Raw genomic sequence first — 110,976 nt, 5'->3', positions numbered from 1 at the left:
GGATCCCGACGTGGGAATCCACCATCTGCTCGGCTTAGATCGAGTTTCAGGTATTGAGACTGTCCCTTGCGTTGTCGTGGCTTCCAAGCCACTGGAGCAGGAGGGGACTCAATCAAGACAACTTTTAGGGCACATCGCCAGCCTTGTCAAGCCCTAGGATTATAAGGTTCGATGAACGGATCTAGCGCGCTATTCGCACTCCAGCCATGGATCGAGGAGTCGTCCATCGCTTTGCTCAGAACCATGCAGTTACCGCGTTGCTCAGCAGGCCACTGCAGGCCCCAAGCAGCAGGGATAAGCTAGGCCGACTCTCCCCGGCCTCTCTTGCCCACGGAGCAGCCAGAAGGCACCTCTACAGCCGATGCGGATAGTGAAGAGGATTTGTGCAATGCTCTCCTGGAGCCGCTTCCAAGCGATGGCTCCACTATTGGCAACCACGAGGCCCAGCAAGCCCTCTCTGAGCTAGTTGCTAGGGGGGATAGCCCAGCAGACCTATTCAGCGGTCGATGAGAGCCTCTAAGGAATGGGAGCAAGTGCCTTGATGACCGTGGTGAGTCAGCTGTTCTCGAAAGTTCTCTCCAACTCCATCCGCTTGGCTTCGCTTTGCCGATATTGCTTCGCTTCAGCAGCCAAGGTGATCTTGAGCTCAGAGACTGTTCCTTCTTCTTGGTGGATCCTGAGAAGCTCTTCTCGTATCTCTTCTATCGTCACCTTGAAGAACTCTTTTCTAAGATTCTCAAGATTGACTCTGCGGTTGTCGAACCTTCTGTGTAGCGAGCTTTCAAGTGATGGAGCGTCTTTTGTAAAAATTAGTGCATGCACATCAAAAGGAAAGGGAACCGAGGCATCACCCAATTCGCGTACTCGGTCTAGTGGCTCAAGCCTACGTGTCATTCCGATCTTATATACATGCTCTCCAAAGCTCCCAACATTGCTAATAATGTAAACGTGACCAGATCTCGTTAGCTGTGCCTGGCTAATGGCCCTTTGCTTGGATTCCTCAGCCGCTGCAAGCATTGCTTCTAGGCGGGACACCTTTTCTTCGAGGGCTGACCGATCATCCAGGGTTGAAGCTTCAGCTTCTGCCTTTGCTTTGTCAAGTAACTCTCGGTACTTCTCCTCTGCACGTTCAGCATCACTTCTTGCTTTCTCAAGTTCCCTCAAAGCTCGTTCTTCGTCCTTCATTTGGGCACGGATTTGAGCTTGCTCTTCACGCTCTCTCTGCTTCGCTTCTTCGTAGGTGAATACCAGCCTCAGCTCTCGAAGCCGATTCTCCAAGTACCCCTTTGAAAGATGGCAGTACCACACGTCTGCGATCTTGCCAATCTGTTCATAGCTGTTCTCGATCCTCTTCTCCATCAAGCCGATGTTCTTGTAAGTGACACGCGCAATGTACGCATCGCACTCGCCGTTGAACGCCCGAAGCATTAGGCGAAGAACCTTCTTCAGCATTGCTTTCCCCTTCTTCACCGAGCCATCGAAGCTGATCTCCTTTGAGCAGAAGGCTGCTGCTTCTCTGTCCCCACCGCTGCCATCTAGAAGCAGCATTTTCTTTTGCTCTGCTCTTAGCTCTGAAAGCGCAGCCTCGTAAGCTGGAAGATCGCTGAACTCATAGTCGGGTTCGATGTAGCCGACTTGCATCAGTAGGCTGTCATCCTGAAGGAGGCTGAGCGACCTCCTGATCGCGTTCAGTTCGAGTGCCTTGCCCTTGCGCTCGTTTTCAATCTCTGCGATTCGATTAAGCGCTTGTAGCTTCTCCTGCTCTAACTCGTCTAGGTCCCTCTCGGCCTGCCGTTTGATCTGTGTTGCTTCAGTCTTCGCCTTGGCAATGATGGACTCAGCCATCTTTCTTGATGCTGCTTCCATCTGCTGGGTTCCTTCTCGCATATTGGTTGCCTCCCGTTGAGCGTCTACAATCGGAGCAAACTTCTTCCTGATTCGCCTTAGCTTGGATTGAGCTACTATTGCCCAGGTGAAGGAAACGAATGCAAAGGAAGCAAGGAACAGTGCCAGAAGCGCCATTGCCGAAATGTCCAAAGGGCTAAGTTCTAGCTCGCCTTCTTTGGTTATGAGTCGGCTGAGTGGAATTGAAACAGTCCTTTAAGATCTTCCGCATTGAGGAAGTTGTCATTTGCCCGGTGACTCTTTTGTGCTTGGCGATGGGATTAGTGTGGAGATTATCCTGTTGCCGCTCAACTCGAAAATGAGTCCGCTCTTGGATTTATTTGCGATAGCGTTCAGCAAAGTATCTCCCTACAGGCCAGTCACTGAGGCTCTGATCCCCAGATCTCCCGGTTGAATGCTCAGGAGGGCAGTGCGACTGCCCGCACTGAGATCTTGCGCGTGCTGAAGGGTTAGGTGTGATTCAGCACCACCACGGAAGACCTGCTATAAGTGAATTAGTGTGACGTGTCATGGCCTACTCCGTCCTAACCACCTCGGGGCTCACTATCAACATCAAGGCGATGCTAGAGGCTGGCGTCACCATCGATGACGTCAACCGTCAACTTCGTGGCTCGCGTGGTGTCTGCCTTCAGTGCCTTCTTGCACGCCGCCAGCTAACGCAGGCCCAGGCTGAAGGCCTCGATAGAGCCACCCTGGAGAGTTCCATTGATTCCACCTTCCGATGCGGGCACCGTCGCAAGAAGTGGGATCCCGAATCAGGAGGGTATTCTCCCAAGACGCTCATTGTCGAGCCTCATTATTTTCACCCAGAGCCATTGCTGAACGAGGAAGGCGATAAGATCGCCCGACCTTGTGAGACCCGGAGCCATGAACACGTCGAGTTTCTCAACTGGCTCATTGGGAACCAGAGGGCTTGGTGTTTGAATGGCATCCCTGCATCTCCAGAGTCACTTCTGCTGCGTGAGCCTCGATACCGAGTTGACCCTCCAAATTGGCGGTCGCCTGACCTAGCCATTGTTCGATGCAATGCCGTGGACCCGACCCGGGTGATGGAGGTAATCCAACGCGACGGATACATCCCTGCCCATGCAGTGCAGATGGTCTCCGCAATTGAGGTTCAGATCTCGCGCATCAGTGTTGAGGAGATACGGCAGCGTACCATTGATCACCTGAGACACTTCGCAGACGTGCGTTGGGTTTTTGTTGAGCGTCATCTACACGGAACGGTAGAGGCCCGAAAGTGGCTGGCTGAAAACGGACATGAGGCTTTCATTATCCGCCAAGAGCTGGATAAGTCCCGCATCCTTGGCATCGAGCTTCTCCCGCCACCTGGTCTCCTTGGCAAGGTTACGATTCCTTCCCCGCCACTACCCTGCCTTCGATCTTTGTATGTCGAATGGCTCGCAAAGGGATTTGCTGCTCCTGAAGCACTGGCTCGGGCGAAGGGGGAACGCGCCGCGCTCAAGCGCAACGCCGAGAAGGCAGTATCCTTGAATGCTCTTCTTCGACATGACTTCGGTATTGATCTGCCATGGGAGACGTCATTTGAAGAGGTACATGAAGCTCACGACCATGCACTTGCGGATCTGATCGAAAGGCAGCGAATTGAGGCTGAGCGCGTTCGCAGAGAGCAGGAGGAGGCTGACCGCCACGAACGTGAAAGGAAGGTCCGCGAACAAGCCGAACTTCAGGAGCGCCTCCACTCCCTGGAACAAGTTCGTTTACGTAGAGAGGAGGCGCAGCGACAGAGGCAGATTGAGGAGGAGGAGTTCCGCAAGCTTGAAGCACTGTGGCAGCCTGTAGCAGTGGTACAGCTAAATAGAGACCGTACTATGGTCACGAACGTCCTCATTGGTGACCTGATCCGGCGTGGCCCTGGCGGTGAAGTGTTCGTTTATAGGGGTCGGGAAAGCTTGGGCTATGGGGTAGATCGTGCTGTGAAGACGGATTCTGATTCCTCCAGCACCATGAAGATAAGCGTGATCGACGATCTCAGCGGTTGGCAGGTAATGCCTGCTGCCGATCGAGCTGCGAGGTGATGGCATCATGAAGAGTAAATTGATTTTCAGACGATCCAACACTAAGAATCTTGGGCTTTTCTTCAGGGCGCTTAGGACTTGAGCACTCGTACGAATCTACCGGCTACGTCCTGACTTTTCATGCCCCGATCCATCTCTACCGCACAATTCGTACATAGGCTTGCAAACAAGCATCCTGAACTGGAGGTTCTTGGTGAATATGTTGCAGCTAAGGTTCCAATCGCTTGTCGATGCCGTACCTGCGGGCACAGCTGGGATTCATCTACACCAGACAATCTTCTTCATCAGCTCAGATTTGGTTGTCCAAACTGTGCTAGGCAGGCAGCAAAGTTGAGATGGCAGACTGAAATACAGGAATGGCTCTGCAACCATAGGCCTGATATTCAGTTGGATGGTGACCTCGACACAGCACGCAGCAAGACCTGGTTCAAGTGTGTTGTTCCTTCCTGCAGCTTTCGCTGGCGAAGCACCTTCCGCTCAGTTCGAGGATCCAAATCCGGCTGCCCCCAGTGTGCGCTACGTAGGATCTCTGAATCTAGGAAGGTCCCTGAAAGCGAGTTCCGCAACTGGCTTCGTGAGAACCGACCTATGATTGACTTGTTGGATTATGCAAATCAGAGCAGCCAAGCAACCTTCCGCTGCTTGAATCCAGATCACGACCCTTCAAAGCCTTACCTCTGGAAGACTATTCCCGAGATTATTCGTCTCCAGGGGAGAGGGCTCCAGGGTTGCAAGCATTGTGGATGGCGGGCTAATGGCCAGCGGCTGCTTGTTGATCAAGCAGAGAAACGCTCCTGGATGGCATCTCACAAGCCTGCAATTCTGATGGGAGATGACTACAAAACCACTAAGTTGCCATGTACGTTTACCTGCACGCTCTGTTCTTACAGCTGGAAAACCTCTATCGCTGTTTTTACCAACAATGATGCTGGCTGCCCTAACTGTGCTGGTGTGGCGCGGGTAACTAAAGAGGAGTTCTTACGAAGACTCAGCCACAAGACTGCGGGGGGCATCTCACTTATTGGGCCATATCGGGGATATACCCATAGAGCAGAGTTTTGTTGTAACAGGGACGGGTGCGGGTATGTCTGGTCTATTTCGCCAAATCGACTCACCTCAACTAAACCAACAGGCTGTCCAGCGTGCGCAGAGTTTGGCTTTGATGTAAACAAACCAGCCTGGTTGTACCTGATGGCGAAGCCTGGAGAGCAACAGTTTGGCATCACGAATGATCTTGCTGGCCGCATCCAGTTCCACGAGCGAGATGGGTTTCAGTTGCTAGATGCTATTGGCCCAACAGCAGGGCTGTCTGTCCTTGACAAAGAAAGAGAACTGAAGCTATGGCTCAAAACATCAATTGGTTTGCTTATTCAAGGAAAGAAAGAGAACTGGCCAACCACTTATGCGTCATTTGAAAGTCTTGCTGAGCTGTTTGCTGCAGCATGTATCTTGCCGCTTATCCCAACTGAGGAGCAGCAAGCAGATTCGAGCGTAGCTGACTACCCACAAATTGATGTTCCTGCTATTTGGAAGGAGTTGCCAAAGACAAAGCTAGAGGCCTTGAAGGCTGGTTCATCCAGATTCTTCGATGGATCTCGTTGCCGGCACGGCCATCTGTCCCCAAGATTCACTAGTGGGCCTTGCGTTGAATGTCTGAGATTAAGCCAGCTAAGAATCAATGAGCGCAAGAAGGCACAACGCAGGGAGTCTATTCTGAACAGTATTCCAGCAAGAATATGTCCGGAATGTAATAAAAGCTTCTCGTTGACACCCGAGATGCGTATTGACAAGATATATTGCTCCGATAAATGTGCAAGCGCTCAAAGTAAGCGGAACTATGTAGCAAGTGATCCGGAACGTCGTCGAGAACAAAGCCGGAATTCAGCTCGTAAGCGCTATCACGAGCGAAAGCTCAGTGATTAGCCTCTGCCCAGGAGGATGTCTTCGTCTGGTTGACCGCTAATGCCTATCGGCTTGTTTCCTGCAGTCCATTCCAGAGTGATGTGCGGTGCCCAGCTTTGCGATCTGTCTACTTGAATTCCCATCCCATGATTCTCGATCACCACGCTATTACCTCTGGATTTCTGGATTGCGGCTCGTCTCTTCCACAATATGACCTAATCGTTGCTTGGTAACTGCGACTTCCTTTTACAGATTCTATAATCAAGGCTTCTTTACATGTACTGGCTATGGCTCGGCTGATCTGAGCAAGCTAGTCCTTGTTTATGCTCTGCGTGTGTTTCATTTGTTGCTTGGGCGATCTTATGCTGCTGGTATCCGCTGACACCAGTCCTAGCAAGTTGACGAATTGCGGCTACCCTTCTGAAGCTGGGTATACGCATTTGGAGCATGCCAAACCTTGATCTCACCCCACGGAAAGAGTCCTTTGTTTGGGTGACTTGGATTCCTCCCCTTCTATCTGGTGACACTCACTGTGAGTTCATGCTTCACCAGCTGGGTAACTTTGTTGCTCCAAAGAGCAATACCGACCTTCCAGCATCATGGATTGACGACCATAACCGGCTGGTCAGTGAGGTATCCGATCGCTACCAGCAGATTGGCCGAACCGTCCGTATCGAGGACGAGAACCGAGTCGAGATTATTTCCAAGTCGGGCGTCAAGGTCGTTGGACAGCCTGACATTCTGGTTGAAGAGGTTCTCAGTGGACCCGAGAAGTCAAGGGGGATCATCGTTGAGGCAAAGACAGGGAGGCAACGCAGCAAGGATCGACTGCAGGTCATGCTTTACATGATGATGACAAATGCTGCCCGTAGTATCAGCGGAATCTCGAACATGCCTGACGGTCAGCTCGTTTACAAGGACGGAACAGTCCTTGATATCCCGTTTACTGAAATTACTGATGACTTCAAAAAGTCTGTGTCTCGCCTCCTGGGGATTGTTGCCTTGGCTGAGCCTCCAGATCCTAGGCCCAGTGGCTACTGCCGCTTCTGTAAGTTTCTCGATATCTGTCCGAGCGCCGAGCAGGAAGGACATTCGATCATTGATGAGACCGATGACTTCTAGACCGGTGTGGCTGTTGCAACCTTCGAGTTGCTCATGATTGTGTGGCCTGAAATCTTGACTACCTTCCACCAACGTCGCCCATTGCTACTGCGTCCCCATGACAGACGCTGACGACCGCACCACCCGCCTAGCCCAACTCCAGAAGCAGCTGGACGCCTTGTCAGAAGAGGGCAGAGCTACTGAGCCGAACACTCATGAACGTGAGGCTGTGTTGGAGCGATGGGCTCCGATCTTTGCGGCTGTGATGGCGTTGAGGGAGGAGTTAGACACCCCCGGTTCATAGCCCCTTATGTGATCTGAGGAGATATGCCAAGGCTCAGACATAAGAATCCCGAGCATCGAAAAACACTAGGTCGCTTAACAATGAGGTCCTGCATCGTATTGCCTCATTTGGCTCTACCCGTATAGGGCTGTGCGACCCAATCAGATGGTCCGGGGTCTTGATTTGACTTTTCCCTGTTGGCTTCTCTCGTAATCACCTGTAGGTTCCAAGGAACATGTAATCCCATTGGGCCTCTTTCTGTGTCTCTCGGGTTTAATGGCATGATGTGATCAACTTCATGCTTAATTCCGGTGATCTGTGTTTGGGTATCAGCCTCTTCATAGATGCTCTCAATATCGGATGAGTACATGCCTATCCACGGTGGAGTTGCCCTAATTCTTAATGCCCTTCTCTTGGCTGTATACATCTTCCGTCTGTGTGGATGCCTCGTTCCCCAAGCTTTAATGGCAGCTTGCTGGCTCTCTTTTTCGTTTTGCCTCTTTACACTTAATCGTCGCCTTTCAGGATGTCTCGCTAAGTTCGCTGCCAATATTTCTTTGCGGCGCTCTGGATTTGACTTGTTATGTTCGGCAGCTCTCCTAATAATCACCTCCTTCTTGTCCTGAGAAAGTCGATGGTACTTAAGTCTCTTCAGGATGTTGTATGTCTCTCTGTTGCCATACCGATCAATTGCATCCCTAATGCACTTGCAGATGTAGCACGGCTTGGTGCTATGCACTGACCTTAGTCTTCCGTGTCCGTGTTGACATTCTTCGCCTAGAAAGAGATTGCCGTGACTCGATATCTCCTTTGTGGCATTCTCGGCCCTGAGAAGTAGGTCTCGTAGGTATCTCTCTGCTTGGTCTTCCAGGTTGTTTTCTAATGCAACCTGACGTAGTATGACTTCGGGTGCTTTCTCGTTGTATCTGCGGTCGGTCTTGCCCTGGTTTTCTCTGGCATACCTTTCTCGCTGGCGAGCATTTACCTCGTCTTTCCTGCCTTGATGGTACTCACGCATTCTGGCTGCGCGTTCCTTGCTGAGTTCACAAAACAAGCAGGTCCTGCTATTTGTTCGCTTGGGTGTTCGTCTTTGGCATTTCTTGCACGGCACCTCAGGATAATACCAATTGACTCCTCTCCTCTGCGCTTCTGATGGGCTTTTGGGTAAGAGGCTCCAGGCTGGATGGTCGAGATCGGCCAGCTTTCTACTGTTTAGCTGAGATAAACTTTGTAGATCCAAGGCTGATGGTTATGCCCACTGGGCTTGGCTGCAATCTACCCCACTATACCAAGTCTGTCTTGAATGGTCGCGGCTGGTCGTCCGTCTAGATCTTTTCAAGGACCGTTACTCGTTCCAGTCCTTACAGGTTTGTCAGGGAGAGTATCCAGCTAGGTTCTGTTTCAGAGTTCGCTTCTGTATTCTGCTCCCCTTCATGAAGCACCTCAATCGCCTGCCGCTTCAGCTCCATGGAGGCAGCCCCAGCTGCACCTATTGCCGGCTGACATTGAGGTAAGGGTGGCCATGGTTTGACTAGCCTGTGCAGTTTAAGCGCAAAGGAGCATATGAATATCTCTGTGTCACTCATGCCCCATCTGCAGCCGCTCAATCTGCAGCAATAGCTATGCTTCCTTGCCCAGCCCCTATCCCATGTGCTTAGTCTTCTTGCCTTCGTGCACAGCTCGTTAGCATCGTCTAGGAGCTGGCCCTTCCACTGGCTCAGCTTGTTCGGGTAGATGCCGCTGTCGGCGGCAAACTCTTGGAGCGTCTTGCGGCCACTGATTGCCTCCATCGGGTCTTTGACCTTGAATCCGGGGCAGTGTATGCGGCGTTTGCTCATCGGTGGCAACCACTCTCAGGGGCGGTTCACCGTCTCACACGTTAACGATGGGCCCTGTCAATAAAGCCAGGGATACCACAGAAATGCAGTTCATTACAAAAGTAACGCTATTGAGCTTCTAAGGGTAAGTTAATCATCGGTTTCCAAGGGCTTGGTACATGAATGGCGCATTGAGAAAATCCCTTATGTTCATTCCAGCTCTTATAGTTCTATCCTGTCATCAATCATCATTCGCAAAGACTATCTTTCTCGGTTGCAGTCTGACTCGCACATCAAAGGCGATTGAGTTCAGCATTGACGAAGCACAACGTCTTTCGACCATTCTGCTTCAGCCCAGCCAAAAGATGCTTGCCAGAGTTCCCACTACTTTCACGGCGGATACAATAGTTGTTGACTCAACTGACTATTCTGATTGTCCCTATGGACACTGTCTTCATAAGATGTACAGAATCAACAGGAGTAATCTGCAGATTGTTGAGCTGTACGGTGGCTCACCCCCAGGCGTTATTGATGCTGGTACTTGTGCTGTCCGAGATACCAAGAGAAATGTAATATAGAATCACGTGATGTGTATTGAGCTGACTGCGCCGAATGGTTTGTGGCACGAGGACTAAAGACAGCGTTGTAGGCCTGTGATGCTCAGGGAGTTTCGGTTGTCTTCTGCCAACCGATCTTCGTGCAACTCTGAGGCTGGTCCTTGAACGCTCTAGGAGCAGCACCTGAGCACCAATAGCCTTCAATATCAAGTCCATTGACTAGTGTCTGACGCGGTATGTAGATCACACCTGGTGTAGCCAGGCCCATCGCGTCAATTACTTGCTCCCACTCTCCAGCTGGGCCGCGGGAGCAAGTCTGCACAAAGCTAAACCTCCCATCGGGGTTTTTCCGAACATATCGGCAGCCAGTCGGGTGATGGGGAATGTACTCGTTGTTTGGCAATGGGGAAGCAGCCACCGCTATCCCCATGATGACCGGAAGCGCCGCAACTGAAGTGTTCAGGAACGAGAACAGGAGTCGGAAATTCATTGTTATGCTCCTGCTTGTCCTTATTGGAAATCCGACGCGGTCGACTGGCTGGATATTGCAAACAAGACAGCAATAAGATCTACATGAAACAATTGAATCTCCTGCACTCGAAACTCAAAGCCATCATCTTTGTATTCTAAATAGGAAGCGTTACATGTCAACCGATGTTCCTTCATAATTGCTGGCTTGCTCCAAGCAAAGTCATAGTCACGAATCTCCCGTGCTTGCACAGTGGTGGCAGCGTCTCTGGCCACTTGAGGATAGCTTCCAGATAAGTGCCTGCATTATGTTCAGCCTAATCACCGCAACGCCTCACAAGCCTCCCCATCCCCGTCCCCATCTAAGTACGTATGCCCCTCCCTCAGCAGCTGCTGGGCATGCTCCCAAGACCCCACGTTCCGGCAGTACCACCGCCTCCTTGAGCTTGGCCTGGATCCACCATTGATGATCGTGAGGGTCACCGGCTTCTGTGTTCTTGGCGCTGGCTGGCTCTGGCCTCCACGCCGGGCTGCCCTGAAATCCCATGGTCGCTGTATGCCGCCATCTACGCGCCAGACACCTACTCGATAGCGCTCAGCCAGCTTCTCCCGATCCAGGTAGGCCCACTCGTCGCACTGCTTCAGGTACTGGCGGTATGCGAAGGCGTTGCCCTGCTGAACCAGGGTCAGCCCTGCGTTGGCTCCGTTCTGAGTGAACACCTCAGCAACGGTCCGCCCGTAGCGGTCTCTGGTCTGCACCTTCAGGGTGACCGTGGAACCGACCGGAAGCAGCTGCTGGAGCGCCTGCCTTGCATGCTGCCCGTAGGGGGACTGTGCCATCTCAGGGGCATCGATGCAGGCGACTCTGATTGTGAGCTTCCGACCAGCTTCCTCGACGCGGAGTGTGTCGCCATCACCAACTGAGATCACCGTGGCCGCTGAGGCGGCGACGGGTGTTATCAGCAACATGCTTACGAAGCCCAGAGTTATTGCAAACTCTTCAATTACTCTATCAGACGCATCTTTGCCGCAACTGCAATCTATCAAGGTCGACCTCATATTGAGAGTGTCCATAGGGGCTTTTTCCCTAGTTTATCTCTTGAGCCTGGGTAGAGTGATAATCACCATCACCAAAAGCAGTACCAATAGCGCTAATGGAGCTATCGGTGGGATCAGCACACATACTAGGGCTGTTATCACCAAGGCAAATGGAGAGATAAGGACCGCAACAACGCCTTCAGACGGAACTGACTTAGTGGTAGAGACCAGCATGGCAGCACCTTTCCAAACTATCCATATTACAAAAACTGGGAATACAATTACTCCAAGGGGAGGGATGACGAATGAGAGAAAGAGCAGTGGCAGGATAATCTGCCATCTATTGCTCCCCGAATGACTGCTTGCTTGCGGATCACCGACGTGAGGCATAGTTCCTGTAGATTTGGCCTTTGATCTTTCCCCTTTACCGCCAATTACTGGGATTAGATCTCTTGCCACTCTGTATTCAGCAAGTAGCGTTCCGTCTTCTTTGCGAAGTCTGTATTTACCCCCCATTGCTGATTGGGAGGAATGTGCCTTCGATGGAAGCTCTGTACCACCTCCTTCCCCATAGAGTAACGATGCCGCCTCAAAATAGTTCATGCAGTATTTGGAGCGGATGGTTATGCGAGGTTACCTTGGTAGCTTAATCCATGAACGCTGATGCTCAGCCATTGGCTTATTTCAGCGGGCCGAAGAATTGTAGTTCCATCTTGCAGACTGCCTACAAGCCTTCTCTCTGCAATACACTTCGGTCAGGTACCCATTAACGGGGTACTTGAATGCCATGCTCAAAGCGAGCCTCTGATCAGCTTCCTCGACACGCTGGTTCCAATTTCATCGTCGGTGCCGATGGTGGCAGTGGAAGAGGTTATGCAAGTGACCAATACCCCTAACAGCGGGTGGCCATTGAGGCTATTCGCATCAGGGCTGAGACTGGTGCGGTGATATTGGCATGCCAAAGGCTGAGTTATGCAGTCAGCTCGTTCCACTAGGCCATCGCATTTCTCAGGACATTGATAGTGGATTTTCTACCGTTACATTGTATCGGTGGTTCTGGCGCCGTCCTCCCATCAATAGATCTCTACTCCTCGCACCGCCAACATACCTTCTTCCACTTGGCTCTACTCATTCCACTTGATCTAGAGACGCTGCGTGATCCTAAAGTCTAGACATCTCATTAAAATGCTCTAGATAGCCTGTCTTCTCGAAAACCAGCCCAAGCCCTTCTTTGAAGGTATCGTAGTCGAATTCTTTCATGTCGATGATGTTCTGTCCAAGTGAGTGGGACTCTCGGTTTATGAAGCGACAGAAAGCCTGAAACCTTATGGCTTGAAGCTCCTGCATCATAAAAACATTATTCAAATCCTTCTTCCGAACAAAGCTAAAGAAGTACTCCACAATACTTCGCATGCAATTTGCGACTAGGGCTGGTGGTTGTTCTGGATTGTTGATTACGGACCAGTAAGCTTGATAGTCATTCTGAATCTCCTCATACTTCATTGCCTGAATACTGCTACCTGATGCAGATTTGGTAATTCTAAAGAGCTTCTGATTATCTTTCCTGCGTCTGTGATCCGTGTCTGTCAACTCGTAGAAGAAATAAAGGCTATGGGTCAAAACAAAAACTTTGCAGAATCTGTCATCCTTGAAAAAGATGTTCCGAATCAATCGCCCTACATTGTAGACAAACACGTGTGACAGGCTCGATATAGGATCGTCAATGACAACTATACGCTGGGTTGGCATGTCTTCCGTGCTGGATTTCCCTGTGCACAGCTCACAGAAATATAAAAAACTTATCATCATCTTCTCTCCTTCGCTAAGTGAAGGGAAGGCGTTTGTGGGGTCACCCGCTCGAACAACCCTGTAGAGATGGTCTGAGTGCTTGGCTAGTCTAAATCCCTCGATCCCAAGATCTAGCAGTCCTTCATTGATTGCATCTACTGCCTCATCGATATTTACTGTCTCTTTTTGCGCCAGTACTATCAGTGCCTTGGAATCTGCAAGTCCCTTTTCGATATTCGTGATTTGTTCGTCTATTTCTTGCAGTTTCTGTTTGGCTGCCTGTTGATCTGATTCGAAACGGGATAATGTCTGGTCATATTGCCAGCGCATGAGAGTCCAAAACTCTGCTTTTAAGCTTGCTAGTGCATCATCTCGATTCATGAGACGTGTATTGTATGTGTCGATAGAATCATTTATAGCCATTACCTCCTTGTTGAACTCTTGTAATACGGATGAGGTATTCAAGAGAGGAGTCTGTGACTTTGGATTCTCAATCTTATGCTTGATCTTCTCGATATTGCTGGCTATCGTGTTCATGACTGCCTGGTACTTTATGGAAAGCGACTCTTCCTTTTCACGAGCGAATGGATGACCTATAAACACACTCAAGGGAGTTAGCTGGTTCGACGCTTCAGTGTACCTACTCTGCATAGACACAAGTTTATCTATCTGAAGTTGATAGGTTGCATCAAAATACTCCTTTATATTTTTGACGAATGACAAACTGATTGTTTCTTGTTGGCAGAATGGACATGTGTGTATCTCTTCCTCGCTTTCCGCTGGTAGAAACACTAGCCCTTGTTTGACCCAGTCTGAATTTCCAAGCTTCTCAATGAGAGAAGCAACTTCACTATCCGTATTGCCTAAAACTGAGCGTTCTAGAATTGCTTCTGACTCGACATCGCTGGCTGTAAACGTTAGGAGCGATAGTCTTGGCTGTGGCTGTGCCCCATCCCCTTTGAGAGCATCGGCTTCGCTCCGAATCTTCTCAATTCCCTTAGTGGGCTCAGCTGTTGGTTTCGGGATTTGTAAGATGTGCGAAAACAGCTTTTCTTTCTCCCCCTTTAACCCGTCAAGGCAATATTCCAGTACACGATCTCCGCCTGAAAATTTTATTTTGATCTTCCACGCCTCATCGACGGCCTTTTTCCTTTGCGTCCCGAGTGTATTCTCGATCACACCCCTTTCAGCTTTCCTTCGTTCTAATGACTGTTCGAGATCTCGATGAACTTTGGTTTGGTCGGCAATCTTTTGCTCAGCGTCTTTATTCTCCTTGGACAAGCTAAAGATTCCCTTGAGGTTATCAGTAGAGAAAAAGTTGTCTTGGATGAACTTCTGGTTGTAAACTAGAATTGGAACGGTTTGCTCGGGTACTTTTCTGCAACAGGCAAATCGCGTGTGACTGGGATCATAAAGGAAGTTCGAGATCGTAGACTTCCCAGCTCCATTCAGTCCATAAACTAGATTAATCCTTTTATCGCTTATTAGAGATGTGGCATTCTTGAAGGTTGCCACCTCACTCATGTGTATTTCGTTTAGCATGGCAACTCACCAAGATAGCGAAACTGTATTAGCTGCTGTTTGTGGGGGCTGCGTCATGATTTTTAAGTGTTGCACTTGGTAGTATATGTGCGATCGACTCTGAGAGCAACGCTGCCATGCTTCTGGCTCTTGGATGCGACCTTCCAGTCTCAATCGTCGTATACAGGTCTACCACCAGCGCTTAGTGATGATGAACAAGCCCTGTCGCTTTTGATCTATGACACGGCTGGATGTAGTGACTTCTCCGACCTCACCCTCCATAAGATCAACCAAGGCCTTCCCTGAAGTGCTACTGACAACCGATTTGAATTATCCCCGTACTGGCCCCGTATTGGTGCAGGTTAGGCGCAGACCGCTTTCTGTTAGCCACTGGTCCCAAGGGTTGTGGTTTCCCCGTTCAAGGTAGTGATTTTGCTTAAACTGTTTTCAATCTTTGGTTCGTTTGTTGGTGGTTCACTCACTGTTCGCCCCCACGTCGGTTCTGTTGGGCCAGTCCACGGTCTGATCGTTGCCTTTTGAAGAGTCCTTGGCGGTGCTTCACGCAACGAGGACCCGCATTTCAGAGGCGGTCCATACCCTGTCGATAGCAATGTGGCCAAGGACCCATGCCATCCAGTTTCAACCCTGACCAATCGGACTTTCTTTCAAGCATCTACAACGCTGACGAGGACGGCAACCCTCCAAGGGATGTCCCCTCTCCGCGCCCCCAACGCCGCAGGGCCGGTTCCCCGGCTTCCTCGACTCCAGCGCCACAACCAGCTCCTCAGCCCTCTCTGCGTAGGAAGCCACGGACCTACGTTTGCCCAGGTCAGCAGGTACTGGAGTTCCCTGGGTGACAGAGGTTCCCACTCGGTCCTCGTCTAGGTGGCCAAAGCCAGCCATCGTGGGGATCCAACCGCTACAGCACCTCGATCGCCCTCCGCTTTAGCTCCATCGATATCCCCCCGTACGCTTCCCCGGGGTTTACCGGCTTGTGCCCCATGACCGCCCGACTGACGGAAATGTCGATCCCTGCTTCTCGCATTCGTTGCTTGGCATGATCCCTAAGGTCTTTTGGAGGAATGCCGATCAGCCTTGACCAGACAAGGCCTGAGCCCCACCGTTTATTTCTCTCATTGTAGAGCGATGGCATGATCAGCCCCGTCCCTGTCCAAGACAACTCTTGGAGCTTGGGGTGCAGTGGAATCTTTCTCTCCGACTGATCGGTCTTCAGGCTTCTCGTTTCGTGAGCTACTAGGTGGATTACCCCATCTCGGATGTCCTCGAACCTAAGGCCAGCCCCTTCAGCAAGTCTCATCCCGGAGTACCGGAGAATGAGGTACAGAAGTTGTTGAGCGCCTTTCAGTCTTGTCTCAGCGATGATATCTATTGGTTCGATCACGATCACTTGTTTTTCCCGCCTATGCACTTTCATCCTTTGGGTGACTCCTAGCCAGATGTTCTCTTCTACCCAGTCCTCGTTTTCCATGATTGACCACATGCCGGCGAGGTAACCAATCTGCTTTTTGATCGTGCTCGTATTCAGGCCGCGTTGAAGTAGGTGGTCTCTGAACGCCCTTGCCTGATCTTTGGTGCCAAAGGTAGGAACACGTAAGCCTGCATGTTCCATGAAATCCGACAGGCTCCGTCTCCACTCTATCCTGGTTTGTTCTGCTGAGCCTTTAATTAGAGAAGCCTTCTCGATCAACTCATCTACTGATTTCAGTTTTACCTTCGGCAATAATCGAATCTTGTCGATCTCGTTGGGATCGCTGGGGAGGGCTGTCATATAGGTATCCCAGTCCAGCTGGCTGGCGTCCCGAACCTCTTCAACCGTCTTGCCTCGAAGCCAGGCCTCGGACTGCAGACGGTCGAATGCCTTCGCCTCTTCCGAGTGCGGGTCCAGCTGACGAACAACAGCTGGGACCACTACCCCAGTACCAGTCCCCCGAGCCTGTGCAATCTCTCTGTCTGTGGCTTCCCAAAGCCTGTTGGCAACCACCCTGGCCTGGGCTTGGGTGTCCCCAGCCTTGATGATCCATACCTTCTTGCCGATGGCCTCCTGCACGTCACGGGGGACCGCTCGCTGGAAGTACAGCCCAGGTCGTCCTGGTCGCTTTCGGAGGTAAGGTGGCATTCCCTGGCTAGTACCAAGGCTAGTACCAACTAACCTAGCAAATGTGATCACCCTGCTGCGGGCCGAGGACCTGGAGGTGCCGCTGCAGTTTGAGAACTACCGCTGAGGGTGCCGCGCATCCTGGCCCTCAGCCGGCGGCTGCAGCGGAAGGCGGCGGCGGCGCCCAGGAAGGGCGCAGGGCCAGGGACCGCAGGATCAGGCGGGTCGCTGGGGTCGCCGTGGGGAGGCGGTGTGAGCCATCCGGATCTCGGCTCGGTGCCAGGACCGGGGGCTGGGCAATCGTCCAGCTCCCCAGCCAGCTCGAAACCTGGGCAATAGAGCAGCCATCCGGTGAGATCCCAGGGAGGGGCGCTGGAATCCTGTTGGGGAACGGAGCTGATCAGCAGTTGCCAGCCAGCGTTATGGCCATGGAAGACGGTTGGGCGGGTGAATGTGGAACCGCTGGCGTTCACGGAGATGTACCCGCAGTCGGGCAGCAGGCAGCGCGGCGCCGTCTCGAAGATCCCCTTGGGAGACCCCGAAGACGACGCGAAATTCAATTCAACGGTCGCAGGCGGGGAACTGGTGGCTGTCCCGGCCACAAGATGGCGGAAGGTGCCGCTGACGCCATCAAGGATGAAGACCAGATCCAGGGCCAAGGCTGGTGGCGGCAGCAGCAGGACGGCCGCAGCGCCACCCAGAACGACCGCTGCTGACATGCGATGGCTGGCCGGCGCCATGGCCCCTCAGTGACTGTTCAACATCATTATTCTGTTATGGGCGGATCCAATCCGTTGCCATGGCTGCATCTTCACGATGGATGCAGATGTGCAGCGGCGATGCATCTGGTGGAGTCTGGGGCCGTAGACGCAGCAGCAGGCGTTCACAGCAAGGCGCCCAGAAGCGGTGATAACGTTGCCGAAAGAAGGAATTCAGCCTGATTCCCGGCTTGGCAGGATTCTTTCACGACATTCCGATGGATCTGACGGATGGCGGCAGGACTTGGAGCCATCTTTCATTTCGTCAAGACTTCTGGCTCCTTTCCCAACGTCATGAACCCCTGGCCCGACCCCATGGCCTTGGGGTCGGCGGCCACGGCAGAGGTTGCACGGGCGGATCGATCCGTCGCCCCAGAGTGTCGCGAGGAGCTACGACAGACCGGGGCCGTTCTGGGGTTGGGCTTCCTGGTTGAGCTCCCAGCCTCGCTTTGTCCTCTCTGACGCCCGTGGCGGACGGCTGGCGGTTCTGGATCGACCGCGGCGGCACCTTCACCGATGTGGTGGCCTGCTCCCCCAGCGGCGATCTGGTGGTGCGCAAGCTGCTCTCCGATCCGCCCCCACCGGCGGACGGCACCCCCTCGCCCGACCCGGCCGTCACCGCCGTGCGGGATGTGCTCGCCCTGGCGCCCGACCAACCCATCCCCCCCGGGCTGGTGACGGAGGTGCGGCTCGGCACCACCGTGGCCACCAACGCCCTGCTCGAGCGCCAGGGGGCGCGCGTCCTGCTGCTGGTCAACCGGGGCTTCGCCGACCTGCAGCGAATCGGCGACCAGCACCGCCCCCACCTCTTCGCCCTGGCCATCGAGCGGCCCGAGCCGCCGCCCCTGCGGGTGATCGAAGTGGGCGGCCGGCTGGCGGCGGACGGTGAGGAACTCGAACCCCTGCAGCGGGATGGGGCCCTGGAAGCGGAGCTGGCGCAGGCCTGGGCCGACGGCTTCCGCAGTGTGGCCGTGGCCCTGATGCACGCCTGCCGCCATCCGGCCCATGAGCGGGCCCTGGGCAGCTGGCTGGCGGCCCGCGGCTTCGCTCCGGCGGTGCTCTCCCATCAGCTCAGCCGCCAGCCCCGGCTGGTGCCCCGCCTCGACACCGCCGTGCTCGAGGCGTCCCTGGGCCCCGTCCTCGGTGCCTATCTCGATCAGGTGCGCGCCGCCATCGGCGCCGCCATCCCCCTGCGGGTGATGACCTCGGCCGGAGCGCTGCAGTCGCCCGGCCTGCTGCGGGCCAAGGACACGATCCTCTCCGGTCCGGCGGGCGGGATGGTGGCGGCCGTGGCGGTGGCGGCCGCCGCCGGTTTCGGCGACGCCCCGATCCTCGGCTTCGACATGGGCGGCACCTCCACCGATGTCTTCCACTTCGACGGCAGCCGCGGTGCGGCCGCCTGGGAGCGCAGCACGGAAACCGAGATCGACGGCCTGCGGCTGCTGGCGCCGATGCTGCCGATCCACACCGTGGCCGCCGGCGGCGGCTCGGTGCTGCATGTGGCGGACGGCCGCCTGCAGGTGGGGCCCCGCTCGGCCGGCGCCAACCCCGGCCCCGCCTGCTACGGCAGGGGCGGCCCCCTGGCGATCACCGACGCCAACCTGCTGCTGGGCCGGCTGCCGGTGCAGGCGCTGCCGCGGCTGTTCGGCCCCGGTGGCGACCGGCCGGCCGATCGGCAGGTGGTGCTGGAGCGCTTCGACGACCTGGCCCGCCAGCTGGGGCTGGAAAGCCCGGAGGCGGCGGCCCAGGGGGCGCTGACGATCGCCATCGAACGCATGGCCGAGGCGATCCGGCGCATCTCGATCCAGCGGGGTCACGACCTGCGCGGCGCCGTGCTGGTCACCTTCGGCGGCGCCGGCGGCCAGCTCACCTGCCCCCTGGCGGATGTCCTGGGGATCAACCGGGTGCTGCTCCATCCCCTGGCCGGGGTGCTGTCGGCCTACGGCATCGGCCTGGCCCGCCCCTCCCTGCTGCGGGAGCGCACCCTGCGCCAGCCCCTGGAGCCGGCCCTGCTGCCCCGGCTGGAGCGGGCGATCGAGGCGCTGCTGGCCGAGGCCTCCGCCGAGCTTCGCGCCGGCGGCGATCTGGCGGCGGGCCAGGAGCCCCGGCGCCAGGTCCGCCTGGAGCTGCGTTATGGCGGCAGCGATCAGGGGCTGGAGCTGCCCTGGCCGGCGGAACGTGCGGACGACCTGCTGGCGGACCTGCGCGCCGCCTTCGAGGACCGCCACCGGCAGCGGTTCGGCTTCGTGGTGCCCGATGAGCCGCTGGTGCTGGAGCGGCTGGTGGTGGAGGTGGGGGCCCCGGCGGTGGCCCCGCAAGTCCGGCCACCGCAGGCACAGGGCCCCCAAGCGCCGCCCCCTGACGCTCCGCCCCAGCACGAGCCTGCCGAGTGGGTGCCGCTGTGCCTCCCGGAGGCGTCCGGCAGCGGCACCGCCATGGTCTGGCGCCAGGTGCCCCTCTGGCGCCGGCAGCAGCTGGTGGCGGGCCAGCGGATCGCCGGGCCGGCCCTGGTGGTGGAGCCCACGGGCACCACCGTGCTGGAACCCGGCTGGGGCGGACGGGTGCTGGCGGGGGGCGAGCTGCTGCTGGAGCGGCCGGGGCAGGTGGCCGGGTCGGCCGCCGGGGCGGCCCTGGCCAGCGGCGGCGCCGGTGCGGTGGATCCGGTGCGGCTGGAGCTCTACAACCACCGCTTCAGTGCCATCGCCGAGCAGATGGGGGAGCGCCTGCGCCAGTGCAGCCGCTCGGTGAACATCCGCGAGCGGCTGGACTTCTCCTGCGCCCTGTTCGACGGCGCCGGCCGGCTGGTGGCCAATGCCCCCCACATCCCGGTGCATCTGGGCTCGATGGGGGACAGCGTCGCCAGCCTGCTGGCCGCCGTGGCCGCCGGCACCCTGCCGCCCCTGGCACCGGGCGACGCCTATGCCGCCAATGATCCCTTCGACGGCGGCACCCACCTGCCCGACATCACCGTGATCACGCCGGTGTTCGCCCCTGACGCCGCAGACCCTGTCGACTCCTGCGAAACACCGCCGAAGCCCCTGCTGTTCGTCGCCTGCCGCGGCCACCACGCCGACGTGGGCGGCCTCACCCCGGGCTCGATGCCCCCCTTCAGCCGCCGGATCGAGGAGGAGGGGCTGCGGCTGCGCCACGTGCCCCTGCTGCGGCAGGGCCGGTTCGATGCGGACGGGTGGCGGCAGCGCCTTGCGGCCGGCCCCCACCCGGTGCGGAACCCCGAGCAGCTGCTCGCCGACCTGCAGGCCCAGGTGGCGGCGAACCGGCTGGGGGACAGCGAGCTGCTGCGGCTGCTGGCGCGCGAGGGCAGCGGCGAGGTCACCGCCTACATGGGCCACGTGCTGGCCAACGCCGCCGAGGCCGTGCGCGAGGCGATCGCCCGCCTCAGGGACGGCGACCACAGCGTCGAACTCGACAACGGCAGCCGCATCGTCGTGGCCGTGCGCATCGACCGGGCCGCCCGCCGGGCCCGGATCGATTTCAGCGGCACCTCCCCCCAGCAGCAGGGCAACTTCAACGCGCCGCTGGCGATCACCAAGGCGGCGGTGCTGTACGTGTTCCGCTGCCTGGTGGGCCGCCCGATTCCGCTCAATGCCGGCTGCTTCGGACCGATCGAGCTGATCGTTCCTGAGGGGTGCCTGCTGCACCCGCGGCCGCCGGCGGCGGTGGTGGCCGGCAACGTGGAAACCTCCCAGGCGGTCACCAACGCCCTGTTCGGGGCGCTGGGCGTGATGGCGGCGGCCCAGGGCACCATGAACAACCTCAGCTTCGGCAACGAGGCTTGCCAGTACTACGAGACGATCTGCGGCGGCACCGGCGCCGGCCTGCGGCCCGACGGCCGGGGCTTCGCCGGCGCCGATGCCATCCAGAGCCACATGACCAACTCGCGCCTCACCGACCCCGAGATCCTCGAGGACCGTTTCCCGGTGCGCCTGGAGCGCTTCTCCATCCGCCGCGGCAGCGGCGGCGCCGGGCGCTGGTGCGGCGGCGACGGGGTGGTGCGGCGGATCCGCTTCCTGGCGCCGATGACCGCCTCGATCCTCTCGGGTTCCCGGCGCGTGCCCCCGTTCGGCCTGGCCGGGGGAGGTGCCGGCGCCGTGGGGCGCAACCGGCTGGAGCGGGCCGATGGCCGCCTCGAAGGGCTGGGCGGCTGCGCCCAGGTGAGCGTCCAGCCCGGCGACCTGCTGGAGATCGCCACCCCCGGCGGCGGCGGCTTCGGCCCTTCCGCGGCCGGCGACGCGGGAGTTCCGTTGTGAGGGCGCTGCTGCTGCTGCTGCTGGCGGGGGCGGCCCCCATGCCGGTGGCGCTGGCCCAGGCCGTGCCGCCGGCCGTGGCCGCGGAGAGCAACGTGCTGCTGGAGGGGGAGCAGCGCTTCCGGCCCCAGTGGTCGGCCCGGGGCCTGGTGGCGGCCCAGGAGCCGCTGGCCTCGGCGGCGGGGGCGGCGATCCTGCGCCAGGGGGGCAACGCGGTGGATGGGGCGGTGGCCACCGCCTTCGCCCTGGCGGTGACCCTGCCCCAGGCCGGCAACCTGGGCGGTGGCGGCTTCCTGCTGTTGTGGCTGCCCGGCCCCTCGCCGGCCCGCCAGCGGGGCTGCCTCGATCAGGCGGCCGGCGGCAACCCGGCGGCCGGCCCCGAGCTGGCCATCGGCGGCGGCACGGCGGTGGCGGTCAACTTCCGCGAAACGGCCCCGGCGGCGGCCACGGCCACCCTGTTCCTGGGGCCCGATGGCCAGGTGGACCGGGCCCGCGCCACCCGCAGCCTGCTCAGCACCGCCGTGCCCGGCAGCGTCGCCGGTCTCGCCCTGGCCCAGCGCTGCTATGGACGCCTGCCCCTGGCCCAGGTGATGGCGCCGGCGATCCGGCTGGCCGCCCAGGGCTTTCCGGTGAGCCGGGAGCTGAGCGATTCCCTGGCCGCCGCCGCCCCACGGCTGCAGGCCGATCCCGTCTCCCGCCGTCTGTTCCTGCCGCCACCGGCGCCTGGAACGCGGCTGCGTCAGGGCGAGCTGGCGGCCACCCTGCGGCGCATCGCCGCCGAAGGGGAGCGGGGCTTTTATGGCGGGCCGGTGGCCGATGCCCTGGTGGCGGCGATGGAGCGGGGCGGCGGCCTGATCTCCCATGCCGATCTGCGCGCCTACCGCGCCCGGCTGGTGCGGCCGCTGCGGCGGGAGTTCCGTGGCCATCCGGTGCTGTCCATGCCGCCCCCCGGCGGCGGACTCACCCTGCTGCAGCTGCTGGGGATCCTCGAACCCTTCGACCTGGCGGCCACCGGCCTGAATGCCGCCGCCAGCCTCCATCCCATGGCCGAGGCCATGAACCTGGCCTACCGCGACCGCAATGCCCTGCTCGGCGACCCCGACCAGGTGCCGGTGCCGGTGGAACGGCTGCTGTCGCCGGCCCATCTCGACGGCCTGCGCCGCCGCATCGACCCCCGGCGCCACACCCCGGCCCCGGCGCTGGAGGCGGCCGCCGACCGGGAGGGCACCAACACCACCCACCTCTCGGTGGCCGACCGCCACGGGGGTCTGGCGGCCCTCACCACCACCCTCAACTTCCCCTACGGCAACGGCATCAGCGTGCCGGGGATGGGCTTCCTGCTCAACAACGAGATGGACGATTTCACCGCCCTCCCGGGCAGCGCCAACGCCTTCGGCCTGCGTCAGGGCGCGGCCAACGCCATCGCCCCCGGGCGCCGGCCCCTCAGCTCCATGGCCCCCACCCTGGTGTTCCGCCCCGATGGCCGCCCCTGGATCGCCACCGGCAGCCCGGGCGGCAGCCGCATCATCACCACCGTCCTGCAGGTGCTGCTGAACCGGCTGGTGCACGGCCTCAATCTCGCCGGCGCCGTGGCGGCCCCGAGGATCCACAGCCAGCTGTGGCCGGATCGCATCGATGCGGAGGAGGGGCTCAGCCCCGACAGCCGCCGCCTGCTGGAGGCGATGGGCCACAGCGTCCGCCGGGCCCCGGCCATGGGGGCCGCCAACAGCGTCGAGGTGCTGGTGGGGGGCGGCAGCCTGGGGACGGTGGACCCTCGCCGGGCCGAGGGCCTGGCCGTGGCCGAGTGAGCCCCAGCCCTGAGGCTTCAGCCCTCGGGCGCGGCGGGGGCGGTGATCAGGTTGAAGGCGGAGAAGGCCAGGCCGAAGCCGAACAGGGTGCCGATGGCCCAGAGGCTGTCGGAGGGCCATTCGGCGATCAGCATCCCCCCGAGCACCACGGTGACGATCCCATCGAGCAGCACCAGCCCCCGGGCCGGGCCTGCGCCGGCGGCGGCACCCGCCAGCTCCATCACCCCCTCGACGGCCAGCAGGACGCCGATGAACAGGGTGAGGCTGACGGTGCTGGCCACCGGGAAGGCCACCAGGCCGATGCCGCCCACCACGTAGAGCACCCCGGAGATGGCGCGGAACACCTTGCTGCGGGTGTCATCGGCCGACGTCAGCCGCAGCAGCTGGGAGGCACCCGCCGCGACCGCCACCCCGCCGAGGGCGATGGTGAGCAGGGTGGCCGAGACGAAGGGAAGGGCCAGACAGAGGACGGCCGCCACGAGCAGCAGGCCGGCGGTGACCCAGCGAAGGGTGGGCGAAGCGGGGACGGACAAGGGCTTGGCGAGGCTGGTGGGAGGTTAGGTCGCTTTCCCCTGGCCGACCGCCGTGCTCAGCGCGGCGGGCCGTTGTAGAGGATCGCCACCACCCGGCGACCATCGGGAGCGATCTGGATCTCCGTTTCCATGGTGGCCGGCAGCCCCTTCGCTTCCCAGCCGGGGGGCCCCCCCAGGAAGCGGTAGACGAAGCCATCGGCGTCGTTGCGCACCAGGCAGGGGTTGCTGGCCGCCGAGGTGGTGAACATGCAGTTGGCCGGGGTGTACACCGTCAGCCCGCCGTTGCTGAGCACGGCCGCGTTGCGGGCCAGGTTGAGGGCCCGGACTTCGTTGAAGGGGATCCCCTGCGCCAGGGCCGGGGCCATGGGGGCCACCGCCAGCAGGAGCCCCGCGGCGGCGGGCAGAAGGCGGGAGACGGGCCGGAAACGGTTGGCCATGGAGGTCCTCGCGGGTGTGTCCAGTATCCATGGCAGAACGGATCCATGTCCGGTGCTCACTGGCCTCCGCAGGGGTTCGGCCTACGTTGTCGGTTCCGATCCCTCGCCCCCGTGGTCCGACCTCTGGCCGCCGCCGCCACGCCGGACGGTCTGTTGCGGCGACGGCACCGCTTCTACCGGCGGTTGCTGGTGCTGTGCCTGGTGGTCATGCTGAGCCTGGCGTTTCCCCAGACGCTGCGGCTGGTCGGATCGGTGGGGTACTTCCTGATCACGATCCTCACCACCGTGGAGCTGGGCGGCTTCCTCGCCGGCCCGGTGGCGCGTGACTGGGGGGACCGTCTGTTCCTGGCGCTGGGCGGCGCCAACCTCGTCGCCCAGCTGTACTGGCTGCTGACCCCCGAGGCGCGGCGCCTGTCCGGGGTGCCCCTGCTGATGATCACCTCGCTGTTCATCGGCTGGAGCCTGGTGCGGCTGGTGCGGACCCTGGGGCGGGAGCCCCGGGCCACCCGTCCGGTCGTGGTCGGGGCGGTGGCCGGCTACCTGCTGCTCGGCCTCAGCGGCGGCCTGGTGCTGAGCGTGCTGGAGACGATCCAGCCCGGCAGCTTCCTGGCCAACACGGCCGATGGCCAGGCCGCCATTGTCCGCTCCCATGCGGGGGTGGCCGCCAACAAAGTCTGGGAGCTGGACTTCGCCCGCATCAATTACTTCGCCTTCGTCAGCCTCACCACCACCGGCTACGGCGACATCACCCCGGCCCTGCCTCCGGCGCGCATGGCCAGCGTGGTGCTGGGAATCGCCGGGCCGCTCTACATCGCCGTGATCCTGGGGGTGCTGATCAACCGGTTCAAGGGGCCGGAGGGGGGCGCTTCCGGCGACTGAGACGCGCCATCCGGCGGCAGGGCCCGCTCGAGGCCCACATCCACGCCGAGGTGCTGGTCGGGACGGCCGGTGATCAGCAGCGCCGTGCGCTGGCGGGTGGCGATCTGCCACATCCACTTGCTGAACAGGGCGATGCGGTTCTCGGTGTCGGGGATGAAGGCCAGATGGGCCAGGGCCCAGAGGATCCAGCCCGCCAGGCCGCTCACGTGCAGCCCGCGCAGGTCGGCCACCGCGTACCAGGGACCGATCACGGCCATGCTGCCCAGGTCGAACCAGCGGAACGGCTCGCTGCGCCGCCCGTCGAGGCCGGCCAGGATGTCGCGCGCCCCCCAGCCGCCCATCTGCACCGCCGGGCCCGCCATGCCCGGCAGCACCCGGCCGTCGCCGGTGTGGGCGTAGTGGCAGAGATCCCCCACAGCCCGGATCTCCGGGTGCCCCGGCAGGGAGAAGTCGGCCTCCACCTGCAGCCGTCCGCCCCGGTCGAGGGGGGCGCCGGTGCGTTCGGCCAGCAGCCGGCCCAGGCGCGAGGCCCGCACTCCGGCGGTCCAGCAGATCGTGGCCGCCTCCAGGTCGCCGAGGCCATCGGCGCCGGCGTCCGCCCCGTCCGCGGTGTCGTCCGCGGGGCGCTGGAGGATCACCCGGCCGGGTTCGATCGCGGCCACCATCGTCTTCAGGCGCAGCTCCACGCCGGCGCGCTGCAGGTAGGCCGCGGCGTCGGCGGAGAGATCGGCCGGCATCGCCGGCAGCACCCGGTCCACCGCATCCAGGAGGATCACCCGGCACTGGGCCCGGTCGAGCTGCTTGAAGTCGCGCTCCACGGCGCGGTGCATCAGTTCGATCAGGGAGCCGGCCAGTTCGCAGCCCGCCGGCCCGGCCCCCACCACCACCACCGACTGCAGGAAGCGGCGCCGACCGGGGTCCCGGGTCTGCTCGGCCTCTTCGAGGGCCATCAGCAGCCGGCGGCGGATCTCGTCGGCGTGCTCGAGGATCTTCATCGGCGGCGCCAGGGGCCGCCACTCCTCGTGGCCGAAGTAGGTGCTGCCCGAGCCGCTGGCCAGGATCAGGTGGTCGTAGGCGTAGCGGTGGTCGTTGAACACCACCTCCCTGGCGTCGGTGTCGATGTCGACCACCTCGCCCAGCAGGATCTGGATGTTGGGGGCCTGGCCCACCATCTGGCGCAGGGGGGACGCCACATCCGCCTCCGACACCAGACCGGACGCCACCTGGTACAGCAGCGGCTGGAAGAGGTTGAAGTTGCGCTTGTCGATCAGGGTCACCCGTACGGGCTGCCCCGCCAGGACATGGCAGGCCTTGAGCCCGGCGAACCCCCCGCCCACGATCACCACGTGGGGCCACTCGGCCATGGCGCACCGGGGCGGATCCAGCTCGAGGAAGAAGCGTTCTTGGGCCATCAAGCGCAGGGTGCCATCGGGCGGATCCCCGGGACTGAACCGTAGGCAGCCCGCCGCAGCGGAGCGGTAGTGATGGAAGCGGTTTGGCGGACGGGGCGGCCGGGATGGCCGGCCGGGGCGCAGCGGTGCTGCTAGCTTGAAAATGATTCCCATGTCCGGCCCTTTGGGTTCTGCTCCGATGCGCTCGGCCCCTTCCATGGCCCCTGATCGGGAACGCCTGCCCGTCACCGTCCTCACCGGCTACCTCGGCTCCGGCAAGACGACGCTGCTCAACCGCATCCTCACCCACGAGCACGGCCTCAAGGTGGCGGTGATCGTCAACGAGTTCGGTGAGGTGGGCATCGACAACCAGCTCGTGATCGATGCCGATGAGGAGATCTTCGAGATGAACAACGGCTGCATCTGCTGCACCGTTCGTGGCGATCTCATCCGCATCATCGGCAACCTGATGAAGCGCCGCGACCGCTTCGACCACCTGGTGATCGAGACCACCGGCCTGGCCGATCCGGCCCCCGTGATCCAGACCTTCTTCGTCGACGAGGACCTGCGGGAGCAGCTCCGGCTCGATGCCGTCGTCACCCTCGTCGATCTCCGGCATGTGGAGCAGCACTGGGAGAGCGAGGAGGTGCAGGAACAGCTGGCCTTCGCCGATGTGCTGCTGCTCAACAAGACCGATCTGGTGGACGCCGAGGCCCTCGAAGCCATCCGCCAGCGCACCCGGGCCATCAATCCCCTGGCCCGGGTGATCCCCACCTGCCGGGCGGATGCGGCCATGGACGAGATCCTGGGCGTGGGGGCCTTCGAGCTCGAGCGGGCCCTCGCGATCGACCCGGAGTTCCTCGCCTCCGACCATGACCACGAACACGACGATGCCGTCACCTCGGTGGCCTTCATCGAGGAGCGGCCGATGAGTTACCAGAAGCTGGGCGAATGGATCGATCGGCTGGTGAGCGAGCGGGGTCCCGATCTGTTCCGCATGAAGGGCATCCTCCAGATCGACGGCGAGAGCCACCGCTACGTCTTCCAGTCGGTGCACATGCTGATCGACAGTGCCCGCGATCGTCCCTGGCGGGCGGATGAAACCCCCCGAACCGATTTCGTGATCATCGGCCGCGATCTCGATGAATCCGCCCTGCGGGCCGGTTTCGAAGCCTGTGTCGCCTGATCCGGCCATGGCCCCTCCGCAGACCCTGGTGCGGGAGCGGCTCAGCGGCACCTGCGGCAATGCCATCACCGCCCAGGCTTGGTCGGCCGATGGCGAGTTCCTGGCGATGGCCACGGCCGGTGGTGAGCTGCTGCTGCTCGATTTCCGGGCGGGCTGCGAGGAGCTGCTGCGTGGGGAGCGGGACAGCAGCCTCGATGTGCTCGGCTTCAGCCCCGATGGCCGCTTTCTGATGGCGGCGGGCCAGAACGGCGAACTGCTGCTGTGGGAGATGGGGGGCACCGGGGTGCGGCCGATGGCCTTCGACCCCGTGCCGCTGCAGGCCGGCTGGCTGGATGCGGCCGCCTGGCGGCCCCAGGGATCGCTGCTGGCGCTGGGGGCCGGCCGGCGGGTGCGGCTCTGGGATGGGGAGCGCCGGTCGCTGCGGGAGGAGAGCCAGGAGCTGGAGCGCACCGTGCTGTCCCTGGCCTGGAGCCGTGATGGCCAGCGGCTGGCGGCCGCCTGCCACGGCGAGGTGCTCCTCTGGCGGCCGGACGACCCCGGGGAGCCGCCCCAGCGCTGTGCCACCGGCTCGGCCGGCGTGGCCCTGGGCTGGTCCGACCAGGGAACTCTGCTGGCCAGCGGCCAGCTCGACGGCTCGCTGATGCTCTGGCCCGACGGCGCGGCCGGGCGCGGCTGGCAGTTCAGCGGCTTCCCGGGCAAGGTGCGCTCCCTGGCCTGGTGCGACCAGCCGGGGCGCCTGGCCCCCCTGCTGGCCGTGGCCTCCACCGACATCGCCGTGATCTGGAGCCAGCAGGATCGCGGCGCCAAGGGCTGGAAACCGGAGCCCCTGGTGCTGCACGAGGGCCGCGTCAACGCGGTCGCCTTCGCCCCCGGCAGCAGCCTGCTGGCCAGCGCCTCGAGCGATGGCACCGTGGCGCTCTGGGATGGCCGCGGCCGCCTGCAGCAGCTCCTGGAGGGCGACGGCCAGGCGATCACCTGTCTGAGCTGGCGTCCCGATGGCCGCCACCTCGCCGCCGGCGGCGACCAGGGGCAGTGGTGGCTCTGGCCGGTCACCCTGCCCCCGTCCGTCCGCTCCCGCCCCCACCCTTCCCGCCCCCCCCGTTCCGGAGGTTTCGCCCCATGACCCAGCCCCCCGTCCGTCGTCCCGTTCTGGCCATGGCCGCCGGGCTCTCCGCCCTGCTCCTGGGCTGCCGCCCGGCGGTGCAGGCGCCGGAAGCCCAGGCCGGCCGGACCGACCGGCCCAGCGTGGTGACCACCTTCCTGCCGATCACCCTGTTCACCCGGGCCGTCGCCGGCGACTGCGCCGAGGTCACGGCCCTGATCCCCGCCGCCAGCGGTCCCCACGATTTCCAGGCCCGCCCCGGGGATGTGGCGGCGCTGAAGAACGCCCGGGTGCTGGTCAAGAACGGTCTGGAGATGGAGTCCTTTCTCGACAAGCTGGTCAAGGGCGCCGAGAACCCCGACCTCAAGGTGATCGACTCCAGCAGCGGCATCCCCACCCTGGAGAACCCCGAGCTGGCGGGCGAGGCCAAGGCTGACGACCACGATCACGGCCACGACCATGACCATGCCGAGGGCCATGACCACGACCACGGCCATGACCATGGCCCGATCAATCCCCACATCTGGCTCGATCCGGTGCGCGCCGCCCAGCAGGTGGACAACATCCGCGACGGCCTGATCGCCGCCGACCCTGCCTGCGCCGACGGCTACCGCCGCAACGCCGCCGCCTTCACCGGCCAGCTGCGCCAGCTCAACACGGAATTCGAGAAGCAGCTGGCGCCGTTCCGGGGCAAGACCTTCGTGGTTCTCCACGACTTCGCCCCCTACTTCGCCGACCGCTATGGCCTCAAGGCCGAGTACCTGGTCGATGTGCCGGAGCAGAACCCCTCGCCCGCCGATCTGGCCCGGGTGGCGGACACGGTGAAGCGCACCCAGCTCAAGGCTCTGCTGACCGAACCCCAGGAGGGCAACCGTTCCTTCAACGCCCTGGCCGGCGACCTCGGGATCCGCATCAGCGTCTTCAATCCCCTGGAGACCGGCACCGAGGAGGCCTCCCGCAACCCGGCCACCTACGGCGAAGTGATGCGCCGCAACGTCACCGACCTGGTGAGCGCCTTCCGCTGATGGCCGTGCTGGAGGTCGAAGGCCTGCGGGTGCTGCGCGATGGGGTGCTGGCGGTGGATGACGTCAGCTTCCAGCTCGCGGTCGAGAGTGACACCGCCCTGGTGGGGCCGAACGGGGCCGGCAAGAGCTCCCTGGTGGGGGCGATCCTGGGCCTGATCCCCCGCCAGGCCGGGGAGGTGCGGATCCTCGGCCATCGGCTGGGCCCCGCCGGCCAGCTGCCGGCCCAGGTCAGGGCCCAGCTGGCCTTTCTCCCCCAGGCCCTGCCGCTCCAGGGACGCCTGCCCCTCACCGTGGCCGAGTTCGTCGGCTTCGGCTGGGATCCCCCCGGCCCGCGCCTGCCCTGGAGGGGCGGCGGTGCGCGCCGCTCCGCCGTGGGCACCGCCCTGGCCAAGACGGGCTGCGGGGCCCTGGCCGACCGCCTGCTGAGCGAGCTGTCGGGGGGGCAGCTGAAGCGGGTGCTGCTGGCGTTCTGCGTTGTGCGGCCCCGGCGCCTGCTGGTGCTGGATGAGGCCCAGGCCGGCCTGGATGCCCCCTCCACCGAGCAGTTCCACAACCTGCTGTTCGACCTGCGCCGCAGTGAGGGCTGGACCGTGCTGCAGGTCTCCCACGACCTGGACATGGTGCGGCGCAGCTGCGACCAGGTGCTGTGCCTCAACCGCCAGCTGCGCTGCAGCGGCCGTCCCGAACTGGCCCTCTCCCGGGCCCAGCTGGAGCGGCTCTACGACCCGGCCGAGGCCCCCAGCCACCCCCGGCCCCGTGCACCCGAGGGCGGCCCCCGGATCCGATGACGGAGTTCTCCCAGCTGGACACGGTGATCGCCCAGCCGTTCATGCAGCGGGCCTTGCTCGGCGGGCTGCTCACCGGGGCCCTGGGCGGCCTGCTGGGCAGCTTCGCGGTGCTGCGGCAGCTGTCGTTCTTCAGTGATGCCCTGGGCCATTCGGCCCTGCTGGGCCTCAGCCTGGGGATCCTGCTGGGGCTCAACCCCACCCTGGTGCTGATCCCCTTCGCGGTGCTGTTCGCCCTGCTGGTGAACCTGCTGGTGCAGCGCAGCCAGCTGCCCACCGATGCCCTGCTGAACATCGTCTACTCCACCTCCCTGGCCTTCGCGGTGGTGGCCCTCAGCCTGGTGACCACCTACACGGGCGGGATCCAGCAGCTGTTGTTCGGCGACATCCTCGGCATCTCCTGGCTGGATCTCGGCCTGATCGCCGTGCTGCTGGTGGCGGCGGTCGTTTACCTGCTGGTGAGCCTGCGGGCCCAGGTGCTGGTCACCCTCCATGCCGACCTGGCCGGGGCCTTCGGGGTGGGCAGCCAGTGGCATCGCATCGCCTTCATCCTGTTGCTCGCCGTGGTGGTGGCCGTGTCGATCAAGGCGGTGGGGGTGCTGCTGATCAGCGCCTTCGTGGTGATCCCCGCCTGTGCCTCCCGGCTGGTGAGCCGCCGCTTCGGCACCTACCTGGTGCTTTCTTCATTGATCGGCGGCGGCTGCGCCGTGCTGGGGCTGCTCGGCTCGGGCCTCACCAACCTGCCGTCGGGCCCCTGCGTGGTGATCATGCAGTTCCTCGGCTTCCTGGCCGCCCTTGGCGTCAGCCAGTGGCGGCCTCAGCGGCTGCGGGCCAGGCCGGCCGTCAACTCCTGACCCGCCGCCAGCACGATGCCGGCGCAGGCCTCGGCGTCGGAGAGGGCATCGTGGTGCCGGAGCGGCAGGCCCAGATGGCGGCACACGTCCGGCAGCCTGGTGGGCCGCAGGTTCCAGGCCCGCCGGGCCACCTGCACGGTGCAGACGAAGGGCTGGGCTGGCGGCCGCAGCCCGGCCTGCTCGCAGCAGGCCCGCAGCACCCCGGCATCGAAACTGGCGTTGTGGGCGGCGATGAACTGCGCCCCCTCCAGACAGGCCGCCAGCTGCGGCCACAGCTCGGCGAAGGTGGGCGCATCGGCCACCCGGGCCCAGCTGATCCCGTGGATGGAGGTGAACAGGAAGGTCCGGCGTGGCGGCCGGATCAGGTGGTGCTCGCGGCGCACGATCCGGCGCCACTCCACCCGCACCAGGGCGATCGAGCAGGCGCTGTCCCGGCCCTGGTCGGCCGTCTCGAAATCCAGCGCCACGAAGCAATCCGGCTGGCGATCGGCCAGGCCCGCGGGCGGATCCGGTGCCGGTGACCGCTGGATCGTCCGCAGGGCATCGTCACCCCTGCGCAGGAAGCGCCGCTCGTCGCGATCCAGGTTGGCGGCGCCCCAGCGGCTGCGGTAGCTCCACAACTGCCGGTAGCGACGCACGTCCTGCGCCGACCAGCCCGCAGCCTGCAGTTCAGCGCTGGGGCTCGGCTCCTGCATCGGCACCTGGGGTGGGCTCGTCGCGACTGGGGGGATTCTCACCGAGAGCATTCCCGGCCAGCGCCGCCCCGCAGTGCTTGCAGTGGCGGGCGTCGGCCTCGTGGCCACCCAGCCCGCAGGCGGGGCAGGGGTTTGCCGCCTGGGGGGGCGACGGCCGCAGCACCGACAGGCCGATCTCGGCGCTGAGGATGCCGGTGGGCACGGCGATGATGCTGTAGCCGATCAGCATCACCACCGAGGCCATGAAGCGCCCCAGGGGTGTCACCGGCGCCACGTCGCCGTAGCCCACGGTGGTGATCGTGACGCAGGCCCAGTAGATGGCCACCGGGATGCTGCGGAAGCCGTCGTTGCCGGCTTCGATCACGTACATGAAGGCGCCGATCAGGATCACCAGCGTCACCATCGCCAGTAGGAACACGGTGATCTTGCGGCGGGCGGCGATCAGGGCGCTCCAGAGGAGTTCGGCCTCCTGCAGATAGGCCCCCAGCTTCAGAACCCGGAACACCCGCAGCAGCCGCAGCACCCGCACCACCAGGAACAGCTGGCCGCCGCCGATCAGCAGCCCCAGGTAGGTGGGCAGGATCGCCAGCAGATCCACCAGCCCGAAGAAGCTGGTGGCGTAGCGCCGCGGCTCGGCCACCAGCAGCAGCCGCAGCAGGTACTCGAGGCTGAACAGCAGGGTGAAGCCCCACTCCAGCCCCAGGAAGGCGCCGGCCCAGCGCTGCCGCAGCAGCGGATCGCTCTCCAGCACCACCGCCAGCACGCTGAGGGCGATCGCCAGCATCAGCAGGGCGTCGAAGGCCTTGCCGGAGGGGGTGTCCGTCTCGAGGATGGTGCGCTCCAGCCTGGAGCGGTCCAGCACCCGCACCAGAGCCAGGGCCCCGGCCAGCAGGCCGCCCAGCAGCAACGGCACCAGCAACGGCTCAGGCAGCGTCACCGGCGGCATCCTCAGCCGCTCCCCAGGTAGGAGGCCCGCAACCCCGCATCGGCCAGCAGGGCGGCAGCGCTGCCCTCCAGGGCGATGCTGCCGCCTTCGAGCACCACGCCGCGGTCGGCGATCTCCAGGGCGGCGGTGGCGTTCTGCTCCACCAGCAGCATCGACAGCCCTCCGGCGTGCAGCGCCGCCAGGGCCGCCATCACCTCGGCCACCAGCTTCGGCGCCAGCCCCAGGCTCGGCTCATCCAGCAGCAGCAGGCTGGGCCGGCCCATCAGGGCCCGGGCGATCGCCAGCATCTGCTGCTCGCCCCCCGAAAGGTTGCCGGCCAGCTGGCGGCGCCGCTCCGCCAGGCGGGGGAACAGGCCGTAGCAGCGTTCCAGGTCGGCGGCGATGCCGGCCCGGTCGCGCCGCAGCCAGGCCCCCAGCTCCAGGTTGGTGGCCACGGTCTGGCGGGCCAGCACCCGGCGGCCCTCCGGGCAATGGCCGATGCCGAGGCGCACCGTGCGGTGGGTGCTCAGCCCCGCCAGGTCGGCGCCGCGCCAGAGCACCTGGCCGGCCGCGGCGCCCACCAGCCGGGAGATGGCCCGCAGGGTGGTGCTCTTGCCGGCACCGTTGGCACCCAGCAGGGCCACCAGCTCCCCTTCCCTCACCTGCAGATCGAGGCCCCGCAGGGCGGTCAGGGCGCCGTAGCGCACGGTGAGGCAACGCAGCTCCAGCAGCGGGGCAGTCATCGGCCGGCACCGCCCGAGCCACCCAGGTAGGCCTCGATCACCCGCGGATCGGTGCGCCCCTCGGCGGGGCTGCCCAGGGCGATGCGCCTGCCGAAGTTGAGCACCGCCAGCCGGTCGCAGAGCTGCATCATCAGCGGCACGTGGTGCTCGATGATCAGCACCGTCAGCGCGAAGTGCTCGCGGATCGTGCCGATCAGCCGCCGCAGGTCGTCCTTCTCGGCCGGGTTCATGCCGGCGGCGGGTTCATCCAGCAGCAGCAGCTGCGGGGCCGTCGCCAGGGCCCGGGCGATCTCCAGCCGGCGGCGGTCGCCGTAGGGCAGCTCCCCGGCCCGCTGCTCCGCCAGGGACTCCAGCTCCAGCAGGGTGAGCAGTTCCATCGCCCGTGCCTCCAGGCCCCTCCGGTGCCGGCGGAAGCCGCCGCTGGCCAGCAGGGCCCCTAGCAGGGGGGTGCGGGCCGCGTGGTGCAGGCCCACCAGCACGTTCTCCCGCACCGAGAGGCTCTCGAACAGGCGCAGGTTCTGGAAGGTGCGGGCGATGCCGAGCCGGTTCAGCCCGCTGGCCCCCAGGCCGGTGGTGGGCGCGCCCCGCCACAGGCAGCGGCCGCCGCTGGGGGCGGTGAGGCCGGAGATGATGTTGAACAGGGTGGTCTTGCCGGCACCGTTGGGGCCGATCAGACCGAAGATCTCCCCCTCCTCCAGCGCCAGGCTCACCTGGTCGAGGGCCAGCAGGCCGCCGAAGCGGCAGCTGACGGCCTCCACCTGCAGCAGGGGCACCGGGGCGGTGCCGTCGGGGCTCTGGTTCATGGGGCCTGCGGCGCCTGGCGGCCCCGATGGCGGCCCCTGCCGAGCAGGGCGGCCAGCCAGCCCAGCCGCTCCGCCGTGACGAGCCCCTGGGGAAAGAACAGGGGCCCCAGCAGGATCACCGCCCCGAACAGGATCAGGCGCAGGTCGCCCACCGGCCGCAGCAGCTCCGGAAGGGCGGTGAGCACCAGGCCCCCCAGCACGGGCCCCGGCCACAGGCGGGAACCGCCGAAGACCACGAAGGCCAGGGTGGTGATGCTGGCGTCGAAGCTGCCCGCCCGGGCGTTCCAGGAGTTGAAGAAATGGGCCGCCAGGGCGCCGGTGACGCCGGCGAGCACGGCGCTGGCCACGAAGGCGATCAGCTTGGTGCGGGGGGTGTCGATGCCGACGCAGTCGGCCGCCAGTTCGTCGTCGCGGATGGCGGCCATGGCCCGCCCCAGCCGCAGGGCCTCCAGCCGCTGGCACAGCCAGCAGGCCAGGGCCAGCAGCGCCAGGGTGAACAGCACGTAGCCCTCGGCGTGGGCGAAGGGCTGGGGAATGCCGAAGATCCCCATGGCCCCGCCGGTGAAGGGCAGGTTGAGGTTGAACACCCGCAGGATCTCCACCAGGGCGATGGTGGCGATGGCCAGGTAGATCCCCCGCAAGCGCAGCACCGGTCCGCCGATGGCCAGGGCGATCAGCCCCGCCAGGGCCCCGCCCAGCGCCATTTCCGCCAGCAGGGCCGGCAGCGGCGAGGTGGCGCCGCTGCCGGCGAAGGCGGGAACGCCGGTGGAGAGCAGGGCGGCCACGTAGCCCCCCACCGCATAGAAGCCCGGGGTGGCCAGGGACAGCTGGCCGCAGCGCAGGGGCAGGTAGACCGAGAGCGCCAGCAGGGCGCCGAGCAGCATCTGTTCGAGTAGGGCGGCGTCCATGGCCCTCACACCTTGGTGGGCAGGGGCCGGCCCAGCAGCCCCCGCGGCCGCAGCAGCAGCACCAGGAACAGGAAGCCGTAGCTGACCGCATCCTTCCAGCCCGACCAGTCGGCCGGCACGAACGCCTCCGCCAGCCCGACGATCAGCCCGCCCAGCACCGCCCCCGGCACGCTGCCCAGCCCGCCGAGCACCAGCACCGCCAGCCCCTTGAGGCCGTAGCCGATGCCGAAGTAGGGCCCGGCGATGCTGACGCTCAGCCCCACCAGCCCGCCGGCCACGCCGGCCAGGAAGCCGCTGAGGCCGAAGGCCAGCCGCACCATGGCCGTGCTGTCGATGCCCAGCAGCTGGGCGGTTTCGGGGTCCTCCGCCACCGCCTGCAGCCCCTTGCCGTTGCGGCTGCCCTCCAGCCAGAGGGTGAGCAGGGCCAGCAGCAGCACGGCGATGCCCAGCAGCAGCGCCTGGACCGTGCGCACCCGGGCCCTCAGCAGGGGGAAGGAGGCCGGCAGGCCGCCGAGGGCGCCGGTGGGGATGGCGTAGCTCTCCGCCCCCACCAGCAGCTGGATCAGGTTCACCAGGATCACCCCGGCCCCCAGGCTGGTGATCAGGGCCAGCAGCGGGTCGGCCCGGCGCCGGCGTAGGGGACGGAAGGCCACCCGCTCCACCAGCAGGGCCACCAGGGCCGCCCCCAGCCCCGCCAGGGGCAGGGCGCCCCAGAAGGGCAGGGCGACGGGCAGCTGGACGCCGGCCAGCAGACCGTTGGCCCCCACCGCGCCGCCGATCAGCAGGTAGGTGAAGTAGGCCCCCAGGGTGAACACCGCCCCATGGGCGAAGTTGATCACCCCCAGCACCGAGAACACCAGGGTGTAGCCGAGGGCGAACAGGCCGTAGACCGCCCCCACCGACAGACCGTTGACCAGGATCTGGAGCAGGTCCACCCGGCGCCTACTTGAGAAGGGCGAAGCGTCCGCTGCGCCCGCCCGGATCCATGCGCACCTGGGCCACGAAGAACTGGCTCTGGATCACCTCTCCCTCCGGGGTGAAGCGGATCTCCCCCAGGGGGGTGGCATAGGTGCCGGCCAGGATCTCCTCCATCAGCGCCTTGCGCGCCGCCGTCAGGGTGGCCCCCTTCAGGGGCTGGCGTTTGTCCAGCCGCACCAGGGCCTCGCCGATCACCTGCAGGGCCGTGTAGGCCTGGGCGGTGAGCTGGGGCGGGATGGCGCCGCCCTTGGCCGCCTGGAAGGCCTTGAGGAAGGCCGTGTTGGCGGGGGTGTCCAGCTCGGGGCTGTAGGCCTGGGCGATCAGCAGCCCGTCGCAGTACTTCTGGCAGATGGGATAGATGTTGGGGGTGTTCATGCCGTTGCCGGCCACGATCAGACCCCGGTAACCCAGCTCCCGCAGCTGGCGGATCAGGTTGCCGCCGTCCACCGCCTGGAGCGACAGCACGATCAGGTCGGGCTGCTCCCGCAGGGCGGCGCTGATCTGGTTCTGGAAGTCCTGGTCGTTGAGCTGGGTGCGCTGCACCGTCACCGGATCGAGACCCTTCTCCTTGAGGGCCTTCTGGAAGATGGTGGTCTCGGCGGTGCTGTAGGCGTCGTCCTGGGCGTAGAACACCGCCGCCCGCTTCAGGCCCGGCTGGATCTTCAGGGCCCGCTCGATGGCCAGGGGTGCGATCACCGAGCTCTGGGCCGAGACCCGGCTGATGAAGAAGCCGATCTCCGGGATGCCGGTGGCGGTGTTGGAGGGGGCCACCACCGGCACGCCGCGGCGCTGGGCGATCGGGTCGGCGGAGAAGGCCTGCTGGGAGAGGGTGGGGCCGACCAGGGCCAGCACGCCCCGGTTGATCTGCAGGGTGAAGGCCGCATTCGCCCCGGGTTCGTCGCTGCCACTGTCCTCCAGGGCCAGCTTCAGGGGCTGGCCGTTGATGCCCCCGTTGCCGTTGCGGTGCTGCAGGGCCAGCTCCAGGCCGATCTTCTGGTCCTGGCCGTAGACGTTGGCGTTGCCGGTGAGGGCGAGCACCGCCCCCACCGGCACCCCGCCGGCCAGATCAACCGGCTGACTGCCGGGGTCGGAGCTGCAGCCCGCCACCAGCAGGCCGAGGGTCAGCAGCCCGGTGCCGACCTGCAGCAGACGGCCGACCCTCACGCCAGCGAGAGAAAGACGTCGCGGAAGGCGTCGATGGTGGCGTCGATGTCGGCGTCGCTGTGGGCCAGGGAGGTGAAGCCGGCCTCGAAGGCGCTCGGTGCCAGGTAGACGCCGCGTTCGAGCATGCCGCGGTGCAGGCGGCCGAAGCGCACCGTGTCGGCGGCCTTGGCCTGCTCGAAGTTGTGCACCGGCCCCTCGCAGAGGAAGAAGCCGAACATGGCGCTGATGCTGCCGCCGCAGAAGGGAAGGCCCGCCTCGGCGGCGGCGGCGCGGACGCCGTCGATGAGCCGCTTGGTGATGGACTCCAGCCGCTCGTAGGTGCCGGGCTGGCTGAGCAGCTGCAGGGTCTTGATGCCGGCGGTCATGGCCAGGGGATTGCCGCTCAGGGTGCCGGCCTGGTACATGGGGCCGGCGGGCGCCACCATCGCCATGATGTCGGCCCGGCCGCCGTAGGCCCCCACCGGCAGGCCGCCGCCGATCACCTTGCCCATGGTGGTGAGGTCCGGGGTGACCCCGAAGCGGGCCTGGGCGCCGCCGTAGCTGATGCGGAAGCCGGTCATCACCTCGTCGAACACCAGCAGGGCACCGTTCTCCTTGGTGAGTTCCCGCAGGCCCTCGAGGAAGCCGGGTTCGGGGGTGATGAAGCCGGCATTGCCCACCACCGGCTCGAGGATCACCCCGGCGATCTCACCGGGGTTGTTGGCGAACAGCTGCTTGACCGACTCCAGGCAGTTGTAGGGGGCGGTGAGGGTGCCGGCCGTGACGGCGCGGGGCACACCGGGGGAGTCGGGCAGGCCGAGGGTGGCCACCCCGGAGCCCGCCTTCACCAGGAACATGTCGGCGTGGCCGTGGTAGCAGCCCTCGAACTTGATCACCTTCTCCCGGCCGGTGAAGGCGCGCATCAGCCGCAGCACGGCCATGCAGGCCTCGGTGCCGGAATTGACGAAGCGCACCATCTCCACCGACGGCACGGCGGCGATGACCAGTTCGGCCAGCTCGTTCTCGAGCACGCAGGGGGCGCCGAAGCTGGTGCCCTTCTCCAGGGCCTGGTGCAGGGCGGCGATCACCTCGGGATGGCTGTGGCCGCAGATGGCGGGGCCCCAGCTGCCGACGTAGTCGATGTAGCGGTTGCCGTCGACGTCCCAGGCGTAGGCGCCCTTGACCCGGTCGAAGACGATCGGCTGACCGCCCACCGACTTGAAGGCCCGCACCGGGGAACTGACGCCCCCGGGCATGAGTGTCTGGGCGGCGGCGAAGATCTCCTCGGATCGGGTGGTGAGGAGGGAAGGGGCCGAGGCGGGCGCTGAAGGGGAGGCCGAACTCAAGGCGGGATCCGCGGAAGGTGGACGCATTCGTTTCCCATCCTGACCCAGAAGGGTGCCCAGGTGCCGGGCGTCGGTAAGTTCGGAAGCAATGGCACCCCCTTCCCCGGCCCACCGGAACCCATCCGTGACGATCGACTGGGCCGCGATGGAGCGTGACTGCCGCGCCCTGCTGCCGGCCCGGGCCGTGGTGGCGGCGCCCCAGGAGCTGCTGGCCTACGACTGCGACGGCCTCACCCTGCACCGGGCCCAGCCACCGCTGGTGGTGCTGCCCGAGACCACCGAGCAGGTGGCCGCCATCCTGCGGCTCTGCCACCGCCGCGGCGTGCCCTTCCTGGCCCGCGGCAGCGGCACCGGCCTCTCAGGCGGCGCCCTGGCGGAGAACGGCGCGCTGGTGATCGCCACCAGCCGCATGCGCTCGATCCTGGACGTGGATCTGGCCAACCGCCGCATCACCGTGCAGCCGGGGGTGATCAACGGCTGGGTCACCCGGGCGGTGGCCGGCGACGGCTTCTACTACGCCCCGGATCCCTCCAGCCAGGTGGTGTGCTCGATCGGTGGCAACGTGGCCGAGAACTCCGGTGGTGTGCACTGCCTCAAGTACGGCGTCACCAGCAACCACGTGCTGGAGATGGAGGTGGTGCTCCCCGACGGCACGGTCACAACCCTGGGCAGCGGCCTGGCCGAGACCCCCGAGCTGGATCTGCGCGGGGTGTTCATCGGCAGCGAGGGCACCCTCGGCATCGCCACCGCCATCACCCTGCGGCTGCTGCGGGCCCCCCAGAGCGTGGCCGTGCTGCTGGCCGACTTCACGGCCATGGAGGCCGCCGGTGAGGCGGTGCGGCTGGTCACCGCCGCCGGGGTGCTGCCCGCCGGGATGGAGATCATGGACAACTTCACCATCAATGCCGTCGACGATCTGTTCGGCCGCGACGAGTACCCCCGCGATGCGGCCGCGGTGCTGCTGATCGAACTGGACGGCCAGGAGCGGGAGGTGGCCGCCGCCGTGGAGATCGCCGGTGAGCTCTGCCGCCGGGCCGGTGCCCGCACGATCCGGCGCGCCTCCAGCGAGGCCGACCGGGCCCTGCTGTGGAAGGGGCGCAAGTCCGCCTTCGCCGCCGTCGGCCGCATCACCCCCACCTATTACGTGCAGGACGGCGTCGTGCCCCGCAGCGCCCTGCCTTCGGTGCTGGCGGCGATCGAGGAGCTCAGCCGCCGCTACGACCTGCCGGTGGCCAACGTGTTCCATGCCGGCGACGGCAATCTCCACCCCCTGATCCTGTACCGGGCCGATGAACCCGGCGTGACCGACCGGGTTCAGGAGCTGGGGGCCGACATCCTGCGCCTCTGCATCCAGGCGGGCGGCAGCATCACCGGCGAGCACGGGGTGGGCAGCGACAAGCGCTGCTACCTCGACTGGATGTTCGCCCCCGACGACCTGGCCACCATGCGCCTGGTGCGGGAGGCCTTCGACCCGGCGGGCCTGGCCAACCCCGGCAAGATCTTCCCCACCCCGCGCAGCTGCGGCGAATCGGCCCGGCGCCAGGCGTCGACGCTCAGCGTGCGCCTCGACGCCCTCCCCGCCGGTGGTGTTCAGCCGCCGAGCCTGGAGCCCCTCGACGTCTTCTGAGACCGGCCGATGGGCCGGTTCTACGTTGGGGAACCTTCTCCCCTGGCGCTCCATGCTGATCCGCCCGATGGCCCGTCTGGGCGCCGCCGCAAGTGTCGCGATGGGGATTACCGCCGGTGTCACGGTGGGCGCCGCTGTCGGCATCACAGGCGGTCTGCTGGGCGCCACCCCCGTCCTCGCCCAGTCCCCGGTCGTCAACCTGGTGGCCAAGAAGGTGATCGAGCGGTACCAGACCTCCAGCTGCGACCAGCTCTGGGCCGCCCGCAGCGAGCGGCGTGGGTCCCAGGAGCAGCGCGTGCTCGACATGCTCAACGACGATCCCCAGCTGCGTCAGGGCTTCATCGACCAGGTGGCCGGCCCGGTGATGAACAAGCTGTTCGTCTGCGGCCTGCTTCCCTGAGCGCCGGCCTCAGCCCCCCCCACTGAGCCACCAGCGCCCCAGGCCCACCGCGGTGGCGGCGCCGATCACCGGCAAGGCTCCGAGTCCCCGGCTCAGCAGCACCACGGCCACCACCAGCACCAGCACCGCGCCGCCGTCGAGGGCGCCCCCCGGAGCCAGGGCCGGGCCGGCCAGGTAGAGCGCCAGGCTCACGATCACCCCGACCACGGCGGCGGTGATGGCGGTGAGGGGCGCGCCGATCCGCAGGTCCTCGCGGCTTGCCTCCACCAGGGGGCCGCCGGCAAGGATGAACAGGAAGGACGGGAGGAAGGTGAACCAGACCACCACCAGGGCGGCCACCACGCCGGCCGCCAGGGTGCCGCTGCCGTTCCAGCCCCCCATGAAGCCCACGAAGGCCACCACCATGATCAGCGGCCCCGGCGTGGTCTCGCCGAGGGCCAGGCCGTCCACCATCTGGGCGGCGTCCAGCCAGCCGTAGGTCTCCACCGCCCCCTGGGCCACGAAGGGGAGAACGGCATAGGCGCCGCCGAAGCTGACCAGGGCCACCTTGAAGAAGAACCGGGCCATGGTGGCCAGCTGGCCGTCCCAGCCCCCCGCCAGCGTCAGCAGGGCCAGGGGCAGCCCGAGGGCCGTGCCGCCCCCGAGCAGGGTGAGGCCGAGGCCGGGCCAGCGGAAGCGGGCGTGGGCGGGGGTGGGTGTGTCGTCGCCGTGCAGGGCGGCCTCCGGGGGTGGGGCAGCACCGGAGGCGACGGAGGTGCGTGGCGCGGGGCCCCGGAACAGGGCCGGCTGCAGCCGACCGCCGATCCAGCCCACCAGGGCCGTGGCGATGATCAGGGCCGGGTAGGGCACCCGGCCCACGGCCAGGGCCAGGCAGGCCGCCGCCGCGATCAGCGCCAGGGCGGGGTTGTGCAGCGTGCGCCGCCCCAGCCGCCAGGCCGCCTGGAGCACGATGCCGAGCACCGCCGGTTTGAGCGCCCAGAACACCGCCGCCAGCACCGGCAGCTGGCCCCAGAGGGCGTAGATCGCGGAGAGGCTCAGCAGCAACGCCACTGAGGGCAGCAGGAACAGGCCACCGGCGACCAGGGCACCCCCCAGGCCGTGCATCAGCCAGCCCAGGTAGGTGGCCAGCTGGGTGGCCTCCGGACCCGGCAGCAGCATGCAGTAGTTGAGCGCATGCAGGAAGCGACGCTCCGACAGCCAGCGCCGGCGCTCCACCAGCTCGGCATGCAGCAGCGCGATCTGGCCGGCCGGCCCGCCGAAGCTGACCAGCCCCAGCCGCAGCCAGAAACGGGCGGCCGTGGTGAGGCTGAACGGATCCTTCAGCACCGATCGGCACCGCGAAGGGTCACAACTTAGTCAGCGGGCTGTCACGGCGCGCCGCCGAGCGGATGTGTTTCCAGTTACATCCCGCCCATCGATGGGCAGCAGGATGGACGGAAAGGTTTGGCGATGGCAAGGAGTGATGGTCCCAGCTCCAAAGCCGGCGAAAGGCCCGGTGAACGGGCTGGCGGATGGAAGCTGCAGAAGCCGCCGGCCGAGCCCGTCCGTGGGGGTTCCCTCTTCAGTCCGTGGACGAACTGGCGGGCTTGGATGGTGATGCTGGCGGGTGTGCTTGTCGGCCAGGTGATTGGCTTCTCCCCCCAGTTGTTCGTTCTCATCGCGGCGTTCTGTCTGCTTTGTGGCTGGCTGTTCGATCGATGATCCAGGCCCACATCTCGCTGTGGTGAGAGTGACGTTCCCCTCGCTCGATTGTCGGTAGGACGATGTTGTCGCTAACCACCATTCGTGTCACAGTCTTTCTTCGCACACGGTTCCCCTGAGGCGCCCATCGTCCTTCCCGAGAGCCTCCCTCCGGTGCCCAACAACTTCGGCCCGACCCTGCTCCTGGCCTGGGTCTGCTGACGGCCCCACTGCTGATCGGGATGCCACTGCTTGTCCTGGGCCTGGCCCTGCTGCGCTCCGCCGATGGAACCCCGGCGCTGCCGTCCCTCTCCCGTTCGCTGGCCCGCTGGCGTCAGGCCAGTGACTGGCGCAGGATCGACGCCAGCTGATCCTGTTCCGTCAGGAAGCCGTCGTGGCCGTGGTGGCTGTCGATCGCGCTGAAGCGGACGGGCCCATCGATCGCCCGGGCCAGCTCCCGCTGGCTGTGGGGCGGGAAGAGCCGGTCGGAGTTCACCGACACCACGTGGGCGGGGGCGCTGATCCGGGCCAGGGCCGGCCATGGCCTGGGTGAGAACGAGGTAGCTGTTGGCATCGAACCGCTCCAGGAACCCGCCACCTTCCTCGACGCCACCTTCCTCGACGCCACCGTCCTCGATGCCCCCGTAGGTGAGCCGGGCGATGGTCCGGGCCCGGGCCAGCCCCGCCCGGGGCCCGCCGCCGGGATGGTCGTAGTAGTCGCCACCCAGAAAGGCCGGGTCCCGCTGGATGGCGTCGATCTAGCTGCGGTGGCAGGCGTTGGTCCGCTCGGAGCAGCGGGCTGTCGTGGCCAGCAGGACCAGCCGCTCCAGCCGGCCGGGATGGGCGATCGCCCACTCCATGGCGCGCATGCCGCCCATGGAGCCCCCGATCAACGCGTGCCAACGGTGGATCTGGAGCCTGTCGCTGAAGGCGACCTCCGCCTCCACCTGGTCGCGGATCGTGAGCGCGGGGAAACGGCTCCCCCACGGCCTGCCGTCGGGGGCCGGGCTGCCGGGGCCGGTGCTGCCCTGGCAGCCCCCCAGCACGTTCGGACAGACGACGAAGAACCGGTCAGTGTCGATCGCCCGGCCCGGGCCGGCGGCGTGGCTGTCGCCGCTGAATCCATTCAGGAGCAGCACCCCGTTGCTGCGGGCGGCATCGGGCCTCCCCCAGCTCTCGTGGGCCATGGTGATCGGCCCCAGGGTGTCCCCGGATTCCAGCCGCAACGGCTGCTCGCCGAACAGCTCGACGGGTTGCCGATGGCCGCGGCGAGGGTGCGTGCGGGTGGTCGTCAAGGTCAGGCCTCCTGCGGCGAGGCCGGGCGAAGCAGGCGGCTCGGGCGGAGCCCCGAGATCCCCCGGAAAAGCTGGGGCCACCCCTGGCGTTGCCGTCCGGTCACGGGCAGGTGCTGGTGTTGCCAGGCCCCGAAGCCGCCGGCGAGATGGCGGATGCGGCGGGCATGGCCCTGCGCCTGGAGATGGTCGATCGTCGTGGCCGAATGCTGGGTGCTGTCGCCCACCAGGATCAGGTCACCATCGGGGAGCTCGCCACTGATCAGCCAGCCGCTGGGAATGTTGTGACTCCCGGGAACATGGCTGTGGCGATAGCGGCTCCTGGCGCGAAGATCGATGATCAGTGTCGGTGCCTCCGGGCCGTTGGGGCCTGAGCCTGCCAGCAGGCGCAGGAGTTGCCGGGGGGAGAGGAGATCATCGGAAAGGTTTGTGGATTCTTCTTTGTGGATGGCGGTTGCCATGGGGATCCTTGCTGCGGTGCCCCAATCTTCAGGCCCGAAGGCCTTAACTACGGTAATCCGGGCAACAAACCGTTAAAATCAGTCTTTCCGTCAGATCGTTGCACCGATGCGATCCAGGAAGCCCTTCCCGTGCGCCGCCCATGAAAAAGGATCCTGCTGTTCGGCAGGATCCCTGAAGTCCCTTACTCGCACTCCTTCGGAGCACCCCCACATGGTGCGCCTGTCCTGTCGCTTCGGTCGTGGTTGTGAACACATCGCCGAAGGCCTGAGCACACAGGCTCTCCCCAAGATGCCGGTCATGCTGCAGGCGAAAAGGACCCTTCCTCCATTCCGTATGGGCTATCACCACGACCACGATGGCCTCCGGGACCGTCAGGACTCCCTCTGCGATCGGGAGTTCCTCACCCGTGCCGAGCGCCAGGATCTTCAGCCCCTGGAGGTGCGCCGCCTGCTCTGGGAAGGAGCCACCCTGGTGCAGCGAAAGCATCCCCTCGGCGATGCCCTCCAGGGTGCTGTCCAGCTGGAGGCGGAGATGGAGCCGGACCGGATCCGCGCCCTGCTGCCCGATCTGGCCTGGCCCCTGATCTGCATCGGTCGGGGCAGTGGGGGCCCGATCCAGGCGTCAGCCGTTCAGCTGGCGGAGGACCTGCTCAACCTGGGTTATCGGCATGTCTTCTGCCTGGCTTAGTCGATGGGGGCGACGGGCGCTGCTGGGGGCTGGTGCCGCACCACCTCTCCCCCCACCAGCAGGACAGCCTCGCCGGCCTGAAGCGGCAGCCATTCCTCATCCCTGGTCAGCGGTTCGGTGCTGACGATCGTCACGACGTCATCGACGCCGGCCAGTTCGGTGAAGTCGACGCTCAGGTCGTCGTCGGCCAGGGTGGCCCGGCCGAACGGGGCCCGGCGGGTGATGCGGTGCAGGCGGGTGCTGGCATGGGCGAACAGCCAGCTGCCGTTGCTGATCAGACAGTTGAAGGTGCCCTGCTGCTCCAGCTGCCGGGAGCACTGCACCAGCGTGTCGAAGATGCCGTCCAGGTCCGCCGGATCGGCACCGGCGGCGTTCAGTTGCTCCAGGATCCAGCAGAAGGCCACTTCGCTGTCGGTGGTTCCCTCCGGAACGAACAGCCCGGTCGGCGGCAGCGGCCCCAGCAGGTTGCCGTTGTGGGCGAACACCCATTCACGCCCTTGCCAGCGCCGGTGGAAGGGGTGGCAGTTCTCCAGCGCCACCACCCCCTGGGTCGCCTTGCGGATGTGGGCGATCGAGCAGTGGGCGCGCAGATCCAGGCTGGCCACCCGGGCGGCGATCGGCGAGAAGGCGGCCGGGGCGTCCTCCCGATACAGATGCACCCCGCGGCCATCGGGATCGAAGCTGGCCACCCCCCAGCCGTCCCCGTGGCAGCCGGTGGCGCCCCCCCGGCGGGTGAGGCCGTGGAAGGAGAAGCGCATGTCGGTGGGGGTGTTGGCGCTGAGGGCCAGCAGTTCACACATCACCCGAGGTGCACCGAGGCCCCCATTGTCCCCGTCCGGGCTCTTCCCGCTCAGCGGGAGCTGCTGAACAGCTGGTCCCAGACCCCGTTCTTGCCGAAGAAGGTGTCGTTGATCTGCTTCCAGCCGCCGAAGTCGCCGGCCGAGAACAGCTGCTTCACCGGGGCGAAGCGGCCCTTCACCCGGCTCCAGACCCCGGGGTTGACGGGACGGAAGCCCTCCTCGGCGAAGATCTCCTGGGCCGGCTCACTCTGCAGGTAGGCGGCCAGGGCCTCGGCGGCCTTGCGGGTGCCCTTGCGATCCACGTTGCGGTCCACGACGGTCACCGGGCCCTCGATGCGGATGTTGACCTCGGGAACGATGAAGGGTGCCTTGAGGTCGCCGCTGCGCTTGGCCAGGATCGCCTCGTTCTCGTAGTTCAGCAGCACGTCGCCCTGGCCGCGCTTGAGGAACACGTCACTGGCCTCGCGGGCGTCCTTGGGCAGGTTGTCCACGTTTCGGTAGACGGAACTCACGTAGGCCTTGGCCTGGGCCTCGCTGCCGCCGGTCTGGCTGATCGAGCCCCACAGCCCCAGGAAGTTCCAGCGGGCGCCGCCGGAGGTCTTGGGATTGGCCGTCACCACAGTGACGCCGGGCTTGGCCAGGTCGGCCCAGCTCCGCACCCCCTTGGGGTTGCCGTCGCGGGTCACGAAGGCCACCACCGAGTGGGTGATGATCGCGCCGCCGGGCAGGTCGTTTTCCCACCCCGGCTGCACCAGGCCCGCTTCCTGGAGCTTGAGCACGTCACCGGCCAGGGCGAGGGTGGCCACGTCGGCATCGAGGCCGTCGATGATCGCCCGGGTCTGGGAGCCGGAGCCGCCATAGCTGGTCTTGACGTTGATGGCCTGACCGGTTCTGGCCTTCCAGTCGGCTTCGAACTTGGGCAGGATCCGGTCGTAGGCCCCCTTGGTCACGGCGTAGCTCACCAGCAGCAGCTCCTGGGGAGCGCCGTTGGCGCCCGCACCGGCACCGCCGCCAGCCTCGGGCCGGGGGCTGCAGCCGGTCAGGGCCAGGCCCCCCAGCAGGAGGCCGGTGATGGCGAGGGGGGCGGCGGAGCGGGGGAAGGGGTAAGCCACGGTTCACTGATCGACAATCCGGCAGAGCATACACCGGTATCCCGATCGGCTATCAAGCGCCCCCTGTTCCTATGGCCTCCGCCCCCTCCCACTCACCAGAGGGCCAGTTCTTGGATCAGCGGGACTTCGAGAAGATCGAATCCCAGAGCCCTCCCTTGCCGAAGAACCGCTTGTTGATGGTGTCCCAGCCGCCGAAGTCCCGGGCGGTGAACAGCTTCGAGACCGGAGCGAATCGGGATCGTGTCTCCGCCTTCACCTTGGCGTTGACGGGTCGGAATCCTTCCTCGGCAAAGGCCCGCTGGGCCGGTTCGCTGTACAGGTACCTGGCGAAAGCCTCGGCCACCCGGCGGGTTCCCTTGCGGTCCACGTTCCTGTCGACCACCGCGATCGGCCCTTCGATCAGGATGTTGGTGCGGGGAACGATGAAGGGGGTCGTCCAGGTGCCGCTCTTCCTGGCCAGGATGGCCTCGTTCTCATAGTTCAGCAGCACATCCCCCTGGCCCCGCTTGACGAAGACGTCGGTGGCCTCCCGGGCATCCTTGGGCAGGGTGTCCACGTTGCGGTACACGTTGGTCACGAAGGAGCGGGCCCTGGCCTCATTGCCGCCGGTTTCCGTCACCGAACCCCACAGCCCCAGGAAGTTCCAGCGGGCGCCGCCGGAGGTCTTGGGATTGGCGGTGATCACCTCCACATTCTTGTTGTCGAGATCGTTCCAGGTGCGGATCTTCTTCGGATTTCCGGGCCGCACGAAGAACGCCACCACCGAGTTGGTGATGATGCTGTTGTTGGGGTTCTCCTTCTCCCAGCCGGGACGGATCAGCCCGGCCTCCTGGAGCTTGAGGGTGTCGGCCGCCAGGGCCAGGCCCACCACATCCGCCGCCAGGCCGTCGATCACCGCCCGGGTCTGGGAGCCGGAGCCGCCGTAGCTGGTGCGGATGACGACGTTCTGGCCCGTCCGCTTCTTCCAGTCGGCTGTGAACCGGGGAATGATCTTGTCGTAAGCCGCCTTGGTGACGGCATAGGACACGAGCAGCAGTTCCTGTCGTGGCGCCGGTTGCTGCGCCTGGGCGTTCAGGGGCAGCAGGGTGCCGGAACCCCCCAGGGCGACGGCGACGGCCAGGGGGGCGGCCACCAGGCCGGGAAGCCACGGGCGGCGGGCGGCGGGCTGAAGGGGCGAGGAGAACGGATGAAGCACGGTTGACCGATGGGCGAACTGGAGAAAGTTATCCCTGTCGCTTGCCGGGCGATGTAGGGCGGATGACACCGGGCGGAGGTCCGGTGGGTGCCAGGCGCCAGGGCCTGGGCTGCCACAATCCCCGTAAATCGACCGGGGAATCCCTTGGCCTTCAGCGCGAAAACGGGATACGGCCTCGTCTCCCTGATGGAGCTGGCCGCCATCCATTCCCGCGGCGGCGTGCTGCAGGTGGCGGAGATCGCCCAGCGCCAGGGCATCCCCGACCGCTATCTGGAGCAGATGCTCGCCAGCCTGCGCCGGGGCCAGATCCTGCGCAGCATCCGCGGCCCCAGGGGGGGCTACCAGCTGGCGCGGCCGCCGGCCGAGATCCGGGTCGATGACGTGGTGAGCTGCCTGGAGGGGGATGCCACCCCGCGCGCCGGCAGCGAGGGCGCCACGCCCGAATTCGAGGTGCTGGGCCGGCTGGAGGAGCGGCTCGAAGAGGCCCGCCGCGGCATCCTCTCGGGCACCACCCTGCAGGACCTGCTGGACCAGCGGGACCACCTGGCCCAGGCCCAGGCGATGTATTTCATCTGAGCGGACCGTTAAATAGACCACATCGCCGATGGGGAATGTGAGGTATGGTTCTGGGGTCCCCGCAGGCTCCCCATGTGCTGTTGTCGGCGAATGCCTGTCGCCAGCCGAAGGCTGGCTGTCCGCCCTGCCCTGAACCCCCCGATCCCATCGCTTTCCGCCTGCGGCCATGACCACCTCACGCACGCCCCAGACCCTCCGCCTCACGCTCCTGCCCCATGACGTCCTGCCCGACGGACTGCACTGGAAGATCCAGGACGGCTACATCCGCACCGCCTCCCACGACGAGGAGGGTGAATCCTTCACCCTCGGCCTCTGGGGACCGGGTGACTGGGTGACGAACGCCTACTCCACCCTGCGTCCGGTGGAGATCCAGTGCCTGTCCACGGTGGTGGTGGAGCAGGGCCATCCCAGCGAGGCCGAGATCCTGGCCTTCCTGCATCACCAGATCCGCAACACCGAAGAGCTGTTCGAGATCAACCGGGTCCGCGGTGCCGACTCCCGGCTGCTGCGGCTGCTGCGCTGGATCGGCCTCCGCTTCGGGCAGGTGAGCAGCCGCGGCTATCGCCTCTCCCTGCGGGACATGAACCTCACCCATCAGGCCCTGGCGGAGATCTGCGGCCTCACCAGGGTGACGGTCACCAAGACCCTCAACCATTTCAAGCGCCTCGGCCTGCTGCATCAGGTGAGCGACACCGACCTGATGGTCAGCATCCCCTGAGCGCACCGACGCTTCTCAGCACCGACTGATCAGCGCCGAATTCTCGGCGCCCCATGTTCAGCGTCCTTTCTGCTCAACAACACCCACCGTCATGGCCGCCCAGTACTTCCGCTCCAGGCTCAATGAGCCCCATCCCCAGCGCTTCACCCTCGTCTTCCGCAACGGAGAGCTGCTGCGCCACCAGGATCCCCTGGCCGTGGCCCAGTACCTCGCCGACGCCCGCCTGGCGGAGGTTCATTCTGAACCTTCTCGGCGCCGCGCCGCCGCCGCCGCCACGGTCGACTGATCAGGTCGACTGATCAGATCGAGTAGTCCGGCTGGAAGGCGTGGGCCTGGCGGCTGATCACATGCAGTCGGTCGCCGGGCTTGAGGTTGGCGTAGTCCACCTCTTCCCGGGGGAACTGGGCCACCACCACCTCCTCGGAATCGAGCACCAGTTCCGCCTGCAGGTCGCGGCCCATGTGGGTGAGGCGCCGCAGGCGGGCCGGCACGGTGCCCGGCTGGGGGGTGGCATGCACCTGGACATGGTGGGGGCGCACGAAGATCCGGCCCTCCGCCGGCAGCGCCGGGGCCGCATCGCGCCGCACCGGCAGCGAGCCGCTGGGCAGTTCGTTGACGGCGCCCACGAAGCTCATCACGAACGGGGAGGCGGGATGGTCGTAGATCTCCGCCGGGGAACCGATCTGCTCCACCCGGCCTTCGTTCATCACCACGATCCGATCGGCCACCTCCATGGCCTCCTCCTGGTCGTGGGTGACGATCACGGTGGTGACGTGCATTTCGTCGTGGAGGTTGCGCAGCCAGGCGCGCAGTTCCTTGCGCACCTTGGCATCGAGGGCGCTGAAGGGCTCGTCGAGCAACAGCACCCGGGGCTGCACCGCCAGGGCGCGGGCCAGGGCCACCCGCTGGCGCTGCCCGCCGGAGAGCTGGGAGGGGTAGCGGTTGCCGTAGCCCCGCAGGTGCACCAGGTCGAGCAGTTCGTCGACCCGCCGGCGGATCGCCTCGGGCTTCCAGCGGCGCAGTTCCAGGCCGAAGGCCACATTGCGACGCACGTTGCGGTGCTTGAACAGGGCGAAATGCTGGAACACGAAGCCCACCTGGCGCTCCTGCACCGTCCGTGCGGTGGCCTCCTCTCCGGTGATCCAGATGCGGCCGGCATCGGCCTCCTCGAGCCCGGCGATCAGGCGCAGCAGGGTGCTCTTGCCCGAGCCGGAGGGGCCGAGCAGGGCCACCAGGGAGCCGGTCTCCACGTCGACGCTGACGTCGTCGACGGCGCGGAAGTCGCCGAAATTCTTGCTGACGTTGGCGACGCGGATGCCCATGGAAACGGCCTGGGTGGCAGGGAGAACCTGACTATACCGGTAAGCGCACCGTCAAACCGTCCTTTAGTCTGACGCGGTCGTCGCGCCCCGCGCCGTCCCGCTCCACCCCCGCGCCCCCCGTCCCCTGTCCCGATGACCCCCGCCCTCCTGCGCCGCTGGCGCCCGCCGGCCCTGGCGCTGCCCAGCTGGCCCTGGCGCATCACCTGGACCTACCTGGGCCTGATCCTGTTCCTGCCCCTGGGGGCCATGCTGCTCCGGGCCGCCGAGGTGGGACCCGCCGGTTTCTGGCAGATGGCCACCACGCCGGAGGCCATCGCCACCTACAAGGTCAGCTTCGGCCTGGCCCTGGTGGCCAGCGTGATCAACGGCGTCTTCGGGCTGGTGGTGGCCTGGGCGCTGGTGCGCTGCCGCTTTCCGGGCCAGCGCCTGCTCGATGCCCTGATCGATCTGCCCTTCGCCCTGCCCACCGCCGTCGCCGGCCTGGCTCTCACGGCGGTGTACAGCACCAACGGCTGGCTGGGCCAGCCGCTCCACGAGGCCTTCGGCCTCAAGGTGGCCTTCGCCGCTCCGGGGGTGACGGTGGCGATGGTGTTCATCTCCCTGCCCTTCGTGGTGCGCACCGTGGAGCCCGTGCTGCGTTCCCTCGAGAAGGAGCAGGAGGAGGCCTCCTGGTGTCTGGGGGCCACGCCGCTCCAGACCACCCTGCGGGTGGTGCTGCCCCAGCTCCTGCCGGCGATCCTCGGCGGGGTGGCCCAGGGCTACAGCCGGGCAGTGGGGGAGTACGGCTCGGTGGTGATGATCTCCAGCAACGTGCCGTTCCGGGATCTGATCACCCCCACCCTGATTATCCAGAAGCTGGAGGAATACGACTTCGATGCCGCCACCGTGATCGGCGCGGTGATGCTGATCTTCTCCCTGCTGAGCCTGCTCGTCATCAACCTGCTGCAGGTGTGGGGCCAGCGCTATCAGGGCGATGCGGCCTGATTTCCCTCCAGTTTCCGTTGTGTTGATTCCTTCGCCATGACCATCGTTGTTCCCACCCTGGAGAGCCCCAGGCCCACTCCCGCTCCAGGCAGGCGATCGCGCCGCCAGGGCCTGGATCTGCCGGCGATCCTGATTCCCCTGATCGCCTGCGTCTACGTGGGGGTGGTGATCCTGCTGCCGGCCGTGAGCGTGGTGGCTTCCGCCTTCGCCAAGGGGCTGGGCCCCTTCCTGGAGAACTTCCAGTCCCACGAACTGATCTCGGCCCTGCGCCTCACCCTGTTCGCCACCGCCGTGGCGGTGCCCTGCAACGTCATCTTCGGCCTGGCCGCGGCCACCGCCATCGCCCGTCGCCAGTTCCGGGGCAAGGCCCTGCTGCTCAGCGTCATCGACCTGCCCTTCTCGATCTCACCGGTGGTGGTGGGCCTGATGCTGGTGCTGCTCTACAGCCCCAGCCACGGCCTGCTGGGGGGCGTCATCGAGAGCCTGGGCTGGAAGATCATCTTCTCCTGGCCCGGCATCGTGCTGGCCACGATCATCGTCACCTTCCCCTTCATGGCCCGGGAGGTGATTCCCCTGCTGGAGGAGGAGGGCTGGGAGCAGGAGGAGGCCGCCCGCACCCTGGGCGCCACCAACTGGCAGGTGTTCTGGAAGGTGACCCTCCCCTCGGTGCGCTGGGCCGCCCTCTACGGCCTGATCCTCACCACGGCCCGGGCCCTGGGCGAATTCGGCGCCGTCGCGGTGGTCAGCGGCAACATCGAGGGCCTCACCCAGACCCTGCCACTGTTCGTCGAGGACGCCTACAAGAACTACCAGACCGAGCTGGCCTTCGGGGCGGCGATGGTGCTGGGGGGCGTGGCGATCGTGTCGCTGCTGCTCAAGCTCCTGGTGGAGCAGCTGCTGGAGCAGGACAAGCGGGCGGCCAGGATCGAGCCCTGAGCCCCACCGGCCTGATTCGGGCGGGGCACGGGGCGGTTCCCTAGCGTTCGCTCCTGCAGGGAGCGACAGCCATGGGGCCTTGGCAGGCGTTTCTGGAGGCCCCCGCCTTCTGCATCAATCTGGAGCGCCGTCCCGATCGCCGCGACGGACTGCTTCAGCGGCTGGGGGCGGCGGGATTCCCGCGGGTCTCGATCTGGCCCGCCGTGGATGCCCGTTCGGAGGATCTGGAGACCCTGTTCGAGCGCCATGGCCTGGGCAGGCCGATCGACGTCGATCGCTTCATGGCCCGGCGGGGCTCCCAGGGGTCCCTGCTCTCCCACCTGGGCCTGCTGGCCCATGCCATCGAGCGGGACCTGCCGTTGGTTCACATCTTCGAGGACGATGTGTTCTTCCCGCCCATCTGGGCGACCCAGGCCAGGGCCTTCCATGCCGCCACCCCTGCCGACTGGGACCTGCTGTTTCTCGGCTCCCAGATCCTCTACAGGCATCTGCCCACCCCCAGTGTCTTTCGTTTCCTCGATCGCCATCCCCGCCTGAGGTCGCTCTCAGGCCGGGTGGTCTCCAGGCCGACGCGGATCCTGCAGGACATCGTGACCTGCCCGCTCTACTGCACCCATGCCTATTCCCTCACCCAGGCCGGATGCCGCCGGCTCTATGGCTGGCTCACCGGTCAGCCGGTGGTGTATGGGTATGACTACATGATCTGCGACGGGATGCGGCAATCCCCCCGGGTCAGTTCCATTCCCCTGAAGTGGTATGCCTGGAACAGCCTGCGGCTGTGTCCCGATCCGGCCGGCCGCGGCAGCGATCCCGCCATCATTCAGCGCAACCGGGGCCTGGTGTTCCAGCTGGAGGAGGAGGGACCGGGTGTGGTCGGCGACAAGCTATGGGAGGCTGAGGCGAAAGGCCTCGGGGAAGATGGGCCTGGGCTCCCCTGAAGCGATCGCGGCGATGAAGTCCCGTGCCAGGGAGAGCGATTCGGCGATCACCTGGTGCATGTCCATGTACTTGTAGAGCCCCAGCCGGCCCAGGAAGCTGGTCCTTTCCGTCTGCAGGCAATCGCCCAGGTAGCCCTGCAGCAGGGCCTTGTCGGCCGCCAGGCGCTTGGGATAATAGGGCTCATCCTCGGTGCCCGTTTCCTTGCTGTATTCGGTGAACACGATCGTTTTCTCGTGGTGCTTCCAGTATTCGTAATGCTTGTGCTCCCTGCGGCGGGTGAAGGCCACATCCAGGGAGGGAAAGTTGATGCCGGGATGGCCCAGGGCATCTCCGGTTTCGATCTGCCGTTCCCAGAACACCGTGCGATAGCCCAGCCGCCCGCGCCGGTGGCCGAAGAAGCCATCGAGGGGGCCCGAGTAGAAGACATGGTCATAGGCCTGGCCATCGGAGGGTTGCCAGCGGTGGTTGAGCGTCAGGGAGATGCGCGGATGGTCGAGGAGTCGCTCGAAGATGGCGGTGTAGCCCTCTCTGGGAATGCCCTGGTAGATCGAGGCGTAATAGTTGTCGTTGTAGTTGAACCGCAACGGCAATCGCTTCAGCACGGAGGCCGGGATCTGCTCAGGCTCGCAGCCCCAGTGTTTCTTCGTGTAGCCATGGAAGAACGCCCGGTAAAGCTCATCGCCCATGAAGTGCAGTGCCTGCTCTTCGAAGTTCCGGGGCTGCGCGATGTCATGGCGCCGGATGGAATCGACAAATTGCCGGGCTTCTGAAGGCGAGAATTTCTTACCGAAATATTGGTTGATGGTGTGCAGGTTGACGGGTAGGCTGAAGATGCCCTTGTCGATGCTGGCCTTGGGACGGTTGATGAACGGCATCATCTCCGTGAAGCGTTGCACGTAGTTCCATACCTGCCGATCGCTGGTGTGAAAGATGTGGGCTCCGTAGGTATGCACGGTGATGCCGGTCTCCGGTTCCCTGTGCGTGTGGCAGTTGCCGCCGATGTGATCCCTGGCATCGACCACATCGATGGAGTGGTCGGTGTGATCGGCAAGCTCCCTGGCCAGCACGGCACCGGCGAAGCCGGATCCAACGACAAGAAAGCGCATGACGGCAACGCTGCGAAGTGATCAGAAAAGGATGCGATCGGGGAGTCTCGATTCGATGAAATCTCGGTAGTCGTCCAGCCGGGTTGCGGGTCTGATGTCGATGGATTTGGAGGCCGTGTCGTAGTGGCGGAAGCGCTTCATGATGCCGTTGAAGTGCTGTTCATCGCTGGCATTCATGTAGTCGACGGGGTGGGTGTCCTTGAGGCCGTGGTATCGGATCGTCCAGCTGAGATGGGGCGGCAGAAAGGAGCGGAACCGCAGGTAGCCGAATTCGCAGTGGTTCCACTGGCAGATGTGATGGTCGAGGCCTGTCCTGGCCCTCGGCGTGAGGATGGCATTGGTGCCCACCACGTTGGCCGGGTCTTCACCGGTGAGCAGCAGCAGCTTGCCGAGGTCGTGCAGGAAGGCCAGCAGCAGCAGGTCGTCGTCGAGCACGCCGTCGCCGACCATCGCCTCGATCACCTGCAGGCTGTGGGTCAGCTGGCTGGCGCAGCCCAGGCGGTTGTCGGTGGGATCCAGGCACTCCCCCAGCATCCGCAACAGATCCATCGGCCGGAGGCTGCCGAGGACCGGCGTCCGATACCGGTCGTTGAGGGCCTCCACATCGGCGATCGTCTGCTGGTCATGGCGATCCAGGATCTGCCGCTGCAGGGTCCGCTGGCGCTCGGCGGCCCGGTGGGCGGGCGAGTCGGGGGGATCGAGCTTCACGAGGCCGAGGCCCGCTGCGGCCAGCCCCTTCTCCAGCCCGCGCCGGGCCCGTCCCTTGAGCCTGGGCACCAGGTGACGGGGCAGCACGTGGCGGGGCAGCAGTGAAGGCGAGAACCGCAAGGCGTCCGCCGCCAAAGGCTGGATCCAGCCTATCGGGGCCCGTGGGCCGCGTCCGGCGCACAGCTCCCGGGCGCCTCGATCTGGAGGGTGCTGTGGCTGATGCCCAGCTGGGCGAGCCGCTGCCGGGCCAGAGACAGCAGGTCTCCATCGAGCGGCCCGTGGCCGGAGCCCACGAGATGGGCGGTGAGGGCGGCGCGGGAGGTGCTCATGCCCCAGACGTGCAGATGGTGGACGTCCTCCACACCGGGGAGGGCACGCAGGGCCGCCTCCACCGCGGCCAGGTCGATGCCCCGCGGCACGGCGTCGAGGCTGGCGCTGAGGGCCTCCACCAGCAGTTCCCAGCCGCTCCAGGCCACCGCCAGCCCCACGCCGATGGCCGTGGCCGCATCCAGCCACATCCAGCCCACCAGCCCCACCAGCACGGCGCTGATCAGCACCGCGGCCGAGACGGCGGCATCGGTGAGCAGGTGCACCACCGCCGCCCGCCGGTTGAGATCGTGGTGGTGGCCGCTGCCGAACAGCCGGGCCGAGAGCAGGTTGACCACGATGCCGGCCGCCGCCGCCCAGGCCACCGGGCCGCTCACCACCGGCACCGGATCCAGCAGCCGCTGCACCCCCTCGACGATCACCACCCCGGCCGCCATCAGGATCAGGGCCGCGTTCATCAGCGAGGCCAGCTGGGTGCTGCGGCCGAAGCCGTAGGTGAAGCGGGCCGAGGCCGGCCGGGCGCTGAGCCGTTCGGCCCCCCAGCCGAACAGCAGGCCGGCCACGTCGCCCAGGTTGTGGATGGCGTCACCGATCAGGGCCAGGGAGCCGAAGCCGATGCCGATCGCCAGCTGCAGCCCCGAGAGGGCGCTGTTGAGCAGCACCCCCCAGAAGAAGGCCCGGGGCGAGCCCTGCCGGTGGGGATGCTCGTGGCCGTGCTGGTGTTGGAGCTCGTGCTGGTGGGAGTGGGACGCCATGGAGGGGTCCTAGCAGCGCTGGCGTGGGCTGGCCTTCAGCCCTGGTAGTGGGAATCGAGCCAGCAGCGGGGCAGGGCCTCCCCGGAGGGAAAGAGCAGCTCGGATTTGGCGTATTCCTGGGGATCCTGCATCTCCTCGCCGCCATGGAGACGGCCCTGGACCTGGGTGTCGAACGGGTTGAACAACTGCTTGACATTCAGCACCTCCACGAGGCTGGCGTCGTCGTTGTGGCGTACCTTCAGAAACATCGCCCTGCTCCGGTTCCCGATCTCTTCAGTCTGCTGGCGCCTCGGTGCCACGAAGAATCAGGACCGTAACGATTCCCCTCACCGTTGCCGGGCCCTCCGCGTCTGAATTCCCGTTCCATGGCCCATCACCAGATCCTGATCGTCGGCGGAGGGGCTGCGGGCCTCACCGTGGCCAGCCAGCTCACGCGAGCCCGGCCCGGTCTGGAGATCGCCATCCTGGAGCCCTCCGCTGACCACTACTACCAACCCGGCTGGACCCTGGTGGGCGCCGGCGTCTTCAGCCTCGAGCAGACGCGCCGCGCCGAGGCCGACCTGATCCCTGAGGGGGTGCGCTGGATCCGCGCCGCCGCCGCCGGCTTCGATCCGGTGGCCGGCACCGTGACCAGCAGCGACGGCGAAACGCTCCACTACGACGCCCTGGTGGTGGCCACCGGCATCAAGCTCTGCTGGGACCGGATCAAGGGGCTGCCGGAGGCCCTCGGCAGCCAGGGCATCACCAGCAACTATTCCAAGGATCTTGTTGATTACACCTGGCAGACGATCCAGGCCTTCTCCGGCGGCAACGCGATCTTCACCTTCCCCGACACACCGATCAAGTGCGCCGGGGCGCCCCAGAAGATCATGTACCTGGCCGACGACGTCTTCAAGCGCTCGCCGGCTGTCGCGGCGGCCACCCGGGTGATCTACGCCACCGCCACCCCGGGGATCTTCGCCATTCCCAGCTTCGCCGAACCCCTGCGCCAGGTGGTGGCCCGCCGCGGCATCGAGCCCCACTACCTGCACACCCTCAAGGAGGTGCGCGCCGCCAGCAAGGAGGCGGTGTTCGCCGTCAAGGACGGCGACACGGTGCGCGAAGAGGTGCTTCCCTTCGGGATGCTGCACGTCACCCCGCCGATGGCGGCTCCGGATGTGGTGGCCACCAGCCCCCTGGCGGTGGCCGGACCGGGGGGCTGGGTGGACGTGGACAAGTTCACCACCCAGCACGTGCGCCATCCCAACGTCTTCTCCCTCGGCGATGTGTCCTCGCTGCCCAACTCCAAGACCGCCGCGGCGGTGCGGGGCCAGGCGCCGGTGCTGGTGGCCAACCTGCTGGCCCACCTCGATGGCCAGCCCCTGGCCGCCCGCTACGACGGCTACGCCTGCTGCCCTCTGATCACCGGCTACGGGCGCGTGATCATGGCCGAGTTCAACTACGACGCCCAGCCCGTTCCCTCCTTCCCCCTCGATCCCACCCAGGAGCGCTGGAGCATGTGGGTGATGAAGAAGGACGTGCTGCCCTGGATCTACTGGAACCGCATGCTCAAGGGAGCCCCGCACGAGCGGCGCTTCATGCCGGGGGCGGCGGGCTGACGCTTCGGCCGCGGAGGCTCACCGGAGAGGGCGTCCCGTTCCGGATCGTCGGGGCGTTCTCGCCGATGGCGCCATCGAGGGCGCCGATGGTACGAGCGCCGTTCATCATGCGTTTCCAATTGCCGGTGCCGGAGGCCTCGAGGCCCGCCCGACAGCGGGTCATCAGCCGGTCGCGCACGGCGTAGCTGGGCGCCATGGAGAGGTCGTGGCGGTCGGCTTTCTGCGCACGCCTCCCAGGGAGTGGAGCAGGTGCTCGACCAGGCCGTCGAGCAGATCCGGCGCCCTCAGGCCCTTTGCGCTGGGGATCGCCGTAGGCGCCGGTTTCGGGGCGACCCATCTCGGTGGCCAGGGTGATTGTGATGTCGGATCGTCGCGAACACCATCCGATCCTCAACAGGGATGGTGAACACCAGGGGGAGGCGGAAATCCCTGCACCTTGGGAAGATGGAGGGGCCTGCCCAGCTCCCATCCCCGACCCTGCAGCCCAGTCCGGGGATGCCCCCGCCTCGCTGTCCCCTCCCGGCGCGTCCAGGCGGCGGCAGGGGCCGGTGCTGGTCGAGGTCCTCGGCCCACCTTCTCCACAGCGGCGCACGGAGCCGGGCGGTCCGGATCCCCCGCCCGCCCCGGACAACTGGCTGCTCGATACGTTGCAGGGCCTCAAGGCCGTGCTGAAGAGCATCGAACGGGAGCAGGCCGGTTGCCTGGAGGCCATCCATCCCCACCACCAGGCCGGTGCCCGCAACCTGCTGCACGTCATCGCCTTCCACGACCATGTCCATCCCGGCCTGGCCGAGGCCCTGCGGCAACGGGGTCTCGGCCCTCTCGGCGAAGGCGACCCCCAGCTGCTCGCCACCCTGGAGGCGGTGATCACCGCCCTCGAAGCGATCGAGGGGCCAGGCCCCAAGGGGGCGACGGCCCCGGGAGACCCGGCCGGCCCCCCTGGCCTGGCCGGCCCGGACCGGCGGGCGCCGCACGGCGATCCGCACCTCGGAGCGCTGGCCGCCGCGGGGGGAGCCGGACGCCTGGTGACCCTGCCGGCGGAGGCGGTCGAGCGGCCGGCCCTGATCGCCGAACTCCTGGCAGCGGGGATGGCCATCGCCCGCATCGACTGCGAGCACGGCAACCCCGCGGTGTGGGGCCGGATGGTGGAGGCGCTCCGCCAGGCCCGGGTGGCGACCGGTCGCCCCTGCGCGATCGCCATGGCCCTTGCCGGCCCGACGCTGCGCATCGGCCTGCTGGCCCCCCAGCCGGCGGTGATCCGCGCCCGGCCCCCCCGTGACCGGATGGGTCGCCCCACCCAGCCGGTGCGGATCCTGGCGGTGCCACCGGGATCCAGGCCCGCGCCGCAGGACCCTGAGCTGGTGCTGCTGCCGGCGCGCCTCTCGAAGATGAAGCGGTTCAAGGCCGGGGCTCGCCTGCGGGGGCGGGATGCTTCCGGCCGCCGGCGGACCCTCACCGTGGTGCGTCGTGGCCCCGATGGGGTGCTGCTGCGGGCCGACAGGACCTGTCGTTTCGTCGCCGGCCTGGTGTTCCGCCAGCGCCGCGGCAAAGCCCGTCTTGAGGTGGGTCCGCTGCCCCTTGTCGGTGGTGAACGGCTGCTGCGGCACGGCGACACCATCCGGCTCACGGCGCAGCCGGACCGGGGCGCCGGCACCCTTCCCTGCACGCTGCCTGAGGTGTTGCCTGATTTCCGCCCAGGCGAACGGGTGCTCTTCGGCGATGGCCGCAGCGGCGGGGTGATCCGAGCGGTGTCTCCCCGGCAGGTGGTGCTCGAGGTCACCACCGCCCGGGCCAGGGGCAGCCGGCTGCGCTCCGGCATGGCTATGCATGTCCCCGACAGCGACCTGCGCTCGCCGACGCTCACCGCCAGGCACATCGACGACCTGGCGTTCGTGATCCGGCACGCCGACATGATCATCTGTGCCTGCGTGCACAGGGAGTCCGACCTCCACACCCTGCGCCGGCGTCTGGAGGAGCGGGGCGGGGGGGATCTGGCGATGGTGCTGACGATCAGCACCCGCCAGGCTCTCCTGAACCTGCCGCAGCTGCTGCTCGCGGCCATGGCCCACGGCGCGCCGGTGGGGGTGTTGCTCGCCCGGGACGATCTGGCGATCACGTGCGGGTGGGAGGAGCTGGCTCCGATTCAGGAGGAGGTCCTGCGGATCTGCGCGGCGGCGCACGTGCCCTGCCTCCAGGCGAGGGACCGGCGGGACCGCTGCCAGTCGCCTCGCACCGGCCTCGACATGCGGAGCCAGGGTGTGACAGGGGTGCCGCTGCCGTGAAGCTCCAGACGATCAGCCTTTGGTGTTGTCGAACAGGGAATCGCGGGTGAACTTGAGGTTTTTCCAGATCTTCTTGATGCTGGCGTAGGCCTCGTCCTGGCTCATCTTTCCATTGGCCTGAAGACCGACGATCAGACCGACCTGGTCGGCGAAAGTCTCCAGGTTCTGATGAAACACCAGCCGCTCGGGACTCCAGTCGCTGCCCCGATAGCTGCCATGGGCCTCCATGGGGGATCGGACATCCTTCTGCTGCTGGCCGAGATCGGGATTGGAGGGTCCCGTGGAGGGCTGGTTCGTCAACGCACGGACATCATCAGGGGATGACCCTAGCGGGGTTCCATTAAGGCCCCGTAAAGACCTGCGGCCAGCCACGTTGGACGGTCCCATGGACGGTGCCGTTGGCGATACCCCCGGACGGACGGTTGCGGTTGAATCGTGCCAACAACCGGTACGCCCGTGCTGCGACTCACTCCGGGGGCACTCGATTCCCAGCGACTCGACCAGCGCCCGGCGGGCCTGCCCACCCACCTCTACGTCCATGGCGGGCTCGGGCCCACCCGTGCCGATGCGGTGGTCTGCCTCGCCTCCGGGCCGGTGCGAACGACCGCCGGCGACATCGACCGTCTGGTCGCCCTGCGCAAGGCGGGAACGCCGCTGTGGCTGCGCCTGCAGGGGCTCGGCGACCGTCGCTTCATTCTGGAACTCCTCGATCGCCTCGAGGTGCCGGCGGTGCTGCGCGGCCCCCTGCTGGAGGTGCCCCAGCGGCCCCAGGTCAACGGGCTGGAGGACCTGGTGCTGGTGGTGCTGCACCGGCTCAGCTTCGCCAAGGACCCGGCCCATCTCGTCAGCGAGCAGGTGGCCCTGGTGCTGCTGCCCGGGTTGCTGATCACCCTGGAGGAAGGCGGCGGCGGCGATCCCTTCCCTGAACTCACTGATTGGCTGCTCTCCCAGTCAGGGTCCCTGGCGGACCGGGACCTGGACGACATCCTCCACTTCCTGATCGACGACCTGCTCGATGACCTGTTCCCGATGCTGGAGGCCATGTCCCAGCGGCTGGATGCCCTGGAGGAATCCTCCCTGCGCAATCCCCGGCCATTGATCCTGCGCCGCTCCTACGAATTCCGCAGCAACCTGCGGATCATCCGCACCATGATCTGGCCCCTGCGCCACCAGATCCGGCTGCTGCTGCGTCAGCGGCAGAGGCTGCTGGGCACCGAGGCCCTGGAGGGCTTCCGGGACATGGCCGAACTGGTGGATCAGCTGTTCGAAGCCTGCGGGTCCCTCCGCAGCCAGTGCGATGCCATCACCCAGTCCTTCGCCGCCAGCGTGGGCAACCGGATGAACCAGGTGATGAAGACCCTCACCATCCTCACCAGCATCTTCGCGCCGCTCACGTTCATCGTCGGCATCTACGGCATGAACTTCGAGTACATGCCCGAGCTCAAGTGGCGCCATGGTTACGCCTTCGTCATGCTGCTGATGCTGCTGATCGCCACGCTCCAGGCCTGGTGGCTGTGGCGGCGGGGCTGGTTCCAGGACTGGACGGGGCAGGGCTGATGGCCCTGGAACGTCTCCCCTGCAGGGTGGCTGTCGCGGTCGCAGCCACAATCTCCCCTTAACCCAACCCCCGGTCTTCGTGGTGCAGGATCGGCCCAGCGCCTTCCCTTCGCTGGTCACGACATGGTCCCGAAGCTGTCCGCGACAGGTCCGATGCTGCGTACCGGAGCCCGGGCCGGGGTGGTTGTCCTGCTGGGGGTCTGGCTCGGGACGTCCCTGACGGCAATGCGGGCCGACGCCCAGACCGCCCCGGCGCCGGTGGTGCGGATCGAGGGGTCGAGCACCGTCTTCCCGATCATGGAGGCGGCGGCCAAGGCCTTCCAGGCGCGACCGGGTGGGCCGCCGGTCTCCATCGCCCTGAAGGAGACGGGCAGTTCCGGCGGCCTGCGCAGCTTCTGCCGGGGTGAGATCCCGATCAGCAACTCCTCCCGCCCGATCAATTCCAAGGAGCTGAAGGACTGCGCCGCCAGGGGGGTCCGCTTCATCGAACTGCCGCTCGCCTTCGATGCCATCTCGGTGGTGGTCAACCCCCGCAACACTTGGGCCAGCCGCATCAGCACGGCCCAGCTCTCCAGCCTCTGGAACCGCAAGGCCCAGGGCCGCATCCAGCGCTGGAAGCAGGTCAATCCCGCCTGGCCGGATCGGCCGATCAGTCTCTGCGGGCCCGGCAAGGACTCGGGAACTTTCGATTACTTCAACAAAGCCATCAACGGCGATTCGGGTAACTCCCGCAGCGACTACACCGCCAGCGAGGACGACAACGTGCTGGTGCGCTGTGTGGAGAAAAATCCCCAGGCCCTCGGTTATTTCGGTTTCTCCTACTACCGAAGCCAGGGCGGCAGACTCAAGGCGCTGGAAATCGCCGGGCCAAAGGGGGCTTGGCTGCCGTCCGTCAACAACGTGCAGCGGGAGCGTTACCAGCCCCTCTCCCGTCCGCTGTTCGTCTATGTGAACGACAAGGACCTGCGCGAGAGGCCCGAAGTGCGTCGCTTCATCACGTTCACCGTGCAGCGGGGTCTGCGGTTCACGGAGCAGGCGGGCGCCATTCCCCTGCCGAAGGATACCTACCGTATCGTTGAATCCAAGCTCTATCGGCATCTGCTCGGCACCTCCTTCGGCGGCGATCTGCCCATCGGACTCACCATCAGCCAGGCGATCCGCCGCAGCTTCGCGGAGATCCGCACGACATCACCCCGTTGAGGCCCCCGGCCCCATCCATGGCCAGCCCGAATGACGAGCCCTTCACCAGCAACGGAGCCTTCGCCGTTGAGCTGATCGGGCGCCACACCCAGAAGCTGGTGTCACTCCAGGGGCCCGTTCTGGCTGACCGGGACCCCGAACCCCTGCATCAGATGCGGGTCTCCCTGCGTCGTCTGCGCACCTGTCTGCAGCAGTTCGCCCCGGCGCTGCGGCTGCCCCGGGCCGTCGGCGATCCGCGGCTGGCCAAGATGGTGCGCCGCCTCGGCATGGCGCGGGATCTGGATGTGCTGCGCCAGCGGCTGGAGCACGAGCTCATCGGCGAACTGCCCGATGGGGAGCGCAAGGCCCTGCGGCCGGTGCTGAAGCAGCTGCGGCGCGAGCGGGCCCTGGCCTACGAGCAGCTGGTCACGGCCCTGCACAGCGGCGGCTACCTGAAGCTGCTCTCCCAGCTGCAGGGGTGGCTCCGGGAGCCCGATCTCACCCCCCTGGGGGCCCTTCCCCTGCGCACCTGGAGCCAGGAGTGGCAGGCTCCGATGGTGGCGGGCCTGTTTCAGCACCCCGGCTGGTTCATCGCCGACCGGCAGGGTGACCTGGAACTCGTCCACGACCTGCGCAAGCGACTCAAGACGGCGCGCTACGGGCTGGAGAATCTCGGGGCCGTCACCGGCTCCCGTTGCCGGCAGTGGATCGCCGAGCTTCGGGACCTGCAGGAGCTGCTCGGTGAACTCAACGATCTCCACGTCCTGGAGAAGGCGATCGATGACCAGCTGCCATCGGGGCTGGCACGCAGCGTGCCCGTGCTGGAGGCCCTGCTGCGGGGCCGGGCCCAGGCCTGCTGGGGGCAGTGGCGGCAGCGGGCCGATGGGCTGGTCCAGCCGGAGCGGCGCCGCAGCCTGTCGATGGCGCTGCTCGAACGGCGCTGCCCGGGCCAGCCCCAGCCCGGCCTGCTGACCGTGCCCGCCTTACCGAGCTCTTAACCAAAGCACTACCAGGCCTTTGCCCGTCCCTCGGGTGTCGCTGCATACAGTTCGATGCATCCGATGCGCTTTCCCCGATGGTATTCACGCCCTCCCGTGAATCCGGCAGCAAGGATGGATTCCGCGAACTTCTTGAAGCGAACTACCAGAAACGCAGTCTGGTTCATGTCAGCGCCGGGAGCCATGTCCCCCTGCTGAAGAACAACGTCTGGCTCGTGGTTCGCGGCATGGTGAAGCTCAGTGCCATCACCATTCACGGTGACGAGATGCTGCTCGGTCTGGCCGGCCCCAACGAGCCCTTCGGCGATCCGCTCAATGGTGTCGAGGCCTACGCCGCCACCACCCTGGCCGACACCGACCTGCTCTGCCTCAGCTGCAGCGAGATCCGCCAGGACGGCACCCTGGCCGTGGCGATGCTGGAGGCCCTCGGCCAGCGGATCCAGCAGAGCCAGGCCCTGCTGGCCCTGATGGGTCTGAAGCGCGTCGATGAACGGGTGCGCGGCTTCCTCGAGCTCCTGGCCAGCGAGTACGGCCAGCCCTGCGAGTCGGGTCTCCGCCTCAACCTGCGCCTCACCCATCAGGAGGTGGCCAGTGCCCTGGCCACGACGCGGGTCACCGTCACCCGTGTGATCGGCGCCCTCCGCGACGAAGGCTGGCTGCAGCTCGACAGCCAGCGGCGCCTGGTGGTCAGCTATCTGCCACGGCGTTGAGACAGTTCTGGGATCTCCCCGCCGCCGACACCGATAATGCCGGCATGCACCCCCCCCTCCTGGTCGTCGAGGACGACGACACGATCCGCGAGACCATCCGCGACGTGCTGGTGCTGGAGGGTTTTTCCGTCACCGCCTGCGGCAACGGCAAGGAGGCCCTGCGCACCCTGCAGGAGTGCCCTCCCGGAGAGGAATTCTCCCTGGTGGTGCTCGACCTGATGCTGCCCGGCCTGGGGGGCCTCGATCTCTGCCGCCAGCTGCGCTCCGCCGGCAACCAGACCCCGATCCTGGTGGTCAGTGCCCGGGACAGCGAAACCGACCGGGTGCTGGGCCTGGAGGTGGGGGCCGACGACTATCTGATCAAGCCCTTCGGCCTACGGGAACTGGTGGCCCGCTGCCGGGCCCTGATGCGGCGCAGCCGCTCGCTGGAGGTGGCCGCCAAGGTGCTCCAGCACGCCAACCTCAGCCTCTACCCCGAGGAGTGCCGCGTCACCCGCGATGGGCTGGAGGTCAACCTCTCGCCGAAGGAGTACCGGCTGCTGGAGCTGTTCATGCAGCATCCCCGCCGCGTCTGGAGCCGCGACAAGCTGCTGGAGCGGGTCTGGGGCTACGACTACTTCGGCGACAGCAAGACCGTCGACGTCCACATCCGCTGGCTGCGGGAGAAGCTGGAGGCCAACCCCTCGGCTCCGGAACACCTGATCACCGTCCGGGGCTTCGGCTACCGCTTCGGCTGAATGGGAGCCGTGCTGGCGGGGCTGCTGGGGCTCGCTTTGGGCTGGCTGCTGGCACGCCGCAGCGACAGGCCCGGCCGCACCGTTGCCGGGCTGTCCCTCCGGCAGCTGATGCGCTGGATCGACGCCGCTCCCGATGGCTGGGTGATCCTCGACAGCACCGACCACATCCAGCTGATCAACCAGCGGGCCGAACGGCTCCTGGAGGCCCCCGGAGCGGGGCTGCGGCGCCAGGAACCCCTGGAGCGGGTGTGCCGCTCCAGGGAACTGGAGGAGGTGGTCCGCAACACCCGGCGACGGGAGCGGCCCCAGCGGCTCGACTGGGAGCTCGGCGACCAGCAGCTGGCGGTCTTTGCCCTCCCCGGTGAGGGCGGCTGGGTGGCGCTGCTGCTCCAGAGTCGTCGTTCGCTCGAAGCCCAGCTGGAGCAGCAGGAGCGTTGGGTCAGCGATGTGGCCCACGAGCTCAAGACGCCCCTCACGGCCCTGCTTCTGGTGGGCGACAGCCTCGCCGCCCACGTCAACGACGCCAATGCGGTGCTGGTGGAACGGCTGCAGCGGGAGCTGCTGCGGCTGCAGCGGCTCGTGGGCGACCTGATGGAACTCTCCCGGCTGGAGAACACCCTGCCCGAGGGGGTGCGCCGCCGCGGCCGGGTCGAGCTGCCCCAGCTGGTGCAGCAGGTCTGGCTGGGCCTGCGGCCCCTGGCCGAACGGCGCTCCGTTCGCCTCGCGCTCAGCGCCGAGGGGGACCTGGCGGTGCTGGGGGATGGCTCGCGGCTGCATCGGGCCGTGCTCAACCTGCTGGACAATGCCCTGCGCTACAGCCCGGAGGAGGGCACCGTGTGGGTGGAGATCGAAGCGACGGCGGGCTGGTGCCTGCTGACCGTGCGCGACGAGGGTCCCGGGCTCAGCGAGGACGACCTGGAGCACATGTTCGAGCGCTTCTACCGCGGTGATCCCTCCCGGGTGCGCAGCGACCGGGGGGGCAGCGGACTGGGCCTGGCGATCGTCCAGCAGATCGCCGTCACCCATGGCGGCCGCATCCAGGCCTCCAACCATCCCCGGGGCGGGGCGGTGATGGAGCTGTTCCTGCCTGTGATGGCCTGAGATGGGGTGGCCAGCTCCCGGGGCCGCGGGGCGGATGGCGGCGGTGGCCGATCCGGTGATCGCCCAGGTGGGGGCCCTGATGCGCCAGCGCCCCGATGTCCTCTCCCTGGCCCAGGGCATGGTCAGCTGGGCGCCCCCGGCGGCGGCGCGCCAGGCCGTCGCCCTGGCGCTGGCGGAGGCCGACCCTCGCTTCGACCGCTACGGCGCGATGCAGGGCGAGGAGGACCTGCTGGCGGCGGTCCGGCGGGAGCTCACCGAAGTGCGGGGGCTGGATCTGGAGGGCAGCGACCTGCTGGTGACCGCCGGCAGCAACATGGCCTTCCACGCCATCGCCCAGGTGCTCTGCGACCCGGGCGACGAGGTGGTGCTGCCGCTGCCCTTCTATTTCAATCACGCCATGGCGATCCGCCTGGCCGGCGGCGTGCCCGTGCCGGTGGCGGCGGGGCTGGTGCCCGATCCCGGGCGGCTGGCCGCGGCGATCACCCCCCGCACCCGGGCCATCGTGACGATCTCCCCCAACAACCCCAGCGGTCTGGTGACGCCGCCGGAGGTGCTGGCGGCCATCAACCGCCTCTGCCACCGCCACGGGCTGCTGCATGTGAGCGACGAGGCCTATGCCGATTTCCTCCATGGGACGGTGCCCCATGGAAGCCCCGGTCGGCTGCCGGGAAGCGGGGCCCACACGGTGTCGCTGTTCTCCCTGTCGAAGGCCTACGGCATGGCCGGCTGGCGGGTGGGCTATGCGGCGGTGCCGCGCCAGCTGATGGGGGCGCTGGCCAAGGTCCAGGACACGGTGCTGATCTGTCCGCCCCTGGTGAGCCAGCGGGCGGCCCTGGCGGCCCTGGAGGCCGGTCCGGCCTGGTGCCGGCCCCACATCGCCGCCCTCGGCGAGCGGCGCCGGCAGCTGTTCGACGCGGTGGCCGCCGCCCGCGCCGGCGGCCAGGCGGTGGAGCTGCTGGGCCCCCCCGACGGCGCCTTCTATGGGCTGCTGCGGTTCCCCTGCAGCCTGGGGGGCGCGTCGCTGCTGCGCCATCTGGTGCTGGGGCACGGTGTGGCCGCCCTGCCGGGCGAGAGCTTCGGACTGCCCCAGGTCGGCGGGCAGTCCCTGCTGCGGCTCAGCTACGGCATGCTCGACGCCACCGCCCTGGCGGAGGCCCTGGGGCGCCTGTTCAAGGCGCTGGCGGCGCTGCCGGCCACCGGCGACTGATCCGCCTCAGGGCCTGGCCCCGGCGGCACGGCTGTCTCCTCCGCTTCGGCTGTCTTCTCCGCCACGGCTGTCGCCTGCGGCCCGGCTGTCGCCCGCGGCCGCCAGCAGCCAGAACGTGCTCCCGTCCGGCCACAGCAGCAGCACCTTGCCGCCGGCGAGCACGGCGAGGGGGTCGCCGGAGGCCAGACCGGCGCTGCGGGCTCTGGCGAGCGGCAATCGCCGCAGCTCCATTCCCTCCGGAGCGGTGGCCATCCCGGCGGGGGCCTCCCGGGTGGGCGTCGCCTGCTCCCACAGCGCCGTGACGGCGCTGGCCTCGGCCGCCTCGAGCGCCCTGGCCTGCAGGGCCAGGGCGAGCATCCGGGTCGCCGCCAGCTCCGCGCCCGTCCTGGCGCCGGCGCGCTCCCGGCCGGCTCCCGGCGGCGCCGGCGTGCCGGCCGCCGCCCGTGCCCGGGCCGCGCCCCTGTCGGCCCCGCGACGCGGTTGCGCCGGCAGATCCGTCGGCGGGGGCGGCGGCAGGGCGCTGAGCGGGGGCAGGGGCAGGGCCGCCAGGGCCGGTTCCCGCGCCTGCTGGCGGCTGAACCGCAGCAGTTCAGGGGTGTCATCCGCCGCTGGGGCCGCGGCGGCGGGTGCTGGGCTGGCGGGCGGACGCAGGGCCGCCATAACGAGAAGCCCGTTCAGGGCCAGGGCCCCCAGCAGGGGCAGGCGCAGATGGCGCCAACGGGGGAAGCGGAAGCTGGCCTTGATGGTCATGGCAGCTGCAGCTCCAGGGGCAGGTCGGAGCGGCCCAGGCGCTCCATCAGCTGCTGCACCGATCCCCAGGGGACGTCCCGATCAGGGATCAGACGCAGGGTCGGCTGGCCGGGGCCATCCTGGAGCCGCTGGAGCACGGCGGCCAGCTGCCCGGGCGGGACCGGCTGGTTCCAGAGCCGCAGCCGGCCGTCGACGTCCAGGTGCAGGCTGACGATCCCCTGACTCGCCGGACGCTGGGCCAGCCGCTGGGGCACCAGCAACAGGGCCAGGGACAGCAGGGCCAGTCCGGTGGCCATGGCTCCGAGCGCCAGGGCGTCCAGGGCGGCCCCCCAGCGAGGCGTCGGGCCGGCGCCGGCGTTCATGGGCCCGCCTCCGGCAGGGCCAGCCCCACCGGCCGGGGGCTGATCGCGCGCAGGTGGGCCAGGGAGCGGGCCACCTCGCCCAGGGGCAGGCGGGCCGCCGGCAGGAAGTGGATCTCGCTGCCGGCCGGCTGGGAGCCCAGCAGGCCCGGCAGCCGGCCGCGGGAGACGGGTTCCCCGTTCACGAACCAGCGATCGCCGGGCGCCTGCACGACCCAGACGGCCCCCGTCAGGGACGGGCCCCCCGGCGGCCGCAGCCGCGGCTGGCGCTGCCGGGCCAGGTCGGCCAGCGCCGCCACCGACCCGCACAGCAGCAGGGTCAACCCCACCAGGGCGGCAAGGGCGTGGTTCATGCCGGCGGTGCCCAGGCACGGCCGAGCCGCTGCAGCCGCTGGCATTGGCTGCGCCGCAGCCACTGGTTGGCGAACAGCCCGGTGCTGGCGATCAGGCTGAGGATCAGCCCGAGGGCCGTGCTCAGCAGCACCTGGCCGAATCCGGCCAGGTTGGCCCCGGCCGGCAGCAGCAGCTGGGGGCCGAGGCTGGCGAGCACCTGCATCAGACCGAGCACGGTGCCCACCAGCCCCAGCAGTGGGGCCAGCACGACAGCCGCCTGCAGCAGGGGTTCGCCGAAGCGCATCTCCAGCTCCCAGTCCTCCAGCAGACGTCCGGCGGCCGGCCCCCCGTGGTCGGCCAGCACCCGCTCCCACTGCTGGCGGCGGGAGGCGCGGCCTCGCCACCACTGCCACCAGTACCGGCCCCGGTCGATCACCACGGTCACCACGGCGATGGAGAGCAGCAGCAGCAACAGGGCGATGGGTCCATGGATCCCGGGGACCGGTGTCTTCACCCCTGACGACGCTGCAACCGATGGGGGCGATGGTATGGGCCGACGTCGCCCGGACGACGTGCCCCAGCTGCTTGACAGTCCCCGGGGATCGGGCGCTGACTAAGGTGCCCATGGACCGGATCCAGAGGGAGCACCATGAGCCCCATCCACGCCGATAACAGCCTCAGCATCGGGCAGACCCCGCTGGTGGAGCTGCATCGCGTCACGGAGGGATGCGGCGCCCGGGTGCTCGCCAAGATCGAGGGCCGCAATCCGGCCTACTCGGTCAAATGCCGCATCGGCGCGGCGATGATCTGGCAGGCCGAGAAGGATGGTCTACTGGGCCCCGGCAAGGAACTGATCGAGCCCACCAGCGGCAACACCGGCATCGCCCTGGCCTTCGTGGCCGCGTCCCGGGGCATCCCCCTCACCCTCACCATGCCGGAGACGATGAGCCTGGAGCGGCGCAAGCTGCTCACGGCCTACGGCGCCCACCTGGTCCTCACCGAAGGGCGGCAGGGCATGGGGGGGGCCATCGCCGCCGCCCGGGAACTGGCGGAGTCCGAACCGGACCGCTGGGTGATGCTGCAGCAGTTCGTGAACCCGGCCAATCCCCGCATCCACCACGACACCACCGGCCCCGAGATCTGGACGGACACCGGCGGCGTGGTGGATGCCCTGGTCTGCGGCGTCGGCACCGGCGGCACCATCACCGGCGTCAGCCGCTACATCAAGACCACCCTCGGCCAGCCGCTGGTGTCGGTGGCGGTGGAGCCGCTCAACAGCCCCGTCATCCGCCAGACGATGGCGGGCGAGGACCTGCGGCCCGGCCCCCACAAGATCCAGGGCATCGGCGCCGGCTTCGTTCCCGCCAACCTCGACCTGAGCCTGGTCGACCGGGTCGAGGCCGTCAGCGATGAGGAGGCGGTGACTATGGCCCGCCGCCTGATGAAGGAGGAGGGGATCCTGGCGGGCATCTCCTGCGGCGCCGCCACGGTGGCCGCCCTGCGGCTCGCCAGGGAGCCGGCCTTCGAGGGCCGCACGATCGTGGTGGTGCTGCCCGACTCCGGCGAGCGCTACCTCAGTTCGGTGCTGTTCGAAGGGGTGTTCAACGAACGGGGCCTGGCGGCCGTCTGACCCCACCGACCGCTCGAGTGCTGCGAGGCCACCGCCGATGAGTTACCTGCGTCAGATCATGCAGCGGCTCCATGACCGCAGCACCGCTCCGGTCCCGGTCGATCGCTCCGGGGATCCTGCCGTGCTGGAGGAGCACCTGACCCTCTATGCCGCCCGTCTCGAGGACTGCAGCGACGCCATGCTGCATTACGAGGCCGCCTGGCTGGAGCAGCACATCGAGACCCTCGAACTCTGCGCCCGGCAGCCGACCATGCTTGCCAGCGCCGGGGGGGCCGAGCGGGTCGAGCGGCTGCTGCAGGAGAGCCTGCGCTTCCGCCAGCTGCTGGAGCGTTGCCGGGAGGCCAGGGGGCTGACGGGGGAAGGGGTGCGGGCCGCCGTGGTGGCCAGCGAACATGCCTGGGAACTGTCCGACCCGGGACTCCGCCGGGCCTGGGGCTTTCCCGCCGATCCCTCCAGCGGTCCCGGGGCCTGATCGCCGCCCGTGTCCGACCGCGCACCCTGTTCGCTGCGATACATACCGCCGCCCGAGGTTCCCCCAAGGATTGGCGGAACGTCCCCCTGCGGCACCATGGCGAGCTTCACGATCAGCCTGGAAGGAGGGAAATCCTTCACCTGTCCCGACGACACCTACATCCTCGACGCGGCCGAGGAGCAGGGCATCGATCTTCCCTACTCCTGCCGCGCCGGGGCCTGCAGCACCTGCGCCGGCAAGATCCTCTCCGGCAGCGTCGACCAGTCCGACCAGAGCTTCCTCGACGATGACCAGATCGGCGAAGGCTTCGCCCTGCTCTGCGTCAGCTACCCCCTCTCCGACTGCACCATCCAGCCGGGGGTCGAGGACGAACTCTGATCGTCCCGGTCCTGATCAGCCGGCCATGGTGACGAACTCCTCGGCCACCGAGGGGTGCAGCGCCATGGTGCGGTCGAAATCGGCCTTGGTGGCGCCCATGCCGATGGCGATCGCCGCCATCTGAATGATCTCGGCACTATGCTCGCCCACCATGTGGCAGCCCACCACCTTGTCGGTGGCGGCCTCCACGACCAGCTTCAGCAGCACCCGGGGGCCCCGGGCCGGCAGCGCCTGGGCCATGGGCCGGAACCGCGCCCGGTGCACCCGGATGCCGTCGGCACCGAAGCGCTCGATCGCCGCCTCCTCGCTCAACCCCACCCCGGCCAGTTCCGGCTGGCTGAAGACGGCGCTGGCCACCAGGTCGTGGTTCACCTGGCGGGGCTTGTTTCCGTAGACCGTGTCGGCGAAGGCGCGGCCTTCATCCACCGCCACCGGGGTGAGGTTGATGCGGTCGGTCACGTCGCCGACGGCATGGATGTGGGGCACGTTGGTGGTCTGGTCGGCATCCACCGGGATGCGGTGGCCCTCCACGGCCACCCCGGCGCACTCCAGCTGCAGGCCCTCGAGGAAGGGTCGGCGGCCCGTGGCCAGCAGCACGCCGCCGCAGGGCAGCAGCTCGCCGCTCTGGGTGACCACCTCCAGGGCGCCGGGGACGCCGGTGATGGCGGCGGGGCTGTGGGCGAAGCGGATCTCGATGCCTTCGGCCTCCATGGCCTCCTGCACGGCAGCGGAGGCCTCCCGGTCGAAGCCCCGCAGCAGGTGGTCACCCCGCACCAGCAGGGTCACGGCCACCCCCAGGCCGTGAAGGATGCAGGCGAATTCGCAGGCGATGAAGCCGGCGCCCACCACCACCACCCGGTCCGGGAAGCGCTCCTGCAGGAACATGTCGTCGCTCACCCAGCCCAGTTCGGCCCCGGGGATGCTGGGCCGGTGCGGCCGGCCGCCGGCGGCGATCAGGATCCGCTCCCCCTTGAGGCGCCGGGTGGTCTCGGCGCCCTGGACCACATCGATGTGGTGGGGATCGGCGAAGCGGCCCCAGCCCCGCACCAGCTGGACGCCGGCCTTCTCCAGCAGGCTGATGTGCAGCTGGTTGAGCCGGTCCACCTCGCGGCGCACGTTGGCGAGCAGCACCGAAGCGTCCGGCCGGAAGCCCTCCAGCTGCCAGCCGTAGCTGGCCGCATCGCCGAGCAGGTGCCGGTAGGCCGAGCCGTAGACCAGCAGCTTCTTGGGCACGCAGCCGCGGATCACACAGGTGCCCCCCACCCGGTCCCCCTCCACGATCGCCACGGAGGCCCCGTAGGAGGCCGCCCGCTTGGCGGCGGCCAGGCCACCGGAGCCCGCCCCGAGGACGATCAGATCGAAGCAGTCGGTCATGGCAGCAGGGCGTCGTGGAGCACGGTGCCTTCCAGCATGGCGTCCCGGAGATCGGTGTCCCGCAGGTCGCAGCCGCTCAGATCGGCCTCGCGCAGGTCGGCGCCTCCCATGTTGGTGCCGTAGAGGCAGGCACCGCGCAGATCACTCCCCTGCAGCAGGGCCCCCTGCATCAGGGCGAAGCTGAGGTCGGCCCCCTGGAAATCGGCTCCGCCCAGGTCGGTGCGCTGGTCGAGTCCACCGCGGAAGTCGGCCTCCACCAGCCGGGTGGCCCGCCAGCGGCTGTGGGCCCCGAGCACCCCCCGCAGGCAGCAGCGGTGCATCAGGGCGCCGCCGAAATCGGCCCCCTGCAGCCGGGCCGAGGAGAGGTCGGCGTCGTGCCAGAAGGAGCCCCATGCCTTGAGACCGGAGAGGTCGGCCCCCCAGAGCAGGGCCTGCTGGAAGCAGGCGGCCTCCACGTTCGCTCCCGCCAGCCGGGCGTGACCGAAGCGGCCTTCCTTGAAGCAGCCGCCGCTCAGGTCGCAGTCACCGAGATCCAGCGCCACGCCATCGAGATCCCCCAGCCGCAGGCCGGCGAACTGGCGCCGGCCTGCGGCCAGGGCGCGTTTGAGGGCGTCCAGGTCGGCGGGGAGATCGCCCGGCAGATCGGCGGAACGGTCAGAGGATGGCCGCAAGGGCATCGAGTTGCTGGCGGCGGGAGGCGAGCATCAGCTTCCGGGCCTGGGCCAGGAGCTGGAAGACGCCCTTGTCGATGACTTCATAGAACACCAGGCTGCCCTCGGGACGGCGGCGCACCACCCCGGCGATGGTGAGCAGCTTGAGGTGCTTGGACACGAGGGCCTGGCTGAGGCCGGTCTTCTCGACGACGGCGGTGACGTTGAGGGGCCCCTGGCGCAGGGTCTCGAGCACGGTGAGCCGGTTGGGCTCGGAGAACACCTTGAAGTAGTCGGCCAGAGATTCCATCGACCGCCGCGCAGCCCGTGTGGGGCCGAGGTTACCACGCTTGCATCTCAGACTGTTGATACAGAAACGTGAAACCACAGGTCTGCGTCACCCGGAACACGTAGTATCACGATGTCGTTATGACGCGCCATCGCGTCGCCCACCGATGACCGCCACCCTCTCCTCCCCACCGGCAGGCCCTGCCGGGGCCGCTCCGGCGGCGCCCCCCCTGCGGGAAGACCTGCTGACGCCGCGGTTCTACACGACCCAGATCGCCAAGGCGGCCCGCACGGATCTGGAGCCGCAGCGGCCGGCGTTCGAAGCGATGCTCGCCGAGATGGAGGCGGACTACAACCGGGACCATTTCGATCGCAAGGCACCGCTCGATCGGCTCCGGGACCTGAGCCCCGAGGAGAAGGAGGCCTACGAGAGCTACCTGGTGCGCTCCTGCGTGTCGGAGTTCTCCGGCTTCCTGCTGTTCAAGGAGCTCTCGCGCCGGCTGTTCCAGGAGCAGCGACCGGAGATGGGGCGGCTGTTCCAGCTGATGGCCCGGGATGAGGCCCGCCATGCCGGCTTCCTCAACCGGGCCCTGGTGGCCGAGGGCATCGAGATCGACCTGCCCAGCCTCAGCACCAAGCGGCCGATCACCTGGTTCCCCCTCAGCTGGGTGCTCTACAGCGTCTTCCTGTCGGAGAAGATCGGCTACTGGCGGTACATCCTCATCGACCGCCATCTCAAGGCCCACCCCGACAGCAACTTCGCGCCCCTGTTCGATTTCTTCGAACCCTGGTGCCAGGACGAGAACCGCCATGGCGACATCTTCAACATGCTGATCCGCTGCTGGCCCGCCCTGCGCCAGGGGCTGCGCGGCAAGTTGCTGAGTCGCTTCTTCCTGTGGTCGGTGTTTCTCACCCACAGCCTCACGGTCTGTGAGCGCGGCGAGTTCTACCGGATCCTGGGGATGGACCCGGAGGCCTTCGACGCCGAGGTGATGCGTCAGACCAACCGCACCGCCCGTCGGGCCTTCCCCTGGGTGTTCGATCTGGAGTCCGGCGGCTTCATCGCCCTGCGGGACCGCCTCGTCGCCTGCTTCCAGGAGATGGGCGCCGCCCGCCGCCAGGGGGCCGGCCCGCTGCACCAGCTGGGCCTGCGGCTGCGCTTCGGCGGGCTGCTCTGGCGGCAGTTCTGGCAGCCGATGGTGCGGGCGGAGGCGGGCTGAGCCCGGGCTGCCCGCGGCTTTCCCTGCGGCCTCTGCCAGTGGATCGTTCAGCTTCTGTTCCCTTGCTTTCTTTCCCATGCCCCAGCCCCATCTGAGCGCCGCCTACCGCGACGCCTACAGCCGCATCAACGCCCTGGTGATCGTGGGTGAAGGCCTGGCGGACAGCCACTTCCGCCTGCTGGCCGGACTCTTGCCGGAGGACAGGGATGACCTGATGCGGCTCGCCGCCATGGAGGGGCACCATGCCCGCGACTTCTCCGGCTGCGGCAGGCAGCTGGGCATCCGCCCGGATCTGCCGCTGGCGCGCCGCCTGTTCGCGCCCCTGCACCGGCTGTTCCGTGAGGCCGTGCGCAGCGGCGACCGCGTCAGCGCCCTGGTGATCCAGTGCCTGATCGTGGAGAGCTTCGCCGTCGCCGCCTACCGCTGCTACCAGCCGGTGGCCGACCCCTTCGCCGCGCCGATCATCCAGTCGGTGCTCACCGATGAGGCCGAACACCTGGAGTACGGCGGACGCTGGCTGGCCGCCTGGTTCCCGGAAGTGGCCGCACCGATCGCGGCCTGCTCTGAGCGGGCCCTGCCGATCGTCCTGGCCCTGCTCCAGAGCGTCCGCGACGACCTCAAAGCCATCGGCATCGATCCCGTCGACATGGTGGGCGAATTCGTGGGCTGCTTCCAGGCGGCGATCGAGACAGTGGGCTTCCCGCCGTCCCAGGCCCGCGCCCTGGTGGCGCAACTGGCGGGCCGGGCGGCGCAGGCGGCGGCCTAGGCGACGCCTGCCACGTTCCCCGTGGGCGACCGATCCTGTCGGGGGTGTAATCGCCACCACGACGTGCATGGGGGTTCAAGGCTAGGTCTGGCTTTTGGTCGCCCCGTCATGACCTCCACTGGTTTCGTCGCCACGCCGGCGGCGTCCCTTCCCGCCTTTGACGACAACAGCCTCACGATCGGCCACACGCCGCTGGTGCGTCTCAATCGCGTCGTCGGTGAAGCCAAGGGAATCGTCTACGCGAAGATCGAAGGACGCAATCCCGCCTATTCAGTGAAGTGCCGGATCGGAGCGGCGATGGTGTGGCAGGCGGAAAAGGATGGGCTCCTCGGTCCCGGAAAGGAGATCGTCGAACCCACCAGCGGCAACACAGGCATCGCCCTCGCTTTCGTGGCAGCGGCGCGGGGGATTCCGCTCACCCTCACCATGCCGGAAACCATGAGCCTGGAGCGGCGCAAGCTCCTCATCGCCTACGGAGCCAAGCTGGTGCTCACCGAGGGTGCCCGGGGCATGGCGGGTGCGATCGCCCGGGCCCAGGAGATCGCTGCTTCCGATCCCCATCGTTATGTGCTGCTGCAGCAGTTCGCCAATGCAGCCAACCCACGCATTCACCACGACACCACGGGACCGGAGATCTGGGCCTCCACCGGTGGTCGCGTGGCGGCACTGGTGGCGGGGGTTGGCACCGGCGGCACGATCACCGGCGTCAGCCAGTACATCAAGCGAACGCTCGGCGAGCCCCTGGTGTCGGTGGCCGTGGAGCCGGTGGAGAGCCCGGTGATCAGTCAGGCCCTGGCTGGTGAGCCGCTTCAACCTGGGCCCCACAAGATTCAGGGGATCGGGGCCGGATTCGTTCCCGCCAATCTGCATCTCGATCTGGTCGACCGGGTCGAACAGGTCAGCAGTGCGGAAGCGGTGGCCTTTGCACGGCGCCTCACCCGCGAGGAGGGGATCCTTTCCGGCATCTCCAGCGGTGCTGCCGCGGCAGCGGCGGTGCGACTGGCCCATGAGGAGGCCTTTGCCGGCCGGACGATCGTCGTGGTGCTGCCGGATTCCGGCGAGCGCTATCTCAGTTCAGCGCTCTTCGAAGGTCTCTTCAATGAGCACGGCCTGGCGCTTTGATTGAAGTCGCAGGTACCCCTCGATGTGGCTGAAACTACGTTGTCAGGCACACCAATCGAGGGATGATCCTGAGACGACGGAGCGGCCCCATGTCTCTTCTGCACGGCTCGAATTTCCTTCAGAGAGCAGAGGCGGCGCGGTCGCAGATCCGGGAGGTCGATGCCAATGTTCTGAAGAGCCTGATGGCTGATGGGGCCACAGTGATTGATGTCCGTGAGCCAGAGGAGTTTGAGGCTGGACATATTCCAGGTGCCATCAATGTGAGAGCTTCAATCCTTTCCCAGCAGGTCCCGAAGATCCTCAAGGATCGTTCCCATCCCGTGGTGGTGGTCTGTGCCGGTGGCAATCGAAGCGCCCTCGCAGTCCTTGAACTTCAAGGCCTCGCCTACACAACCGTGGCTTCGTTGCAGACGGGACTGCGCGACTGGCCGGATCCATTGGTACGTCCGGTCTCGGCGGGATGCTGACGTGATCACCTCTGTGCCACGCCGACACTCCGAATCTCTCCTCGATGGGCCTGAAGGTATGGGGGATCATGGCTTGAACCTTGCCGGAATTGTCGATTCTCTCCGGGAACTTCGGGTCCAGTCTCCACTCCTCTGGCAACATCCGAACACCATGGTTCCCCTGCCTTCAACCCAGGCGCTGAAACGGGTGCTGGTGGGCCTGAGAGCCTCCCTTTATCCCCACCGCCTGGGGTTGCCGGAACCCGATCTGATGGGTGTCCCAAGCTCGTCGTCGGCCACCGACTTTTTCGTTGGCCATACGCTCGACACCTGCCTTCGGGAGCTCCGTCATCAGGTCCGCATTGAGATCGAGGCCCGTCGATCCTTGCCCCATGACGGCAGGCAGGATCCGACCATTGATCAGCAGGCTACGGAGATTGTTGTCGCTTTTGCCCATCAGCTTCCGCGCATCCGTTCCCAGCTCGACTCCGACCTCCATGCGGCGTTCCGAGGCGACCCTGCCGCCAGCAGTATCGAGGAGGTGCTTGTCTGCTACCCAGGGATGAAGGCGATCACCGACCATCGCTTTGCCCATGCCCTTCACAGCCTCGGCGCGCCAGTGGTGGCGCGCATCATTGCTGAGCTGTCCCATTCCGCCACGGGTGTGGATATTCATCCCGGTGCGGTCATCGGCGACAGCTTCTTCATCGATCATGGTTCAGGTGTTGTGATCGGTGGCACGTCCATCATTGGCAAGAATGTGCGCCTCTATCAGGCTGTCACCTTGGGGGCCAAGCATTTCCCGGTCGATGAACATGGACATCTTGTCAAGGGCGAGTCACGCCATCCGATTGTTGAAGACGATGTCGTGATCTATTCCGGGGCAACGATCCTCGGCCGGGTAACCATCGGAAAAGGATCAACGATTGGTGGGAATGTCTGGTTGACAAGCAGCGTCCCACCAGGCACCACCATCACCCAGGCCAAAGTTCTTTCTGAGACCTTTGGAGAGGGGGGAGGGATCTAAGTGATCCCATGAGTGGCTGTCCTGATCAGACGTGCTGACTTGCTCTCCAATCTCTGAGTGCCCGTCCATCACTGACGATCTGATCGAGGGCAAGATGAATGGCTCTGTGACTTGTCGATTCTAGTCCTGCTTTTTTGATTGAACATCCATGGCAACCAGCAAATCCTCCCATCTGGCTTTAGGCGATGCAGCCGCACGTCAGTTGGCGAATGCCACCAAGACCGTTCCGCAGCTGCTCGGTATTTCGCCGCGTTGGTTGGTGCCGATGCTGTCCTGGGTTGGGGTTGAGGCCGGCATCTATCGCGTCAACAAGGTCAAGGACGAGTCGCGGGTTCTGACTGCATGCTCACAGCGAGACGAGATCGATCTCCCCGAAACCTTCGTCGATTATGAAGAGGAGCCCCGTGAGTACTTTCTCAGTGCTGTCACAACGACGGTGGATATCCATACGCGAATCTCCGACCTCTACAGCAACCCCCATGATCAGATCCAGCAGCAGCTCAGGCTGGCGATTGAAACGATCAAGGAGCGCCAGGAAAGTGAGCTGATCAACAACAAGGAGTATGGGCTTCTCAATAATGTTATTCCTTCTCAGCGTCTTCAGCCCATCAGTGGCGTCCCCACGCCTGATGATCTCGATCAACTGATCACCAAGGTATGGAAGCAGCCGGCCTTCTTCCTGGCGCACCCCCGTACCATTGCCGCCTTCGGCCGGGAATGCACCCGTCGCGGTGTTCCTCCGGCGACGGTCACCCTCTACGGCTCACCCTTCATCACCTGGAGGGGCCTGCCGATCATTCCCAGCGACAAGCTGAAGATCGAGGCGGGTCGCAGCAGCATTCTGCTGTTGCGCACCGGTGAAGCGCGACAGGGGGTGGTGGGCCTCTACCAGCCAGGCCTTCCCGGCGAACAGGGCATGGGGCTGTCGGTGAAGTTCATGGGTATCGGACGCAAGGCGATCGCCTCCTACCTGATCTCTCTCTACTGCTCACTGGCCGTTCTCACCGAAGACGCCATCGCCGTACTCGAAAACGTTGAAGTGGACAAATTCCATCACTACCAGCATGACTACCGCTGATCACCGCGGGGGCAGTGACGCGGCGGCCCTTCCCCACGGTTTCCCCAGCGAGCTGGAGCTGGAGCGTCTGGCCAGCCTGATCCAGGCCCAGCTTTCTGGCCATCCATCCCCACCCGTGGAGTCCGTGGTCCAGGTCCCCGCCGCTTCGGGAGGAGCCGATCTCGATGTGGATCGTCAACTGCGCGATGACGTTTCCGCGACCCATCTTTCTTCCGGGGCGTCGGAATGGGCGGATCCCCATGCACGCACCCCCCTCGCCATTGAGATTCCCCCTGCCTTCCCTTCCTTGCAGGGGGTGATCAGCCAGTTCCCCGTGGCGATGGACCTGCCCTACTTCGTCGCTGAGCGCGCCCCATTCCCCTCTCGCCTCCCCACCTCGGAGGTCCCCAAACCCGAGGTCATGGCCGGGGCACCGGTGGAGTTCTCGCCCCTGGAGTTCACCCCGCAGGCTTCCCATACGGCCCAACCCCTTGATCCGGCCTACCTGCGGCGCGACTTCCCCATCCTGCAGGAGCGCATCCACGGCCGTTCGCTCGTCTGGCTCGACAATGGCGCCACCACCCAGAAGCCTCTGGCGGTGATCCAACGCCTGGAGCGTTTCTACCGCAGCGAAAACTCCAACATCCACCGGGCGGCCCATGAGCTGGCGGCCCGCGCCACCGAGGCCTATGAGCAGGCGCGCGCCACCTGTGCCCGCTTTCTGCACGCGGCCAGCAGCGAGGAGATCGTCTTCCTCAGGGGCACCACCGAGGCCATCAACCTGGTTGCGCAGTCCTGGGGTCGGCACACCATCGAGCCGGGCGATGAGATCGTGCTCACCCATCTCGAGCACCACGCCAACATCGTGCCCTGGCAGCAGCTGGCCCACGAGAAGGGTGCCCGTCTGCGGGTGGCCCCGGTGGATGACAGCGGTCAGGTGATCCTGGAGGCCTACGAACGTCTCTTCAACGCACGCACGAAGCTGGCGGCCTTCACCCAGGTGTCCAATGCCCTCGGCACGATCCCTCCTGCGGAGGAGATGATCCGGATCGCTCACCGGTACGGGGCCCGTGTTCTGCTGGACGGGGCCCAGGGGATTGCCCACATCCCGGTGGACGTCCAGGCCCTGGATGTGGATTTCTATGTGTTCTCCGGCCACAAGATCTACGGGCCCACCGGCATCGGCGTCCTTTACGGCAAGCGCGATCTGCTGCAGTCCATGCCCCCCTGGCAGGGGGGCGGCAACATGATCCGCGACGTCACCTTCGAGCGCACCCTCTACCAGGACCCGCCCCAGCGCTTTGAGGCCGGTACCGGCAACATCGCTGACGCCGTGGGTCTGGCCACGGCCCTGGAGTACGTGGAGCGGATCGGCATGCACGCGATCGATCGTGCCGAGCAGGACCTTCTGGCCTATGCGACGCCCCTGCTGCTAGCCATTCCAGGACTTCAGTTGTTCGGCCGTGCCGATCACAAGGCTGGCGTGCTCTCGTTCCTGCTCGATGGCCAGTCCCCTGAGGCGGTGGGGTCGGCCCTCAACCAGGAGGGAATCGCCGTGCGTGCTGGCCACCATTGTGCCCAGCCGATCCTGCGTCGCTTTGGCGTGGAGAGCACCGTGCGGGCGACGCTGGGTCTCTACAACACCCACGCCGACGTGGATGCCCTGGTGGCCGCGTTGCGGCGCCTGGCTGCCTGAGCGGACGTCTCCCCCAGATCGGCCTGCCAGGAGAATCGGGCAAGTCATTGTCAGCGCCGACTCAAGATGGAGTGGCCAGGACTACAGCACTACCTCACGGTATCCGTCCTTTTCAGGATCAAACTCAGGAGGGCCTATTCGCCATTGTGGCTGAAACTACAATGACCGTGATTGCGATGACCTTTTGTGAAGTCAATGGAGAGATATCAGGCCCTTGGCGACGAGAATGTCTGTACGCGATGAACCCTTCTTGCCGGATCTTTCGGCTGGAGAGGTACGCGTTTTTCAAACAACCTCATCCCCGCATCGGGAGAAGTAGTCACTGTCATGACCTACGACGCTTTCACCAAACTCATCGCCCAGGCTGATGTCCGCGGCGAGTTTCTCAATTCCGGCCAGCTGGATGCTCTTTCCGGCGTCGTCGCCGACAGTTTCAAGCGTCTGGATGCCGTGAATCGGATCACGTCCAGCGCCTCCACCCTCGTCACCAACGCCGCCCGCGAGCTGTTCGCCCAACAGCCCGCCCTGATCGCGCCAGGCGGCAATGCCTACACCCACCGTCGCGTCGCGGCCTGCCTGCGTGACCTCGACATCATCCTCCGCTATGTCACTTACGCGGTCTATCTCGGCGACGCGTCGGTGCTTGAGGACCGCTGCCTCAACGGTCTGCGCGAGACCTACCTGGCCCTGGGCGTGCCCGGAGCTTCGGTGGCCGAAGGCGTTCGCCTGATCAAGGGTGCAGCGATCGATCTGGTGCTCGACCGCAACGGAATCACCCAGGGGGATTGCTCCGCGCTGGCCTCCGAGATCGGCACCTACTTCGATCGCGCTGCCGCTGCCGTCAGCTGACGGCCTTCCATCCATTCACCTCTGCCATTCATCCCGTCATGTCCAAGACTCCCCTCACCGAAGCCGTTGCTGCCGCCGATTCCCAGGGCCGCTACCTCAGCAACACCGAGCTGAACGCCGCCTTCGGTCGCTACGAGCGCGCCAAGAATGCCCTTGAGGCCGCCAAGGCGCTCACCGCCAAGGCTGACGACCTCGTCAATGGTGCCGCCCAGGCCGTCTACAACAAGTTCCCCTACACCACGCAGCTCCAGGGCAACAACTACGCCTACGACGCCCGCGGCAAGGCCAAGTGCTCCCGTGACATCGGCTACTACCTGCGTCACATCACCTACTCCCTGGTGGCCGGCGGCACGGGCCCCCTCGACGAGTACCTGATCGCCGGTCTCGATGAAATCAACCGCGCCTTCGAACTCTCCCCCTCCTGGTACGTGGAGGCCCTGAACTACATCAAGGCCAACCACGGCATTTCGGGTGACCCCGGCGTCATCGCCAACAACTACATCGACTACGCGATCAACGCCCTGATCTGAAGATCTCCTCCAAGGAACGACCACCGGGGCCCCGCCAGGGCCCCTTTTTGATGGCGCTTCTGGCCGACGGCTCCACCATCCACCGCCTCAGAACCCCGCCTCGTCGAGCATCCCCCGCAGCACCTCGGCGCTGTCGCGCAGCTGCCCCATCTCCTTCTCCGTCAGGGCCATCTGCACCAGGGCGGCGGCGCCGCTGTCGTTGACGATCGTGGGCAGGCTGAGGCAGACATCGGGCAGGCCGTAGTGGCCGTGGCTGCGGCTGCTCACCGTGAGCATCTGGTCCTTGCTGCGCAGCACCGCCTCGACGATCTCGGCAGTGGCCAGCCCGATCGCCCAGGAGGTGCTGCCCTTGAGCCGGATGATCTCGTAGGCCGCCTCGCGCACTTCGGCGTGGAACAGCTCCTGGAGCTCAGGGTCCGCGAGGGTGCGGCTGCCTTCCCAGCCGCCATCGACAAGGCCAGAGCCAGCCACCGTCACCCGGCTCCAGAGCGGCACCTCCGAATCGCCGTGCTCGCCGATCACGCAGGCCTGGACGTCGTGGGGATCGATGCCCAGCCGGCGGCTGATGGCCATGCGGAAGCGGGCCGAATCGAGCACCGTGCCCGAGCCGATCACCCGGTGGGCGGGGAAGCCGCTCAGCTGGCCGGCGATGTGGGTGAGCACATCCACCGGGTTGCTCACCACCAGCAGCACCGCCCGGGGGCAGTGGAGCGCGATCGGCGGTATGAGCCTGCGGAACAGGGCCGCATTGCGCTCGACCAGCTCCCGCCGTGACTGGCCCGGCTGCTGGGCCACACCGGCGGTGATCACCACCAGATCGGCGTCCCGTCCCTCCTCCTCCACGCTCCCGGCCCGCAGGTCCGTGCGGGGCAGGAACGGCAGGCCGTGGCAGAGGTCCATCACCTCCCCCTCCAGCCGGTCATGGGCCACATCCACCAGCACCAGCTCCTCCTGGCAGCCCCGGTGCAGGATCGCCACGGCGCAGGCCATGCCCACGGCGCCGCAGCCCACGATCACCACCTTGCGGCCGGGCAGGGTGCGCCCCCGGGCCTGGGCGCCGGTAGGCAGCAGCAGGTTGCAGAAGGGGGCGGCGGAGCTGCCGCCGACGGCCGGGGTGAGTTCAGGCACCGGCGGCAGGGACCTGGGGATGGCTTGAAGGGATCGTTGCGGTTGGGTTCACAGCGCCTCCGCCCGGGGAATCGGGCCGTCAGCCCAACAGAAACACCCCCGGGCGTCGCTGTCACGGGTCTGGGACCACCGCTGGGGGTGTTCTGCGCGGCCAGCCACCGCTGATCCGTGGCGACCTGATCCCCCTTCAGCTCTTCTCGGCGCCAGCGCCCTTGGTCGCGGTGTCGGTGGCCGGCGCCCGGGGGGGGAGTGCCCCCGCCCGCTTCTGCAGCCAGCCCGTCGTCAGAGCGAGTGTCCCGCTGCAGCCACCGAAGCGCAGCTGCAGCCAGGTGATCACGGCGGCGTCAGCGGCCACGATCGCTTCGATGGGGTCCTGGGGCCGGGCCTGGCCCTGCTCTTTCGCAGGGGAATGCTGTAAGGCCTGGGTCAGGTGCAGTTCCTCCACCAGCTCCGTATCCAGATACCAGAGCTCCACGTCCGCGCCCTTGCGCTGGCGGCGTTCCTCGATCAGCTCCCGCAGCTGGCCGTCCCCACTGAGCTGGCCCCGTGGGGCCACCAGAAAGGAGAGGGAGCGCAGGGGCGCGGCGGCCGGGGCCTCGCTGGTGAAGGACATGGTGGATGGGGTGGGTTGCAACGAATCTGTTGCCATAGAAGCATGTAACAACAGTACCGTTATAACGTGGGCATCAGTGCCCCACCGGGCCCGCTCTCCTTCGGTTCCGTTCCCCATGACCGCCGCCATCCCTGTCGCCATCTCCGACCACGCCAGGCCCGCCGATGTCCTCGCCCGCAAGGGCTTCGGCCCCCGGGTGCGACGGCTCCATGGCCGCATCGGTGCCGCCCACCACCAGGCGGAGGGCATGGCCTTCTCCCGGTCGCTGCTGGCGGGGCAGGCCCACCCCCTCCAGCTGGCGGCCCTGATCCGTGCCCTGGCCCCCGCCTACGACCTGATCGAGGCCCGGGGCCCCCTGCTCGCCGCCGCCCTGGGAGCCGAGGGCTTCCCCTGGGCCGACCTGGCCCGCAGCCGGGCCCTGCGCCAGGACATCGCCGGGCTGGCCGTGGTCCCGGCCACGCCCGCTTCCGCGGCGGCCGCGATCTGGCTGGAGCATCTCCACCGCCTGGCCCAGCAGACCCCGCACCGGTTCATGGCCCACGTCTACGTGCGCTACGGCGGCGATCTCTCCGGAGGCCAGCAACTGGCCGAGCAGGCCAACGGCATCCTTGCGGACCAGGGCCTGCCGCCCCTGCAGTTCTGGGCGTTCCAGCGCCCTATCCCCGCGCTGAAGCAGGAGCTCCATGACGCCATCGAACGGATGGACCTCAGCGCCGAGGAAGAGCTGGAACTGCTCGAGGAAGCGGTGATCGCCTTCCACGACACCCAGCGGTTGCTGGCGGAGCTGGGGGACCTCGCCGCCTGAGCGCCCCTCCACAGCCCATCGGCCCCTCCAACCCCTTCCGCCCCCAACCCCCTTCCCCATGACCCCTGCGGCCACCCTCTCCCCGCGTCCCGCCACCCCGATCGATCTGCTGCTCAAGCACGACCGGCCCGTCCCCCGTTACACGAGCTATCCCACGGCCGCGGCCTTCCACGGCGGCGTCGGTGCGGCCGACCTGGAGGCCCAGCTGGCCCGCCCCACCGACGCGCCGCTGTCGCTCTACGTGCATGTGCCCTTCTGTCGCAACGCCTGCTGGTTCTGCGGCTGCAACCGCATCACCACCGGCGCCGGTTCGAAGGTGGTGGAGCCCTACCTGGAGGCCCTGGCCGGTGAACTGGAGCTGATCAGCCGCCACTCCGCCCAGCGCCGACGCCTCGCCCAGCTGCACTGGGGCGGGGGCACCCCCAACTATCTGACGATCCCCGAGCGCGAGCGCCTCTGGGAGCTGATCGAGCGCCACTTCGATCTGGCGAGCGACCTGGAGGCCTCGATCGAGGTGAATCCGGAGGCCCTCAGCCGGGAGGATGTGATGGAGCTGCGCCGGCTGGGCTTCTCCCGGATCAGCTTCGGCATCCAGGATGCCGACCCCCTGGTGCAGCGTGCAGTGAACCGGGTGGTGCCGGTGGACCAGCTGCGCCGGGCCATGGCCTGGATGCGGGCGGCGGGCTTCGCCAGCGTCAACGTCGATCTGATCTGCGGTCTGCCGCTGCAGACGCCGGAGCGGTTCGACGCCACCCTGGCCCTGGTGCAGGAGCTGCGCCCCGACCGGGTCTCCCTGTTCTCCTTCGCCTACCTGCCCGAGCAGCTGCCCCTGCAGCGGAAAATCGCCGCCGAAGATCTGCCCAGCCAGCGCCAGCGGCTGCAGATGCTGGACAGTGCCGCCGCCCTCCTGGGCGGCTGCGGCTACGACGCCATCGGCATGGACCACTACGCCCTCTCCGGCGACAGCCTGGCCGTGGCGGCCAGAGAGGGGCGCCTGCACCGCAACTTCCAGGGCTACACCACCGGAGGCGACCTGGAGCTGCTGGGGGTGGGGCCCACGGCGATCAGTCAGTTCCCCGGGCTGTTCAGCCAGAACCATCGGGATCTCAAGGCCTATACCGCCAGCCTCGCCGCCGGCCAGCTGCCGGTGGAGCGGGGGCTGGTGGTGAGGGATCCGGAGGTGCTGGAGCGGCGGGAGCTGATCCGCGAGGTGATGTGCCAGTTCAGGGTGGCGATCGATCCGGCCCGCTACGCCGCCGAGTGGGCCGCCCTCGAGGACCTGGCCGACGACGGCCTGGTGCGGCTCAGCCGGGCCGATGGCCGCGGCCTGGTGGAGGTCACCACCTCGGGCCGCTGGCTGATCCGCACCGTGGCGGCCGTGTTCGACCCCTCCCAACGCCAGGCGGCCTCCGGCTCGCGGCTGATCTGAGCGGCCTCAGCAGGGTTCCAGCACGCAGTTGATCTTCAGCTCGAAGGGCACGGCGCTGGCGGGCAGCCGCAGCAGCTGGGCGGTCAGGGTGGCCAGGTCCTCGGGCTGGGTCATGGCGCCGGACGGCAGGGCCGTCACCTGGGAGGCCATGGCAGTGTTGACCCAGCCCGGGCAGATCGCCGTCACCCGGATCCCGGCGTCCCAGCCCTCGTTGCGCATCGACTGGCACAGGGCCATCAGGGCGAACTTGCTGCAGGGGTAGGCCGCCAGGGGGCCCTTCACCCGCTGGCCGCTCATCGACACCAGGGTGATCACCCGCCCGTCGCCGCTGGCCACCAGCGCCGGCCAGGCGGCCCGGGTGAGCCACCAGGGACCCATCAGGTTGACGCGCCACAGGTCCTCGATCTCCTGCTCGTCCCCCGGAGCGAACAGCAGGCCCACCCGGGAAAAGAGACCGGCGCAGTGGATCACCCCGTCGATGGCGCCGAAGCGGGACAGCGTCGCTGCCACCCAAGCCGCCGCCTGGAGGGGGTCGCGCGCCTCGTAGGGATGCACCAACACTCGCTCGCTCCGCCGGTTGGCGGCCTGCCGGAGCGGGCCCTCCGGCAGGGCGTCGGGATCGCGCAGGCCGAGGCTGAGCCGGTGGCCCTCGGCCAGGGCCTGTTCGGCGATGGCCCGGCCGATGCCCCGGCTGGCGCCGCTGATCAGCAGGGTGCGGGGCTGCTCCATGGCCGGCGACGACGGATCCGGAAATCCTGGCCGATGTCCGGTTCAGAGGCCCAAAAAAAATGAGCTGACCGCATGGGCCAGCTCCGGGTGTGGCGCCGTTGCCGGCGGCCGTGGCTCAGAGGGTGGATTCGCCGGATTCGCCGGTGCGGATCCGGATCACCGATTCCACCGGGGTGACGAAGAGCTTGCCGTCGCCGATTTCGCCGGTGTGGGCCGCTTCGGTGATGGCGGCGATCGCCGCGTCCACCTTCGCGGAAGGAACGACGATCTCGATCCTCGCCTTGGGAAGGAACTCGACGGTGAACTCCGTTCCCCGGTAGCGCTCAACCTGGCCTTTCTGGCGGCCGAATCCACGGGAATCGGTGACCGTCATGCCGATGATGTCGAGGGCGACGAGGGCTGTCTTGATGGCATCCACCTTGGAGGGGCGGACCATGGCCGTGATCATTTTCATGGAAGGTTTGTCTTCAGTTGGTCATTGGATCGTACGCCTCTTCCCCGTGAGCCACGAAGTCGAGACCGCGCTCTTCCTCTTCAGGCCCGACGCGCAGAGGCATCAGGGCTCCGAGAATCCAGAGAATAATAGCCGTGCCCAGCGCGACAAATCCATAGGTGAGGATAACGGCTTTGAGCTGGGCGATGAACAGGCCGAAGTTTCCTGATTCCTCAAGGATTTTGGCCGAGAGTGGGAAGTAATCCCCTGGAACCAGCGCCTTGGAGGCGAGAATTCCGGTCAGAAGGGCTCCCACAGTGCCGCCAACACCGTGGACCATGAAGGTGTCCAGCGAATCGTCGAACTGGATGGCGGCCTTGACCCGAACGGCGACGAAGCAGGCCACCGCGGTGAGGATGCCGATCAGGAGCGATTGCTCGATGTACACGAAACCGGCGGCGGGAGTGATGCCCACCAGCCCCGCCACGGCACCGGTGGCCGCACCGACGGCCGTCGGTTTTCCATCCTTGAACCACTCAATCAGGCACCAGGTCAGCAGGGCCGCCGAGGCGGAGGTGGTGGTGGTGAGGAAGGGATAGCCCGCCGTCTTGGAAGCGAACATGCTGGCCCCGTTGAAGCCGAACCAGCCGAACCACAGCAGACCCGCCCCCAGCAGGATGAAGGGGACGTTGTGGGGTGGTCGTTTGCTGTTGGGCCAGGTGGTGCGCGGCCCGATGATGGCGGCCGCCACCAGGGCTGCCACGCCGGACGCGATGTGGACGACGGTTCCGCCGGCGAAATCGATCGCCCCGATCGATCCGAACGGACCGATGAAGCCGCCGCCCCACACCATCTTGGCCATCGGGGAATAGATCAGCAGGCTCCAGATCAGGCAGAACCAGAACCAGGCCTTGAAACTGACCCGCTCCACCAGGGCGCCGGAGATCAGGGCCGGAGTGATGATGGCGAACATGCCCTGGAACAGGGCGAAGGAGGTGGCGCTGATCGGGAAGCCGGCGGCCAGGGGCTGGTCGCCGAGCTCACCACCGACGCCATGCAGGAACATCGCACCCAGGCCGCCGATGAAGGGGCTGCCGAAGCCGGTGTCGAAGGCCAGGCTGTAGCCGATCACCACCCACAGGACCCCGATGAGCCCCATCATGAAGAAGCTCATCATCATGCAGTTCAACACGTTCTTGGGACGTGTGAACCCTCCATAGAAAAAGGCCAGGCCCGGTGTCATCAGCAGGACCAGGGCCGAACCCACCAGCATCAGCAGGGTGTCGGCCCCGTCGGTGGGGGCCATGGCCAGAGCTGCCCTGGCCGAGCCGGCCAGCAACGGACCGATGCCGGCGCCCGCCGCCAGCAGAAAGAAGGCGATCCGCCTGAGTCGTTGGTCCTGGAGGCCACCCAGGCATCTGTTGCGAAAGCGGTTGAAGGTCGTCAGTGCGGACGACGACGCCCCACTGGTCGGTGATCCATGCATCGGAAAAGGGGGAATGCTTGGAATGGGCAGAAATCACCCTCAACGCTTGCCTGACATGCCTGTGTAGCGAATCCGACATTCCGACCCTCCAGCCAGTGAACGGTCACAAAAAAGCCGGGGCTGCGCCCCGGCATTAGTTTTGAGGGTCTGGCCGGATGATGCCGCTCAGGCGACGGCGGCGGCGGCGCGGTCGAAGTAGGTTCCCACTTCCGACATCAGGGCGGAGCAGTCACCGGGGGTGATGCCGTTGCGATCGTTGGCGATGGCGATGGCGGCGTCCTTCATCTTGCGGATCCCTTCGGCCACGGAGGCACCGGGCACGCCAAGGGCCAGGTAGGTCTCCCGCAGGCCGTTGAGGCAGCGGTCCTCGAGCACGGAGGCGTCGCCGGTGAAGATCGCATAGGTGATGTAGCGCAGCACGATCTCCATGTCGCGCAGACAGGCGGCCATGCGGCGATGGGTGTAGGCGTTGCCGCCGGGGGCGATCAGGGCGGGCTGCTGATCGAACAGATCGCGGGCGGCGTTGGTGACGATCTTGGAGGCATTCGAGGTGATGCGGTTGACCGTGTCCATCCGCTTGTTGCTCTCGGCCACCATGGCTCCCAGGGCGTCGATCTGGCCGGGGCTGAGGAATTCGCCGCGGGCGTCGGCCTGGGCGACGAGCTTGGTGAAGGCGTCGAACATGGGGGCTGCTGGAAAGCGTGGAGTTGTGAACTTTAGATTCGCCGGCCCTGCTGGTGCGAGCGCGCCGGAGGAAGCGCCCCTGCCGGCCTGACTAGGGTGATGGCCCCCGCCCCCCCGCATGGCCGGCTCCGCAACCAGGCCTCCCGAGCCGATGGACTGGGGTGCGCTGGCCCTGGCGGCCAGCCCGTTGCCGGGCGATCGAACGGCCGGCCCCGCCAGCCCCCAGGCCCGGCTGAGGCTGTTCGGCCGCCCGGAGGCGGAGGTCCGGGTCACGCTGTACCGCGATCACCACGCCTGGTGTCCGTACTGCCAGAAGGTCTGGCTGTGGCTCGAGGAGAAGCGGATTCCCTATCGGATCCGCAAGGTGACGATGTTCTGCTACGGGCAGAAGGAGCCCTGGTACACCGAGCGGGTGCCCAGCGGCATGTTGCCGGCCCTGGAGCTGGATGGTCGGCTGCTCACCGAAAGCGACCGCATCCTCGAGGCCCTCGAGCAGAGCTTCGGCCCCCTCGGCGACTCGATGCAGTCGTCCCGGGCCTTGCCGCTGCGCCAGCTGGAGCGTCAGCTGTTCCGGGCCTGGTGCCAGTGGCTCTGCGTCCCGGCCCGGGGGGCCGCCGAGGAGGCCTGGGGCCGGGAGGGCTTCGACCGCTGGGCGGAGCGCTTCGCGACCGCCCTCGACGCCCAGGCGGGAGCTTTTCTGCTCGGGGACCTGGGCACGGTGGATCTGATCTTCGTGCCCTACGTCGAGCGCATGAACGCCAGCCTGGCCTACTACAAGGGCTACCTCCTGCGGGAGCGCCATCCGGCCATCGATCGCTGGTTCCGGGCCCTCGAGGAGCGCCCCACCTACCTCGGCACCCAGAGCGATTTCCACACCCACGCCCATGACCTGCCCCCCCAGATGGGGGGCTGTTACGCCAGCGGCAGCGGCGAGCAGCGGGATCTGGCCGACCGGATCGATGCCGGTCCCTGGCCGATCGTGGCGCCACCCGGCGCCGACCCGGAAACCAGCCAGAGCGAGCCGGCCGACGCGGCCTCCGTGGCTCTGGCCCGGGTTCTCCGGCACCGGGGGGCCCTCCTGGCGCGCAATCCCCTCGGAGCCGAGGGGTTCGAGCGGCCATTGCGCTGCGCCCTCACCCGGCTGATCACGGGCCTGGACTGTCCGCCTCCCCCCGGTTCGGCCGGGGGCCTGCGCTACCTGCGGGATCGCATCAGCGTGCCCCGGGACATGCCGCTGCACGCGGCCCGCCTGCTGCGGCGTTCCCTGGAGGCCACCGCCCGCCTCGATCCGGCCGATCCCTCGGCGGCGGGGGAACCGATCCCGGTGCAGCATCGCCGTGACCAGGATCCCTCCCCCTTCCTGGCCGTCGCCAGCCGCCCCCCGGGCGGCGGCCCCTAGGGTTGGATCGGTGCCGGTGGAGGCGATGGCAGACGTTTCGGCTCGTGCCCCCCTGGGGGGTCTCCGCCGGCTGGTGCCGCCCCTGGCCGTCCTGACCCTGGCCATGGCGGCCGCCGCCCCCGCCGCCCTCGCCCAGGAACCGGGCGGTCGCACCCAGTTCCTGCGCGCCCCCTGGAAGGTCACCCTCACCAGTTACACCACCAACGTGGGCCAGTCGCCGGCGGAGTACTTCTTCACCCTCAGCCTGGAGGCGGGCGCAGGGGCCTCCCTCGGTGGCATGACCATCCAGCAGATCCGCGGCGCCGACTGGCAGTTCCCGTTTGCGGTCGAGCGCACCCGTGCCTTTCTCGGGGTGCCCCGCCGTGAGGGGCCCCGGATCCCGGTGCAGGCCGGGTTCGACCCTGCGGCCAGGCGCTTCGACCTCAGCTTCCCCGAGCCCGTGCCGCCCGGCGCGACCGTCACGGTGTCGCTGCGGCCCTGGACCAATCCCGTCCAGGCCGACACCTACCTGTTCCAGGTGACGGCGATCCCTGCCGGCCCCGGGCCTGTTCCCAGCCCCGTGGGGGTGGGGACCCTGAGGATCTACCAGCCCAACGAGTGGTGAGACGATCGGCCGTTGTCGCTGGTCAGGCGCCAGGATGGTGCCCCCAAAGGATGTCCACGATGCAGGCCAGCTGGAACGGAAAGGTGATCGCCAGCAGTGACGACATCGTGACGGTGGAAGGCAATGCCTACTTCCCGGCCGAGGCCCTCGACCCGGCTTTCATCCGCACCTCCAGCCACCGCTCGTTCTGCGGCTGGAAGGGGGAAGCCCACTACTACGACCTGATCGTCGACGGCAAGGAGAATGCCAACGCTGTGTGGTTTTACCCGGAGCCGAAGGAAGCGGCCAGCAACATCCGGGGCCGGGTGGCCTTCTGGAAAGGGGTGACGGTGACCTGAGGCCCCAGGGGCCTCATGATCAGGTGCCGGGATAGCGGAGGGTGCGCCACTCGCCGCTGAGGGTGCTCACCTCCACGCCGATGCCGACAGGACCCTGGACGGGGCCGAACTCCTCCTGCCACCAGTGGAGCGCCTCGCTCCAGGCGGCATCCAGGGATTCGTAGAGGTCGTCGAGGATGGGATGGGGCTCACCCTGCAGATCCACCAGCCGGTAGGTGCGGCACGTCTGGGCGCTGCTGCGCGTCTGGGAGATGCTGCGCGAGCGGGAGGACTGAGGTAAGGAGATCGCCACGTCTTGCCTCGTATACAGGATTGGCATTCTGGCCCCTGTGCCAGATCGGAACTGTCACCTTCACAACATCTTTCGGTGTTGCTCCGTAACCGGTGCGGCGCTGGCCGCCCGGGTGGGCGGGCGTTTCCTTCCCGTGCGATGGCTCACCTGGCGGCTGCGTTCCTGGTAACGGTGGACGACCGCCAGCCGCTCCTCCTGGTAGGCCTGCAGCGCCAGCTGCGGTGTGGCGGCGGCGCCCGGCGCGAGCGTTGCCGCCAGGGCCACCGCATCCTCCAGTCCCGCCGTCATCCCCCGGGCCTGGGAGGAGCTCATGGCATGGGCGGCGTCGCCGATCAGGGCCACCCGCCCGGCCACGATGGCGGGCAGGGGATCGATGTCGAACGACCAGTTGGCCACCACGCCCTCCGGGGCGGTGGCGGCGATCACGGCGGCGGCATCAGCCGGAAGCTTGGCGAGGGCGGCGGCGGGCACCCCCTCTTCCAGAAGCCGCTGCCGGGTCTCCCGGTCGTCGGGAAGCTCCTCCTCCTGGAAGAAGCCCCAGTGGGTGCGCCCACGACCCTCCCGGTCGGGCCCCAGGTCGAAGAAATTGGCGTAGATGCCCCGGCCCCGGGCATAGACGAAGAAATCTCCGCCCCTGCAGAAGCTTTCGTCGCTCACCACCCCCCGCCAGACCCGGTCCCCCAGGTACTGAAGGCGCCGATCCGGGCAGAGCAGGGCCGCCACCCGGGAGAAGATTCCATCGGCCCCCACCAGCAGATCCCCGGTCCACTGCCGGCCGTCGGCGAAGCGGGCCACGACCCCGTCCTCCCCCTGGCTCCAGCTGACGAGCGCATGGTCGCCGTGGAAGCCGGCGGGATCGAAATGGCCCCAGAGGGCATCGAGAATGGCGCGGCGGTGGATCAGCAGGGAGGGCAGCTCCCCGGCCTCCCGCTCGGCCGGGCTGGCCTCGATCAGGTCGCCCCGGAGGTTGCGGAACACGAACCGCTGCACCGGATGGCCGCCGGCGAGCAGGTCGTCGAGCAGGCCCGGGACGGCGGCCGCCGCCACCGCCTCCACACCGCTCTTCACCAGCAGAATCCCGCAGCCCTCGGTGCGCAGCCGTCCGGAGCGCTCGAACAGGCAGACCCGGTGGCCCTGGCGCTGCAGCATCAGGGCGAGCAGCAGGCCGGAACTGCCGGCCCCCACCACGGCGATGCGGAGGCCGGCGGGGGCGAAACTCATGCGCTCACGGCGGGCTGCAGGATGCTGGCATGGAGAACGTCCATCACCTCCAGCACCTTGGTGGTCTCCTCCGGGTCCAGGCGCAGGGTGCTGGCCAGGTCGGCGAGGATCGCCTGCTCCTGGTCCTGCAGAGGGCCATCGGAGCGCATGATCTCCGCCGCCACCGCATAGGCCGTGTGCCGCTGCCGGTCGTCGAGCACCGCGGCCGCCTCCTCCATCAGGCCGATCGCCCCCTTGGCCCGCAGCCCCTGGAGCAGGGTGTCCATCAGGCTGATCATCTCCTTGTCGCTCCTGCCCTTGAAGGGGGCGCGGTAGTCGAGGGCGTGGCGAAGGGCCCGCGTGCCCGCCATGGTGAGGGCACCGTCCCAGGAGACGGCGGCGAGAGCGACCGCGGCGAAGGCCGTAGGGGCGTCCATGGACAACGTGGAAAGCTTGGGACCCCCTGTCATCGTTCGCTCCAGGGGTGTCTGTCAGTGGCCGATGCGACCGAATCCGGGAAAGGATCCCCGCCGCCCCGGTGCGCTCCTCAGCGCTTCGCGGCGCCGCCGCCGGCGGCCCCGCCCTCACGGCACAGCCTCAGATAGAGGGCGTCCGGCTCCTGATACCGCGCCGGACGGCAGTCGTGCAGCCGGGCCAGCTGCTGCCAGCAGACGGTCCGCTGCACGGTCTTGAGACTCTTGCCCTCCCGCACCAGCATCCGCATGGCCCGGCAGTAGGACCCGTAGTGCTCATCCAGGTCCGGGAGGTCACGGGACCGGTCGGCGCTGGGGCGCTGGTCGGGAGGAACGCTCATGCATCGACTCCAGCACCTCGGCTCGGACAGCGACTGTGCCGAGGGGAACCAAGCGGGCAGATCGTGAGGTTTCGCCCCGGCGGCCCAGCCCGCGGGCAGGACCGCCAAAAAAAGAGGGCCCCGGAGGGCCCTCCCCGTCGGGGCCGATGGGGTGATCAGCGGATGAACAGCATCTCCTGGTAGGAGGGCAGGGGCCAGAGGTTGTCGTCCACCACGGCCTCGAGACCGTCGACGACCTCCCTCAGCTGGTGCATCAGCGGCAGCAGAGTGTCGGCCGAGTAGCGCATGTGGGCCATCGTGCCGTGGGGAGCGTTGCCGATGGCGCTTTCCAGGGCACTGCTGAGCTCCATGAGCTTGGCGCTGAGGGAGGCCACCTTGGTCTGGGTTTCCGAGGACACCTGGAAGCCCATGGAGGTCTGGAGCTGCAGGGAGCTGGCCAGCTCTCCCAGGTAGCGCATGGCGGCCGGATAGATCTGGGTCTGGGCGATCTGCACCGCCAGCTTGGCCTCCACGTCGATGGCGAGCACGTACTGCTCGGCGTAGACCTCGAAGCGGCTCTCCAGCTCGAGGGGGGTGAGCACACCCTGCTGGGCGAACAGGTCGCGGACCTCGGGCCGCTGCAGGACGGGCAGGGAATCGGCGGTGGTGGGCAGATTCTCCAGGCCCCGCTCCTCCACGGCGATGCGGTGCCATTCGCTGGAATAGCCGTCACCGCCGAAGACCACGTTGCCGTGGTCGGTCATGATCTGCTTGAGCACGGAGAAGGCGGCGCCGGGCAGGCTTTCCCCCGCGGCCATCTTCTGCTCCAGCTGATCGCTCACGTAGGCGAGCGAATCGGCCAGGATCGTGTTCATGGCCACCAGGGGGCCGGCCACCGACTGGTTGGAGCCGACGGCCCGGAACTCGAAGCGGTTGCCGGTGAAGGCGAAGGGGGAGGTGCGGTTGCGGTCGCCGGGATCCTTGGGGAATTCCGGCAGGGTGTCGACGCCCAGCTGCATCACGCCGGCGTTGCTGGAGCCTTTCACGTCCCCTTCCTTGATCTGGCGGAAGACGTCCTCCAGCTGGCTGCCCAGATAGACGGAGATGATGGCCGGAGGAGCTTCGTTGGCACCGAGGCGATGGTCGTTGCCGGCCGTGGCTACCACGGCCCGCATCAGCGGACCGAACTTGTGCACCCCGCGGATGACGGCGCCGCAGAACAGCAGGAACTGCATGTTCTCGTGGGGGGTGCTGCCGGGATCCAGCAGGTTGCCCTGGGTAGCATTGCCCACCGACCAGTTGACGTGCTTGCCCGAGCCGTTGATGCCTTCGAAGGGCTTCTCATGGAGCAGGCAGTTCATGCCGTGGCGGCGTGCCGTGCTCTTGAGAATGGTCATGATCAGCTGCTGGTGATCCGTGGCCACGTTGGCCGCCTCGAAGAACGGGGCGATCTCGAACTGGCCCGGCGCCACTTCGTTGTGGCGGGTCTTGGCGGGGATGCCCAGCTTGTACAGCTGACGCTCCACGTCCTGCATGTACACCTGCACCCGCTGGGGGATGGCGCCGAAGTAGTGGTCGTCGAACTGCTGGCCCTTGGCGGAGGGCTTGCCGAACAGGGTGCGGCCCGCCAGCAGCAGGTCGGGGCGCAGGGGGACGTAGGCGCTGTCGACCAGGAAGTACTCCTGCTCGGCGCCGCAGCTGGAGTTGACCGGGGCCACGTCACTTTCCCCGAGCAGCCGCAGCAGCCGCTGGGCCTGCTTGTTCATGGCGGCGTTGGAACGCAGCAGGGGGGTCTTCTTGTCGAGGGCCTCACCGGTCCAGGAGATGAAGACGGTGGGGATGCAGAGGGTGAGACCGTTGGGGGTCTCCATCAGGAAGGCCGGGCTGGTGATGTCCCAGGCGGTGTAGCCGCGGGCTTCGAAGGTGGTGCGGATGCCGCCGCTGGGGAAGGAGGAGCCGTCGGGTTCCCCCTGCACCAGCACCTTGCCGGTGAACTCGGTGATCACCGAGCCGTCCCCCTGCACCGAGATGAAGCCGTCGTGCTTCTCGGCGGTGGCGTTGGTGAGGGGGTAGAAGACGTGGGCGTAGTAGAGCGCGCCACGGCTGGTCGCCCATTCCTTCATCGCCTGGGCCACCACGTTGGCGACCGAGACGTCGAGCTTGCCGTTCTCCTTGATGGTGCGCTGCACCGACTTGAAGATGTCCTTGGGCAGGGCCGCCTTCATCTTGGCCAGGCTGAACACGTCGCTGGCCCAGAGCTCATCCAGCGACTCGATGGGGGGAGTCACCACCGGGGGGCGCTGGTGAATCTCCTGAATGGCGGCGAAGCGTTGGGGGCTGGGCATGGAAACAGCTTGGGTCGGCTGGGGGGTATCCAATCCTTGTGTCCTGCCCCATGGGTGGAGCCGTTGATACAGAACGGCAGGTTGCCCGGCGGCCCTCAGCGCAGGTAGGAACGGATCGCGGGACGGCACCAGAACACCAGGGCCGCCAGGGTCAGGCCCCAGGCCAGGGGGGCGGCCACCGCCAGCAGGAGCCGTTCCTCGCCCACCAGCGCCAGGCGCACGATGCCGTAGGCCATCTCGATGGCCAGATCCAGCGACAGCGCCACGATCGCGACCACCTGGCCCCAGAGGCGCCACTTCAGCAGCGCGACGCAGGCGACCACGCCCAGGGCCACCGCCGGCAGCACGGCACTGGTGTAGACGACGATATTGGCCGTCCGCCAGAGGCTCGAGAGCAGGATCGCCGCCAGGCCCAGCGGCAGGGCCAGCAGGTTGGCCACCAGGCCGAGCCAGGCGAGCACGCGGTAGCCGCGGGGCGGCTGCAGTTCCGCAAGGGCGGCAGGGGTCGGTGAGAGCGTCTGCATCCGATGGATTCTCTCAGTTGCGGTCAGGGAGCGCGCCGTCCCTGTCGGATCGAAACACCAGCTCCAGGTCGGGCATCACCTCGGCCGCGATCGCCACCAGGGTCTCGAACAGCGCCTTGGTGTGGGGCGCCCCGGCCCCCATGGCCTCCCGGCTCATCAGCACCAGTTCCAGCACGGGGCCATCCGCCTTGGCCTGCACGTCGGCGATCAGCTGCAGCCGCAGGGTCTCGTGCTCCCCCCGCACGATGGCGCTGAGATGGGCGGGCGAGCGGTGCTCCACGTCGGCGTGGAACCGCAGGACCAGGGGATCCAGCCGACCGATGAGCTCCGTCGGCGGCAGGGGAACCCGGGGCCTGAAGAGGAGCAGGAAACGGGCCATGACGTCGGGCTGGTCCCCCCATCCTGGGGCCGTGCCGGGGGCGGCGTCCGCCGGGGCCGCCGGGGGCCGATCAGCGCAGTTCGAACAGGAGCACATCCGCCCCGGCAGGGCCCGCCAGGAAGCTGTCCGCCGGGGCCGCCGCGAAGCCCAGACCGTCACCCCGCCGCAGCGGTCGCCCGAAGGCCGTGCCCTCCCCCTCGATCATCTGCAGCCAGCCGGTGGCGTCGGGGGCGATGGCCAGCTCCAGCCGCTCGCCGGCACCGGCCTGGGCCCGGCAGAGCCGCACCGGCCGGTTGATGGCCAGGGCCCCATCGCGGCCGTCCGGATCGAGCAGCGGCGTCCAGCCGGGCCGGAGCACGAACGGCTCCTGGCGGTAGGCGGGCGGGTGGCCGGCACGGTCCGGCTCGATCCAGATCTGCAGCAGCCGGCAGGGGATGGCGCCCCGGTTCATCTCGCTGTGGACCACGCCGGTGCCGGCGCTCATCGCCTGCACTTCTCCGGCCCGCAGCACCTCGCTGTGGCCCATGGAGTCCTGGTGGTTGAGCTGGCCGTCCACCATCACCGTGACGATCTCCATGTCCCGGTGCGGATGCATGCCGAAGCCGCGGCCGGCGGCGATCGTGTCGTCGTTGATCACCCGCAGCGGTCCGAACCCCATCCAGGCCGGATCGTGGTGGTGGGAGAAGGAGAAGCTGTGCCAGCTGTCCAGCCAGTCGAGCTGGCTGTGGAAGCGCTCGGCGGCGGGGCGGAAGACGAGGGTCATGGGGCGGGTTCTCAGGGTTGGATCAGTTCCATGCGTTGCAGCCGGTGCACGATGTCGTCGATGCTGCTGTCCTTGGCGGGATTGCTGCGGCTGCTGGAGAGCTGGCGACCCACCACGTGAGCCCCGAGGTGGGCCAGCTGGATGCGCAGCACGGCCAGCACCTCGACACCGGGACCGCCGGAATGGGTGGCGATCGCCACCGGCCGGCCGTTGAACAGGGTGCGGAAGCCGTCCCCCTGCACCGAGAGCCAGGCGATGGCGCTGGTCAGCACCGGCGGCAGGGAGCCGTTGTATTCGGGGGCGCAGATGACCCAGCGGGGGGCGGTCTCGAGCCTGCGGCTCAGCCCCTCCACTTCGGCGGGCAGGCCGGCCGCGGCGTGGGTGCGGGGGTTGTAGAGCGGCAGCGCCAGGCTGGTGAGGTCCAGCACCTCGGCGGCCATGCCGCGGGCGCGGCCGGCGGCGGCGAACCGCTCGGCGAGTTTCAGGTTCTCGCCGTTGCTGGCACTGAGCACCAGGAGATCGGGGGTCATGTCAGGCGGATTCCAGGAAGGGGTAGTCGGTGTAGCCGGCCGGACCGGGGGTGTAGTAGGTGGACGGATCGGCGGCCTGCAGGGGGGCGCCGCGGCGCAGTCGTTCAGGCAGGTCAGGGTTGGCCAGGAACGGTGTGCCGAAGGCCACCGCATCGAGCTGGCCGGCGGCGATGGCGGCGTTGGCCTCCTCGGCCGTGTAGCCCATGTTCCCCACCAGCACCCCGCTGAAGCCGGCCCGGATCGGGGTGAGCACGTCGCCGTGCTGCTGGCCGAGGAAGTCCCCCCGCATCACGTGCAGATAATCCAGTCCGGTGCTCTCCAGCCGTTCCGCCAGCCAGCCCGACAGCCCGATGGGGTCGCTGTCGACCATGGCGTTGTAGCCGTTCAGCGGCGAGATCCGCAGGCCCACCAGGGGGGATTCGGCCTGGGCGGCCTCCAGCACCTCCAGCAGCAGCCGGGCCCGGTTGGCCACCGGCCCCCCGTAGGGACCCTGGCGCCGGTTGCTGCCGTCCCGCAGGAACGAATCGAGCAGGTAACCGTTGGCGCCATGCACCTCGACCCCGTCGAAGCCGGCGTCGATGGCGTTGCGGGTGGCCTGGCGGAACCCGGCCACGATCGCGGGCAGTTCGTCGTCAGCCAGCTCCCGGGGGACCACGTAGGGCTGTTTCCCTTCCGGGGTGTGCACCTCATCGCCGGTGATGGCGATCGGGCTCGGCCCGACCGGCTGGCGGCCCCCGTTGAGCAGGGGGTGGCAGGCCCGGCCGCCGTGCCAGATCTGCAGCACGATGCGCCCACCGGCGGCATGGACCGCGTCGGTGGTGAGCCGCCAGCCCGCCACCTGGGCCGCCGAATGGATGCCGGGCTCGTGCCAGAAGGACGAGTTGCCCTCCATCACCATCGTGGCTTCGGCGATCAGCAGGCCGGCGCTGGCCCGCTGCTGGTAATAGGTGGCCATCAGCGGGCCCGGGACATGGTCCGCCTCGGCCCGGCATCGGGTGAGGGGGGCCATCAGCACCCGGTTGGGCAGCGGCAGCGGGCCCACGGTCAGGGGGGTGAACAGGTCGCTCATGGGGCGGTGACCGGCCGGCCGGGGCGGGAAAGCCCCGGGCCGTAAGGGATTGTTAAGGTCAAGAGGGACTCTGGCGGACACGCACCCTGACTGACAAGAACGCACCGGCTTGTGCCTGGGGCACCCACCGGTAACCGAGACCCGTGACGGCCTCCCGTTCCGATCCCGAGCCCTCCGGTGGCTCCGAGCTCTGCCCGGCCGAGCTGGCCCTGCAGGTGATGCGCGGCCGCTGGAAACTGCTGATTCTCTGCCGGCTCCGCGAAGGTCCCCAGCGGTTCTCGGCCCTGCAGCGGGCCCTGACGGGGGTGAGTCACAAGGTGCTGACCGCCCAGCTGCGGGAGCTGGAGGCCGATGCGGTCGTCTGCCGGCACGTCTTCGGTGAGGTGCCGCCGCGGGTGGAGTACGACCTCAGCGAGCGGGGTCGGGCGCTGCTGCCCGTGCTGGAAGGTCTGCACGCCTGGGGAGCGGCAGCCCCACCAGCGGTGGAAGCTGGGGAATGAGACTGCGGCGGAACCAGCTCTCCGGTGCCACCCGCTGCAGGGTGCGCAGCAGGACGAGGGGCAGGGTGCGGAGCTCGAAGGGGGCCCGCAGGGTGGGCCAGAGTCCCTCGCGTCGGTAGAGAAGGGTTTCCAGCTCATCCCGCTGCGGCGGGGTGAGCGGCCCCCAGACCCCGCCGATGGCACCGGATTCCAGGGCCATCGCCAGGAACGGCAGCGCCACACCGGGCACCAGACCCTCCAGGCTGAGGCTGTCGGCCGCCCGCAGCACCGGTCCGTCCTCCGCCCGCTCCAGGCCGAGTTCGGCGCCCGTTGCGCTGACGGCCCGCAGACGCCCGTGCGCGATCCCGCCGCGGTGCCGGAGCCGCACCGGCACCGAAAGGGCGAACCAGGGAACCCCATCCCGGTGGGGCCGATCCCAGCAGCTCCGGATCGCCAGCAGCAGCAGCAGGCCGTTGAGCAGGCTCCAGCCCAGCACCACCCCGACCGTGGCGGCCGAGACCGGCAGCACCCCCTGCTGGCCGGCCAGCAGGGGCAGCCGGACCGGCGCCAGGTTCCAGAGCGCCACCAGTTGCAGCGCCAGCAGCACCAGCAGCGGCAGCAGCAGGCCCGGATCCGGGCCGGAGGCCCCCCGGCCGACCACCGCCTTCGGGGTGACCCGGAACCGCCGCGGTCGGCCCAGGGCCGTGGCGACCACGGCGGCACAGATCGGCACCAGGAAGATCCAGCGGTACAGCTCCGGCAGGATCGCGGCGCGGGCGTGGCCGCTCAGCCAGCGGGTGAGCAGCAGCTGGCTGCACACGAACGGCATGGCGACCGTGAGCAGGGCCTCGCCGCTGTAGAGGATCGGGGCGATGCCCAGCAGGCCCAGGCTGAGCGGCGTGCAGAGCAGCACCAGTTGGGCGGGGAAGCTGAACCAGTGCAGGATGCCTTCGCTGTAGGCCAGCCGCTGCAGGGGGCTGAGCCCGGGGATCCGCAGCGGATCGGCGCCGGTGCGCAGGGTCTGCAGGGAACCGCTGCCCCAGCGGCAGCGTTGCCGCGCCATGGCCGCCGCCGTGAACGGCGCCAGGCCGGCGCTCAGCTTCTCGGAGAGGTAATGGTTGCGGTAGCCGGCGGCGGTGATGCGGATGCCGGTGGCCAGGTCCTCCGACGGGGTGGCCGTCTCGAAGCCGCCCACCCGCTCGAGCGCCTCACGCCGCATCACGAAGGAGGTGCCGGCGCAGACCACGGCATTGAGGTTCTGGCGGGTGGGCTGGATCCAGCGGTAGAAGCTTTCCTCGTCCGGCAGCAGCCAGCGCTCCAGGCGCAGGTTGCGCATCACCGGATCGGCGTTCATGTAGCTCTGGGGCGTCTGCACGAAACCCACGGCCGGGTCGGCGAACAGGCCGACCGTGCGGCGCAGGAAGGGTTGCAGGGGCACGACGTCGGCGTCGAAGACCGCCACCAGCTCCCCTGTGGCGAGGCGCAGTCCGTGGTTGAGGTTGCCGGCCTTGGCGTGGGCGTGCTCCTGCCTGGCGACATAGCGGCAGCCGAGGCGATCGCAGAGTTTCGCCAGCTCCGGCCGGTCGCTGTCGTCGAGCAGCCAGACCGTATGGCTGGGGTAGTCCATCGCCAGGCAGCCCCGCAGGCAGCGCTCCACCAGATCGGCCGGTTCGCCGCAGCTGGGCACCAGCACGTCGACCGACGGGGCCGGGGTGGGGATCGGACCGGCGGCGGGCGCCGGCCGTTCGGGCAGGAGCGTGAACCAGAGCTGCAGAAAGAACCCGGCCAGCAGGACCAGTTCCGCCGCCAGGGTCAGCAGGCTCAGGCTGGCGGCCAGCGGGGTGGCCAGGTTGAGGCTGGCACTGAATCGCCAGGCCAGGTAGCGGGCCCCCAGCAGTGTCAGCAGCAGCACGGCCCAGGGCAGGCGTGTCATCGACCCTGACCAATTGTTAAGACAACCTAGGCGGTTGCACCGGGCCGGCGGGATCCGGCCGCCCGACCGGCGATGGCCCATGAAAAAGCCCGGCGTCCAGGATCGCCGGGCTTGGGTCGGAACGGTGCCGTTCCTGACGTGGTTCGGGTTGTCTGATGTCGGCGGTGACTCCTCTTGAACGGTCGGTGTGACGGATTCAATGGGACGGTTGACGATCAGAGTGCTGACGATCGGGTCCTTGGGGACCGTGGATGGGTGATGGGGTGGAGCCGAGGATGCTCCACCGCCATGGGCGCGCCATCAATGGGAGGTCAGCGGGGCTGGGGATCCCTTGGGGTCCCCGGAGGTGGGTTTCGGAGTCGGAGCTGCGGAGGGAGGCACCTGGGGCCGAGGCATCCAGGGGCCGGTTTCCATGGACCCGTGGGCACCTGAACGATGCATCGGGTGATCGGTGAACGACCGGGAAACCGTTGATGGGAACAAGACTGTTGGAGCAGGGGCCTGCCGTCAGCACACTCCTGACATCTGACCGGGTGGGGTGTCATCCATCGCTGGAGCCTCCTGGTTTCTGCACTCACTTTCACCCCTCCCCGCCGCCCTGGCCATAGGCAATCGTGCCGGTCTTCGCCCCCGGCGCCCTCACTCGTCGTTGCGCTGGGCCACCAGGGCTTCGTAGGCGGTGCAGAACGGCTCCCCCAGGGCGTCCCGCAGGGGCGCGTCGTGGCGGAAGGCCTCGAGGGCATCGGCGTGACAGGTGGGCAGGGAGGCCGCCCCCGCCGGCGACTCCACGTAGGTGTTCACGTCGCTGCGGGCCCCGGGATCGAGCTGCCGTTCGATGCCGTCCAGGCCCGCCGCCAGCACCGCCGCCTGGAGCAGGTAGGGGTTGGCGGCGCCGTCGCCGAGCCGCAGCTCGATCCGCTGGTCGTCGGGGATGCGGACCATGTGGGTGCGGTTGTTGCCGCCGTAGCTGATCCAGGAGGGGGACCAGGTGGCCCCGGAACTGGTGACGGACCGCGCCAGCCGCCGGTAGCTGCCGGCCACCGGATTGGTCAGGGCGCACAGGGCCGGCGCATGGGCCAGCAGACCGGCCAGAAAGCGGTAGGCGATCGCCGACAGGCCCTTCTCCCCGGCCGGGTCGTGGAACACGTTGCGCCCCCCCTCGTCCCAGAGGGAGGCATGCAGGTGGGCGCCGTTGCCAGTGAGGGCCGGAATCGGCTTGGGCTGGAAGCTCACCCGCACCCCATGGCGCTCCGCCAGGGCGGCCGCCATGACCCGGAAGAAGGCATGGCGGTCGGCGGTCAGCAGGGATTCGGCATAGGTCCAGTTGAGCTCGAACTGGCCGTTGGCGTCCTCGTGATCGGCCTGGTATGGGCCCCAGCCGAGGCTCTCCATGCCGTCCAGCAGTTCGCTGATCAGCGGGTAGTGGCGCATCAGGGCCAGCTGGTCGTAGCAGGGTTTGGACTGGCGGTCGAGGCCATCGGCGATGGCGTCCCGTTCCGGGTCCATCAGGAAGAACTCCGCCTCCACACCGCTGCGGAACTGCAGGCCCAGGGCCGCCGCCCGGGCGATCTGGCGCTGCAGCACCCGGCGGGGCGACTGCTCCAGCACCTGGCCCTCCACCTGCAGATCGGTGGCCACCCAGGCCACGTCCGGCTGCCAGGGGAGCACCATCAGGCTGATGGGATCGGGGATCGCCAGCACGTCCGGATCGGCCGGGGTCATGTCCAGCCAGGCGGCGAACCCGGCGAAGCCGGCGCCGGATCGGGCCAGTTCCGCCGCCGCGGCCGCCGGCACCAGCTTGGCCCGCTGCACCCCGAACAGGTCACAGAAGGAGAAGAGGAAGTGGCGGATGCCATGGGTGGCGGCGAAGCGGGCCAGATCGGTCATCGGGGGAGTGCGGGGTGGGCGGGTTCAGGCCGGCGAGGGTGATGGCTGGCCGGGGGCGGTCCGGAGGCGGTCCGTCGGCGCTGGGCCGTCAGTCGGCGCAGAGCCGGTCGATGGCGGCCCGCAGCTGGCGCTGCTCGGCCGGGGAGTCGCGGGGGTTGCCGGCCCGGTGGCCCAGGTCGGACTCCAGGACCTCGAAGTGGGCACCGTGGATCAGGGCGGCCTCCGCCCGGCAGTCGTCGGGGGTGAAATAGAGGTCGTGGCGGCCGGCGATCACGGTGGTGCGGGCCCGGATCCGGCCCAGGGCCGCGGCCAGGTCGGCATCGGGATCGCCACCGCCATCGCCACCGCCATCGCCACTGCCATCGCCAGCACCACTGCGATCGCCACCCGCGGCGGTGATGCCGGCGGCGGCGGCCACGTCGTTCGCCAGCCAGACGTCGAGCATGGCCAGCAGGTCATGGGGGTCGTGGCGGCGGTAGGCGGGCAGCCAGGCCTGCTCCACGTAGGCCTCGACGCTGGCGTAGCCCAGCTGGCGATGGGCGCCGCGGCGATAGAAGGGCTGGCTGGCGGCCCAGCTGGCGTAGATCAGGGCGAAGGTGCGCAACCCCTGCTCCGGCACCCCCTGAAACCGCAGCCCATCCCAGTGGGGATCGGCGGTGAGGGCCTGGCGCAGGCTGAGCAGGAACACCCGGTTGTGGGCGGTGGTGCGGGCGGTGCCGCAGACACAGCAGATGCGCCGGGTCCGCTCCGGCTCCAGCACGGCCCAGTGGTAGGCCTGCTGGGCCCCCATCGACCAGCCGTAGATGAGGGCCGGGCTCGCCACCTGGAAAACCTCCTCCAGCAGCCGGCGCTGGGCGGCCACGTTGTCACGGTGATCCACGGGCCAGCGCCCCGCCACGAGCCCTGGACCGGCGTTGCTGGGGCTGGTGGAGCGGCCGTTGCCGAACTGGCTGACCAGCACCACGCACCAGCGCTGTGGATCGAGGATCGGCCCCACCACCCAGTCGATGTCCTCGGGCCAGGCGCCGTAGGAGCTCGGATAGAGCACCAGATTGGAGCGGTCACTGGCCAGCGTTCCGTAGACCCGGTAATCGAGCCAGGCGGAGGGAAGGATGCCCCCGGCGGCGAGGGGAAGATCCCCGAGCGCGAAGCGGCGCGGGGGGGCTGGGCTGGCGAGCAAGGGAGTGGGTTTCAGGGGAGAGCGAGTCGGGCGGGATCGCGCAGGAAGTCGCGGTGCACCGACAGATAGCCCTGGCCTGTGTGCACCTCGTGGGGGGCCAGATGGCGGTGGGCCTCGGCGAGGGCGTGGAAGGGCACCGAGGGGTAGAGGTGGTGCTCGACGTGGAAGGGCATCTCCCACATCAGCCAGCGCAGGGGAGGCAGCGTCTGGGTGGTGCGGGTGTTGCTGAGGCCGTTGCTGTCGGTGCTGCAGCCCCCGTGCTCGGCCATCAGCACGAAGCGCAGCAGGGGCTGGCCGACGGCCAGGGGCAGCAGCCAGTACCAGAACAGGGCGCCGTTGCCCTGCCAGAGGGAGGCGGCGAGCAGGGCGGCGTACACGGCGACCTGGAGCCGGATCGAGCGGGTGACGGCCGCGGCCGCCTCGGCGGGGATGTAGGGCCTGCCGCCGAAGTCACCGCGCAGGCCGGCGGTGTGGCCCCGCAGCTTGCCGATCCACCAGGGAATGCCGCTGAGCTCCAGCAGGTAGCCGGCCAGGGTGCTGGGGGGGGCTTCCTCCAGCTCCGGATCGAGCCCGGGCTGGTGGGTGAAGCGATGGTGCCACTGGTGATAGCGGCGGTAGTAATCGGCGTTGTAGAAGCTCAGCAGACCGGCCCACCAGGCCACGGTGTCATTGAGGCCCTTGTCGGCGAAGGCGGTGCGGTGGCCGCACTCGTGCATGGCGCAGAAGCCGAAGGCCAGGCCCCAGCCCAGCAGCAGCAGGCCCGTCAGACGCAGGGCCCAGAAGCCAGCGGCGGGAAGGGCCTGCGGCCAGGGCCATCCCCAGAGCAGGGCCCCGAGCCCCAGCACCGCGAGGTGGAAGGTCAGCCGGCGCCAGCCGGGTCCGTCGCGACGCTCGTTGAGGCGCTGCAGCAGCGGAGCGGACAACAGCGGCTCGGCGGCGCCCGGGCCGGCCGCCGGTGGCGCGGAGGGTGGGGAGGCGGTCACGAAGGTCGCCGTCGGTCGGCGGAGGGAGACGTGGTGAGTCCACTGTCCCGCTTGGGGTGCGCCGGACACCGTTCGTCACGAACACTCGCATCGGGTGTGGCGCCCTGTGGGGATGGTTACCCGCTGCTGTCCAGCAGCAAGGAAGAGTGGTACCTGCGTTGTGCCGGTCCGGTGCCCTCCCTGCTGTTCTTCTCCCTCTGGGGCTTCGAGGGTCCCCTCACCACGGCCCTGGAGACGGCCGAGGTCGGGGGCTTCGACGGGCTGGAGCTCAACATCCACCATCCCTCCCTGGTCGGCGATCCGGACGGACCCGCCCGCCTGCTGGGGTCCGCCAGCCCCCTGGTGCTGGAGGTGGTCACCGGCGGCGGCTACGTGCCGGAGCTGGCCGTCACGCCGGAGCAGCACCTGGCGGAACTGGACGACCAGCTCCAGCGCTGCGCCGATTTCCGCCCCCACCGGGTGACCGTGCTCACCGGCAGCGATGCCTGGCCCCTGGAGCGGCAACAGGCCTTCCTGGCCGAGGCCCAGGCCCTGGCGGCGACCAGTGGCCTGGCGGTGAGCTTCGAGACCCACCGTTCCCGCTGCCTGGGGATGCCCTGGACGATCGTGCCGCTGCTGGAGGCCGTGCCCGCTCTGCGGCTCACGGCCGACCTGAGCCACTGGTGCGTCGTGGCCGAACGGCTGATGACCCCGGATCTGGAGCCGGTGCAGGCGATGGCCGATCGGGTCGACCACATCCATGCCCGGGTGGGCCATGCTCAGGGTCCCCAGGTGTCCCATCCCTTCGCCCCCGAGCATGCGGAGGCACTCGCCGCCCACCGGGCCTGCTGGCGGCTGTTCACGGAGAGGGCGCTCCAGCGTGGTGCTGCGCCGCCCAGCTTCACCCCCGAGTTCGGACCGGACGGCTACATGCCCACCCTGCCCTTCACCGACCGTCCGGTGGCCGACCTGCTGACGATCAACAGGGCGATGGCGCAGTGGTTGCGCAGCCAGCCAGTAACCGGCAACAGCGATAAGCTGTGTTCATAGTGAACAGAGTGACGCCATGATGAACGTGATCGACGCCCCGACCGCCACCCCGTCGGCCGGCCATTCCAGCGAAGGGTCCGATCCCCGCCAGGCGGCCCTGGTCGCTTCCCTGCGGGCCCGCTACGCCATCGCCGAGCAGCGCCAGGACGCCGATGCCAAGCGCGCCCTGTTCAAGGAGGCCGCCTACCTGGGCATCCGCCCCGACGCGTACCAGGGCTCCAGCAGCGCCGCGTAGATCGCCTGCTGGTGCAGGATCCGGGCCTCCAGCCTGTGGGGCGGTCCGGTGCGGAAGCCATCCCCGTAACCGCGCTGGGCCGATTCCACCAGAGCTCGGTCCTCGGCCAGGAAATGAACCATCTCCGCCATCAGAGCCTCCCCTTCGTCCTGGCGTGAGGGGGGTCCGAGCAGCCAGACCTGCATGCGGCAGGTGTCCAATGTCTCGGGCAGGAACTGGATCATCGCCATCCGGCCATCTGGCCACAGCAAGAGGTGGTTCCACGGCGGCAGGCCGAAGGTGAGAAAGGCACCGTCCCCCTCCGGTGAGGGGGTGGCCAGCACGTTGGCCCAGGTGCCGAAGCGATGGCGGTAGTCGCGCACCGGGCCCTGCAGCCGATGCAGGGTGGTGGGGTGGGCGATGGCGACGTGATAGTCGTCGAGGGTGTTGTCGTGGGCGATCTTCCAGTTGCAGGCGAGCCCCCGTTCGTGGAAGGCCAGGGGCACCAGGGGTGGGGCGAGGGCGTCGGGGGCTTCCTGCAGCGGCAGATCGAGCTGGTCGTCGAGGGGGATCGGATCGGCCCCCAGGGCCACCCAGATCAGGGAGGCCCGCACCTGGCAGCCGAGGGCCTCCAGCGGCCAGGCGCCGCGCTCGAACGGGTCGACGAACTCCCCTTCCCGGGCAGCCGCCAGCAGCGTTCCGCCCAGGTCATAGGTCCAGCCGTGGTACGGGCAGACCAGCCTGCGGCACGCCACGCTGCCCTCCGCCGGCTCGCGGAAGGCCACGGCCCGGTGGGGGCAGCGGTTGCGGAAGGCCCGTACCACGCCATCACTGCTGCGGCAGAGCAGCACGGGAAGCCCCAGCAGCTCCAGCGCCCGCACATGCCCCGGCGGCAGATCGGCGGCGGCGGCGACGGGGTGCCAGAAGCGGGTGGCGTAGTGCTCGCGCTCGAGGGCGGCGACGGACGGGGAGCCGTAGAGCTCCGGCGGCAGAAAGGCGGCCCGGGTGGCGGTGTCCATGGAACGAACAGTCAGAGCAGGGAGCCATCCAGGCTGCGCAGGCGGCTGGCCAGTTCCTCCCGCAGCTCCAGGAAGGGCTGGGACACGCGCAGGTGGCGCAGGTCGGAGCGATCCAGCCGGACATCGACGCTGTGGACGATCCGGCCGGGCCGCGGCGCCATGATGTGAACGGTGGTGGCGAGCAGCAGCGCCTCCTCGATGTCGTGGGTGATCAGCAGGGCGGTGAGTCCGGTGCGCTTCCAGAGATCGTGGAGGAAGTCCTGCATCGATTCGCGGATCTGCAGATCCAGCGCCCCGAACGGTTCGTCCAGCAGCAGCACCTTCGGCTCTGTCGCCAGGGCCCTGGCGATGGCCACCCGTTGCTGCATGCCCCCTGACAGTTCCCGGGGCAGCAGCCGGGCCGCGTCCGCCAGCCCGACCACATCGAGAAAGTAGGCGGTCCGCTCGCGGATCTCCGCCTTGTCCCGTCCCTGGAGCGAGAGGCCGAAGGCCACGTTCTGCGCCGCCGTGAGCCAGGGGTAGAGGCTGTACTTCTGGAACACCATGCCCCGGTCGGAGCCGGGGCGCCGGACCGGCACGCCATCCAGCTGAATCGTGCCTTCGCTGGGCCGCTCCAGACCGGCGATCAGCCGCATCACGGTGGACTTGCCGGAGCCGGAACTGCCGACCAGGGCCATGAACTGACCCGAGACCAGTTCGAAGCTGATGTTCTCGAGAACGAGCTTGCGATCCCGCCCCTCGCCGAAACTCTTGGAGACCTGGGAAACCTGGAGATGCATGGGGTTCAATTGGCCCAGGAACAGGACCGTCGCATCAGAAACCGGAAACCCAGATCGATCATCAGGCCGATCAGGCCGATCACGATCAGGCCGACGAAGATCTCATCGGTGCGCAGGAATCGCTGGGCCAGGCTGATGCGTTTGCCCAGTCCTTCGTTGGCGGCGACCAGTTCGGCGACGATCACGAGGTTCCAGGCCGAGGCCATGTTGATCCGGTAGGTGTCGAGGACCTGGGGGGCGATGTAGGGGGCCACCACCCGGGTCAGGATCGGCAGGCCCCGGCCCCCCAGGGTGAGGGCCGTTTCCACCAGTTCGGAGGGAACGAACTTCACCGCATCCATGATCATCAGGGTATTGAAGAAGAAGGTGCCGATGAAGATGAGCATCACCTTCGGCAGCTCTTCGAGACCGAAATAGATGATCAGCAGGGGGATGAAAGCGGGCGCCGGCATGTAGCGGATCAGCGCCATCAGCGGCTCAAGAAAGTGGCAGATGGTGCGGTTCGTGCCCATGGCGATGCCGATCGGCAGGGCCAGCCCTGCCGAGATGGCGAAGCCGATGAACACCCGCTGGATGCTGGCCACCGCATCCGCCACCAGGATGCCGCGCTGGAACTGGTCGCTGCCCGCCAGCCACACCGCTCCGGGGCTCGGCAGGAAGAGCTTGTCGACCATGCCGCTGGCGGTGACCAGCCACCACATCAGGAAGACGGTGAGGATGCCGAGCACCCCCAGAACCCAGGGGTGGCTGAGGAGGCGGCGCAGGGCGGGGGACCGGGCCATGGTGCTCAACGGGCGTTGTCGACGAACTGGGAATTCAGCAGGTTGGTGAGGTCGGGCTTGGTCTTGGCCAGGCCCGTCTCCACCAGGAAGGCGCTGATCTGCTCGGC

Annotated in this window: 112 protein-coding genes (1 of these 112 only partly in view); 50 read left to right on the top strand and 62 right to left on the bottom strand. The window is 67.1% G+C overall.

Annotated elements, in window-relative coordinates; translation table 11 throughout:
• Positions 1 to 555: 555 nt before the first annotated feature.
• Positions 556 to 2,022 carry a DUF4041 domain-containing protein gene (locus tag L107_RS12595; protein ID WP_159819286.1) on the bottom strand — a complete coding sequence of 489 codons (1,467 nt, stop codon included), beginning with the start codon at positions 2,020 to 2,022 and terminating at the stop codon, positions 556 to 558.
• A 392-nt stretch (positions 2,023 to 2,414) separates the two neighbouring features.
• On the opposite strand from L107_RS12595, the gene L107_RS12590 reads away from it, so the two are divergent.
• The 3 genes from L107_RS12590 (at position 2,415) to L107_RS12580 (ending at position 6,968) form a co-directional block, all read left to right on the top strand.
• Positions 2,415 to 3,944 (top strand): hypothetical protein, encoded by a 1,530-nt coding sequence (locus tag L107_RS12590; protein ID WP_159819284.1) that lies wholly within the window; start codon positions 2,415 to 2,417, stop codon positions 3,942 to 3,944.
• A 588-nt stretch (positions 3,945 to 4,532) separates the two neighbouring features.
• Positions 4,533 to 5,867, top strand: a complete 1,335-nt coding sequence (locus L107_RS16385) for a hypothetical protein (protein WP_201295886.1) — start codon at positions 4,533 to 4,535, stop codon at positions 5,865 to 5,867.
• Positions 5,868 to 6,386: 519 nt separating this feature from the next.
• A complete protein-coding gene (locus tag L107_RS12580; RefSeq protein ID WP_159819282.1) occupies positions 6,387 to 6,968 on the top strand; it encodes a PD-(D/E)XK nuclease family protein in 582 nt (193 codons plus the stop codon).
• A 386-nt stretch (positions 6,969 to 7,354) separates the two neighbouring features.
• Here the strand turns inward: L107_RS12580 and L107_RS12575 are convergent, their stop codons facing one another.
• The 5 genes from L107_RS12575 to L107_RS12555 all read right to left on the bottom strand — a co-directional run bounded on the left by L107_RS12575 (position 7,355) and on the right by L107_RS12555 (position 16,487).
• Entirely contained in the window at positions 7,355 to 8,248 is an 894-nt protein-coding gene (locus tag L107_RS12575) for a hypothetical protein (RefSeq protein WP_159819280.1), read from the bottom strand.
• 2,145 nt (positions 8,249 to 10,393) lie between these two features.
• Positions 10,394 to 11,146 carry a thermonuclease family protein gene (locus L107_RS12570; protein WP_236550676.1) on the bottom strand — a complete coding sequence of 251 codons (753 nt, stop codon included), beginning with the start codon at positions 11,144 to 11,146 and terminating at the stop codon, positions 10,394 to 10,396.
• An 18-nt stretch (positions 11,147 to 11,164) separates the two neighbouring features.
• Complete coding sequence (locus L107_RS12565; RefSeq protein WP_159819278.1) at positions 11,165 to 11,713, bottom strand: hypothetical protein; 549 nt, start codon at positions 11,711 to 11,713, stop codon at positions 11,165 to 11,167.
• 558 nt (positions 11,714 to 12,271) lie between these two features.
• Complete coding sequence (locus tag L107_RS12560; RefSeq protein ID WP_159819276.1) at positions 12,272 to 14,422, bottom strand: AAA family ATPase; 2,151 nt, start codon at positions 14,420 to 14,422, stop codon at positions 12,272 to 12,274.
• A gap of 916 nt (positions 14,423 to 15,338) precedes the next feature.
• A complete protein-coding gene (locus L107_RS12555; protein WP_159819274.1) occupies positions 15,339 to 16,487 on the bottom strand; it encodes a hypothetical protein in 1,149 nt (382 codons plus the stop codon).
• A gap of 1,273 nt (positions 16,488 to 17,760) precedes the next feature.
• On the opposite strand from L107_RS12555, the gene L107_RS12550 reads away from it, so the two are divergent.
• Both L107_RS12550 and ggt read left to right on the top strand, forming a co-directional pair.
• Complete coding sequence (locus L107_RS12550; protein ID WP_201295885.1) at positions 17,761 to 21,561, top strand: hydantoinase B/oxoprolinase family protein; 3,801 nt, start codon at positions 17,761 to 17,763, stop codon at positions 21,559 to 21,561.
• A gap of 38 nt (positions 21,562 to 21,599) precedes the next feature.
• Positions 21,600 to 23,366: a gamma-glutamyltransferase gene (gene ggt / locus L107_RS12545; protein ID WP_159819410.1), complete on the top strand. Its 1,767-nt coding sequence runs from the start codon at positions 21,600 to 21,602 to the stop codon at positions 23,364 to 23,366.
• Positions 23,367 to 23,383: 17 nt separating this feature from the next.
• Here ggt and L107_RS12540 read toward each other — a convergent pair whose 3' ends face one another.
• Complete coding sequence (locus L107_RS12540) at positions 23,384 to 23,899, bottom strand: HdeD family acid-resistance protein (protein WP_159819270.1); 516 nt, start codon at positions 23,897 to 23,899, stop codon at positions 23,384 to 23,386.
• Positions 23,900 to 23,955: 56 nt separating this feature from the next.
• Positions 23,956 to 24,336, bottom strand: a complete 381-nt coding sequence (locus L107_RS12535) for a hypothetical protein (RefSeq protein WP_201295884.1) — start codon at positions 24,334 to 24,336, stop codon at positions 23,956 to 23,958.
• Between the two features lie 111 nt (positions 24,337 to 24,447).
• Between L107_RS12535 and L107_RS12530 the strand changes: the two genes are divergently transcribed.
• Positions 24,448 to 25,215 (top strand): potassium channel family protein, encoded by a 768-nt coding sequence (locus L107_RS12530; RefSeq protein WP_236550675.1) that lies wholly within the window; start codon positions 24,448 to 24,450, stop codon positions 25,213 to 25,215.
• Here L107_RS12530 and L107_RS12525 read toward each other — a convergent pair.
• On the bottom strand, positions 25,143 to 26,627 hold the full coding sequence (locus L107_RS12525; RefSeq protein ID WP_159819266.1) for an NAD(P)/FAD-dependent oxidoreductase: 1,485 nt from the start codon (positions 26,625 to 26,627) through the stop codon (positions 25,143 to 25,145). The two genes, L107_RS12530 and L107_RS12525, sit on opposite strands and share 73 nt — an antisense overlap.
• A gap of 196 nt (positions 26,628 to 26,823) precedes the next feature.
• Between L107_RS12525 and L107_RS12520 the strand changes: the two genes are divergently transcribed.
• From L107_RS12520 to L107_RS12500, 5 genes are read left to right on the top strand one after another with little or no spacing between them, the layout of a single operon-like run.
• Complete coding sequence (locus tag L107_RS12520) at positions 26,824 to 27,792, top strand: GTP-binding protein (protein ID WP_236550674.1); 969 nt, start codon at positions 26,824 to 26,826, stop codon at positions 27,790 to 27,792.
• 7 nt (positions 27,793 to 27,799) lie between these two features.
• Positions 27,800 to 28,915 carry a WD40 repeat domain-containing protein gene (locus L107_RS12515; RefSeq protein WP_159819263.1) on the top strand — a complete coding sequence of 372 codons (1,116 nt, stop codon included), beginning with the start codon at positions 27,800 to 27,802 and terminating at the stop codon, positions 28,913 to 28,915.
• On the top strand, positions 28,912 to 29,919 hold the full coding sequence (locus L107_RS12510; RefSeq protein ID WP_159819261.1) for a metal ABC transporter solute-binding protein, Zn/Mn family: 1,008 nt from the start codon (positions 28,912 to 28,914) through the stop codon (positions 29,917 to 29,919). Before L107_RS12515 ends, L107_RS12510 begins: the two co-directional genes overlap by 4 nt.
• Positions 29,919 to 30,707, top strand: a complete 789-nt coding sequence (locus L107_RS12505) for a metal ABC transporter ATP-binding protein (RefSeq protein WP_159819259.1) — start codon at positions 29,919 to 29,921, stop codon at positions 30,705 to 30,707. Before L107_RS12510 ends, L107_RS12505 begins: the two co-directional genes overlap by 1 nt.
• Positions 30,704 to 31,558 carry a metal ABC transporter permease gene (locus L107_RS12500; protein WP_159819257.1) on the top strand — a complete coding sequence of 285 codons (855 nt, stop codon included), beginning with the start codon at positions 30,704 to 30,706 and terminating at the stop codon, positions 31,556 to 31,558. The genes L107_RS12505 and L107_RS12500 overlap by 4 nt, the downstream gene beginning before the upstream one ends.
• On the opposite strand, the gene L107_RS12495 is transcribed toward L107_RS12500, so the two are convergent.
• Genes L107_RS12495 through hemL form a run of 8 tightly spaced genes read right to left on the bottom strand, consistent with a single transcriptional unit; the run spans position 31,522 to position 39,126 of the window.
• On the bottom strand, positions 31,522 to 32,253 hold the full coding sequence (locus L107_RS12495; protein WP_159819255.1) for a 3'-5' exonuclease: 732 nt from the start codon (positions 32,251 to 32,253) through the stop codon (positions 31,522 to 31,524). The genes L107_RS12500 and L107_RS12495 overlap by 37 nt on opposite strands.
• Positions 32,228 to 33,199 (bottom strand): ion transporter, encoded by a 972-nt coding sequence (locus L107_RS12490; RefSeq protein ID WP_159819253.1) that lies wholly within the window; start codon positions 33,197 to 33,199, stop codon positions 32,228 to 32,230. The genes L107_RS12495 and L107_RS12490 overlap by 26 nt, the downstream gene beginning before the upstream one ends.
• Positions 33,200 to 33,201: 2 nt before the next feature.
• Entirely contained in the window at positions 33,202 to 33,921 is a 720-nt protein-coding gene (locus L107_RS12485) for an ABC transporter ATP-binding protein (RefSeq protein WP_159819251.1), read from the bottom strand.
• Entirely contained in the window at positions 33,918 to 34,724 is an 807-nt protein-coding gene (locus L107_RS12480) for an ABC transporter ATP-binding protein (RefSeq protein ID WP_201295883.1), read from the bottom strand. Before L107_RS12480 ends, L107_RS12485 begins: the two co-directional genes overlap by 4 nt.
• Positions 34,721 to 35,632 carry a branched-chain amino acid ABC transporter permease gene (locus L107_RS12475; RefSeq protein WP_159819249.1) on the bottom strand — a complete coding sequence of 304 codons (912 nt, stop codon included), beginning with the start codon at positions 35,630 to 35,632 and terminating at the stop codon, positions 34,721 to 34,723. Before L107_RS12475 ends, L107_RS12480 begins: the two co-directional genes overlap by 4 nt.
• Before the next feature lie 5 nt (positions 35,633 to 35,637).
• Positions 35,638 to 36,567, bottom strand: coding sequence for a branched-chain amino acid ABC transporter permease (locus L107_RS12470; RefSeq protein WP_159819247.1), 930 nt, complete (start codon positions 36,565 to 36,567; stop codon positions 35,638 to 35,640).
• A gap of 7 nt (positions 36,568 to 36,574) precedes the next feature.
• Positions 36,575 to 37,774: an ABC transporter substrate-binding protein gene (locus L107_RS12465; RefSeq protein ID WP_159819245.1), complete on the bottom strand. Its 1,200-nt coding sequence runs from the start codon at positions 37,772 to 37,774 to the stop codon at positions 36,575 to 36,577.
• On the bottom strand, positions 37,771 to 39,126 hold the full coding sequence (hemL, locus tag L107_RS12460; RefSeq protein ID WP_159819243.1) for a glutamate-1-semialdehyde 2,1-aminomutase: 1,356 nt from the start codon (positions 39,124 to 39,126) through the stop codon (positions 37,771 to 37,773). Before hemL ends, L107_RS12465 begins: the two co-directional genes overlap by 4 nt.
• A 118-nt stretch (positions 39,127 to 39,244) precedes the next feature.
• Between hemL and L107_RS12455 the strand changes: the two genes are divergently transcribed.
• Together L107_RS12455 and L107_RS12450 are read left to right on the top strand one after the other, a co-directional pair.
• Positions 39,245 to 40,726, top strand: a complete 1,482-nt coding sequence (locus L107_RS12455; RefSeq protein WP_370515490.1) for an FAD-linked oxidase C-terminal domain-containing protein — start codon at positions 39,245 to 39,247, stop codon at positions 40,724 to 40,726.
• Between the two features lie 52 nt (positions 40,727 to 40,778).
• Positions 40,779 to 41,126, top strand: a complete 348-nt coding sequence (locus L107_RS12450) for a hypothetical protein (RefSeq protein WP_201295882.1) — start codon at positions 40,779 to 40,781, stop codon at positions 41,124 to 41,126.
• Between the two features lie 9 nt (positions 41,127 to 41,135).
• Here the strand turns inward: L107_RS12450 and chrA are convergent, their stop codons facing one another.
• Positions 41,136 to 42,452 (bottom strand): chromate efflux transporter, encoded by a 1,317-nt coding sequence (chrA, locus tag L107_RS12445; RefSeq protein ID WP_236550673.1) that lies wholly within the window; start codon positions 42,450 to 42,452, stop codon positions 41,136 to 41,138.
• 596 nt (positions 42,453 to 43,048) lie between these two features.
• Between chrA and L107_RS16810 the strand changes: the two genes are divergently transcribed.
• On the top strand, positions 43,049 to 43,177 hold the full coding sequence (locus L107_RS16810; RefSeq protein WP_255451615.1) for a hypothetical protein: 129 nt from the start codon (positions 43,049 to 43,051) through the stop codon (positions 43,175 to 43,177).
• On the opposite strand, the gene L107_RS16380 is transcribed toward L107_RS16810, so the two are convergent.
• The 3 genes from L107_RS16380 to L107_RS12435 all read right to left on the bottom strand — a co-directional run bounded on the left by L107_RS16380 (position 43,141) and on the right by L107_RS12435 (position 44,559).
• A complete protein-coding gene (locus L107_RS16380; RefSeq protein ID WP_201295881.1) occupies positions 43,141 to 43,380 on the bottom strand; it encodes a hypothetical protein in 240 nt (79 codons plus the stop codon). The genes L107_RS16810 and L107_RS16380 overlap by 37 nt on opposite strands.
• A 184-nt stretch (positions 43,381 to 43,564) precedes the next feature.
• Positions 43,565 to 44,101, bottom strand: coding sequence for an alpha/beta fold hydrolase (locus L107_RS16375; protein WP_201295880.1), 537 nt, complete (start codon positions 44,099 to 44,101; stop codon positions 43,565 to 43,567).
• Between the two features lie 2 nt (positions 44,102 to 44,103).
• On the bottom strand, positions 44,104 to 44,559 hold the full coding sequence (locus L107_RS12435; RefSeq protein WP_159819239.1) for a rhodanese-like domain-containing protein: 456 nt from the start codon (positions 44,557 to 44,559) through the stop codon (positions 44,104 to 44,106).
• A 334-nt stretch (positions 44,560 to 44,893) separates the two neighbouring features.
• Here L107_RS12435 and L107_RS12430 point away from each other — a divergent pair, with 334 nt between their 5' ends.
• Positions 44,894 to 45,247, top strand: a complete 354-nt coding sequence (locus L107_RS12430; RefSeq protein ID WP_159819237.1) for a hypothetical protein — start codon at positions 44,894 to 44,896, stop codon at positions 45,245 to 45,247.
• On the opposite strand, the gene L107_RS12425 is transcribed toward L107_RS12430, so the two are convergent.
• From L107_RS12425 to L107_RS12415, 3 genes are all read right to left on the bottom strand, one after another.
• Positions 45,244 to 46,047, bottom strand: coding sequence for a class II glutamine amidotransferase (locus L107_RS12425; RefSeq protein ID WP_159819235.1), 804 nt, complete (start codon positions 46,045 to 46,047; stop codon positions 45,244 to 45,246). The genes L107_RS12430 and L107_RS12425 overlap by 4 nt on opposite strands.
• A gap of 50 nt (positions 46,048 to 46,097) precedes the next feature.
• On the bottom strand, positions 46,098 to 47,159 hold the full coding sequence (locus L107_RS12420) for a sulfate ABC transporter substrate-binding protein (RefSeq protein WP_236550672.1): 1,062 nt from the start codon (positions 47,157 to 47,159) through the stop codon (positions 46,098 to 46,100).
• A gap of 115 nt (positions 47,160 to 47,274) precedes the next feature.
• The gene (locus L107_RS12415; RefSeq protein WP_236550671.1) at positions 47,275 to 48,354 is read right to left on the bottom strand and encodes a sulfate ABC transporter substrate-binding protein; all 1,080 of its coding nucleotides are present in this window, start codon (positions 48,352 to 48,354) and stop codon (positions 47,275 to 47,277) included.
• A gap of 144 nt (positions 48,355 to 48,498) precedes the next feature.
• On the opposite strand from L107_RS12415, the gene L107_RS12410 reads away from it, so the two are divergent.
• The 3 genes from L107_RS12410 to L107_RS12400 all read left to right on the top strand — a co-directional run bounded on the left by L107_RS12410 (position 48,499) and on the right by L107_RS12400 (position 49,934).
• Positions 48,499 to 48,930, top strand: a complete 432-nt coding sequence (locus L107_RS12410; RefSeq protein ID WP_159819233.1) for an Rrf2 family transcriptional regulator — start codon at positions 48,499 to 48,501, stop codon at positions 48,928 to 48,930.
• A gap of 166 nt (positions 48,931 to 49,096) precedes the next feature.
• Positions 49,097 to 49,648 (top strand): Crp/Fnr family transcriptional regulator, encoded by a 552-nt coding sequence (locus tag L107_RS12405; RefSeq protein WP_159819231.1) that lies wholly within the window; start codon positions 49,097 to 49,099, stop codon positions 49,646 to 49,648.
• 91 nt (positions 49,649 to 49,739) lie between these two features.
• The gene (locus L107_RS12400; RefSeq protein WP_159819229.1) at positions 49,740 to 49,934 is read left to right on the top strand and encodes a hypothetical protein; all 195 of its coding nucleotides are present in this window, start codon (positions 49,740 to 49,742) and stop codon (positions 49,932 to 49,934) included.
• 13 nt (positions 49,935 to 49,947) lie between these two features.
• Here the strand turns inward: L107_RS12400 and L107_RS12395 are convergent, their stop codons facing one another.
• The gene (locus tag L107_RS12395) at positions 49,948 to 50,970 is read right to left on the bottom strand and encodes a sulfate/molybdate ABC transporter ATP-binding protein (protein ID WP_159819227.1); all 1,023 of its coding nucleotides are present in this window, start codon (positions 50,968 to 50,970) and stop codon (positions 49,948 to 49,950) included.
• A 132-nt stretch (positions 50,971 to 51,102) separates the two neighbouring features.
• On the opposite strand from L107_RS12395, the gene cysT reads away from it, so the two are divergent.
• From cysT to L107_RS12380, 3 genes are all read left to right on the top strand, one after another.
• Positions 51,103 to 51,954: a sulfate ABC transporter permease subunit CysT gene (cysT, locus tag L107_RS12390; protein WP_159819225.1), complete on the top strand. Its 852-nt coding sequence runs from the start codon at positions 51,103 to 51,105 to the stop codon at positions 51,952 to 51,954.
• 36 nt (positions 51,955 to 51,990) lie between these two features.
• Positions 51,991 to 52,890, top strand: a complete 900-nt coding sequence (gene cysW, locus L107_RS12385) for a sulfate ABC transporter permease subunit CysW (RefSeq protein ID WP_159819223.1) — start codon at positions 51,991 to 51,993, stop codon at positions 52,888 to 52,890.
• A 71-nt stretch (positions 52,891 to 52,961) separates the two neighbouring features.
• Positions 52,962 to 53,828 (top strand): glycosyltransferase family 25 protein, encoded by an 867-nt coding sequence (locus tag L107_RS12380; protein ID WP_159819221.1) that lies wholly within the window; start codon positions 52,962 to 52,964, stop codon positions 53,826 to 53,828.
• Here the strand turns inward: L107_RS12380 and L107_RS12375 are convergent.
• The 4 genes from L107_RS12375 to L107_RS12360 are packed head-to-tail and all read right to left on the bottom strand — an operon-like array spanning position 53,775 to position 56,973.
• Positions 53,775 to 54,935 (bottom strand): UDP-galactopyranose mutase, encoded by a 1,161-nt coding sequence (locus L107_RS12375; RefSeq protein WP_159819219.1) that lies wholly within the window; start codon positions 54,933 to 54,935, stop codon positions 53,775 to 53,777. The two genes, L107_RS12380 and L107_RS12375, sit on opposite strands and share 54 nt — an antisense overlap.
• 21 nt (positions 54,936 to 54,956) lie before the next feature.
• Complete coding sequence (locus L107_RS12370) at positions 54,957 to 55,763, bottom strand: inositol oxygenase family protein (RefSeq protein ID WP_236550670.1); 807 nt, start codon at positions 55,761 to 55,763, stop codon at positions 54,957 to 54,959.
• Between the two features lie 29 nt (positions 55,764 to 55,792).
• Positions 55,793 to 56,725, bottom strand: coding sequence for a cation diffusion facilitator family transporter (locus L107_RS12365; protein WP_159819215.1), 933 nt, complete (start codon positions 56,723 to 56,725; stop codon positions 55,793 to 55,795).
• Positions 56,726 to 56,760: 35 nt separating this feature from the next.
• Complete coding sequence (locus tag L107_RS12360) at positions 56,761 to 56,973, bottom strand: acetyltransferase (RefSeq protein WP_159819213.1); 213 nt, start codon at positions 56,971 to 56,973, stop codon at positions 56,761 to 56,763.
• Between the two features lie 117 nt (positions 56,974 to 57,090).
• Here L107_RS12360 and L107_RS12355 point away from each other — a divergent pair, with 117 nt between their 5' ends.
• Positions 57,091 to 58,323: an FAD/NAD(P)-binding oxidoreductase gene (locus L107_RS12355; RefSeq protein ID WP_159819211.1), complete on the top strand. Its 1,233-nt coding sequence runs from the start codon at positions 57,091 to 57,093 to the stop codon at positions 58,321 to 58,323.
• On the opposite strand, the gene L107_RS17040 is transcribed toward L107_RS12355, so the two are convergent.
• A complete protein-coding gene (locus tag L107_RS17040) occupies positions 58,301 to 58,519 on the bottom strand; it encodes a glycogen/starch/alpha-glucan phosphorylase (RefSeq protein ID WP_159819209.1) in 219 nt (72 codons plus the stop codon). The genes L107_RS12355 and L107_RS17040 overlap by 23 nt on opposite strands.
• Before the next feature lie 352 nt (positions 58,520 to 58,871).
• On the opposite strand from L107_RS17040, the gene L107_RS12345 reads away from it, so the two are divergent.
• On the top strand, positions 58,872 to 60,605 hold the full coding sequence (locus tag L107_RS12345; RefSeq protein ID WP_159819207.1) for a pyruvate kinase: 1,734 nt from the start codon (positions 58,872 to 58,874) through the stop codon (positions 60,603 to 60,605).
• 12 nt (positions 60,606 to 60,617) lie between these two features.
• Here L107_RS12345 and L107_RS12340 read toward each other — a convergent pair whose 3' ends face one another.
• The gene (locus L107_RS12340) at positions 60,618 to 60,905 is read right to left on the bottom strand and encodes a hypothetical protein (RefSeq protein ID WP_370515489.1); all 288 of its coding nucleotides are present in this window, start codon (positions 60,903 to 60,905) and stop codon (positions 60,618 to 60,620) included.
• A gap of 156 nt (positions 60,906 to 61,061) precedes the next feature.
• Between L107_RS12340 and corA the strand changes: the two genes are divergently transcribed.
• From corA to L107_RS12305, 7 genes are all read left to right on the top strand, one after another.
• Entirely contained in the window at positions 61,062 to 62,162 is a 1,101-nt protein-coding gene (gene corA / locus L107_RS12335; protein WP_236550669.1) for a magnesium/cobalt transporter CorA, read from the top strand.
• 153 nt (positions 62,163 to 62,315) lie between these two features.
• Complete coding sequence (locus L107_RS12330) at positions 62,316 to 63,362, top strand: PstS family phosphate ABC transporter substrate-binding protein (protein ID WP_159819203.1); 1,047 nt, start codon at positions 62,316 to 62,318, stop codon at positions 63,360 to 63,362.
• A 17-nt stretch (positions 63,363 to 63,379) separates the two neighbouring features.
• The gene (locus L107_RS12325) at positions 63,380 to 64,339 is read left to right on the top strand and encodes a CHAD domain-containing protein (protein ID WP_159819201.1); all 960 of its coding nucleotides are present in this window, start codon (positions 63,380 to 63,382) and stop codon (positions 64,337 to 64,339) included.
• A 77-nt stretch (positions 64,340 to 64,416) separates the two neighbouring features.
• Positions 64,417 to 65,049, top strand: a complete 633-nt coding sequence (locus tag L107_RS12320; protein WP_106222811.1) for a Crp/Fnr family transcriptional regulator — start codon at positions 64,417 to 64,419, stop codon at positions 65,047 to 65,049.
• A gap of 44 nt (positions 65,050 to 65,093) precedes the next feature.
• Positions 65,094 to 65,786 carry a response regulator transcription factor gene (locus L107_RS12315; RefSeq protein WP_159819199.1) on the top strand — a complete coding sequence of 231 codons (693 nt, stop codon included), beginning with the start codon at positions 65,094 to 65,096 and terminating at the stop codon, positions 65,784 to 65,786.
• On the top strand, positions 65,787 to 66,887 hold the full coding sequence (locus tag L107_RS12310; RefSeq protein ID WP_159819197.1) for a HAMP domain-containing sensor histidine kinase: 1,101 nt from the start codon (positions 65,787 to 65,789) through the stop codon (positions 66,885 to 66,887).
• Position 66,888: 1 nt separating this feature from the next.
• A complete protein-coding gene (locus L107_RS12305) occupies positions 66,889 to 68,094 on the top strand; it encodes an aminotransferase class I/II-fold pyridoxal phosphate-dependent enzyme (protein ID WP_236550668.1) in 1,206 nt (401 codons plus the stop codon).
• 6 nt (positions 68,095 to 68,100) lie between these two features.
• Here L107_RS12305 and L107_RS12300 read toward each other — a convergent pair whose 3' ends face one another.
• The 4 genes from L107_RS12300 to L107_RS12285 are packed head-to-tail and all read right to left on the bottom strand — an operon-like array spanning position 68,101 to position 70,050.
• Positions 68,101 to 68,844, bottom strand: a complete 744-nt coding sequence (locus L107_RS12300) for a hypothetical protein (RefSeq protein ID WP_159819195.1) — start codon at positions 68,842 to 68,844, stop codon at positions 68,101 to 68,103.
• Positions 68,841 to 69,206, bottom strand: a complete 366-nt coding sequence (locus L107_RS12295; protein WP_159819193.1) for a biopolymer transporter ExbD — start codon at positions 69,204 to 69,206, stop codon at positions 68,841 to 68,843. Before L107_RS12295 ends, L107_RS12300 begins: the two co-directional genes overlap by 4 nt.
• A complete protein-coding gene (locus tag L107_RS12290; protein ID WP_159819191.1) occupies positions 69,203 to 69,556 on the bottom strand; it encodes a hypothetical protein in 354 nt (117 codons plus the stop codon). Before L107_RS12290 ends, L107_RS12295 begins: the two co-directional genes overlap by 4 nt.
• Entirely contained in the window at positions 69,553 to 70,050 is a 498-nt protein-coding gene (locus L107_RS12285; RefSeq protein WP_159819189.1) for a MotA/TolQ/ExbB proton channel family protein, read from the bottom strand. Before L107_RS12285 ends, L107_RS12290 begins: the two co-directional genes overlap by 4 nt.
• Positions 70,051 to 70,185: 135 nt before the next feature.
• Between L107_RS12285 and cysK (L107_RS12280) the strand changes: the two genes are divergently transcribed.
• From cysK (L107_RS12280) to L107_RS12270, 3 genes are all read left to right on the top strand, one after another.
• Complete coding sequence (cysK, locus tag L107_RS12280) at positions 70,186 to 71,166, top strand: cysteine synthase A (protein WP_106222818.1); 981 nt, start codon at positions 70,186 to 70,188, stop codon at positions 71,164 to 71,166.
• A gap of 37 nt (positions 71,167 to 71,203) precedes the next feature.
• Complete coding sequence (locus L107_RS12275) at positions 71,204 to 71,638, top strand: hypothetical protein (protein ID WP_159819187.1); 435 nt, start codon at positions 71,204 to 71,206, stop codon at positions 71,636 to 71,638.
• A 96-nt stretch (positions 71,639 to 71,734) separates the two neighbouring features.
• Positions 71,735 to 72,016 carry a 2Fe-2S iron-sulfur cluster-binding protein gene (locus L107_RS12270; protein ID WP_159819185.1) on the top strand — a complete coding sequence of 94 codons (282 nt, stop codon included), beginning with the start codon at positions 71,735 to 71,737 and terminating at the stop codon, positions 72,014 to 72,016.
• 15 nt (positions 72,017 to 72,031) lie between these two features.
• Here the strand turns inward: L107_RS12270 and gorA are convergent, their stop codons facing one another.
• From gorA to L107_RS12255, 3 genes are read right to left on the bottom strand one after another with little or no spacing between them, the layout of a single operon-like run.
• Positions 72,032 to 73,390, bottom strand: a complete 1,359-nt coding sequence (gene gorA / locus L107_RS12265) for a glutathione-disulfide reductase (protein ID WP_159819183.1) — start codon at positions 73,388 to 73,390, stop codon at positions 72,032 to 72,034.
• Positions 73,387 to 74,067: a pentapeptide repeat-containing protein gene (locus L107_RS12260; RefSeq protein WP_159819181.1), complete on the bottom strand. Its 681-nt coding sequence runs from the start codon at positions 74,065 to 74,067 to the stop codon at positions 73,387 to 73,389. The genes gorA and L107_RS12260 overlap by 4 nt, the downstream gene beginning before the upstream one ends.
• On the bottom strand, positions 74,045 to 74,350 hold the full coding sequence (locus tag L107_RS12255; protein ID WP_015108675.1) for a metalloregulator ArsR/SmtB family transcription factor: 306 nt from the start codon (positions 74,348 to 74,350) through the stop codon (positions 74,045 to 74,047). Before L107_RS12255 ends, L107_RS12260 begins: the two co-directional genes overlap by 23 nt.
• Before the next feature lie 145 nt (positions 74,351 to 74,495).
• On the opposite strand from L107_RS12255, the gene acsF reads away from it, so the two are divergent.
• From acsF to cpcA, 9 genes are all read left to right on the top strand, one after another.
• Positions 74,496 to 75,548 (top strand): magnesium-protoporphyrin IX monomethyl ester (oxidative) cyclase, encoded by a 1,053-nt coding sequence (gene acsF, locus L107_RS12250; RefSeq protein ID WP_159819179.1) that lies wholly within the window; start codon positions 74,496 to 74,498, stop codon positions 75,546 to 75,548.
• Positions 75,549 to 75,624: 76 nt separating this feature from the next.
• Positions 75,625 to 76,314: a long-chain fatty aldehyde decarbonylase gene (locus L107_RS12245; protein ID WP_236550667.1), complete on the top strand. Its 690-nt coding sequence runs from the start codon at positions 75,625 to 75,627 to the stop codon at positions 76,312 to 76,314.
• A 108-nt stretch (positions 76,315 to 76,422) separates the two neighbouring features.
• Positions 76,423 to 77,436, top strand: coding sequence for a cysteine synthase A (gene cysK, locus L107_RS12240; RefSeq protein ID WP_159819177.1), 1,014 nt, complete (start codon positions 76,423 to 76,425; stop codon positions 77,434 to 77,436).
• Between the two features lie 89 nt (positions 77,437 to 77,525).
• Positions 77,526 to 77,903: a rhodanese-like domain-containing protein gene (locus L107_RS12235; protein ID WP_159819175.1), complete on the top strand. Its 378-nt coding sequence runs from the start codon at positions 77,526 to 77,528 to the stop codon at positions 77,901 to 77,903.
• 151 nt (positions 77,904 to 78,054) lie between these two features.
• A complete protein-coding gene (epsC, locus tag L107_RS12230; protein ID WP_236550666.1) occupies positions 78,055 to 78,909 on the top strand; it encodes a serine O-acetyltransferase EpsC in 855 nt (284 codons plus the stop codon).
• A 148-nt stretch (positions 78,910 to 79,057) separates the two neighbouring features.
• A complete protein-coding gene (locus L107_RS12225) occupies positions 79,058 to 79,987 on the top strand; it encodes a family 2A encapsulin nanocompartment shell protein (RefSeq protein ID WP_015108669.1) in 930 nt (309 codons plus the stop codon).
• Positions 79,974 to 81,662, top strand: a complete 1,689-nt coding sequence (locus L107_RS12220; protein WP_159819173.1) for a cysteine desulfurase — start codon at positions 79,974 to 79,976, stop codon at positions 81,660 to 81,662. The genes L107_RS12225 and L107_RS12220 overlap by 14 nt, the downstream gene beginning before the upstream one ends.
• Before the next feature lie 327 nt (positions 81,663 to 81,989).
• Positions 81,990 to 82,511, top strand: coding sequence for a phycocyanin subunit beta (locus L107_RS12215; RefSeq protein ID WP_106222827.1), 522 nt, complete (start codon positions 81,990 to 81,992; stop codon positions 82,509 to 82,511).
• Between the two features lie 38 nt (positions 82,512 to 82,549).
• The gene (gene cpcA / locus L107_RS12210) at positions 82,550 to 83,041 is read left to right on the top strand and encodes a phycocyanin subunit alpha (protein WP_159819171.1); all 492 of its coding nucleotides are present in this window, start codon (positions 82,550 to 82,552) and stop codon (positions 83,039 to 83,041) included.
• A gap of 87 nt (positions 83,042 to 83,128) precedes the next feature.
• On the opposite strand, the gene L107_RS12205 is transcribed toward cpcA, so the two are convergent.
• Complete coding sequence (locus tag L107_RS12205) at positions 83,129 to 84,061, bottom strand: L-lactate dehydrogenase (RefSeq protein ID WP_255451617.1); 933 nt, start codon at positions 84,059 to 84,061, stop codon at positions 83,129 to 83,131.
• A gap of 295 nt (positions 84,062 to 84,356) precedes the next feature.
• Positions 84,357 to 84,782 carry a hypothetical protein gene (locus L107_RS12200; RefSeq protein WP_159819169.1) on the bottom strand — a complete coding sequence of 142 codons (426 nt, stop codon included), beginning with the start codon at positions 84,780 to 84,782 and terminating at the stop codon, positions 84,357 to 84,359.
• A 115-nt stretch (positions 84,783 to 84,897) separates the two neighbouring features.
• Here L107_RS12200 and L107_RS12195 point away from each other — a divergent pair, with 115 nt between their 5' ends.
• A complete protein-coding gene (locus L107_RS12195) occupies positions 84,898 to 85,587 on the top strand; it encodes a biliverdin-producing heme oxygenase (protein ID WP_159819167.1) in 690 nt (229 codons plus the stop codon).
• 58 nt (positions 85,588 to 85,645) lie between these two features.
• Positions 85,646 to 87,016 (top strand): oxygen-independent coproporphyrinogen III oxidase, encoded by a 1,371-nt coding sequence (gene hemN, locus L107_RS12190; RefSeq protein WP_159819165.1) that lies wholly within the window; start codon positions 85,646 to 85,648, stop codon positions 87,014 to 87,016.
• 6 nt (positions 87,017 to 87,022) lie between these two features.
• On the opposite strand, the gene L107_RS12185 is transcribed toward hemN, so the two are convergent.
• From L107_RS12185 to L107_RS12170, 4 genes are all read right to left on the bottom strand, one after another.
• Positions 87,023 to 87,745, bottom strand: a complete 723-nt coding sequence (locus tag L107_RS12185) for an SDR family NAD(P)-dependent oxidoreductase (RefSeq protein ID WP_159819163.1) — start codon at positions 87,743 to 87,745, stop codon at positions 87,023 to 87,025.
• Positions 87,746 to 87,860: 115 nt separating this feature from the next.
• Entirely contained in the window at positions 87,861 to 88,199 is a 339-nt protein-coding gene (locus L107_RS12180) for a P-II family nitrogen regulator (RefSeq protein ID WP_159819162.1), read from the bottom strand.
• Between the two features lie 13 nt (positions 88,200 to 88,212).
• Positions 88,213 to 89,484 carry an ammonium transporter gene (locus tag L107_RS12175; protein ID WP_370515488.1) on the bottom strand — a complete coding sequence of 424 codons (1,272 nt, stop codon included), beginning with the start codon at positions 89,482 to 89,484 and terminating at the stop codon, positions 88,213 to 88,215.
• A gap of 345 nt (positions 89,485 to 89,829) precedes the next feature.
• Positions 89,830 to 90,348 carry a phycocyanin subunit beta gene (locus L107_RS12170; protein WP_015108656.1) on the bottom strand — a complete coding sequence of 173 codons (519 nt, stop codon included), beginning with the start codon at positions 90,346 to 90,348 and terminating at the stop codon, positions 89,830 to 89,832.
• A 118-nt stretch (positions 90,349 to 90,466) separates the two neighbouring features.
• Between L107_RS12170 and L107_RS12165 the strand changes: the two genes are divergently transcribed.
• The 3 genes from L107_RS12165 to L107_RS12155 are packed head-to-tail and all read left to right on the top strand — an operon-like array spanning position 90,467 to position 92,689.
• A complete protein-coding gene (locus L107_RS12165) occupies positions 90,467 to 91,747 on the top strand; it encodes a glutathione S-transferase family protein (protein WP_159819160.1) in 1,281 nt (426 codons plus the stop codon).
• Positions 91,748 to 91,772: 25 nt separating this feature from the next.
• Complete coding sequence (locus L107_RS12160; protein WP_159819158.1) at positions 91,773 to 92,351, top strand: DUF2808 domain-containing protein; 579 nt, start codon at positions 91,773 to 91,775, stop codon at positions 92,349 to 92,351.
• Between the two features lie 50 nt (positions 92,352 to 92,401).
• Positions 92,402 to 92,689 (top strand): DUF427 domain-containing protein, encoded by a 288-nt coding sequence (locus L107_RS12155; RefSeq protein ID WP_370515487.1) that lies wholly within the window; start codon positions 92,402 to 92,404, stop codon positions 92,687 to 92,689.
• 19 nt (positions 92,690 to 92,708) lie between these two features.
• Here L107_RS12155 and L107_RS12150 read toward each other — a convergent pair whose 3' ends face one another.
• The 10 genes from L107_RS12150 to L107_RS12105 all read right to left on the bottom strand — a co-directional run bounded on the left by L107_RS12150 (position 92,709) and on the right by L107_RS12105 (position 100,584).
• Positions 92,709 to 92,981 (bottom strand): hypothetical protein, encoded by a 273-nt coding sequence (locus tag L107_RS12150; RefSeq protein ID WP_236550665.1) that lies wholly within the window; start codon positions 92,979 to 92,981, stop codon positions 92,709 to 92,711.
• 60 nt (positions 92,982 to 93,041) lie between these two features.
• On the bottom strand, positions 93,042 to 94,202 hold the full coding sequence (locus L107_RS12145; RefSeq protein ID WP_159819154.1) for an NAD(P)/FAD-dependent oxidoreductase: 1,161 nt from the start codon (positions 94,200 to 94,202) through the stop codon (positions 93,042 to 93,044).
• Positions 94,199 to 94,618 (bottom strand): tellurite resistance TerB family protein, encoded by a 420-nt coding sequence (locus L107_RS12140; RefSeq protein ID WP_236550664.1) that lies wholly within the window; start codon positions 94,616 to 94,618, stop codon positions 94,199 to 94,201. Before L107_RS12140 ends, L107_RS12145 begins: the two co-directional genes overlap by 4 nt.
• Positions 94,619 to 94,728: 110 nt before the next feature.
• Positions 94,729 to 94,995 carry a DUF3136 domain-containing protein gene (locus tag L107_RS12135; RefSeq protein WP_159819150.1) on the bottom strand — a complete coding sequence of 89 codons (267 nt, stop codon included), beginning with the start codon at positions 94,993 to 94,995 and terminating at the stop codon, positions 94,729 to 94,731.
• Between the two features lie 155 nt (positions 94,996 to 95,150).
• Positions 95,151 to 97,319, bottom strand: coding sequence for a glutamine synthetase III (locus tag L107_RS12130; protein WP_159819148.1), 2,169 nt, complete (start codon positions 97,317 to 97,319; stop codon positions 95,151 to 95,153).
• Between the two features lie 95 nt (positions 97,320 to 97,414).
• Complete coding sequence (locus L107_RS12125) at positions 97,415 to 97,843, bottom strand: Hepatitis C virus core protein (RefSeq protein WP_106222841.1); 429 nt, start codon at positions 97,841 to 97,843, stop codon at positions 97,415 to 97,417.
• A 13-nt stretch (positions 97,844 to 97,856) separates the two neighbouring features.
• Positions 97,857 to 98,222 (bottom strand): hypothetical protein, encoded by a 366-nt coding sequence (locus L107_RS12120; protein ID WP_106222842.1) that lies wholly within the window; start codon positions 98,220 to 98,222, stop codon positions 97,857 to 97,859.
• A gap of 70 nt (positions 98,223 to 98,292) precedes the next feature.
• Positions 98,293 to 98,985, bottom strand: a complete 693-nt coding sequence (locus tag L107_RS12115) for a pirin-like bicupin family protein (protein WP_159819146.1) — start codon at positions 98,983 to 98,985, stop codon at positions 98,293 to 98,295.
• An 11-nt stretch (positions 98,986 to 98,996) separates the two neighbouring features.
• Positions 98,997 to 99,515 carry an NADPH-dependent FMN reductase gene (locus L107_RS12110; RefSeq protein WP_159819144.1) on the bottom strand — a complete coding sequence of 173 codons (519 nt, stop codon included), beginning with the start codon at positions 99,513 to 99,515 and terminating at the stop codon, positions 98,997 to 98,999.
• Between the two features lies 1 nt (position 99,516).
• Positions 99,517 to 100,584, bottom strand: a complete 1,068-nt coding sequence (locus L107_RS12105) for an alkene reductase (RefSeq protein WP_159819142.1) — start codon at positions 100,582 to 100,584, stop codon at positions 99,517 to 99,519.
• Between the two features lie 143 nt (positions 100,585 to 100,727).
• On the opposite strand from L107_RS12105, the gene L107_RS12100 reads away from it, so the two are divergent.
• The gene (locus tag L107_RS12100; RefSeq protein WP_236550663.1) at positions 100,728 to 101,084 is read left to right on the top strand and encodes a helix-turn-helix domain-containing protein; all 357 of its coding nucleotides are present in this window, start codon (positions 100,728 to 100,730) and stop codon (positions 101,082 to 101,084) included.
• On the opposite strand, the gene L107_RS12095 is transcribed toward L107_RS12100, so the two are convergent.
• From L107_RS12095 to L107_RS12080, 4 genes are all read right to left on the bottom strand, one after another.
• On the bottom strand, positions 100,993 to 102,996 hold the full coding sequence (locus tag L107_RS12095; RefSeq protein WP_159819140.1) for a glycosyltransferase: 2,004 nt from the start codon (positions 102,994 to 102,996) through the stop codon (positions 100,993 to 100,995). The genes L107_RS12100 and L107_RS12095 overlap by 92 nt on opposite strands.
• Before the next feature lie 639 nt (positions 102,997 to 103,635).
• Positions 103,636 to 104,883: a type III glutamate--ammonia ligase gene (gene glnT / locus L107_RS12090; RefSeq protein WP_159819138.1), complete on the bottom strand. Its 1,248-nt coding sequence runs from the start codon at positions 104,881 to 104,883 to the stop codon at positions 103,636 to 103,638.
• Between the two features lie 88 nt (positions 104,884 to 104,971).
• Entirely contained in the window at positions 104,972 to 106,063 is a 1,092-nt protein-coding gene (locus L107_RS12085; protein ID WP_159819136.1) for an alpha/beta fold hydrolase, read from the bottom strand.
• 11 nt (positions 106,064 to 106,074) lie between these two features.
• Positions 106,075 to 107,046 carry a fatty acid desaturase gene (locus L107_RS12080; RefSeq protein ID WP_236550662.1) on the bottom strand — a complete coding sequence of 324 codons (972 nt, stop codon included), beginning with the start codon at positions 107,044 to 107,046 and terminating at the stop codon, positions 106,075 to 106,077.
• A gap of 171 nt (positions 107,047 to 107,217) precedes the next feature.
• On the opposite strand from L107_RS12080, the gene L107_RS12075 reads away from it, so the two are divergent.
• Entirely contained in the window at positions 107,218 to 108,075 is an 858-nt protein-coding gene (locus L107_RS12075) for a sugar phosphate isomerase/epimerase (RefSeq protein WP_236550661.1), read from the top strand.
• 19 nt (positions 108,076 to 108,094) lie between these two features.
• On the top strand, positions 108,095 to 108,310 hold the full coding sequence (locus L107_RS12070) for a hypothetical protein (RefSeq protein ID WP_159819134.1): 216 nt from the start codon (positions 108,095 to 108,097) through the stop codon (positions 108,308 to 108,310).
• Here L107_RS12070 and L107_RS12065 read toward each other — a convergent pair.
• The 4 genes in view from L107_RS12065 to L107_RS12050 are tightly spaced (at most 11 nt apart) and all read right to left on the bottom strand, a layout consistent with a single transcriptional unit that may run on beyond the window.
• Positions 108,259 to 109,308, bottom strand: a complete 1,050-nt coding sequence (locus tag L107_RS12065; protein WP_159819132.1) for an aromatic ring-hydroxylating dioxygenase subunit alpha — start codon at positions 109,306 to 109,308, stop codon at positions 108,259 to 108,261. The two genes, L107_RS12070 and L107_RS12065, sit on opposite strands and share 52 nt — an antisense overlap.
• An 11-nt stretch (positions 109,309 to 109,319) precedes the next feature.
• Positions 109,320 to 110,087, bottom strand: coding sequence for an ABC transporter ATP-binding protein (locus L107_RS12060; protein ID WP_159819130.1), 768 nt, complete (start codon positions 110,085 to 110,087; stop codon positions 109,320 to 109,322).
• A 5-nt stretch (positions 110,088 to 110,092) separates the two neighbouring features.
• A complete protein-coding gene (locus L107_RS12055; protein ID WP_106222889.1) occupies positions 110,093 to 110,869 on the bottom strand; it encodes an ABC transporter permease in 777 nt (258 codons plus the stop codon).
• Positions 110,870 to 110,874: 5 nt separating this feature from the next.
• Positions 110,875 to 110,976: the 3' end of an ABC transporter substrate-binding protein gene (locus L107_RS12050; RefSeq protein WP_159819128.1), read on the bottom strand. 909 nt of this gene lie beyond the right edge of the window; the window shows 102 of its 1,011 coding nt (coding positions 910-1,011); its start codon lies off the right edge, out of view; its stop codon occupies positions 110,875 to 110,877.

This window comes from Cyanobium sp. Copco_Reservoir_LC18, from assembly GCF_009834675.1.
Taxonomy (GTDB): Bacteria; Cyanobacteriota; Cyanobacteriia; order PCC-6307; family Cyanobiaceae; genus Cyanobium; species Cyanobium minutissimum.
Note: the sequence above shows the minus strand (reverse complement) of the source record. Positions and strands in the feature narration are given on the sequence as shown.

Bases quoted from the DNA above. Each gene is read 5' to 3' on its own strand.
- L107_RS12595 (WP_159819286.1), bottom strand. From the start codon at position 2,022: ATGGCGCTTCTGGCACTGTTCCTTGCTTCCTTTGCATTCGTTTCCTTC.
- L107_RS12590 (WP_159819284.1), top strand. From the start codon at position 2,415: ATGGCCTACTCCGTCCTAACCACCTCGGGGCTCACTATCAACATCAAG.
- L107_RS16385 (WP_201295886.1), top strand. From the start codon at position 4,533: ATGATTGACTTGTTGGATTATGCAAATCAGAGCAGCCAAGCAACCTTC.
- L107_RS12580 (WP_159819282.1), top strand. From the start codon at position 6,387: ATGCTTCACCAGCTGGGTAACTTTGTTGCTCCAAAGAGCAATACCGAC.
- L107_RS12575 (WP_159819280.1), bottom strand. From the start codon at position 8,248: ATGCGTGAGTACCATCAAGGCAGGAAAGACGAGGTAAATGCTCGCCAG.
- L107_RS12570 (WP_236550676.1), bottom strand. From the start codon at position 11,146: ATGGACACTCTCAATATGAGGTCGACCTTGATAGATTGCAGTTGCGGC.
- L107_RS12565 (WP_159819278.1), bottom strand. From the start codon at position 11,713: ATGAACTATTTTGAGGCGGCATCGTTACTCTATGGGGAAGGAGGTGGT.
- L107_RS12560 (WP_159819276.1), bottom strand. From the start codon at position 14,422: ATGAGTGAGGTGGCAACCTTCAAGAATGCCACATCTCTAATAAGCGAT.
- ggt (WP_159819410.1), top strand. From the start codon at position 21,600: ATGCCGGTGGCGCTGGCCCAGGCCGTGCCGCCGGCCGTGGCCGCGGAG.
- L107_RS12535 (WP_201295884.1), bottom strand. From the start codon at position 24,336: ATGGCCAACCGTTTCCGGCCCGTCTCCCGCCTTCTGCCCGCCGCCGCG.
- L107_RS12525 (WP_159819266.1), bottom strand. From the start codon at position 26,627: ATGGCCCAAGAACGCTTCTTCCTCGAGCTGGATCCGCCCCGGTGCGCC.
- L107_RS12520 (WP_236550674.1), top strand. From the start codon at position 26,824: ATGGCCCCTGATCGGGAACGCCTGCCCGTCACCGTCCTCACCGGCTAC.
- L107_RS12515 (WP_159819263.1), top strand. From the start codon at position 27,800: ATGGCCCCTCCGCAGACCCTGGTGCGGGAGCGGCTCAGCGGCACCTGC.
- L107_RS12510 (WP_159819261.1), top strand. From the start codon at position 28,912: ATGACCCAGCCCCCCGTCCGTCGTCCCGTTCTGGCCATGGCCGCCGGG.
- L107_RS12505 (WP_159819259.1), top strand. From the start codon at position 29,919: ATGGCCGTGCTGGAGGTCGAAGGCCTGCGGGTGCTGCGCGATGGGGTG.
- L107_RS12500 (WP_159819257.1), top strand. From the start codon at position 30,704: ATGACGGAGTTCTCCCAGCTGGACACGGTGATCGCCCAGCCGTTCATG.
- L107_RS12495 (WP_159819255.1), bottom strand. From the start codon at position 32,253: ATGCAGGAGCCGAGCCCCAGCGCTGAACTGCAGGCTGCGGGCTGGTCG.
- L107_RS12490 (WP_159819253.1), bottom strand. From the start codon at position 33,199: ATGCCGCCGGTGACGCTGCCTGAGCCGTTGCTGGTGCCGTTGCTGCTG.
- L107_RS12485 (WP_159819251.1), bottom strand. From the start codon at position 33,921: ATGACTGCCCCGCTGCTGGAGCTGCGTTGCCTCACCGTGCGCTACGGC.
- L107_RS12480 (WP_201295883.1), bottom strand. From the start codon at position 34,724: ATGAACCAGAGCCCCGACGGCACCGCCCCGGTGCCCCTGCTGCAGGTG.
- L107_RS12475 (WP_159819249.1), bottom strand. From the start codon at position 35,632: ATGGACGCCGCCCTACTCGAACAGATGCTGCTCGGCGCCCTGCTGGCG.
- hemL (WP_159819243.1), bottom strand. From the start codon at position 39,126: ATGCGTCCACCTTCCGCGGATCCCGCCTTGAGTTCGGCCTCCCCTTCA.
- L107_RS12455 (WP_370515490.1), top strand. From the start codon at position 39,245: ATGGAGCGTGACTGCCGCGCCCTGCTGCCGGCCCGGGCCGTGGTGGCG.
- L107_RS12450 (WP_201295882.1), top strand. From the start codon at position 40,779: ATGCTGATCCGCCCGATGGCCCGTCTGGGCGCCGCCGCAAGTGTCGCG.
- L107_RS16810 (WP_255451615.1), top strand. From the start codon at position 43,049: ATGCCACTGCTTGTCCTGGGCCTGGCCCTGCTGCGCTCCGCCGATGGA.
- L107_RS16380 (WP_201295881.1), bottom strand. From the start codon at position 43,380: ATGCCAACAGCTACCTCGTTCTCACCCAGGCCATGGCCGGCCCTGGCC.
- L107_RS12435 (WP_159819239.1), bottom strand. From the start codon at position 44,559: ATGGCAACCGCCATCCACAAAGAAGAATCCACAAACCTTTCCGATGAT.
- L107_RS12430 (WP_159819237.1), top strand. From the start codon at position 44,894: ATGGGCTATCACCACGACCACGATGGCCTCCGGGACCGTCAGGACTCC.
- L107_RS12425 (WP_159819235.1), bottom strand. From the start codon at position 46,047: ATGTGTGAACTGCTGGCCCTCAGCGCCAACACCCCCACCGACATGCGC.
- L107_RS12405 (WP_159819231.1), top strand. From the start codon at position 49,097: ATGACCACCTCACGCACGCCCCAGACCCTCCGCCTCACGCTCCTGCCC.
- L107_RS12400 (WP_159819229.1), top strand. From the start codon at position 49,740: ATGGCCGCCCAGTACTTCCGCTCCAGGCTCAATGAGCCCCATCCCCAG.
- L107_RS12395 (WP_159819227.1), bottom strand. From the start codon at position 50,970: ATGGGCATCCGCGTCGCCAACGTCAGCAAGAATTTCGGCGACTTCCGC.
- cysT (WP_159819225.1), top strand. From the start codon at position 51,103: ATGACCCCCGCCCTCCTGCGCCGCTGGCGCCCGCCGGCCCTGGCGCTG.
- cysW (WP_159819223.1), top strand. From the start codon at position 51,991: ATGACCATCGTTGTTCCCACCCTGGAGAGCCCCAGGCCCACTCCCGCT.
- L107_RS12380 (WP_159819221.1), top strand. From the start codon at position 52,962: ATGGGGCCTTGGCAGGCGTTTCTGGAGGCCCCCGCCTTCTGCATCAAT.
- L107_RS12375 (WP_159819219.1), bottom strand. From the start codon at position 54,935: ATGCGCTTTCTTGTCGTTGGATCCGGCTTCGCCGGTGCCGTGCTGGCC.
- L107_RS12365 (WP_159819215.1), bottom strand. From the start codon at position 56,725: ATGGCGTCCCACTCCCACCAGCACGAGCTCCAACACCAGCACGGCCAC.
- L107_RS12360 (WP_159819213.1), bottom strand. From the start codon at position 56,973: ATGTTTCTGAAGGTACGCCACAACGACGACGCCAGCCTCGTGGAGGTG.
- L107_RS12355 (WP_159819211.1), top strand. From the start codon at position 57,091: ATGGCCCATCACCAGATCCTGATCGTCGGCGGAGGGGCTGCGGGCCTC.
- L107_RS17040 (WP_159819209.1), bottom strand. From the start codon at position 58,519: ATGGCGCCCAGCTACGCCGTGCGCGACCGGCTGATGACCCGCTGTCGG.
- L107_RS12330 (WP_159819203.1), top strand. From the start codon at position 62,316: ATGCTGCGTACCGGAGCCCGGGCCGGGGTGGTTGTCCTGCTGGGGGTC.
- L107_RS12325 (WP_159819201.1), top strand. From the start codon at position 63,380: ATGGCCAGCCCGAATGACGAGCCCTTCACCAGCAACGGAGCCTTCGCC.
- L107_RS12320 (WP_106222811.1), top strand. From the start codon at position 64,417: ATGGTATTCACGCCCTCCCGTGAATCCGGCAGCAAGGATGGATTCCGC.
- L107_RS12315 (WP_159819199.1), top strand. From the start codon at position 65,094: ATGCACCCCCCCCTCCTGGTCGTCGAGGACGACGACACGATCCGCGAG.
- L107_RS12310 (WP_159819197.1), top strand. From the start codon at position 65,787: ATGGGAGCCGTGCTGGCGGGGCTGCTGGGGCTCGCTTTGGGCTGGCTG.
- L107_RS12305 (WP_236550668.1), top strand. From the start codon at position 66,889: ATGGGGTGGCCAGCTCCCGGGGCCGCGGGGCGGATGGCGGCGGTGGCC.
- L107_RS12300 (WP_159819195.1), bottom strand. From the start codon at position 68,844: ATGACCATCAAGGCCAGCTTCCGCTTCCCCCGTTGGCGCCATCTGCGC.
- L107_RS12295 (WP_159819193.1), bottom strand. From the start codon at position 69,206: ATGAACGCCGGCGCCGGCCCGACGCCTCGCTGGGGGGCCGCCCTGGAC.
- L107_RS12290 (WP_159819191.1), bottom strand. From the start codon at position 69,556: ATGAACCACGCCCTTGCCGCCCTGGTGGGGTTGACCCTGCTGCTGTGC.
- cysK (WP_106222818.1), top strand. From the start codon at position 70,186: ATGAGCCCCATCCACGCCGATAACAGCCTCAGCATCGGGCAGACCCCG.
- L107_RS12275 (WP_159819187.1), top strand. From the start codon at position 71,204: ATGAGTTACCTGCGTCAGATCATGCAGCGGCTCCATGACCGCAGCACC.
- L107_RS12270 (WP_159819185.1), top strand. From the start codon at position 71,735: ATGGCGAGCTTCACGATCAGCCTGGAAGGAGGGAAATCCTTCACCTGT.
- gorA (WP_159819183.1), bottom strand. From the start codon at position 73,390: ATGACCGACTGCTTCGATCTGATCGTCCTCGGGGCGGGCTCCGGTGGC.
- L107_RS12260 (WP_159819181.1), bottom strand. From the start codon at position 74,067: ATGCCCTTGCGGCCATCCTCTGACCGTTCCGCCGATCTGCCGGGCGAT.
- L107_RS12255 (WP_015108675.1), bottom strand. From the start codon at position 74,350: ATGGAATCTCTGGCCGACTACTTCAAGGTGTTCTCCGAGCCCAACCGG.
- acsF (WP_159819179.1), top strand. From the start codon at position 74,496: ATGACCGCCACCCTCTCCTCCCCACCGGCAGGCCCTGCCGGGGCCGCT.
- L107_RS12245 (WP_236550667.1), top strand. From the start codon at position 75,625: ATGCCCCAGCCCCATCTGAGCGCCGCCTACCGCGACGCCTACAGCCGC.
- cysK (WP_159819177.1), top strand. From the start codon at position 76,423: ATGACCTCCACTGGTTTCGTCGCCACGCCGGCGGCGTCCCTTCCCGCC.
- L107_RS12235 (WP_159819175.1), top strand. From the start codon at position 77,526: ATGTCTCTTCTGCACGGCTCGAATTTCCTTCAGAGAGCAGAGGCGGCG.
- epsC (WP_236550666.1), top strand. From the start codon at position 78,055: ATGGTTCCCCTGCCTTCAACCCAGGCGCTGAAACGGGTGCTGGTGGGC.
- L107_RS12225 (WP_015108669.1), top strand. From the start codon at position 79,058: ATGGCAACCAGCAAATCCTCCCATCTGGCTTTAGGCGATGCAGCCGCA.
- L107_RS12220 (WP_159819173.1), top strand. From the start codon at position 79,974: ATGACTACCGCTGATCACCGCGGGGGCAGTGACGCGGCGGCCCTTCCC.
- L107_RS12215 (WP_106222827.1), top strand. From the start codon at position 81,990: ATGACCTACGACGCTTTCACCAAACTCATCGCCCAGGCTGATGTCCGC.
- cpcA (WP_159819171.1), top strand. From the start codon at position 82,550: ATGTCCAAGACTCCCCTCACCGAAGCCGTTGCTGCCGCCGATTCCCAG.
- L107_RS12200 (WP_159819169.1), bottom strand. From the start codon at position 84,782: ATGTCCTTCACCAGCGAGGCCCCGGCCGCCGCGCCCCTGCGCTCCCTC.
- L107_RS12195 (WP_159819167.1), top strand. From the start codon at position 84,898: ATGACCGCCGCCATCCCTGTCGCCATCTCCGACCACGCCAGGCCCGCC.
- hemN (WP_159819165.1), top strand. From the start codon at position 85,646: ATGACCCCTGCGGCCACCCTCTCCCCGCGTCCCGCCACCCCGATCGAT.
- L107_RS12185 (WP_159819163.1), bottom strand. From the start codon at position 87,745: ATGGAGCAGCCCCGCACCCTGCTGATCAGCGGCGCCAGCCGGGGCATC.
- L107_RS12180 (WP_159819162.1), bottom strand. From the start codon at position 88,199: ATGAAAATGATCACGGCCATGGTCCGCCCCTCCAAGGTGGATGCCATC.
- L107_RS12175 (WP_370515488.1), bottom strand. From the start codon at position 89,484: ATGGCCCCCACCGACGGGGCCGACACCCTGCTGATGCTGGTGGGTTCG.
- L107_RS12170 (WP_015108656.1), bottom strand. From the start codon at position 90,348: ATGTTCGACGCCTTCACCAAGCTCGTCGCCCAGGCCGACGCCCGCGGC.
- L107_RS12165 (WP_159819160.1), top strand. From the start codon at position 90,467: ATGGCCGGCTCCGCAACCAGGCCTCCCGAGCCGATGGACTGGGGTGCG.
- L107_RS12160 (WP_159819158.1), top strand. From the start codon at position 91,773: ATGGCAGACGTTTCGGCTCGTGCCCCCCTGGGGGGTCTCCGCCGGCTG.
- L107_RS12155 (WP_370515487.1), top strand. From the start codon at position 92,402: ATGTCCACGATGCAGGCCAGCTGGAACGGAAAGGTGATCGCCAGCAGT.
- L107_RS12145 (WP_159819154.1), bottom strand. From the start codon at position 94,202: ATGAGTTTCGCCCCCGCCGGCCTCCGCATCGCCGTGGTGGGGGCCGGC.
- L107_RS12140 (WP_236550664.1), bottom strand. From the start codon at position 94,618: ATGGACGCCCCTACGGCCTTCGCCGCGGTCGCTCTCGCCGCCGTCTCC.
- L107_RS12135 (WP_159819150.1), bottom strand. From the start codon at position 94,995: ATGAGCGTTCCTCCCGACCAGCGCCCCAGCGCCGACCGGTCCCGTGAC.
- L107_RS12130 (WP_159819148.1), bottom strand. From the start codon at position 97,319: ATGCCCAGCCCCCAACGCTTCGCCGCCATTCAGGAGATTCACCAGCGC.
- L107_RS12125 (WP_106222841.1), bottom strand. From the start codon at position 97,843: ATGCAGACGCTCTCACCGACCCCTGCCGCCCTTGCGGAACTGCAGCCG.
- L107_RS12120 (WP_106222842.1), bottom strand. From the start codon at position 98,222: ATGGCCCGTTTCCTGCTCCTCTTCAGGCCCCGGGTTCCCCTGCCGCCG.
- L107_RS12115 (WP_159819146.1), bottom strand. From the start codon at position 98,985: ATGACCCTCGTCTTCCGCCCCGCCGCCGAGCGCTTCCACAGCCAGCTC.
- L107_RS12110 (WP_159819144.1), bottom strand. From the start codon at position 99,515: ATGACCCCCGATCTCCTGGTGCTCAGTGCCAGCAACGGCGAGAACCTG.
- L107_RS12105 (WP_159819142.1), bottom strand. From the start codon at position 100,584: ATGAGCGACCTGTTCACCCCCCTGACCGTGGGCCCGCTGCCGCTGCCC.
- L107_RS12095 (WP_159819140.1), bottom strand. From the start codon at position 102,996: ATGACACGCCTGCCCTGGGCCGTGCTGCTGCTGACACTGCTGGGGGCC.
- glnT (WP_159819138.1), bottom strand. From the start codon at position 104,883: ATGACCGATCTGGCCCGCTTCGCCGCCACCCATGGCATCCGCCACTTC.
- L107_RS12070 (WP_159819134.1), top strand. From the start codon at position 108,095: ATGAACGTGATCGACGCCCCGACCGCCACCCCGTCGGCCGGCCATTCC.
- L107_RS12065 (WP_159819132.1), bottom strand. From the start codon at position 109,308: ATGGACACCGCCACCCGGGCCGCCTTTCTGCCGCCGGAGCTCTACGGC.
- L107_RS12060 (WP_159819130.1), bottom strand. From the start codon at position 110,087: ATGCATCTCCAGGTTTCCCAGGTCTCCAAGAGTTTCGGCGAGGGGCGG.
- L107_RS12055 (WP_106222889.1), bottom strand. From the start codon at position 110,869: ATGGCCCGGTCCCCCGCCCTGCGCCGCCTCCTCAGCCACCCCTGGGTT.